Consider the following 113,425-nt stretch of genomic DNA (forward strand, 5'->3'; position numbering starts at 1 on the left):
GTTCAGAACGATTTCGAAAGGGGGAGTTCATCAGAGCCGCGCCAAAGCGCGAAAATAACAAGGACCGTCCAAGCAAATATCGACAAAAACCAATCTACACGTCGACACAGCCAATGTCAATGTTCGGTTTACGGCATCGAATAATACATGCAGAGCAAGGCAAAACACTTACAAAATCAGGGAATATCTTTCGCTTTCGTCCTTTTTGAACTGCTAGGCCTACAGAGCGCAAAATTCGAAGGACCACACACAACCAGTAGGAGACGGGAGGATCGCGGACTCTTGGGGAAGCTATCCGCCCCAAGGCGCTTAACGCAAAAAGGGCCGCCACCCCTTTCGGAGCGACGGGCCTCCTAAGGGCGGAGACATCGTCCGCGTGTCCAAGACACGCGTTTCCAGGGCTCTGCAACGAAAATCCAGATCGGCGGCCGATTTGGGATTCCTGTTACAAAACCTCGGATCGGCGTTTCTTTTTTACCGAGTAACGGGGGCGTTTCACCGGTTCGCTAAAACTCCGCTCCGGAGGCATTGCCAAAAACACAGCGATTCTCACCGCAATGAGTGGCTGGCGAGGGATGGCCAGGGCCACCGCTCATCCGTCTTCGTTCATCTGACGCGCCGCTTCCTCCCAGTTCAGGATCTTGCGCATCTTGGATGCCCACTGAGCGGGGTCTTCCGCCAGTTCCTTGGACAGGAGATGACGCGCGACCCCGGGGTCCACCTGGCTCCGCGCGACGAGGTTGATCACCTCGTTGTCTCGGCCCCTCAGCAGGCTCCCGAGCCCGACCTTGATGTTGCGTGCGGTGTTGCCGCCGCGAAAGCCGCCCTGGACGGTTCGAAGCCCGAGTTCCAGCATACGCATCGCTGCAGCCATGTTGCTGGCGGTCGGCGAACCGGCGGTTCCCTGCACGGTGGCGAGGAACTCCCGAGGCTCGAGGACACGTCGGGCGCGCTGCAGCGCCTGCATCGCCTCGTGATCATCCTTCCAGGCCGCAGCAATTAGGCGGTCCAGATCGGGGTCCTTCTCCAGACCGACGAGCTTGGCATAGGAAGGTGGAAGGCCGCCGTCGGTCGTCGCCTGGCGGTTCGTGTTCGTCACGCGATCGGCGAGATAGTCGGCCAGCGCGCGGCGCACGCTATCCGTTCCACCGGGCACCTTCTCCAGGCGGCTGATCAGATCGGCCATCTGCGCCGGCGGATTGCGGCTACCGACGATCGCCTGAATACCCTTGCGGCCAGTCGCGCCGATGACTGTGGCCAGCGCGCTGTCGGCGATCTCCGCTTCCGTCAGCTTCAGCCGGCCTTGGGCGGCCTCGATCGCTTGCGTGAAGCCGTCCTCGATCGACTCGCCGCGCCGTGCCTTGTTGAGCAGGTTCGCAAACTCCGCCTTGGTCTCGGGCGCCTGATCGATGACCGGCCCCCACTCATCCATGAAGCGGCCAAGGCGTCTCGGATTGACCTTGCCATTCTCGACGATTTTTGACGCCGCCAGCCCGATCATGAAATCGCGCCGCGCGTTGGCGATGGCAATGGGATCGCTCGACGCTTCCATAACGCGGTTGAGCGACTGCATGCCCTGGATGCCGCCTTGCTCGGGTTCCTTGATGAATCGCCCAGCGGTTTGCTCGGGCGGCGTCAGCGTGCGGCCCGTCAGATCGCCGCGCTCCTTGCGCATATCGTCGTAGAGTTTGACGACCGGATCGCCGGGGCCGGGCTCGCGATATCGGGTGTTGAACTCGTCACCGAGTTCTAGCCCCTTCGCAAGCCTCTCCGCCTGCGGTGTGCCGCCGTTCGCAGCGTAGTCGTGAAGCTGCTTGTTGATCGCGGCGCGCAGGCCATCGACGGCCTCGCGCTGCTGGATCGCCGCGGTGTTCCCCGATCCAATCGCCTTCTCGTAAGTGTTCGAAAGCTGCGCCAGAATCGGGCGCATCTCGTTCAGTTCCGTCAGGCTCATCTCGGAAATGCCGCGCGTCTCCTGGCGGACGATCGGCTGACCGCTGGCGTCCAAGATCGGGCTCTCGACTGTCACGTCGTGAGGGCGCTTGCCTGCGAGCTCCGAAGCGACGGGTGTGTGCTTCCGGAATGCGTCGGGCAGATTGACGCCGGCCTCGAGCGCGCGATCGGCCGCATCATAGATCGGCGTTGCGTCGAGCCGGATTTCGTTTTGCGGATCGATGGTGGAGCTGTTCAGAGCGTCGGCGCGCTCGGAGCGGAGTTTTGCCATATCGCCGGTCACGACGGCGTCGAGCTGCTGGCTGGCCTTGACCTGACGCGTGGCGGCGCCGTCGGCCACATCAGTGGCTTCCGCAACTCGCTGCGTGACGATGCCTTCCTGACCAGCTGCCGCTCGCGATAAGTCTGCCTCGATCGGCGCCCGCATCCCGGCCGCAACCTCTCCCGCCGCCTTCGGATAGAGGTTTGGATCCGCATCAGGCGGCGCCATGCCGCGCACCTGCTGGCCGGCATACGTATTGATTTCGCGATCGCGCTCGAACAACGGGTTGGTGGCCGGCGAACTCGTGTTGCGAACACCACGTTCGACGCGGGCGAGACCGACATTCTCCGAAATCTGGCCAGTCGTTGGGACCGGAGCCCCCATCGCCTCGAACTCTGCTGCGTTCCTGCCGATGGTGTCGGCTGCTTCACGGGCCGCGATCTGGCCACCGGCCTCGGCCTGCAGGAACCTGGCAGCATCATTAGCCGCGCCCTTGCTCACATAAGAGCCGTCGGGGTTGAAGCTGATGTTGCGATCGGGGCGGCCAGCAGTCGCCCAAGCGTAGGCGGCCTTAGGGCCAACCGTAACAGCATCGGCCAGAGTTGCAGCGCCGACACCGCCAGCGAGGCCGGCCAGCAGGGACGTGATCGGGCCGCGGTAATCCTCAGGCAGCACGGTGTCGACAGCCGCAAGGCCCGTACCGGTTCCGGCGCCCGCGATCGTGTCTCGAGCCAAGGTTTTGGACGCGCTCTTCCCAGCGTATGGGGCTAGGAGCTCGTCGGCCAGGCGCGGCGTTTCTGAAGGCACGCGAGCCGTGGCAACATTACGAAGGCCAAGCCCCTGCAGAAGCCCCCCAAGGCCAAAGCGCGTCGCCTGGTAGGCAGTCTTGGCCCGAGCGTTCATGCTCTCGTAGTCGAGCGGCTCGATGCCCGCTGCGGTCGCGACCTCGGACGCGCGATCCGCGAACCAGTCGCTTCCGCCCATCGGATTGGTGATAGGAGGCAACGGCGGATTGAAGGGCTGGCCGGTTATCTTGCTCTTCACAAAGGAAGGCAGATTGATCGTAGCTCGCGCTGCGTTGTTGAACGCCGTAGCCGTATCGACAGGGAGCCCCGCCAAATCCGCTGCGGTGCGTGCGCCGCCCTGGGCCGCGGCTTCTACTGGCGCGTAACCACGCTGATCGAGCGGAACGCTGGACGCTTGGCGAGGCCCATGGCCAAGGGCCACGTACTTGGCGTCTTCGGTCGCCGCTTCGTTCGCGCGGGCCCTGGAGTTCTGCCAAAACGGATCGCTCGCCGCTTGTGCCGGCGTCGGGCGGGGTGCGAAGTTTGGGGGCTGGAAAGCTGCGAGGGGTGCAGAGGGGGCAACCGTTGGATCCTGATTTGGTCCCCCGCCGGGCTTGGGGGCCGCGCGAAGCGCTTCGGCCGTCGTCCCCTCTTCCGCAACGTACTGGTCGATCTCCCACTCCGGGGCGCCCTGGTCCATCATGCGCTGAATGTTGCGCTTGATCTTTGCAAAGTCGGGAGTGGACGATAGTGCCACGGCCGGCTTCGCAGGGACTGATTCAGGTGCGTTGCTTTGCTCGGGCTCGCTGAAGAACTCGTCTATCGCCTCATTCAAGGCGGCCTCATTGGGCGCCGTGAAGTGGTACTTCGTGCCGTCCGGCCCTGTGACCAGATAGCGAGCACTAGGTGTCGTTTCCAAGAAGGTTGTTCAGTCTTGTCCATGGCGACTTTCCGCCGAGGGCTGAGTGAGGGCGAGAGAGGTTGTAGTTGTCGGCCCATGGTCCGATGGCGGCGTGGCGCTCTGCCGAGCTCTGATAGGGTCTTGCATAGGCCCATTCACGCAAACTGGTCTGGATGAAGCGCTCGGCCTTGCCGTTGGTTCGCGGGGTGTAGGGCCGGGTGCGGACATGACGGGCGCCGGCCTTTGCGAGCGCGGCTGCGAAGAGCTTCGAGCGATAGGCCGAGCCGTTATCGGTCATCACCCGTTCGACGGTGACGCCGAGACGACCGAACCAGGCGAGCGCGCGTTCGAGGAAGGCCGTCGCGTCGTCCCGGCCGAGGCTTGGCAGAACTTCGACGAAGGCCAGCCGCGAGGCATCGTCGATCGCGACATGGAGATGGTCCCAGCCGATGCCGCGATTGCGGCCTGGGCCGGTGCGGTTGCCGGTGATGCGGTGGCCGACGCCGTCGATCCGGCCCAGGCTCTTGATGTCGAGGTGGAGCAACTCGCCCGGCGCGGCGCGCTCGTAGCGCAGGATCTCGGGTTTCGGCTCCAGCGCCGACAATCGGTTCAATCCCAGACGGCGCAGGATCGCTCCCACGGTTGAGCGCGGCATGCCGAGTGCAACGGCGATCTGCGGGCCGCTCAGCCGGCGACGCCTCAGCGCCTCGATCTCGGCAACACGCTGCACAGGCGTTGCATGCGGACAGTGATGCGGGGCTGAGCTGCGGTCGTGAAACCTGCGCTCGCCGCCCTGCCGATGCCGGCGAAGCCAGGTATGCGCCGTGCGGCCCGAGACGCCCGCAGCCAGTGCCGCCGCCTTGACGGACCAGCCCCCTTCGACCCGCTCTGCCAGCAGGGCTCGACCGCAAGGCGTCAAACGGGCATTCTGATGGACGTTCATCCGGGCACCTCCGGCGCAGGCGTTGGAGCTTCGCAACCCCAGCCTCTCAGCACCGGCCCGGATGAACAACCTTCATAGCTTCGACAACTAGGTGAGACGGCTCCGCTAGGCGCAAGCGGAGACTGTTGGGGGTGCGTCAAAGGATCCTCCTGTCGTGCAACTGGCCGCTCGCGGGTGCCATGTCACTCGCGTGCGAACGCCGCATCGACCTGCTCGGGTGTGGTGATCGTGCCGGCGGAGATGGCGGCGAGCACCGCGGACTGCTTCACGAAGAGTGCGTTGATGTGGGCCTGAACCGCGTCACCGATCGCCAACATGGTCGGCGTGTCGATGGGGTGGTCGGAGCCGTCGGCCGCGCTCCACACCGTCGTCCAATTCGGATCGCGCGATGCCGCGACATAGGCGCCAAGCACCTTGCGCTGGCTCTCGCCGTCCGTAGCCACCGCGACGCCGCCAAGCGTGATGCCGCCTACCTCAAGTGCCTTGCGCGTGGTTCGGGCGTACGCCGTCAGATCGTCCATCGCGTTTGGATACGGTGCGACGGGAACAGGGCCTTCTATAAGCGCCGCCCACTCGACAGGCTGATCGGCCGCAGAGCAGATGACCGCCCCGGCTTCTTCAGTCATGAGGAGGGCTGCTGTGTTGTCGACGTTCGCATAGGTCGCGGAGAGGATCGTGTAGCTCATCCCTTGATCTCCTCGGCCACAAGCGTCGCGCGCTGAGCCCCGCCGAAAAAGCGCTGGGCCGTCTGCCCGTTGAGAGCGATAGTTCCGGCGCTCGCTCCCACTCGGAGCGTGATGGTCTGCGAGGCGGTGGACCCGGGCGTGAACTCGTATTCAAGGGCCCCCGCATAGCCACTGTTCGCGGCAGCGCCGAACACGGTGTCAGCCGTTACCGCGTTCGCGGCGCCGTTCACGAACATCGCGCTGGTCAGCCATTGCGCCGCCGTCCCTGGAGAAAGCGTCCCGCGGAACCTGACCCGGAGCTTGCTGGTCGTTGAGCTCGGGGTGATCACAACGGATAGGATCTGCGTTCCCTCACCGACTTGGGGTATCGTGTCGTCGATTGGGATGTTGGCGGTTAGGGCGGCATTGATCGTGTATTCGGCATAGACGCTGCCGATTACAGAACCTGTCCGGTGCCGGCCTTCCAGTAGCGTGCCTGTCGTCAAGTCGGCTGCGGAACCCGACGCGGCCACCGCAACCAAGCCGATATTGCTGCGGGCCTGAAGCTTCTGCGGAGCCGTGAGCGACTGAACGACATCCCATCGGACCGCGTCTGTCGCGTCACCGACGGTGTTCGCGGCATCCAGCGCCGAAGCGGCCGCGGCATCCGCCGACGCATCCGCCGCAGCAGCGCTACCGGCCGCTGCCGTCGCGAAGCCGCCCGCTGTGGTGGCACTGTCGGCCGCTGCCGTCGCGGAGCCTGCTGCCGCGGCTGCACTGCCCGCCGCAGCATTCTGCGAAGCCAAGGCAGCCGCAGCGCTCGCCGCCGCATCCGCGGAGATGACCGCGAAATCCGCGACCTCTTCCCACGTAACCGCATCCACATCCGGCCGGTTCAGGTTCGTCGAGAGGTTCGCGACGAGCGCGCGATAGAAGCTGTCGCCAAAGGTGACGCCGTCGCCGACGACGTAGTTGGCGCCGAGTTCCCACGGTCCTTGCAGCGTGAAGCCGATCGACAAGGAGGGGGACAGCGAGTCGTTGGTGACAATGCCATTCTTCAACGCGCCGTCGTCGCGTTGGAGTTTCTTGAGGTTCACCAGTGTCTGGTCGATCGTGACCTTGACCGAATTGAATTCGGCATCGACCTGATCTCCAGGCAATGGCGACGTCGGATTCTGGGACTGGAAGTCCTGGAAATTGAACTGACGATCGTAGGGTTGCGGCTGCGCCATAGGTTCTCACCCGGAAAGCTGGGATCTGGCGCGGCGAGACCAGGATGAGAACGCCTACTGCAATTAAGATATCATGCCTGTTGTGAGGATCAAAGTCTTATCATGGCTTCGCCTTGGGTTTTGGCGCCATTTTTGAATGGGAGTGGCGCCAGCCCGATGTATTCATTCGGCCTAGTTGAAAATAATACGACGAGCAACAAAAGCTAAATTGGATACAAAGCCTATCATATCGGTTAAATCGCGATTGTGATACGTTGATATTGGCGCTTTCGCTTCAATGAGAGGGCTAAGAAATGCAAAGTGAACTTTTGAAAACTGGATATCAATGGTCGATTAGCTTTTCCGACCCCATGCCGCCCTACGATGTCTACATCCGACTCGGAACCAACCGCCGCAAAGAAGCCGAGCAGCTCTACGGATGGTGGCTTTCCGAACTCGGCGAAGGCGTCACTCTTTCGGCGCCGTGCCCCGTTATGGGGATATCAGTTGCTCGCGTGATCGCGGATTTTGTGCTCGCGCCGCTCACGCCGAAGGGCCATTTTCAGAAACACGAACTGGAAATAGCAAAGCGCATTGGCCAGTATTTTGGACAGATGGCGCTGCAGGAGATCGAGCCTCGCCATTGCATTGCCTACGCTGAGAGGCGCCGCGCGGATCTCGTTGGCGGCGACCCGCCCGACGAGTGGCTCGTGGGCGCACACCTCACGATCCGGCGGGAGATCAACTACCTCTTGGCCGCTGCACTGCACGCCAGAAAGTGGAGGAGGATCCGCTGGATCGAGTTTCCTGACATCCAGACGTGCATCAGCCCGTCCAAGTTGACGCGCGAGGAACTCCTCGGGCCTATCAGGCTCGATCGCAGGCGTCGATTGCCTGAGCAAAGTCCAATGGCATTCGTCCGCGCACAACTGGCGCGGCGCAGGCTCCTGCAGGTCAAGGGCCGGCCAAGGCCGTCCCCCGAGGATTTGCAAAAACCAAAAATTTAGCGAGCGGGATCCGGGGCTCGCCGAGAAATACTCCCACCCCCTCCCCAGGGGGGGGATCGCTTTTAGGGGGTGACGGGCTCGCCTGGCTTCATGAACCGAACGCCGACGCCTTTGTCGCTCGCGGGGATGAACTCAAGGCCTGCCGCTTCAAGCGCCGTACGTAGCTTCGCAATCGTCTCTTGCGGAAGCGTGCGGCGGTTCTTCTCGAAATCCACGACGGTGGACAGCCCGACGCCCGCGGCGGTGGCGAGCTGCGGCTGTGTCATATCAATGAGCGCTCGGGCGGCTCGGGATTGGCTTGGGGTCATTTCAACATTTTCTGTTGACTGCGATGCAGGCGCAGATTATCAACAGAAACTGTTGATCGCAACCCCTAAGGACATACGGCCATGAACGCTTTCGCCCCAATCTCTACCGCCTCTGCCGCTGACACAACCGTATCCGTCCTCTCCCTGGCGGAATGGCAGCTCACGGAACTGGACTATGCCATCGGCGATGTAGATGGCGAGGAAGGCGAGGCGATCCTCGATGATCATTCCGCCCTCGTGGAAAAGGCGCTCTCGATGCCAGCTAATTCCCCGGCGGAGCGGGCCGCACAGGTCCGGATCCTGCTAGACCATGTCATGCCGGCAAGCTGGCTCGGCGAAGACGAGGATCTTGATTGGGAGGTGTCCATGGCCCGCCGCCTGCTTCTGAAGTTTGCGGGGCTGGACCCGATGAAGGATCCGGTATCGGGCGAGTGAGCTCAATCGCATTCCACCAAAGAGGCCGGTCCTTTGGGGCCGGCTTCTTTCGTCTCAGCGCTGCAAACGAGCTCGGGTGTTACCAGTATGTTGCCAAGCCAAAATCCGGTCGCTCTCTGGCTGAGAGCGCGATCAGAATTATGCTTATCTTTTCAATAGGATGGGCTGGTGCTGCGAGAGAGGATTGAACTCTCGACCTCTCCATTACCAATGGAGTGCTCTACCACTGAGCTACCGCAGCAGGACCGTAAGCCTTGAAGCGCCGTTCAATCGCGAAATCGGCGATGGCAGGCGCGGCGTCGTTCCGAAGCGGCGTCCTGATGCCACAAGCCCCCGCCGGACGCAACCCGTAGCGGGCAAACAGCATGTGAAAAAGTCGGAACCGGTCCTTCTCGGCGATCCTGCTGCTGTCGAGCACTCCATTGGTAATGGAGAGATTGCTTCAGCTCAGAGCCGGGTGCGCTGGCGCTCTCCGGGAACGATGGCCCCGCATCAGTCCGCCAGCAGCAACTGCCGATCGATCCGGAAGAGCCTGCCGTCGCCGAGCATATGCGCCGTCAGACCGTCGCGAAAAAGCGGACGGAAGGCGGCATCGCGAAGGTTCAGCCCGCCGGCATAGGCGCCCATGGCCGGGAGGATGCAGCGCCGCCCGGAGAGCGCGAAACTGCGGCGACGCAGGGCCCGCCCGCGCATCCTGATCTTGGCCGCCGGGTGGAGATGCCCGGCGATCTCGAAGCCGGCCTCAGCCGCATCGGGTTCGTGGCGCAGCACGACGTCTGCAATCGCGAGGCAGGCCGCAGTTTCGCCGCCCATCGTCCGGCTGATCGCGGGGTCGTGGTTGCCGGTCACCCAGAGCCAGTCACGGCCCTTTTGCAGCAGGTGCAGGGAGCGCAGATCGTCACTGCTGATCCGCTCCTCCGCGCCGCGGTCGTGAAAGCTGTCGCCAAGCGCGATGACGCGCGCTGGAGCGTGACGCAGGATCGCGGCCGTCAGCGTCGCCAGCGTCGTCGCGGAATCATAGGGCGGCAGGAAGATGCCGCGCGCCGCATAGGCCGAGCCTTTTTCCAGATGCAGATCGGCTACGACGAGCGTGCGCTCTTCGGGCAGCCACAGCGCGCCCGAGAGATCGGGGACGATTGCGAGCCGCCCGAGCATGAGTGCTCCCGCCTCACGGGCTGAAAATTCGTTGGTTGCGGGCAGCGTCACGCCATCGCCTCTTCGAGCATCATCGCTTCAGCCTCCGCCAGGATCTCGTCGGCTGCCTCGCCATGAACCGCCTCGCGTCCGATTTCGAGCATTACCGAAACACTGAGCGGCGAAACATGGTCCAGCGGCTGATGCACGATCCGGCCGCTGATTCGTGTCAGCATTTGAGCGAGCCGCTGGATATCGAGCAAGCCTGTTGCAGCGTCGGCCCATGCGGCTTTCAGCAGCACGTGGTCAGGCTCGTGCTGGCGCAGCACGTCGTAGACGAGATCGCTCGACATCGTGACCTGCCGGCCGCTCTTCTCCTGCCCGGGGAAGCGGCGTTCGATCAGCCCGCCAATGATGGCGCAGGCGCGAAAGGTGCGCTTCATCAGAGCCGATTCGGCGAGCCATGCCTCGAGATCGTCGCCGAGCATGTCCTGGGCGAACAGTTCGTCGAGCGAGAGCGCTCCACGGGCGACCGCCGCCGACATGTCGCCCAACGTCCAGACCGCGATACCGTAATCGTTGCAGACGAAGCCGAGCGGTCTCATGCGGGCCCGCTCCAGCCGCCGCGTCAGCAGCATGCCGAGCGTCTGATGGGCGAGGCGGCCCTCGAACGGGTACGCGACAAGATAGAACCGCCCACCGCGCGGAAAGGTCTCGACCAGCAACTCGCCGGGTTTGGGCAGGCGCGACTTCAGCCTTTGCGCATGCAGCCAGGAGGACACCTCGTCCGGCAGCCTGGCCCATTCCTGCGGCGAGGCGAGCATGGCGCGCACGCGGGCCGCGAGGAAGGTCGAGAGGGGGAATTTGCCCCCGGCATAGGACGGGATCTTTGGGTCGGTGCCCGGATTGGTGCGCGAGCAGACGACCTCGTTCTCGGTGATACCCTCGAAGCGGAGCACCTCGCCTGCGAAGACAAAGGTGTCGCCGCTCGTCATCGTCTCCGCGAAATACTCCTCGATCTCACCCAGGATACGGCCGCCGCGGCTCAGCATGCCGGGCTGGCCGGGCCTTGCGCTGCGCAGCCGGCCAAGCCGGACCTTGAGCATGGTCGATTCGACGATGGTGCCGACATTCATGCGATATTGCTGGATCACGCGCGGGTTGCTTGCGCGGAAGAGCCCGTCCTTGCCCCGCCGGAGCTTGGCGAAGCGTTCATAGCTGCGCAGGGCATAGCCGCCGGTCGCGACGAAATTGACCACGGCGTCGAAATCGACCCGCGCAAGGCCGGCATAGGGCGACGCGGTGCGCACCTCCTCGTAGAGCGCGTCCGGAGCAAAACCGTCGGAACAGGCGATGCCGAGCACGTGCTGGGCCAGCACATCGAGCGCGCCGATACGGGGCTCAGGCGTGTCCTGAGCGGCTTCAGCGACAGCGTCGAGGGCGGCGCGGCATTCCAGAAGTTCGAAGCGATTGGAGGGAACGAGCAGGGCCTGCGACGGCTCGTCCATGCGGTGATTCGAGCGGCCGATGCGCTGCATCAGCCGGCTCGCGCCCTTCGGCGCGCCGATATTGATGACCAGGTCGACATCGCCCCAGTCGATGCCGAGATCCAGCGTCGAGGTGCAGACGACGGCCTTCAGCTTGCCCGCGGCCATCGCCGCCTCGACCTTGCGGCGCTGCTGGGCGTCGAGCGAGCCGTGATGCAGCGCGATCGGCAGATTGTCGTCATTGATGTTCCACAGGCCCTGGAACATGAACTCGGCCTGCATGCGCGTATTGACGAAGACCAAGGTCAGGCGGTGATCGCCGATCGCCTTGTAGACGTCGCGAATGGCATGGCCGGTGGTGTGCCCGGCCATCGGCAGGCGGTTGGCGGATTGCAGGATGCCGATCCGCGCGCTTGCCCCGCCCTTGACGGCGACCAGCCCGGCCGAAGTCCCGACCCCGCCGAGATAGCGCTGCAGGTCGGCCGGCTCGCGCACCGTCGCCGAGAGGCCCACAGCCGAGAGTTTTGGCGCGAGTTTGCGCAGCCGCGCCAGGTCGAGCGAAAGCAGGTCGCCGCGCTTCGAGGTGACGAGCGCGTGCAACTCGTCGAGCACGACGCGCCTGAGGCTGGCGAAGAACGGCTTCGCATCCCGGTGCGAGACCAGGAGGGCGAGCTGTTCCGGCGTGGTCAGCAGGATGTCCGGCGGTCGCGCGATCTGCCGGGTGCGCTTGGCGGCGGAGGTGTCTCCCGTGCGGGTCTCGACCGTGACCGGCAGCGCCATCTCCCGGATCGGCGTCTCGAGATTGCGGGCGATGTCGACAGCGAGAGCCTTGAGCGGCGAGATGTAGAGGGTGTGCAGGCCGTCACGGCGGCCATTGCCCTCGCTGAGCTCGACCAGCGAGGGCAGGAAGCCCGCAAGCGTCTTGCCGGCGCCGGTCGGCGCGACGAGCAGGGTCGAGCGCCCGGCGCGCGCCTCTTCCAGCAATGCAAGCTGATGCGGGCGTGCAGTCCAGCCGCGATAAGCGAACCAGTCGGCGAATCCTGGCGGGAGGGAGGCGGCGGGGGCATCCATGCGGGATAGAGATAGGCGGTGCGGGGCGAGAGTGAAATCCCGCCCCTTTGGGCCATGGGACCCTGAGACCTTGCGTTGGCCTAAGCGCGCGCCGCCACCACAACCAGCCCCGGCACCGGCTTCCCGCGGTCCTTCCGCGTGCTTGCGGCCTCCAGCAGGAGCGGCGTCAACCGAGCTTCGGACAACTGCCGCCGGAGCCAGCGTTCGCCATGGGCGAAACGACGATCCTCACCGACGATCACGTCCTCGCCGTCATGATCCTGCACGGTGAAGGCAACCAGGCCCGTGGCTGTCAGAACCCGCGCCGTTTGAGCGAAGGCCGGCGCAAGTTCGCCGAGATAGACGAAGACATCGGCCGCGATGACCAGATCGGCCGACGCATCGCGGCGGCTTGCGAGGAATTCGACGAGGCCCGCCACGGCGAGCTTGTCATAGAGCGGGCCTCCGTCATCGCGTGACTTGGCGCGCGCCTTCTCGATCATCCGGGCCGAGAGATCGCAGCCGGCGAGAAACTCGGTTTCGGCTCTGATCGCTTCGCCCATCAGCCCGGTGCCGCAACCGAGATCGAGTGTCATGGCGAAGGACAGGGCGCGGTTTTGCGCTGCACAGGCCCGCGCAAGTGCGTCCTTCAGCAGGGCTGGACCATGATAGGACAGGGATTCTACGAGGTGACTATCGAAACGTTCGGCGTATTCGTCGAAGAGACGGCCGGAGAATGCATCGGAGGCGGCCAGTTCCGCCGGAATCGCGCCGATGCGCGCGAGATCGAGCCTGGCGCCGAGATGATCCGCATCATCGAGAACCAGGCATTGCCGCCATGCTTCCGCGGCCTCCTCCTTGCTGCCAAGTTTCGCCTTGGCCTTGCCGTAGAGATGCCAGGCCGCGACGAAACCCGGCGCCTCCCCGAGCGTTTGATCGAGGAGATCGACGGCTGTTGCGGCGTCTCCCTCGGAGAGCGCGGCGGCCGCCCATTCATAGCGGCGGTCGAGTCGGGGATCGCCGGACGACGTCGAGAAACGAGGCTGGATTTTTTCCATGAGCGATCGACTTTATCTCACGCCCATGCACCAGACCAGACAATGCGCCCTTCGGAGCTGTTGATCCCGACGCCGGCCGGCCTCTATTGCCCGCTGGCTGACATTCATATCGATCCGGTTCGCCCGGTGGCGCGGGCGCTGATCACCCATGGCCATTCCGACCATGCGCGGGCGGGACACGGCGCCGTCCTGGCGACGCGCGAGACGCTGGCGATCATGGCCTTGCGCTATGGCGAGGGCTTTACGCAGAGCCGGCAGGAGGCGGTGCCGGGCGCGATGACGTCGATCGGTCCGGTCGATATCCGCTTCGTCCCGGCAGGGCATGTCCTTGGCTCCGCCCAGATCGTGGTCGAGAGCAAGGGGCTGCGGATCGTCGTCTCCGGCGATTACAAGCGCGAACGCGACCCGACCTGCGCCGGTTTCGAACCGGTTTCCTGTGATGTCTTCATCACCGAGGCGACATTCGGCCTGCCGGTGTTTCGCCATCCGCCGGCCGGTGCCGAAATCGCCAAGCTGCTGGAATCGGTCAGGCTCTTTCCCGAGCGGACGCATATCGTCGGCGCCTATTCGCTCGGCAAGGCGCAGCGTGTCATGGCTCTGATCCGCGAGGCCGGCTACGAGCGGCCCATCTATATCCATGGTGCGCTCGAGACCCTGACGGAGTTCTACGCTTCGGAAGGAGTTCCCGTCGGGGAGACGCGCCTGGTTTCGGCGAGCGATCGGAAGGCGCTGGCCGGAGAGATCGTCATCTGCCCGCCAAGCTCGATTCAGGATCTCTGGGCGCGGAAATTTCCGGACCCCGTGACCGCCTTCGCGTCTGGCTGGATGCGGATCCGGGCGAGAGCGCGGCAGAGGGGCGTGGAATTGCCGCTGATCGTTTCAGATCATGCCGACTGGGGCGATCTTCAGGCAACGATCAGAGAAACCGGCGCCGGCGAGATCTGGGTCACCCATGGTGAGGCCGACGCATTGGTCCATTGGTGCGGGACGGTCGGACTGAACGCGAAGCCGCTGCATCTTGTCGGCTATGGCGACGAGGGCGAGGCCGAAACCGTGAGCGAGACGGCCGATGCCGCGCAGCTCTAGCAGCCGGCAGCCGCCTCTACTGTGCGGCCTGCGCGGTGTGGGAGCGGCCGGGCAGCGTCATGCCGAGCAGCGAGACGGCCATGTCCCGCGCCAGGCAATCGTAACCGGTGTCGCTCATATGGAAGCCGTCACTGGCGAGCACCGCGGCGAACGCATTGGCGTCGCGCCGATGCCAGTCGCGCATCGTGTTGTAGCGCGAGAGAACGGGGATCGAGCGGCTGCGTGCCGTGTCTGCGATGGCCTCGACAAAGCTGCGATACCGTTCGGGATCCTTCACCGTCGGAAAATACTGCGGGTCGAGGATCACGAGACCGGAGCCGGCCTGGCGGACTGCCGTGATGCCGTCGGAGACCATGGCCTCGAAGGCGGCGAGATCACCACCCTGCACCGCATCATTGGTGCCGACCTGCCAGATGACGAGATCATAGCGCCGCTCGCTCAGGGCCCTTTTCAGGCGCGCGATCGTCTGCGGGGCGGTTTCGCCCCCGATCCCGGCATTGGTGACGCTGATGGCGGCATTGGGCCAGCTCTGACCAAGCAGCTTCTGCAGACGGGCGGGGTAGCTCTTGTCCTTGGAGGACGCGCCGATCCCTTCCGTGGAAGACGAGCCGATGGCCAGGATGTCGAGCTTATGCTCGCGGCTGATCTTGGCTGCGACGGCAGGGAGCGGTATCGCCGCCTGCATCATCGGCGTTTCCCGGCATTCAAAGGACGCGGCTGCAGCGCTGCCGATCTGCAACGTTGCGAATGCCAAGGCCACAATGAGATTCACGGCAAAGAACCGCATCGCGGCGCGCATCCCGACATCCTCATGACTGCTCCCTTGGCTGGTAAGGTTTCGTTCATGAATGGAGACTGAACGCCGGTGAATGGCCTGATGAGGGAATTTCGGGACAGGCAGGGCCCCGGCGCCAGCCTTGACGTTTGCCTGAAACTGCTGCGGGGGAGGGCAGGATGAACCGTTTCGCCTGGTTGCTCGACAGGCTTGCCTATGAACCGCGCCGCAATGCGAAGCTCGCGCTGATCGCGGATTACCTGCGCACTACGCCTGATCCGGACCGGGGGCTGGCACTGGCCGCGATGACCGGCGGCCTGGTGTTCCAGAACGCCAAGCCGGGCCTGATCCGGGCGCTGATCGCCGAGCGTACGGACCCGGTGCTGTTTGCGCTATCCTACGACTATGTCGGCGATCTCTCGGAGACCATAGCCCTGATGTGGCCGGCCCGGCACGGTGCGAATGCGGCGCCACACCTGCCCGATGTCGTCTCGGGCCTGCGAAACTCCGGCAAGACGGACTTGCCCCGCCTGATCGCGTCTTGGCTCGATGCGCTCGATGAGACCGGACGCTGGGCATTGCTCAAGCTCATCACCGGCGCATTGCGTATCGGGGTCTCCTCCCGGCTCGCCAAGACGGCAGCGGCGAGCCTCGGCGGTGTCGAGCCCGACGAGATCGAGCAGGTCTGGCACGGGCTGGAGCCGCCCTATGAGCCGCTCTTCGCCTGGCTGGAAGGCAGGGGACCGCGGCCGGCCGCGACGGATCCGGCGCCCTTCCGCCCCGCCATGCTCTCGCACCCGATCGAGGAGGGCGATTTCGACAAGCTCGTTCCGGCGGAGTTCCAGGCCGAGTGGAAATGGGACGGAATCCGCGTTCAGGCGGTCAGCGGCACGCGCGCCGATGGGGCCCGCATCACCCGGCTCTATTCACGGACCGGCGAGGATATCGGCGCCTCCTTCCCGGATGTCACGGAGGCGCTCGTTCTCGACGGCGCACTCGACGGCGAATTGCTGGTGCGCCGCGAGAATGCCGTCCAGAGCTTCAACACGCTTCAGCAACGGCTGAACCGCAAGAGCGTCACCGCGAAGATGCTGGCGGAGTATCCGGCTCATATCCGGGCCTATGACCTGCTCGTCGATGGCGAGGAGGACATTCGCGACTTGCCGCTCGCCGAACGCGGCAAGCGGCTCGTGGCCTTTGTCGCGCGGCTGTCCTCCGCAGTGGTGGATCTGTCACCGCCGATCGCCTTCAGCGATTGGGAGGAACTGGCGGCCGCGCGCGCAGACCCCGAGGCCTCTGGAGCCGGCGTCGATGCCGAAGCCGTCGAGGGCTGCATGATCAAGCGCCTTGATTCGCCCTATTTGCCCGGCCGGCCGAAAGGGTATTGGTACAAGTGGAAGCGGGATGCGCGGCTGGTCGATTGCGTGCTGATGTACGCCCAGCGTGGTCACGGCAAACGTTCGTCCTTCTATTCGGATTTCACCTTCGGCGTCTGGCGAACGACGGAGGAAGGCGAGGAACTCGTGCCGGTCGGCAAGGCCTATTTCGGCTTCACCGACGAGGAGTTGCTGGAGCTCGACCGCTTCGTGCGCCGCAACACGCTGAACCGCTTCGGCCCGGTGCGAGAGGTCACGCATGAAGCCGACAAGGGACTGGTGCTGGAAGTCGCCTTCGAGGGGCTGCAGCGTTCGACCCGGCATAAATCCGGACTCGCCATGCGCTTTCCCCGGATCAGCCGCATTCGCTGGGATAAGCCGCCGCGTGAGGCGGACCGTATCGAGGCGCTGGAGACGCTCCTGCCGGTGCAGGGCTGAAGTGTCGGTCCGGAGTCTAAAGGCGAATATTCTGTTGCGTTGCCGCAAGCGCCATTCTGGTTCACAGGCTTCCGTGCCGGTTTGCAGCGCTCATACCGTCTTATCGGCTTGAAATGCTTGAGCCTGCGCCCGCCTATGGGGCAGAATAGGCAGGGCTGTGGAGGGGATGACAGCATGAACCGGCAAACACCGACGCATATCGTCATCGCAGATGACCACCCGCTCTTTCGCGGCGCCTTGCGTCAGGCCGTATCGCATGCGTTGGAAGGGGCGGAAGTGAGCGAGGTTGGTTCGCTCGAGGCTTTGACGAAAGCGCTGGCCGAGGACGGGGACGCCGATCTCGTCATGCTCGATCTGACGATGCCCGGCGTCCAGGGTTTTTCCGGCCTGCTGTTCCTGCGGGCCGATCACCCGGAAATCCCGGTCATCGTCGTCTCGGCCAATGACGACCCGGCTGTGATCCGCCGTTGCATCGAGTTCGGGGCGCTTGGCTTCCTGCCGAAGACGGCCGAGGTCGAGCAGATGGGCGAGGCCATTCGAGCGGTGCTCGAGGGCAACGTCTGGACTCCGCCGGGGGTCGATCTTTCAGCGCCGGTCGATGCCGAGATCGCCGACATGGTGCGGCGGCTGTCGACGCTGACGCCGCAACAGGTCCGTGTCCTGATGATGCTCTCGGAAGGGCTGTTGAACAAGCAGATCGCCTATGAGCTCGGGGTCTCCGAGGCGACGGTGAAGGCCCATGTTTCGGCCATCTTGACCAAGCTCAATGTCGACAGCCGTACGCAGGCCGTGATAGCCGCCTCGAAGATCGCGGGAACGGCATGGGCGACGGCGGGCGCGTCGGCGACGATCTGAGCGTTCCGATGAGGCGGCTGTTCGCCATTCAGGCGCGGTTCAACCGTTCTATGGCCCGTCTCGTCTATCGATAGGAATTCCGGCAATGGCCAATGGCAATCTCGATCACTTCCTGGGCGGTTCGTTTCTCAGCGTTCTTGTCCGGCTGATCTTCATTTCACTGCTCGTCGGCGCCGCCATGGCCTTTCTCGGGCTGACGCCGCGCGGACTTTTCGACGCCGTGGCGCGCTTCCTGCGGTCGCTTGGTGATCTCGGTTTTGGCGCCGTGCGCGAGGTCGGCCAATGGGTGCTCGCAGGAGCGCTGGTCGTGGTCCCGATCTGGCTGCTCTCTCGCCTGTTCGCCTCGCGGCGCTAAAGCATCGGCCCGAAAAGTGGATTGCGGCTTTCGGGAAAGCCGATGCAAACACAGAAGGCTAGAACATCGGATGCGGCGCAAGCCGGCCATGGCGTGAGCGCCACGGCCCGAGACGCTGGCTGCGCCTTACAGCCCCTCTCCCCGCGCGATCGCCTCGGCATCGCGGCCGACTAGGTCCGCAATCCGGCTCGCCCCGGCACGGCGGGCCTCACGCACCAGCCCCGTCTTGACCTCGCTCACGAGGGCGGGCCCCTTGAAGACCATCGCCGAATAGAACTGCACCAGGCTGGCGCCGGCCCTGATCTTGGCGAAGGCGGCGGAAGCGGAGTCGACGCCGCCGACACCGACCAGCGGGAACTGCGTCTCGACGCGCCGATAGGTCTCGGCGAGGATGCGGGTCGAGGACGCAAAGAGCGGTCGGCCCGAGAGGCCGCCGGTTTCGCCGCGAGAGGCTCCCCGCAGGCTGTCCGGCCGTGCGACAGTGGTGTTGGAGACGATCATGCCGTCGATCGCACGCCTGCGAGCCACGGCCACGATGCCGTCGAGTTCAGGCAGCGTCAGGTCAGGGGCGATCTTGAGCAGAACGGGCGTGCGGCGGCTTGTGGCCTGTCCGGCCTCGTCGCGGGCGGCGAGCGCTCGCGCGATCAGGTCGTCCAGCGCCGATTCCGCCTGCAGATCCCGCAGGCCGGGCGTGTTGGGCGAGGAGACGTTGACCGTGAGGAAATCGGCAAGCGGCGCGAGCCGCCTGGCCAGGATGGCGTAGTCGGCGGCGCGGTCGGCGGAGTCCTTGTTGGCGCCGAGATTGACGCCAACGATGCCGCCGCGCTTGCGGCGGGCTGCGAGCCTGGCCGCGACCGCTTCCATGCCCTCGCTGTTCAATCCGTACCGGTTGATGACGGCTTCGTCTTCGGGCAACCGGAAGACACGCGGGCGCGGATTACCGGGCTGCGGCAGCGGCGTCACGCCACCGACCTCGACAAAGCCGAAGCCGAGCCCCAGGGCGCCATCGACCGCCTCAGCATGTTTGTCGAAGCCGGCCGCCAGGCCGATCGGGTTCGCGAAGGCGAGCCCGAAAGCCTCGGTCGCCAGGATCGGATCGTCGGCAGCCGGCTTCAACGCCGGTGCGGCCGCCAGTGCGGCAACCGTCAGGCGATGCGCCATCTCGGCATCCAGCTTGTGGATCAGGGGCCGGGCGAGGTTGAAGAGGCTGCCGATCACGAAATGTCCTCCGGAATGACGGGGCTGCCATTCGTCCCCGTGGCGAGCGGCGCAATCCAGCGCACGATCTTGGGGGCGAGGGCCGAATAGAGATGCGGGAAGAGCGCGCCGCCGCGCGAGGGTTCGTAGCGCAGCGCCGAGCCGAGTGCCGTATCGTCCACGGCGATCAGCAGGAGGCCACTCTGACCGGCGAAGTGCTTTTCTGCCGTTTCGCGAAGCTGTCCGCCTGTGGAGAAATGGATGTAGCCGTCGGCGAGATCGATGGCAGCGCCGTTGAATGACCCGGCGAGCTCAGCGTCACGCCAGAGCTGTTCGGGGCAGATCTTGTAGATGAGGGGCACGGGACGTCTCGTTGGTTCGGCGTTGTACACGCCATAGCGGGTGCAACCGGCTCCGGGCAAATCATCCCGGACCCGTTCATCGGAAATCAGATTGAGGTCTCATCGAGTAGGGGATATTTCCTATCCTTGTCCTGCTCTCCCGGCACATCAGGATCAGAGGCCTGTCCGATGCTGTCCCATAACCAGATCTGGAGCGCGATCGATGCACTGGCCCAGCGCTACGGCTTCACGCCGTCGGGGCTGGCGCGCAGGGCCGGCCTCGACGCCACGACCTTCAACCGCTCCAAGCGCATCGGCCCGGATGGCCGCGAGCGCTGGCCCTCGACCGAGTCGATCGCCAAGATCCTGGGGGCTACTGGCGCTTCGCTCGACGAGTTCATGAGCGTGGTGATGCACCGCGCCGCGGCGCCCGCGCCCACCATTCCCCTGCTCGGTTTCGCACAGGCGGGGTTGGGTGGATTCTTCGATGGCAGCGGCCTGCCCGCCGGCTCCGGCTGGGAGGAGGTCGCGTCTCCCGGCCTGTCCGACGAGAAAGCCTATGCGCTTGAGATCGCCGGCGATTCGATGCTGCCGATCTACCGCGATGGCGACATCATCATCGTTTCTCCGGCGGCTGCCGTGAGGCGAGGCGACCGGGTCGTGGTCATGACCATTGAAGGCGAGGTGCTGGCGAGGCAGCTCAAGCGCGAAACTGCCAGGACCGTCGAACTCGCCTCGCTCAATCCCGAGCAGCCCGACCGGGTGCTCGCATCATCCGAGATCGCCTTCATGGCGCGGGTGATCTGGGCGAGCCAGTAGGGCCCTCAGTTCCCGCCTCTGATCGGCAGCGCCACCTTGAAGACGGCTCCGATCTTCGAGGGTTCGAGCGCGATCGAGCCGCCATGCAGGCGGACGAGTTCCGCCGCGATAGCGAGGCCCAGCCCGGTGCCGCCGGGATTGACCGAGCCGCGAAAGGCCTGGAACAGATTGGCCTTTGCCCGTTCCGGAACGCCGGGACCATTGTCGCAGACGCGCAGAACGACCTCATGAAGCTCGCGCGCCGCACTGATGGTCAGGGTCGGCTGGCGGCCGGCTTCGGCGCCCGCACGGGTCAGCGCCTCGACGGCATTGCGCATGAGATTGAGCAGGACGCGCGCCATCTGGTCGGGGTCGCAGGGCAGGATGAGTTCCGCCGGAACCTCGTTGGCGAAGCTCACGGTCGGGCTTTCCGCGAGGCCGAGCAGTTCGCCCGCATCGGCCACAAGCTGCCGAAGCGCGACCTCGCGCAGGGTCGGCGTCGCCTCGGCGGCGCGGCCATAGGCCAGCGTCGCCTGGCAGAAGGCGATGGCGCGGTCGAGCGTGGCGATCAGGCGCGGCGCAAAGCGCCTGATCTTCGGGTCCCGCGTTTCGGTCAGCCGGTCCGACATCAACTGGGCCGCAGCCAGCATATTGCGCAGGTCGTGGTTGACCTTGCTGACCGCCAGGCCGAGTTCGGCGAGGTGCTTCTTGGTGCGCAGCTCGTCCGCCAGCGTCATCTGCATGCGTGCGAGCGCCCGTTCGGCCTCGCCGATCTCGTCCGCGCGCTGGCTCGGCGTGATGATCCGGTGCGGGTTCTCCGGGTCGGCCTCGAACTCCATGACATTGGCGGCGACCTGGCGGATCGGGCCGACGATGAGCCAGTTCAGGGCAAGATAGACCAGTCCCGCCGTCAGCCCCGAGATCAGCAGCGACAACAGCAGAATATTGGCTGAGAACACCAGCATCGCGCGGCGCAGCGGCGCCTCGTCGATGATCAGTTCGACGAAGTCGGCGCCGCCGACCGCCTCGCCGATGACCCGGATCGGCGTGTCATGGGCAGGCGTAATCAGAGTGTCGAGAGTCTCGATGATGGAGGTGAGCCAGCCCATCTGGCGCAGATCCACGGTTCGCGCCACTTCGGGTGGCATGGAATCGAGGCTGAGAAGGCGCCGCGCACCCCCGACACGGGCGGCGATGGCGCGTGCGCCGACGCCCATCAACAGGCGGCTCTCGCTGCCTTCAGGCAGGCCCTCCGGCGGAGCGCCTTCAAGAACCAGCACGGCGATCTGTGCGGCTGCGAGGCGGTCATTCAGCCAGTTGCGCCGGAAATTCGCGACGGACGGCAAGTAGATCAGCACTTCCGCCAGCATCACGAAAAGCACGGTCAGCAGCAGCAGCTTTGCGGAAAGGCCGAGCCGCGTCAGGCTGCGTGGTACGCTGACGGAAAGCGACTGCTTGTCGAGGCGTGGCGACTCCATGCGGCGAGCTTATCCGAAGCGGCGCAGGAAGCCGATAAGCCGTCGAATGCCCGGCCGGGACGCAAGCGGAGAGTAGACCGAGAGGGCAGCCCGCTTCGAGAGTTCCGAGAAGGTCGAAGAAGGGAGGACCAGCCCGGCCATATCCTTGACGTTCAGCCCCTTCTCGATCGCCAGGCACCAGGGCGCGATCAGCTCGCCGGCCTTGGCACCAATGATGGTGGCGCCGAGAACGCGGCCCTTGCCGTCGGTGATGAGCTTGACGAAGCCCTCCGTCTGCCGTTCGGCCTGCGCCTTGTCGCTTTCGGCGTAGGGCCAGCGCAGGATCCGGATGTCCCGCGCCGCCCTGTGGGCCTGCTCCTCCGACAGGCCGATGCTGGCAAGCTCAGGCTCGCAGGAGGTCACTCTTGGTAGCGCCGCTGCGTCCGTCTTCACCGGCAGGCGGAACAGGATATTGCGGAGAACCAGGCTCGCCTGGTGGCTCGCTGCATGAGCAAGGTGAGCGCCGTGTCGGTTTCCACTGGCGCAGCCGCCAATGGCGAAGACACGCCGGTTGGCCGTCCGCAGGCCCTTGTTGACGACAATGCCGCCGGCATCGCTGGCAATGCCTGCAAGTTCGAGATCGAGCGCGGCGATCGCCGGCTGCCGGTTACTCGTGACCAGCAGGTGCGTGCCCTCCAGGGGCAGTTCCGCTTCACTCTTCGTCCCGGCCAGGACGAGGCGCACGCGATTGCGCGGGGTTTCGACACGCAGGATCGTGGCCCGTTCGTACAGCGCGATCCCGTCACGCAGCAGAGCGCGGCGGATCAGCATCACGGCCTCCGGGTCCTCGTCGGCAAGCAGGTCTTCGGATCCAACGATCGTGACGCTGCTGCAGAGGCGGTGCATCGCCTGCGCGAGTTCAACCCCTTCCGAGCCGCATCCGAGCACGATCAGACGTTCCGGGCGGCGGTTCAGGGTGAGAACGGATGCCACTGTCAGGACAGGGGTCTTGTCCAGGCCGGGAATTGACGGAGCCGCCGGGCGCGAGCCCGTTGCGATGACGAAGCGCCTTGCCCTGATTTCCCGATCGCCGACCTGTACGGTGTTGCGGTCGCGAAACCGGGCCTCGCCGTTGATCACGGTGACGCCCAATGCCGCCAGGCGCTCGGCCGTTTCGTTGGGGGCCAGTGCCGCGACGACGCCGGCGATATGCGCCTGCACCTTGACGAAATCCATATCCAGCGCACCGGCAGCGATGCCGAAATGGCCGGCGTCCTGGAGCAGTCTCGCCCGTGTGCTGGCGGCGATCAGCGCGTTCGAGATGACAGCGTCCTTGCCCCCCCCCAGGCGGTCGCGCTCCACCAGCACGACCGATACGCCAAAGAGTGCCGCTGCTGTCGCAAGGGAAAGTCCGGCGGCGCCGCCTCCGATAACGCAGATGTCGGGGGTCAGCGGCGTCGTATTGGATGCCGTCGCCGGACTGCCGGTCACATCGCCTCTCCCTGATCTGCCTTCCGCTACCTGCTGATGCGTTGTCAGAGTGCAGGAATCAAGGCCGGCGCGCCGGAAGTACTGGAGCAGCGCGCCGTTGGACAGGCATTGTCGCGGTGGGATCGGTATCGCGCGTGCGGCGTCTCAGCGACATTCCTCAGGCGACGTGACGTCCCCTGTCGGGCGAGAAGGCGGATACCGGCTCCGGCCGGCCGAAGAGATAGCCCTGTGCCCGGTGCGCGCCGAGCAACTGCACTGCGATACGCTGCTGTTCGGTTTCGATGCCTTCGACGACGACATTCATCGAAAGGCGTCGAGCGAGCTGGCAGACGGCCTCGATGATGGCTTTCGACGCCTCATTGGCGTGCACGTCGCGGCTGAAGCTCTGGTCGATCTTCACCTGGGCGAAGGGGTAGGTCGAGAGATAGGCAAGCGAGGAATAGCCGGTGCCGAAATCGTCGAGTGCGAATTTCACACCGAGCGCGCGCAGTTCGTGAATGGCGGCGAGCGTGCCCTTGTTATCCTCGATCAGCAGGGATTCGGTCACCTCGAGCGTCAGCCGATGGGAGCCGAGCCCGGACGCGATGAGCGCTTCCTTGACGGTCTCGACGATCCGGCGGGGTTCACGGAACTGCAGCGGCGAGATGTTGACGGAGACGCCGACGTCGTTAGGCCAGGAGGCCGCGTCATGGCAGGCCTGCCTGATGGCCCAGTCGCCCATGGCGGCGATCAGGCCGGAACTCTCCGCGATCGGGATGAAGATGCCAGGCGGGATCATTCCGCGGGTGGGGTGCCGCCAGCGCATCAGCGCCTCGCGGTTCACGACATCCTGCGTCTTCAGATCGATGATGGCCTGATAGTACAGTTCGAGCGACTTGTTCTCGCAAGCCCGGCGCAGATCCACCTCTATCTCGTGCCGATCGAGCATCTCCTCGGCCATCGCCGGATTGAAGAAGGTCAGGGTGTTGCGGCCGGCGGCCTTGGCCTTATAGAGCGCGGTGTCAGCGTGGCGCAGCAGATCGGCCGGCGTCGCGGCATCGAGCGGCGCCATCGCGATACCGACGCTGGCGGTCACGTAGACGGTCTTGGTCTCAAGCAGGAAGGCCTTGGCCATCGCATCGATCATGCGTTGGGCGATCGTGGTGACGATGGCGAGATTGGCCGAGGGCAAGATCAGAACGAACTCGTCACCGCCGAAGCGGGCCAGCAGGTCGCCACCGCGAATGACACCGCGCAGGCGCATAGCCGTTTCGGAGAGGACGCGATCGCCGATATCGTGGCCAAGGCTGTCATTGACCTGCTTGAAACCGTCGAGATCGACATAGAGCAGCGCGAAGGCTTCTCCGGTCCGCTCCAGCTTGCGGAAGGACTCGGACAGCTGGTTGTTGAATTCGAAGCGGTTTGCGAGACCGGTCAACTCGTCGAAGCGAGCCATCCGCTCGATCCGTGCTTCCGTCGCCTTCCTCTCGGTCGCATCCTCGGTCAGCATCAGCACACCGCCTTCGGCCGCAGGCGCGATGGTGACCACCAGCAGCCGGCCGCCACGGGTCTGCAATTCGCGGGTGACCGCCTGTTGCGACTGCTGAACCTCGCTGAGCGCGCTTCTGATGTCGCGAACCTGGTCGGTGCTGATGACCTGGCGCTCGATCAGGAAACGGGCGATCGCCGTCAAGGGCGTGCCGGGGAGGGCGAGCGTCTCGGGGATGCCGAAGAGCGTGCGATGCGGTGCGTTGCAGATCGCGAGCTTGAGGCTGCGATCGTACATGGCGAGGCCATGGATCATCGTGTTGAGCGCGGCGTCGAGCGTCAGGTTCTGGGAATGCAGCGCAGATGCCAACCCTCTTGACTGCTTGGTCGCTTCGCTGAGCGCGAGGAGATTCCGGTGCAGGGAATTGGTGATGGCGATGTTGGCGGCCACGTACAGGAACGCGAAATAGCCGATATAGTGATAGTAATCGTTGGAGGCCTGGACGAGGCCGATGGCCATCGGCACGCAGAAGGTCAGGAGCTGTACGGCGACGAATTTCGGCCGGCCGGCGTTGCGCGAGACATAGCCCGAGGCCAGCGCGATGGTCGAGGCGACCGAAGTGATATGGGCGGCGGGGTCCTCGGTCTGCGTCAGTGCGATGTAGCAGCTGTAGCCAAGGACTGCGCTGAAAACCGTTGCGCCGAGGAAGTATTCGCGATCCCAGCGCCGTGTCTCGGCAAAGCTGTCATCCGAATGATCGCGCCTGCGATAGCTGATGACGGTCATGATCCGGAGCGCGACGACCAGAGTCACCAGCGCCGTCAGGGTCATGAAAATGCTGGCGCCCGTCGCGAGCCAGCACAGATAGGGGGTCAGGATACCAGCGATGCCGCCCGGAATGATCGAGCCGGGCGAGGAGAACAGCGAGCTGACCAGCAAACGATAGTCCGGCAGGTCGAAATCCTCGCGGACGTCGCCCGGTCTGTCGCTGAGAAGCCCTTTGAAAACACCCGCCATCCAGTCCCGCCTTGCAAGGCTTCAGGCGCGCGACACGAGCTTTTCACGAGCCCGAGTTCGCGCCGGATAAACCCTTTAAGCGGAACAGGTAAATGTTTCGTGAGGGGGGCTGCAACCGCCTTGCGTCTCCGCGAAGGCGCCTTTGCAGGATCAGAGGGCCGCTGCGCTGGACAGGACCGGGCTCGCCGGCCGCTGGTAGACGCGGGTCAGCATACGGTCCTGCGTCTGCGCGATGCGCTGCAGCTTCGAGATGGCGCTCGGGTTGAGGCGCAGCATGCAATCCGTCCAGATATCGCCAAGATGCTCCAGTTCCTCGCGCAGGTCGCCGGCCCGACGATTGAACGCGGAGAACAGCGCGGTCTTGGCCGCGTGCACCGGCAGGGAGTCGCTGGCATATTTGCGGATCCAGTCTTCGCCGGTGCCGGTCGGCACGACCGCTTCCAGTGCACCGGCCGCCATGAATTCGGCGGCGCTCATCTCCTCGCCGGAGAGCAGCAGGCGCTCCGCTGCACGCGAGCCCATGCGGCGTGACAACACCGCCACTGCCGTGATCGGGAAGTGGTTGAACTTGATCTCGGGGTAGACGAACGAGGCCTGCTCCTCGGCGATCATGACATTGCAGGAGCGCGGCGCATCGATGCCGCCACCGATCGCCTTGGCGTGAATGGTCGAGAGCGTGATCACCAGGCCGTTGAGACCGCTGGCGTTCCAGACCGCGCCCTCGATCGAGAGGCGCGCATATTCCGCCAGGGCGGCGCGGTCATTCTTGGCGAGGCAGTCGAGATAGAAATCGAGATCGCCGCCGAGGGTGAAGAAGGGGCCGGTCCCGCGGAAGGCGAGGAAGCGCACCGGTGCGCCGTGATACTGATCCGGCGCTCCCCAGAGAGCATAGATCGCCTTCTGGATCTTGCCGAGGCTGTCAAGCAGCTGGAGCGTGAAGACCGGCTTCAGCTCCGGCTTGATCGTCACCCACAGCGTCTTGATCTCGGCCTCGTAGGCCAACTGCACCTCGGGCAGGAAACCCGCCTTGTGCCGCAACGCGTCGATGACCTCGCAACATTCCAGAGCGACGGCGGGCACCGAATGGGTCTGTGAAGCGAAGGCCTGGAACATGCCGCAAATCCCGTCAGGTCAGACAATTTGGAACGCCTCCGCAGGGTAGAAGAAGTTAATGAACTGTAAACGATAACCGGCAGAAATGGTTAATTTCATTAAACTTTGTCGTCTAAGTTGTACTGCTGGAGAGCCTGTCTCAATGCGATGTCGCTGGCCTTTGAGGCGGCGCGCCGAGCCGGCAAGGCAAGCCGTGTGCCGCTGGGGAAGAGCGCACGAAACGCGCGGCGCAGGCGAATGCCGGCCGAGCGCAAGAGACGGAAAATGCAGGCGGTTTCAGCGTGCAGCCGAGCGGCGGCCGCGGCGGCTGGAGGTCCTGAGGGCTAGCTGCAAACGCGAACCCCAAAGGGTCGGCGCCTCGCTGCGGCACAGTTTCGTCTCAGCTTGGCGAGCGAGGGACCGCTGATTGACGTGCCGCCGCTTTGGAAACTTGTCCAACGGGCGTTGCAGAGCTAACCATGCGCCGCGATTTCGCCGCGATCCCAGCGTTGAACCGCGTAAGCCGAGTTTGATCCCTTGAGTCGCCAACCAACCGCAGACGACGAAAAGAGGGCGCGCCTTGCCGCAGCCCTGCGCGAGAACCTGAAGCGCCGCAAGGCGCAGGCGCGCGCTCGTCGGGCGGATGAAGCGGAGCGGGAAGACGAAGCCTTGCCTGCCCAGGCCGAGACTCCCCGGTCCTGATCCCGCCCTCAATCGCGCCGCGCGGCCGATAGCCGCGACCTCCAGCAGGACATCCAGATGGACCGTATCCGCATTACCGGTGGCCAGCGCCTCAATGGCACGATCCCGATCTCGGGCGCGAAGAATGCCGCGTTGCCGCTGATGATCGCGAGCCTCCTCACGGATGAGACGCTGACTCTGGTCAATGTCCCGCGACTGTCGGACGTGACTGCGCTGTCGCGCATCCTCTCGAACCACGGCGTCGACCGTTCCATCGCTGGCAAGCGCATCGGTCAGTCGGCGGAGACGGGCCAGACCATCGCGCTGACCGCACGCCAGATCGTCGACACCTGCGCGCCGTATGAACTGGTCTCGACCATGCGCGCGAGCTTCTGGGTCATTGCTCCGATCCTGGCCCGGATGGGCGAAGCGAAGGTCTCCCTGCCCGGCGGCTGTGCGATCGGTACGCGGCCGGTCGACCTCCTGCTGATGGCGCTGGAACGGCTCGGCGCGGAAATCAGCATCGAGAATGGCTATGCGCTGGCGCGCGCGCCGAAGGGCTTGAAGGGCGCCGAGATCGTCTTCCCGAAGGTGACGGTCGGGGGCACCCATACGGCCCTGATGGCTGCGGTTCTCGCAGACGGCACGACAGTGATCGAGAACGCGGCGCGTGAGCCCGAGGTCACGGACCTCGCCGCGTGCCTTATCAAGATGGGCGCCAAGATCGAGGGCGCCGGCACCTCGCAGATCGTGGTCAAGGGGGTCTCGCGGCTCGGGGGCGCGCACCATGCTGTCCTGCCGGACCGGATCGAGACCGGCACCTATGCGATGGCTGTCGCGATGACCGGAGGCGACGTGCTGCTCGAAGGCGCGCGGGCCGATCTGCTGCAATCGGCGCTCGATATCCTGGTCAAGGCTGGCGTCGATATCAGCGAGACCAATGAAGGCATCCGCGTGCGCCGCAACGGCGGGGCACTGGAGGCCGTCGATGTGGACACCGACCCGTTCCCGGGCTTCCCGACCGATCTGCAGGCGCAGTTCATGGCGCTGATGACGCGGGCCAAGGGCACCTCGCGCATTCGCGAGACGATCTTCGAGAACCGCTTCATGCACGTCCAGGAACTCGTCCGCCTCGGCGCGAAGATCCGGCTGGATGGTGACGTCGCCTATGTCGAGGGTGTCGGCAAGCTCACCGGTGCGCCGGTCATGGCAACCGATCTGCGTGCATCGGTCTCGCTCGTCATTGGTGGCCTCGCGGCCGAGGGCGACACGATGATCAACCGGGTCTACCATCTCGATCGCGGTTTCGAGGCGCTGGAAGCCAAGCTGACGCGCTGTGGCGCAGAGGTCGAGCGGATCAGCGGTTGACGCCGAACCGTCCGCTCGCCAGAACAGGTCGATGTCGGACGATACCGCAGACCCACTGAAGCTGATCGCGCTCGACGCGGAGGATCTCGCGATCATCTCCGCACATTTGCAGGATGCTGTCCTGCGCGTCGGCGATGTCGCCTATCTGCCAGCGCAGAAGCGCTTCGCGCTGGCCGCGCGACGCTTCGACTGGGAAGGCGTGCCGCATGGCCAGAAGCGCAGGCGCCTTGCCGCCCTGCATTTCGAACGAGTCGTTCACGCCAAGAGCACGAAGGTTGACCCGACGGCGACAGGAGCCGTTCTCAATCTCCTCGCCATCACCTTCACCGAGTCCGAGGCGCCGGCGGGAGAGGTCACGCTGCATTTCTCGGATGGTGCCGCTATCCGCCTGGGCGTCGAGTGCATCGAGGCCCAGATGAAGGACCTGGGCCCGGTCTGGGAGGCAGTCGCCAAGCCCGATCACCCGAATGGCGCCTGACCTCTTCTTTCAGCTTCAGGATTTGCGATGCCGATCAGGCTCGATCAACGAGACGCAGGCTTCGAGCAGGCCTTTGCCGCGCTGCTGACGACCAAGCGCGAGGTGTCCGAGGACGTCGACCGCGTTGCCGCCGACATCATTGCCGATGTTCGCGCCAAGGGGGATGAGGCCGTCATCGCCTGCACCTCCCGTTTCGATAAGCTCGATCTGACCCCTTCGACCCTTCGGGTCAGTGAAGCCGAGATCGATGCGGCCGTCGCGGCCTGCTCCGCCGATCTGCTGGCCGCGCTGGAAACCGCGCGTGCCCGCATCGAGGCCTATCACCTGCGCCTGAAGCCACAGGATTCCTGGACACGCGATGCGCTCGGCGTCGAGAGCGGGTGGCGCTGGAGCGCGATCGAGACGGTCGGGCTCTACGTTCCCGGCGGTACCGCGAGCTATCCCTCGTCCGTGCTGATGAACGCGGTGCCGGCCAGGGTTGCCGGCGTCGAGCGCATCGTCATGGTGGCGCCGACCCCGCGCGGGGAGACGAACCCGCTGGTCCTGGCTGCGGCGCGGCTTGCCGGCGTCCACGAGGTCTACCGGATTGGCGGTGCCCAGGCGGTAGCGGCATTGGCCTATGGAACGCAGTCGATCGCGCCGGTGGCCAAGATCGTCGGACCGGGCAACGCCTATGTGGCAGCCGCCAAGCGCCGCGTCTTCGGACAGGTCGGTATCGACATGATCGCCGGCCCCTCCGAGGTTCTGGTGATTGCGGATTCAAGTGCAAATCCGGATTGGGTCGCGGCCGATCTGCTGGCGCAGGCGGAGCATGACGAATCCGCCCAGTCGATCCTGCTCACCAATGATGCAGCGCTCGCAGCCGAGGTCGAGAAGGCGGTGATCAGCCAGTTGGCAGTGCTCCCGCGCGCTGCGATCGCCGGCAAGAGCTGGCAGGATTTCGGCGCCATCCTGCTGGTCGAAGACCTGGAGCGCGCACTCCCGCTGGTCGACCGGCTGGCGCCCGAGCATCTCGAGATCGTCACCGCAGATCCCGACGGCCTGGCAAGGAAGGTTCGCAATGCCGGCGCGATCTTCCTGGGCGGACATACACCGGAGGCGATCGGCGACTATGTCGGCGGTCCCAACCATGTTCTGCCGACCGCCCGCTCCGCCCGTTTCTCCTCGGGGCTCGGTGTCGCCGATTTCATGAAGCGAACCTCGTTGCTGAAATGCGGCGTCGATGGGCTTCGCGCCTTGGCGCCGGCCGCGACGCAACTGGCCGAGGCCGAGGGCTTGCAGGCGCATGGCCGATCCGTGACGATCAGGCTCAATCTCTGAGTCCCGCGCGCCCTGTGTCCGGAGGCTGCATGTCGGAAAGCCAATGCCTGGTCGGTGTGACTTTTGACGAAGCCTCGCTGGGGCGTGGCAGTCCGGATCAGGAACACGAGCGCGCGGTTGCGGTCTATGACCTCGTTGAGCGCAACCATTTCGCGTTGCCTGGGCATGATGGCGGCCCCTATCTCGCCCATCTCGCGCTGGTCGAGCGACGCCTCGTATTCGAGATCAAGGGGGCCGACGGAGCGCCGGTCGTCACGCATCATCTCTCGCTGACGCCGCTGCGGCGTATCATCAAGGACTATGGGCTGGTCTGCGAGAGCTATTACGCCGCCATCCGGGCGTCGACGCCTGCGCAGATCGAGGCGATCGACATGGGCCGGCGCGGGCTGCATGACGAGGCGGCCCACATGCTGGTCGAGCGCCTGGCGAGCAAGGTCGAGATCGACCACGACACGGCGCGTCGCCTGTTCACCTTGATCTATGCCTTGCATTGGAAGGGCTAGGCTCGGTGGAGGGAGCGCCGCCGCGCAAGATCCACAGCGTGCTCTTCATGTGCGCGTATAACGCGGTGCGTTCCCCGATGGCGGAAGCCATGGCGAAGCACTTCTTCGGCAAATCGATCTATGTCCAGTCGGCCGGAGCGAGGAAGGGCGACGTCGATAAGTTCGCGCTGGCCGTGCTCGACGAGATCGGCATCGACGCTCATCGCCACAGGCCAAAATCGATTGAGGATCTCGAGGAGTGGGAGGGGTTGAACTTCGACCTCATCATCTCCCTCTCACCGGAGGCGCATCACAAGGCCCTTGAGTTGACCAGAACGCTCGCCGCTGATGTCGAGTACTGGCCGACGCCGGATCCGACCATCGTCCAGGGCTCGCGTGAGCAGGTGCTCGACGCCTATCGCGACGTACGGGATGGCTTGATGCGGCGGATCAAGCAGCGCCTGCGGGCCTGACGTTACGCCTGGACACGCACGGCCCCACCTGCGCCACGCGTACTTTTAAGTGAAACTTTACGAGTGGTGAGCGACTTCGTCCGGCCCGATATGGCCTGCCGGATAGCGCGGAGAAACCGAGTTCCCATGACGTCCGGATTCCTGAACGAGATTCCGGCCGATCAGGGCCGGGGCGTGTTGTTGCGGGATGCGCTCATCATTGTCATTGCGCTCGTGGCGGTCAGCCTGGCGGCAGCGCTCAGCCTGCCCCGGGGCTCGGATGAAGCAGCGCCATCGCGCGCAATTGTCTTTTCGCCATGGACCTCTGAGCGGGACGCGCTAGCGATGACGATGGCGGCGGGGCATCGCGTCCTGCGCAGCGGGATCGCTCACTTCATCGTCATTACGGCGCCTTCCGTGGACCCGGGCGTCAAACAGGCGAAACCGAAGGGGGCCTTGCTGATGCTGGCGCTTTCGGGGCTGGCCGGGTGCCTTGACGCCCGTTCGTCGGCGGATGCTTCGTCATGATCTGGACCCTGACCGGAGTTCGCGTCGTCGTGGCCCGCTTCCTGCTCGGGCTCGCCTTCCTTCATGTTCCGCTATTGGCGCTGAGCGTCTGGTTCCACGGTGGCGAGGTGCTGCTTGCTGCCTCCTTCGCCTTCGTTCTCGCCGCTGGTGCCCTGCTGCTCTATGCCCGCTTCGGCGTGGCGATCGTCACGCGGCTGGTGATAGCGATAGTGCTGATCGGCCAGGTTTCGATGCTGGTCTACAGCTTCGCCGGCCATCCCTGGCAGCCTGACACGCACATGTATTATTTCGCGGTCCTCGCGCTGTTGGCGGGGTTTTGCGACTGGCGCCCGATCGTGATGGGGGCTGGCCTGACCGCACTTCACCATCTGGCGCTGCAGTACCTGCTTCCGTCAGCCGTGTTCTACCAGGGCGGCAATATCTGGCGCGTGCTCCTGCATGCCGTGATTGTGGTGATCGAGACCGCGTTCCTGGCGGCGCTTGCCATGATCCTTGGGCGGATGTTCGCCATGAACCGCGACAGCCTGCGTCATGCCAATGCGATCGCCGAGCGCGAACGCGCGGCCGGAGAGCGGGAGAGGCACCTCGCCGACGAGCTCGGCCGCCGCAGCGAGACTCTGCGCGAAACCGTTCTGAATTTCCGCCGGCAGATGGAGCAGGCCATGGCGGTTCTAGACCGTGCGGCCGAGGCCATGCAGGGCGAGTCGCGGGCCTTGACCGGCACCTCCGATCAGGCGCGTCACCAGATGGGGCATGTCTCGGAGGCTGCCGAGGCGACGACGCGCAGCATCGACCAGCTTGCGGTTGCCAGCGGGCAACTCGCAGCTTCGATCGGCGAGATCGGCCAGAATGTGTCGCACTCGGCCGACGGCTCCAAGAGCGCAGCCGAGCTTGCCCGGCGCGCCAGCGCGGAAATCGAGGATCTCGCCCGCAGCAGCGAGAATGTCGGTGCGGTCGTCGAGATCATCCGCGGCATCGCAGCGCAAACCAGCATGCTGGCTCTCAACGCCACCATCGAGGCGGCCCGGGCCGGTGAGATGGGACGAGGCTTCGCCGTCGTCGCGAGCGAGGTGAAGACGCTCTCGGCCCAGACCGCCCGTGCAACGGACGAGGTCTCCGGTCAGATCAGCGCGATGCAGGTCGCGTCGCAGCGCTCGTTGAAGGCGATCCGCGATATCGTGACGGCGATGTCCGAGGTCGAGCGTGTGGCGGAGGCGATCGCCGTCTCCGTCCACGAGCAGGACCGGGCGACCATGGAAATCGCCCGGCAGGTCCAGCTCTCCTTCGAGGGAGCAAGGCGCAGTGCCGGCGCGGTCGGCAATTTCGAGACGATGACCGTTCGCACCCATGATGCCGCTGCGCAGTTGCAGGACGCTGCCGATGCGCTGGCGAAGCAGGCGCACAGCATCCGTCAGGAGGTCGCGGCGTTCTGCGGCCGCGTCGCGGCGGCCTGATCGGGCGAGGCTCGGTTACCAGGCCTGGCCGGGTCCGATCTTGCCGATATCGAGCCACTGACCGAGTGTCGCGGCCACATCCGAAAAGCTCCGGCGCCCCCCGATCGCCCGTGCCGGCACCCCTGGCCCGAAGGCGAGGATCGGCACATGCTCGCGCGTGTGGTCCGTGCCCTTCCAGGTCGGGTCGTTGCCATGGTCGGCCGTGATGATGGCAAGATCGCCCGGGCCGAGCTTCGCCTCCAGCCGCGGCAGCATCGCATCGAAGGCTTCCAACGCGGCCGCATAGCCCGGCACGTCGCGGCGATGGCCGTACTCGGTATCGAAATCGACGAGGTTCACGAAGCAGAAGCCGCCATCCGGCAACCGGTCGAGCGCGGCGAGGGCGGCCTCGAACATGGCCGCATTGCCGAACGGCTTGATCTCTTCTCCGGTGGCGCGATGGGCAAAGATGTCGCCGATCTTGCCAATGGTGATGACGCTGCGGCCCAGCGTCGCGAGCCGGTCGAGGATCGTGTCGTTGGGCGGTGGAATGGCGAAGTCCTTCCGGTTCGCCGTCCGGGTGAAGCCGGTTGTCGCGGTGCCGACGAAGGGGCGCGCGATGACGCGCCCGATCCTGAGCGGATCGATCAGGACGCGTACCGTGCGGCAGAGCTCGTAGAGCCGCTCCAGCCCGAAATGCTCCTCATGTGCCGCAATCTGCAGCACGGAATCGACCGAGGTGTAGCAGATCGGCTTGCCCGTCCGGATATGCTCCTCGGCGAGTTCGTCGATGATGACGGTTCCCGAAGCGTGCTTGTTGCCGAGAATGCCCGGCAGCCTGCCGTCGCGAATGATCGCCGCGACCAGATCCTGCGGGAAGGAGTTTTCCAGCTCTGTGAAATAGCCCCATTTGAACGGAACGGGGCAGCCAGCGATCTCCCAATGACCGGAGGGAGTGTCCTTGCCCTGGCTGGTCTCGATGCCATAGCCGTACTGCCCCTGTGGCGCGATCGGCTTGCTGACGCCCGCGAGCGGGCTTCCGGTGGAAGCCTCGCAGGCATGGGCCAGGCCCAGCCGGGCGAGGTTCGGCACCTGCAATGCGCCGTGCCGCAGACCTTCGCGGTCGCCCTTGCCTGCCGCGCAGCTCTCCGCGATATGGCCCAGCGTGTCGGCGCCGGCATCGCCATAGAGATGCGCGTCCTCCGCGCCGCCGCAGCCGACGGAGTCGAGCACGATAAGGATGGCGCGGGTCATCTCAATCCTTCACCGCAGCGCTGCCGACGGGCTCGAGGTTGAGCGCGGCGGCGAGCAGGGCCTGGGTATAGGCCTCGCGCGGATGCGCAAAAATCTCCTCGGCTGGTCCTTCCTCGACGACCTTGCCGTTCTGCATCACCACAACCCGGTGCGACAACGCCCGCACCACTTTGAGGTCATGGCTGATGAAGAGATAGCCGAGCTTGCGGCGGCTCTGCAGTTCGCGCAGGAGCTCGACGATCTGCGCCTGCACCGACATGTCGAGCGCAGAGGTCGGCTCATCCAGCACCACGAATTTCGGGTCGAGGGCCATGGCGCGCGCAATCGCGATACGCTGGCGTTGTCCGCCTGAGAATTCATGCGGGTAGCGATCCATCGCTGCCGGGTCGAGGCCGACATCGCTGAGCGCCCTGGCGACGATCTCGCGGCGGGCTTCGTAGCTCAGCCCCTTGTCCTGGACGGTCAGCCCTTCTTCGACGATGCCGGCGACCGAGAGGCGCGGCGACAGCGAGCCATAGGGATCCTGGAAAACGACCTGGAGATCCTTGCGCTTCGGGCGGACGGCGGCGCTGGTCAACCCGTCGATGCGATCGCCGAGGAAGACGACAGGCCCCTCCGAGGAGATCAGCCGCAGGATGGCGAGGCCCAGCGTCGTCTTGCCTGAGCCGGACTCGCCGACGACGCCGAGCGTCTCGCCTTCCCGCACCTTGATCGAGATGCCATCGACGGCCTTCACATGGCCGGTGGTCCGGCGCAGGAAGCCGGATTTGATCGGAAACCAGATCTTCATCGGCCCGGCCTCGAGCAGCGTCGCGGCGCCTTCGGCGACCGGGGCGGGGCGACCCTTGGGCTCGGCTGCGAGCAGGCGCTGGGTATAGCTGTGCTGCGGCTTGTCGAAAATCTCGGCGACGGGCCCCTGCTCGACGATCCGGCCCTTGAGCATCACGCAGACCCGGTCGGCGATGCGCCGCACGATGCCCAGATCATGGGTGATGAACAGGATCGCCATGCCGAGGCGGTTCTGCAGATCCTTCAGCAAGGACAGGATCTGCGCCTGCACGGTGACGTCGAGCGCAGTGGTCGGCTCATCGGCAATCAGCAGGTCCGGCTCGTTGGCGAGCGCCATGGCGATCATCACGCGCTGGCGCTGACCGCCGGAAAGCTGATGAGGATAGGCGTCGAGCCGGCTCTCGGCATCGCGGATGCCGACCAGGGCCAGCAGCTCCAACGTGCGGGCGCGAGCCGCCGCGCCGCGCAAGCCCTTGTGCAGCTCGAGGATCTCGCCGATCTGCCGCGCAATGGTGTGCAGCGGGTTCAGCGAGGTCATCGGCTCCTGGAACACCATGGTGATGTCGTTGCCGCGCACCTTGCGCATCGCGTTCTCATCGGCCGCGATCAGGTCCTGTCCGTTGAACAGCACCTTGCCGGACGGGTGATGCGCGGCCGGATAGTTCAGCAGCTTCAGAATCGAGAGCGCGGAGACGGATTTGCCCGAGCCGGATTCACCGACGATCGCCAGAGTCTCGCCCTTGGAGACATGAAAGGAAATGCGGTCGACGGCGAGCGTCTCCCTGCCGCCCTGGCGGAAGGCGACGGAAAGATCCTCGACGGAAAGAAGGGGAGCGCTCACGCGAAGGTCTTCCTTGGATCGAAGGCGTCGCGCACCGCTTCGCCGATGAAGATCAGCAGCGACAGCATCAGGGCGATCACGAAAAAGCCGGACAGCCCGAGCCAGGGCGCCTGCAGATTGGCCTTGCCTTGCGCCAGCAGCTCACCGAGCGAGGGCGAGCCGGGCGGCAGGCCGAAACCGAGGAAGTCGAGCGAGGTGAGCGTCGTGATCGAGCCGTTCATGATGAAGGGCAGGAAGGTCAGCGTCGCGACCATGGCGTTCGGCAGCAGATGCTTGACCATGATCTTGGCGTTGGACAGGCCGAGCGCACGCGCCGCCCGGACATATTCGAAATTGCGGGCCCGCAGGAATTCGGCCCGGACCACGCCGACCAGCGCGACCCAGGAGAACAGCAGCAAGATGCCGAGCAGCACGAAGAAGCCGGGCGTGATCACGGCCGCTACGATGATCAGGAGATAGAGCGCGGGGATCGAGGTCCAGATCTCGATGAAGCGCTGGAAGATCAGGTCGGTCCAACCGCCGAAATAGCCCTGCACGGCGCCAGCCGCGATGCCGATCACCGAAGAGATCGTGGAAAGGATCAGGCCGAACAGGATCGAGATGCGGAACCCGTAGATCAGGCGCGCCACGACGTCGCGGCCCTGGTCGTCCGTGCCGAGCCAGTTCCATTCGAGCTCGCGGCAGGTCATGCCGCCGGTTCGCTCGGCGATCGGCCGGCACTGCTCGTCCTTCAGCATCCAGGTCGGTGGCGCAGGAGCGGGAACCGGCAGGTCGAGATTATGCGTGCGGTAGGAGTAGCGGATCGGCGGCCAGATGGCATAGCCATTGGCATCGATCTCCTTGGCGATGACCGGATCGCGATAGTCGGTGGTGGCGAGGAAGCCGCCGAATTTCTCCTCGGGATAGTTCACCACGATCGGGAACAGGAACTCGCCCTTGTAGCGCACGACGAGCGGTCGATCATTGGCGATGAACTCCGCGAAGAGCGAGAGCACGAACAGTGCCAGGAAGATCCAGAGCGACCACCAGCCCCGCCGGTTCGCCTTGAAATTGTTGAGCCGGCGCCGGTTGATCGGCGAGAGTTTGAGCCAGCCCTGGCCCGCCTCGGGCGGTGCAAGCGCCGCACTGCGAGTGCTCGGCGGCAGGTCGATCAGCGTCTCGCTCACCTCAGGCCTCCCGCGTTTCGAAATCGATCCGGGGGTCGACCCATGTGTAGGTCAGGTCGGTGATGAGATGCACGACAAGGCCGATCAGCGAGAAGATGTAGAGATTGGCGAAGACGACCGGATAGTCGCGGTTGACGATGGCCTCGAAGGAGAGGAGCCCGAGGCCGTCGAGCGAGAAAATCGTCTCGATCAGCAGCGATCCGGCGAAGAGCGCATGCACGAATGCGCCGGGAAAGCCGGCGATCACGATCAGCATGGCGTTGCGGAAGACGTGGCCGTAGAGCACGCCGCGTTCGCTGAGCCCCTTCATCCGCGCCGTCAGGACATATTGCTTGCGGATCTCGTCGAGGAAGGAATTCTTGGTCAGCAGCGTCGAGGTCGCGAAGGCGCCCAGCGCCATCGCCGTGACCGGCAGGGCAATGTGCCAGAGATAGTCGGTGGCCTTGCCTATCAAGCTGAGTTCTTGCCAATTCTCGGAATGGAGCCCGCGCAGCGGAAAGATCTGCCAGAACGAGCCGCCGGCGAAGAGCACGATCAGGAGGATCGCGAACAGGAAGCCCGGAATGGCGTAGCCGACAATGACCACGGCGCTGGTCCAGGTGTCGAAGCGCGAACCGTCCTTCACCGCCTTGCGGATGCCAAGCGGGATCGAGATCGCATAGGAGAGCAGCGTCATCCACAGCCCGAGCGAGATCGAGACCGGCAGTTTCTCCTTGATCAGCTGCATTACCGGTGCGTCGCGGAAATAGGACCGGCCGAAATCGAAGCGGATATAGTCCCAGAGCATCTTGCCGAAGCGCTCATGTGCCGGCTTGTCGAAGCCGAATTGCTTCTCCAGCTCCTTGATGAAGGCCGGATCGAGCCCCTGCGCGCCACGATAGGATGAGCTTGCATCGCCGTGCTGTGCTCCGGCATCGCCGCCGGCACTGCCGCCGACACGGTCGGAGGCGTTGCCTCCCTGGCCCTGCAATTGTGCGATCACGCGCTCCACCGGCCCGCCCGGCGCGAACTGCACGAGGACGAAGGAGATCAGCAGGATGCCGAACAATGTCGGCACCATCAGCGCGAGGCGGCGGGCGATATAGGAGAGCATCCGTTCACCCKGCCTTTCGGGAAGGACCAAGCACACCGAGATGGGTGTCGGCAAAGAGCGAGGGGTATTTCAGGCCATAGCCCAGCGCCCGGTCGAACTCGATATGCCCGGCCCAGATCAGCGCGATCACAAGGGCCGTCGGCAGGGCCAGCGAAAGGCCCGCGATTGCCAGCAAGGCCGGACCGATCAGCGAGTGAGCGGCGTTATAGATCGTGGCGCCCAGCCTCGGATTGGCGAGATAGCCGAGCATGCCGAGATCCGGGGCCAGGATCAGTGCAGCAAAGAGCCACCACGATGCGCCGGTGCCGGCAAAGAGCCAGATGCACAGCACGCCGAGCACAAGTCCTTCGAGGCGCAGGAGAACCCTGGGAGTTCCGCTGACCTGGCCTCGGGCTTCCGCTGCCATCCTCACGCCTTCCCGATCCGCTTGGCTTTCTCGGCGTCGAACCACCAGATGGCGGGGGCGCCGGACGTGTATTTCGGCTTGGATGCCGGCCGGTCGAACATGTCCCAGTAAGCCAGCCATTCATTCGGGTTCCACCACATCGGCACCCAATAGCGGCCGGCGCGCAGCAGCCGGTCCAGCGCCTTGGCCGCCACTACGACGTCCTTGTAGCTATCGGCCTGGCCGATCCGATCGATCATCGCGTCGATGGCTGAATCGCTGATGCCGGCGACGTTGCGCGAGCCGCGCGTCTTCGCGGCTTCGGAACCATAGACGATGCGCAGGGAATCGCTGGGAATCGCGCTGCCCGTCAACGCACGACTGACCACGTCGAAATCGAATTCATCGAGTCTTCGCTGGTACTGCGCGGCATCGACGATGCGCGAGGTCGCGTTGATGCCCAGGCGCTTGAGATTGGCCTGGAACGGCTGGGTATGTGGCTGGAGCGAGGCCTGGAAATCGAGGAACTCGATCTCGAAGGGCTTGCCATCGGGCAGCTTCAGCACATTGCCGTCCCGCTTGCAGCCGGCTGCGCGGAACATATCGTCCGCCTTGCGCAGCAGGGCGCGGTCGCTTCCAGAGCCGTCGCTGACCGGCGGGAGATAGACCTCGCCGAAGACTTCGTCCGGCACCTTGCCACGGAAGGGTTCGAGCAGAGCGAGCTCTTCGGGCGAGGGTGTGCCCACAGCCTTGGAATCCGAGTTCTCGAAGAACGAGGTCATGCGGGCAAAGGAGCCGAACATGATGTTCTTGTTGGTCCACTCGAAATCGAAGCAGAGCCCGATCGCCTCGCGGATGCGCGGGTCCTTGAAGGCATCGCGGCGCAGGTTGAAATACCAGCCCTGCGAGCCGGTCGGCTCGGTATTGGGCAGGGATTCCTTCTTGACCTTGCCGTCCTTGATCGCCGGGAAGTCATAGCCGGTCGCCCAGATCCGGGAGGTGAATTCCTCCTGGAAGGTAACGATGCCGCTCTTGAAGGCCTCGAAGGCGACCTGCCGGTCGCGGAAATACTCCCAGCGCGTGCGGTCGAAATTATTGACGCCGACATTCACCGGCAGGTCCTTGCCCCAGTAGTCGGGAACCCGCTCGAATTCGATGAAGCGGCCTTGTTCGAACCGCCCCACCTTGTAGGGGCCGGACCCAAGCGGTGGTTCCAGCGTCGAGGCGTCGAAGTTCCGCGTCGACCAGAATTTCGCGGAGAAGACCGGCAGGCCTGCGACGACGAGGTGCAGGTCGCGACCGCGCTTCGGCGAAAGCGTGACGATGACGATGTCGTCGCCTTCCGCCACCGACGAGACCAGCTCGTTCAGGATCAGGCGGTAGGATGGGTGTCCCTTGCTCTTCAGGATATTCATGGAGAAGGCGACATCGGAAGCGGTCACCCGGCTTCCGTCATGGAAACGCGCCTCGGGCCTGAGCCGAAAACGGTAGGTCAGCCTGTCCCCGGAGATTGCGACGCTCTTCGCCAGCAAGCCGTAGAGCGCGCCTGGCTCGTCGCCGGAGCCGGACATCAGGCTGTCGAAGCACGCATCCATGCCAGCGGCGCCATCGCCCTGCAGCACGAAGGTGTTCAGCGTGTTGAAGGTGTCGAAGTTCTGGTTGCCGCCGGCCCGCTTGATCTGCAGCGTGATCGTGCCGCCCTTCGGGGCCTTCGGGTTCACATAGGCGAAATGCGGAAAATCCGCGGGGAGCGCCAGTTCGCCGAAAGTCGAGAGGCCATGAACCTCCCCGGTCTCGGCCAGGGCCCGGCCGGGCAGGCCCGCACTTGCCAGCGCTGCTCCACCGGCTTCGAGCAGCCTGCGGCGTGTGATGCGCATCGCCATGGTGCCTCGTCCTCCTGCAACTGATTCGCTGGCCGATTATGTCGACCCGTGAGGTCGATACCAGCGCGGAGAGGAGATTCCTCGCCATGGTGAGGGCAAGAGCATGGCGGGAGCAAGCAAAAGCCGGGCTCAAGGGCCCGGCTTGCAATCATTCAGGCGCGCCGAATCGACGCAAGACTCATTTCGGAAGCGGCTTCGGCGCATCCGCGAGCGTGTTGAGATAGGCGATCACGTCGGCACGGGTATCGGGCTTGGTCAGGCCGGCGAAAGCCATCGTCGTTCCTGGCATATAGGCCTTCGGACCCTTCAGGAAGCCGTCGAGCTGCTCGGCTTCCCACTTCTCGGAGGAATGGCCTTTCATCGCGGCCGAATAGCCGAAGCCGTCGATCGACCCCTTGCTGCGACCATAGACGTCAAAGAGATGCGGGCCGACCTTGTTGGCGCCGCCCTTCTCGAAGGTGTGGCAGGCCTTGCAGGCGCCGACAGCCTTTTCGCCACGGGCCGGATCGGCCTTGGCGAGACGTTCCACGATCGGCGCGTCCGCAACTGGAGCCGCAGCGGTTGCACCGCCGGCGGCAGCTGGCTCCGGACTCGGCAGATCGAAGCCGGGCACGGCCGGCTTGTGCGGCGCGAAGACAATGCCGGCGGCCATGTTCAGGGCCATCACCACGAGCAGCGTGGACAGTCCCGCGCCGGCAATCTTGTTCAGCTCGATATTCATCGCATCGAAACCCTTGGGCCTCGCCACAGGACAGGCAAGGCATAGCAGCGCTCCGGCCGGAGCCTGGGAGCGCCGACACACGGCCGTTGCTTAACCGCTTTGCGCGCTTCATTGCAACTCGTATAAGCACGCACCTCTTTGAGACCTTTTGACGCCTCCCGTCGCAGCCTCGCGACCTTCCCCCCAGAGCTGTTGCCGATGTCGGACCCGCTGATCCTGATTCCCGCCCGCATGCAGGCGACCCGCCTGCCCGACAAGCCTCTGGCAGACATCCTGGGCGAACCGATGATCGTGCATGTCTGGCGCCGAGCGATGGAATCGGGCGTCGGTGCCGTGGTCGTCGCCACTGACGAGCCGCGCATCGTCGCGGCCATCGAGAAGGCCGGGGGGAGAGCGGTGATGACCAGCATCCACCACCAGACCGGCTCGGATCGAATCAAGGAAGCGGCGGATATCGTCGACCCGCAGGGGCGCCACGACATCATCGTCAACGTCCAGGGAGATTTTCCCACGCTTGAGCCGAGCGCGATCGCTGCCGCGGTGAAGCCGCTTGCGGACGCGGCCGTCGACATCGCGACCCTGGCCGGGGTCATTACCGACGAGGACGAGAAGACCGCACCGAGCGTCGTCAAGCTGATCGGCAGCGAGATCAGTCCTGGCCGGATGCGCGCACTCTACTTTACCCGTGCCACCGCGCCGAGCGGCGAGGGGCCGCTCTATCACCATGTCGGCCTCTATGCGTATCGCCGCCGTGCGCTCGATCGCTTCGTCAGCCTGCCGCAATCGCCGCTCGAACTCCGCGAGAAGCTCGAGCAACTGCGTGCACTGGAAGACGGCATGCGCATCGACGTGATGGTCATCGATCACGTCCCGCGCGGCGTCGACACGCCTCCTGACCTGGATCGCGCCCGCGCGCTCCTGAAATCCCGCCTCGGAGCCTGAATCATGTCTGTCGTCGTGTCCTACCAGGGCGAGCCCGGAGCCTTCTCCTCTCAGGCCGCCCTGCAGGTCTTTCCGGATTGCGAATTGCTGCCTTGCGCAACCTTCGAGGATGCCCTGTCCGCGGTCAGCGACGGAACGGCCCGCTATGGCATGATCCCGATCGACAATTCGATCGCCGGTCGCGTTGCCGATATCCACCATCTTCTGCCGCGTTCCGGCCTGCACATCATCGGCGAGCATTTCCTGCCGATCCGCTTTCACCTGATGGCGGTGCAGGGAGCGACGCTCGCCACCCTGAAGACCGTGCAGAGCCATATCCATGCGCTCGGCCAGTGCCGCAAGATCATCAAGAAGCTTGGCCTCAAGGCCGAGGTCGCTGCCGACACCGCCGGCTCGGCCCGGCAGGTCGCGGAAGCCGGCGACGTCACCCGCGCAGCGATCGCGCCGCATATCGCCGCCGAAGTCTACGGGCTGAACATCCTGATGGAGGACATCGAGGACGAGAAGCACAACACCACGCGCTTCGTCGTGCTTTCGAAATACCCGGAATTCGCCCGCCAGGGCACGAAGAAGACCGTGACGACGCTGATGTTCCGCGTGCGCAACATCCCGGCGGCGCTGTACAAGGCGCTGGGCGGTTTTGCCACCAACGGCATCAATATGACCAAGCTCGAGAGCTACATGGTCGACGGCCATTTCTCAGCGACGATGTTCTACTGCGATGTCGAAGGGCATCCTGATGACGCGGACCTGAAGCGGGCCCTGACGGAGCTCGAGTATTTCTCCAAGGAGATGAAGATTCTCGGCGTCTACCCGGCGCACGCGTTCCGCGCGAGCCTCGCCGAGCCGGGAGAATAGGCCGATCGCAGCCGACCGGAAACCGCGTCGGCTGCAGACGCCCTCACGTGCTAGGGCGTGACGCCGTCCTCGGCCCACGCCTTCAGGATCGTGTTCGCGATCGCCATATGGGGCGGGCAGGACAGCCCGTCCGGATGCCTCCCCTCCAGCATCTGCAGCGCCTCCTCCCGCGAGAACCAGCGCCCTGCTTCGAGTTCGTTCCCGTCCAGCGTGATGTCGTCGTTCAGCGCTTCGCTGATGCAGCCGATCATCAGGGAAGACGGGAAGGGCCAGGGCTGCGAGGCGACATAGCGCACGGCGCCGGTGCGCAGCCCTGCTTCCTCGAGGGTTTCGCGGCGTACCGCATCCTCAAAGGTCTCGCCGGGCTCGAGAAAGCCGGCAATGCAGGAATACATGCCCGGCGCGAACCGGGCCTGACGGGCCAGGAAGCACTGATCGCCGCGCACCGCGAGCATGATCACGACCGGATCGGTGCGCGGGAAGTGCAGCGTGCCGCATTGCGAGCATTCGCGCCGCCAGCCGCCGCTCACCGTCGGCGAGAGCCCGCCGCAGCGGGCGCAGAAGCGATGCCGCGCATGCCAGTCGAGCAGGGCCTTGGCCTCGCCCAGCGGCCCGACCTCTTCGGCTGGGACGAGCCGCTTCAGGGCGATCGAGCGCAGGTCGCTGACCAGGAGGTCGTCACGCTCGCGCAGCGTCTCGGCGAGCTCCCGGTCGACCAGTCGGCCAAAGCAGGCGGTCCCTTGCGGGTCGAGTCCGAGGAAGACTTCCTCATGCGCCTTGCCGATAGCGTCGGCCTCGCTCTCGGCGAACCAGATCGTCAACGTCTCGGCGTCGATCCGCTTCAGGATCGGCGTCTCGCCGGAGACGATCGCGTGGCGCGTACCGGGCGAAGCCCGAAAGCCCTCGACCGCGTCGGGACGGTCACGCAGGTCGCCGCGGCGGTCGAGCGGGTTCGTGGCAAAGCCGGTCAGGGCCGAGCGTTCGCGTCGAAAGGAGACATCGTTCATGCGCACACCCGTCTGGCAGGCGGCTTAAGAACAGCCGCCGTATAGGCGGATGTGCTAGCGGCAAAGTGCCGCCTGCGCCAGAGGTGGAAGGCGCGAGGCGGGTCTGCTCCCGGCGGGTTGGTCGTGCCTTAAAGCATCGGCCCGAAAAGTGGATTGCGGTTTTCGGGAAAGCCGATGCAAGATCGGCGATCTAGCGCTCGCCGCGTCCGCGCAGCAGATGGATGATCGCAGAGAAATCGGAGCCGCCTTCACCCCAGGCATTGTGCAGGCCGAAAAGCTGGGCTGCGGCTGCGCCGAGAGGCGTCGCAGCACCGGCTGCCTGGGCGGCCTCCTGCGCGAGCTTCAGGTCCTTCAGCATCAGCGCGGAAGCGAAGCCCGGCTTGTAGTCGTTATTGGCCGGCGATGTCGGCACCGGGCCGGGAACGGGGCAGTAGGTGGTCAGCGACCAGCACTGGCCGGATGAGGTCGATGCGACGTCGAACAGGGCCTGATGCGACAAGCCGAGCTTCTCGGCCAGAACGAAGGCCTCGGAGACGCCGATCATCGAGATGCCCAGGATCATGTTGTTGCAGATCTTCGCCGCCTGGCCGTTGCCGGAGGGTCCGCAATGGACGACGCGCCGGCCCATGGCGGAGAGGATCGGGTCTCCCTTCTCGAAAGCCTCCTTCGAACCGCCGACCATGAAGGTCAGCGTCGCGCCCCTTGCGCCGCCGACACCGCCGGAAACCGGCGCATCGAGCGAGAGGCAGCCGCGTTCGGTGGCCAGCGCATGCGCCTTGCGGGCACTTTCGACATCGATCGTCGAGGAATCGATGATCAGCGTGCCAGCCTTCACCACGGGCAGGATGTCGGCCCAGACCGCGAGCACATGCTTGCCCGCCGGCAGCATGGTGACGACGACCTCGGCATTGGCGACCGCCTCCCTGGCCGAGCCCGCGATATGCACGCCGAGTTCGGCCGCAGCGTCCTGCGAGGCCTGCACCAGGTCGAAGGCGCTGACCTGATGTCCGGCCTTGACGAGATTGGCGGCCATCGGGCCGCCCATATTGCCGAGCCCGATGAAGGCGATGCTGGTCATGGTCTAACCTCGTCGTTTGAGAAACTTTTCCATGGGGCAGGGATATCCCGGCTCTGAGGCTAGTTCCCCTTTGCCCGCCCTACCAGCGAGCGCGCCACGATCATGCGCATGACCTCGTTCGTGCCTTCCAGGATCTGATGCACGCGCAGGTCCCGCACGATCTTCTCGATGCCGTAATCGGCGAGATAGCCGTAGCCGCCATGAATCTGCAGCGCCTCGTTCGCGACCGCGAAGCCGGTATCGGTGGCAACCCGCTTGGCCATGGCGCAGAGCTTGGTCGCGTCGGGTGCCTTCTGGTCGAGTGCCGAGGCTGCCCGCCACAGGAACGTCCGCGCCGCCTCGAGTTCGGTCGCCATGTCGGCAAGCTTGAACCGCAGTGCCTGGAAATCGGCGATGCGTGCGCCAAAGGCCTTGCGCTCCTGGGCGTAGGCCAGCGCCTTGTCGAGCGCGTCTTGTGCTCCACCGAGCGAGCAGGCTCCGATATTGAGCCGGCCGCCATCGAGCCCTGCCATCGCGATCTTGAAGCCGATACCCTCGGACCCGAGGCGGTTCGCCACGGGGACGCGGCAATTCTCGAAGATCACGGCGCGCGTCGGCTGCGCATTCCAGCCCATCTTCTTCTCGTTGGCCCCGAAGGACAGGCCGGGCGTGCCGTTCTCGACGACGAGCGTCGAGATGCCTGAGGGGCCGGCCTCGCCGGTGCGCACCATCACGACATAGATGTCGGAGACGCCGGCGCCGGAGATGAACTGCTTCTGGCCGTCGAGCACGTAATCATCGCCGTCGCGGACCGCCCTGGTCTTCAGCGCGGCGGCGTCCGATCCTGCACCGGGCTCCGTCAGGCAGTAACTCGCCAGATGCTCCATCGAACAGAGCTTTGGCAGCCAGGCATGGCGTTGATCCTCCGAGCCGTAGCGGTCGATCATCCAGGCGCACATGTTGTGGATCGAGATATAGGCTGCGATCGTCGGGCAGCCGGTCGCCAGCGCTTCGAAGATCAGCGTCGCGTCGAGCCGTGACAGTCCGGAGCCGCCGACATCCTCGCCAATATAGATGCCGCCCATGCCGAGCGCGGCGGCCTGGCGCATCTCCTCGACCGGGAAGTGCTTCTCCTCATCCCAGCGCAGGGCATGAGGGGCGAGGGTCTCTGAAGCGAAACCCTGCGCCATGTCGCGGATCGCGATCTGGTCTTCGGTGAGGGAGAACATGTCGCGATCCTTGTCGTCCGGGGTCTCAGCCCATCGTCGGGATGACGAAGCTTGCTCCATCCTTGACGCCGGACGGCCAACGCGAGGTCACCGTCTTGGTCTTGGTGTAGAAGCGGATCGAGTCCGGGCCGTGCTGGTTGAGATCGCCGAAGGACGAACGCTTCCAGCCACCGAAGGTGTAATAGGCCAGCGGCACCGGGATCGGCACGTTGACGCCGACCATGCCGACCTGGACGCGGGAAGCGAAGTCGCGCGCCGCATCGCCGTCGCGGGTGTAGATAGCGACGCCGTTGCCGTATTCGTGGTCGTTGGCGAGCTTGAGGCCTTCCTCATAGTCCTTGGCGCGCACGACCGAGAGCACGGGGCCGAAGATCTCTTCCTTGTAGATGCGCATGTCGGGCGTCACATGGTCGAACAGGCAGCCACCCATGTAGAAGCCGTTCTCGTAGCCCTGCATCTTGAAGCCGCGTCCATCGACGACGAGCTTGGCGCCCTCGTTGATGCCGGTCTCGACATAGCCCTTGATCTTGTCGAGCGCCTGCCTGGTGACGACCGGGCCGTAATCGGCGGAAGAGTCGGTGGAGGGGCCGATCTTCAGGCTCTCGACGCGAGGGATGAGGCGCTTCACCAGTTCATCGGCGGTGGCCTTGCCGACCGGAACCGCCACCGAGATCGCCATGCAGCGCTCGCCGGCCGAGCCGTAGCCGGCGCCGATCAGCGCGTCGACGGCCTGGTCCATGTCGGCATCCGGCATGATGATCATGTGGTTCTTGGCGCCGCCGAAGCACTGCACGCGCTTCCCGTTGGCGCAGCCACGGGCATAGATGTACTCAGCGATCGGGGTCGAGCCGACGAAGCCGACGGCCTTGATGTCGTGATCGTCGAGGATGGCGTCGACCGCTTCCTTGTCGCCATTGACGACATTGAGGATGCCGGGAGGACCGCCGGCTTCGATGAACAGCTCGGCCAGACGCATCGGCACGCCGGGATCGCGCTCGGACGGCTTCAGGATGAAGGCATTGCCGCAGGCGATGGCGGGGCCGAGCTTCCAGAGCGGGATCATTGCGGGGAAATTGAAGGGCGTGATGCCGGCGCAGACGCCGAGCGGCTGGCGCATCGAATAGATGTCGATGCCCGGGCCGGCGCCGTCGGTGAATTCACCCTTCATCAGGTTCGGGATGCCGAGCGAGAACTCGACGACCTCGACGCCGCGCTGAATGTCGCCTTTGGCGTCGGCGATGGTCTTGCCGTGCTCGCGGGCGAGCAGCTCGGCCAGCTCGTCATTGTTCTGCGCGATGAGGTCGAGGAACTTCATCAGCACTCGGGCGCGGCGCTGCGGGTTGACCGCCGCCCATTTCGGCTGCGCCGCCAGTGCGTTTTCGACAGCGGCGCGCATCTCGGCGGGAGAGGCGAGCGCGACCTTGCCGATCACGGTTCCGTCCATCGGCTGGTAGATGTCGGCCGTGCGGCCCGAGGTTCCGGCGACGTGCTTGCCACCAATGAAATGACCGACCTGACGCATCGCGCCCTCCCTACGAATGGTGTGGTGTCTTGATTGGCCTCACCCCTACCATTCTCGTTTGTGCACGGCTATAGCAACTATCAAGCGGTCGCCGTGCGCAAAAGCAAATATCAGGGAGAGCGTCTTGGAGAGGTTCGACTGGGATGATCTGCGCTTCTTTCTCGCTGTTGCCCGCTCCGGCCGGCTGACGGCTGCGGCCCGGCGTTTGGGCGCCGATCATGCCACGGTCTCACGTCGTGTCACCTCTCTGGAGGAATCGCTCAAGGCCAAGCTCTTCGAGCGCCGGCCGCAGGGCTACACCCTCACAGCCCATGGCGAGCGATTGCTGGCCAAGGCCGAGAGCATGGAAACCGAGGCGCTCGCGATCCAGAGCGATATCGGCGGCGCCGACATGGCGCTGGCCGGCACTGTGCGGATCGGCGCGCCGGACGGTTTCGGGACCTGTTTCCTGGCGCCGCGCCTGGCCGGCCTCGCCAAGGCCTATCCCGGGCTCGAGCTGCAGCTCATCGCCATGCCGAGGCTGCTGTCGCTGTCCAAGCGGGAGGCCGATGTCGCGATCACGCTGGCGCCGCCCAAGGAGGGCAAGGTCGTCGCGCGCAAGCTCTGCGATTACCGGCTCGGCCTCTATGCGACGCGCGAGTATCTCGACAGCATGCCGGTGGTCGCGAAGCCCGACGACCTCTTCGAACATCGGATCGTCGGCTATATCGACGACCTGATCTTCACGCCGGAGCTCGACTATCTCGACGAGGTCGCCAAAGGCCTACGGGCGCAGGTGCAGAGCTCGAATGTGCTGGCCCAGATGAATGCGGTGGTTGCCGGCGCCGGTATCGGCGTCATCCATCATTTCATGGCGGCGACAGAGCCGCGCCTGGTGCCCGTCCTGCCGCATAAGGTGTCGATCACGCGCTCGTTCTGGTTGCTGGTCCATGCCGATCTCAAGGATGTCGCCCGCGTGCGCGCCATCGTCGATTTCATTGTTCGCGAGGCGAAGGCGGCGCGCTCGCTGATGATGGGCGAGCCCAGGATCGAGACGCAGGCGGCGGAGTGATGCTCAGATCCGCCAGGGCAGGACATTCTCCGGCAGGCGCTTGGCGCAAAGGTCGAGCAGCAGCATCACGCAAAGGATCACCGCCGAGGCGCTGATCGCGACCGCTGCCGCCTCGCCGGCGAGCCCGGCTTCCTTCAGGCTGAACAGAACGACGCCCAGCGTCTCGGTTCCCGAGGACCAGAGCAGGGCCGAGACGGTGAGCTCGTTGAAGGCCACGAGGAACACCATCAGCGCACTGACCGTCGCAGCCGGGGCGAGGATCGGCGCCACGATGAAACGCAGCATCTGCCAGAGCGTGACACCATCGAGTTTCGCCGCCTCTTCGTGATGCGCCTCGATCTGCGCCATTGCCGCGATCGGGGCCTTCAGCGCCAGCGGCAGGAAGCGCGCCAGATAGGCGAAGAGGATGATGAATGGTGTCGCATAGATGCTGACGCCGATCAGCGGCAGCGGCTTCAGGAACATCAGGATGCAGGCGATGGCGAGCACCACGCCGGGCAAGGCGTAGGGCAGCTCGATGACGAGTTCGACGACACGCCTCGCCTTGCCCATTCGCCGCTCCAGCGCATAGGCGAAGGCGATCGAGGCCAGCGCAAGGATCACCGCTGCGGTGCCGGCGAACAGGAAGGAATTGCGGAAGGCGCGCGCTGTCACGTCCTGGCGCAGCAGCACCTCGGTGAACTTGTCGAAGGTCAGGCTCTGCCAGGAGAGCGCGACGCCGAGCGCTGGCGTCAGTGCCTCGCTGAGCAAGGCAAGGAAGGGCAGGCCGAGCTTGAGGGCGATCAGGAGCCAGAGGCCGGCCGTGACGAAGGGGCGGGCGCTGCCGAGGGGCCAGAAGGGCTGCAAGGGGCGCTCGATTTCGACCTTGCCGCCGCGGCGCGTCGCAAGGATGCTTGCGAGAATGCCGAGGCCGGCGACCAGCGCGACGAGCAACGACAGCGCCGCGGCATCCGGCAGCCCCGCCGGTCCAAAGCTCGAAAGCCGCCGGTAGATCAGGGTTGGCAGGGTGAGATAGTTCATCGGCAGTCCGAGCAGTGCAGGAATGCCGAAATTGCCGATGCCGGCGACGAAGGCGATCAACCCGGCTGCGACGATCTGCGGGCGCAGCACCGGCAGCAGGATGCGGGTGATGATCGTCGGTGGCGCCGCACCTTCGAGCTGCGCCGCCTCGACCAGGGAATGCGGGATGCTGCGCAGCCCGCTCCAGAGCGTGATCGCGACCAGCGGCGCATGATGCAGCGCCATGACCAGGATGATCCCGCCGCGGCCCAGCAGGGGATTGGGGGTTCCCGGCGCCGGTGTCAGGCCGAGCGCGCCAAGAATGGGAGAGTGGGGGGCGGTCAGGCTGAGGAAGGCGAGCGCCGCCACCTGCGGCGCGATCATCATCGAGAAGACGAAGGCGAAGGCCAGCGGACGCTTGCCGCGTAGATCGGTCACTGCGAGCAGGATCGCGACGGCGCCGCCAATCGCGAAGGCGCCGAGCGCAGAGAGACCGGCGGTCTCGATGCTGTGCAAGGTCGCGGTGAGGGCGGCCCGGCTGCCGATTTCGGCGAGGGCTGCATCCGGCATGAACCGGCCGCCGGGCGCGAAAGCGGCGAGCAGGAGGCGCAGGAAGGGAAGGCCACCGAAGACCAGGACGCAAAGCGCCACCAGCACGGGCAGCCCGAGCCCTGAAGGCAGGTGCAACCCCGGCAGGAGCCGAGGTTGCCCGATATGCGGCCGGTCGGAGCGGGCGACGAGGGTCATGCTGCGTCCGGCCTGGCTTGGGCTTACTCGAAGATCGCGCTGAAGCGCTTGCGCGCTGCGGTCTCGTCGGCCAGCGCCTTGGCCGCATCGAACGGCATCAGCTTGATGGCGGCGCGCTCGGGATAGCCCGCGGGCAGCGCAACGTCGGGGTGTGCCGCGACATAGCCCTGCTTCAGGGCAAGTTCCTGGCCATCCCTGGAGATCAGGAAATCGACGAACGCCTTGGCGGCCTCCGGATTCCTGGTGCTCTTGAGGATCGCGACCGGTTCGCTGACGGCGGAGACGCCCTCGCTCGGGAACACGAACTCGACCGGCGCGCCCTTGGCCTTCTCGCGGATCGGCATGAAGTCGACGATCATGCCGTAGAGCTTCTCGCCGGTCGCGACTTGCCTCAGGATGTCGCCATTGCCACCTGCTGCCAGCGCACCGTTGTTCCTGAGGGTCTCATAGTAGCCCCAGCCACCGGGCAGGTTGCCCGCGAGCGTCATGGTGTGGATCAAAGCTGCGCCGGAGTTCAGGGGGCTCGGCATGGCCAGCAGGTTCTTGACCTCCGGCTTGCCGAGGTCGAGCCAGCTGGTCGGCTTCAGTCCCGCCTTGGTGTTGTAGACGATGCCGGTGGTGATCAGCTTGGTCGCGAACCACATCTTCTGCGGGTCGTGAATGCCGGCGGGATAGGCCGATGTCGCGGCGGCTTCATGCGCGAGCAGCCGGTTCTCCTGCTTCAGCCCTTCCATCGTCACCGAATCGGCGATCAGAAGAACATCGGCCTGAGGCGCGCCGGCCTCGATCTCGGCCCTGAGCTTGGCCATGATGCGCGGTGTGCCGTCGCGCACGAAGCTGATCTCGACCTTGGGGTATTTCGCCTTGAAGGCATCGATGGTCTGCTGGGCGTCGGTATTGGGCTGGCTGGTGTAAAGAACCAGCTTGCCCTCGGCCGCCTGGACAGCGAGAGGGGCCAGGCAAAGGGCAAGGCCCGTCGCAGCCAGAGCGATCATCGCCTTCGAATGCATTGTCTTTCTCTCCTGTCCGTCGGCCGGCCGGCCTCCGGCACTCGCGGTAGACCGCGTATATGACACATCCGTGACCTGTCATCACCGGGGCCGCTTGCGGCAGTGCAACTGCTCCACAAGGTGCTGATGCGCCACCGGGCCAACGGCCCGGCCTGCCCGAATTTCCCGCATCTGCCCGGCTTGTTTGTCGAACGGGTTTTCGACTAGTCTCCTCGGTGAAGGCGTACCAAAACGTCAGATTTAAACGTTTGAAATGGGAGGTTCTCAATGAAATCCATGCGTTATCTCGTGACCGGTGCAGCCTTCGCGGCGATCGCCGCCGGCTGGTCCGGCGCCGCCGTTGCGCAGGAGACGGTGACGGTCTGGTTCACCAAGGGTTTCTACAAGGGCGAGGACGATGCCCTGCTCGCGGTGGTCGACAAGTTCCAGAAGGCGACGGGCGTCAAGGTCGATCTCTCGCTCTATGCGACTGAGGATTGCGTGACCAAATCGGTCGGCGCCGTCGAGGCCGGAACGCCTCCCGATGTCGGCTTCTGCACCACCTATGATTTCCGCACGACCGGGAAATGGGCCTTCGACGGCAAGCTCGAGGACGTCACCGACGTGATCGAGCCGATGAAGGCAGAGTTCCAGCCGCAGGCGCTGGCGACGACCTTCCTGATGAACAACAAGGCCGGCAAGAAATCCTACTACGCCTTCCCCGTCGAACAGCAGATGATGCACATCACCTACTGGAAGGACATGCTGGAGGAGGCGGGCTTCAAGGAAGCGGACATCCCCAAGGGCTGGGACGGTTATTGGGATTTCTGGTGTGACAAGGTTCAGGGCGCATTGCGGGCCAAGGGCAAGCGCATCTACGGCATCGGCCATCCCATGGGCGTCGCCGCCTCCGACACTTTCTACAGCTTCCTGACCTTCGCCAACGCCTTCAACGCGCAGGTCGTCGACGAGAACGGCAAGATCGTCCTCGACCAGCCCAAGAACCGGGCCGGGATGATCGAGGCGGTCAAGGCCTATGCGAACATCTTCCAACGCGGCTGCACCCCGCCCTCGTCGGTGAACTGGCTCGACCCAGACAACAACGTCGCATTCCACAACCGCACGACCGTTGCCACGCATAACGCCACGATCTCGATCGCCGGCAAGCACATGGACGACATGAACAATCCGGCGCTGACCGCCGAGCAGCGGGCGACCGCGAAGAAGAACTACGAGGAGAACATCCGCACGGCCGAGTTCCCGAGGAAGCCGGATGGCAGCCCCATGACGAACCTGGCGGCGGTCAAGACGGCCGTGATCTTCGCCGATGCGAAGAACAAGAAGCGCGGCAAGGAGTTCATGGCCTTCCTGATGAAGGACGAGAACCTGCGTCCCTTCGTCGAGGGCTCGGCCGGGCGCTGGGTGCCGACGACGCTCAAGGGCATCGAGGCTCCGTTCTGGTCCGATGGCAAGGACCCGCACCGCGCGGTCGTCTACAAGCAGTACAAGGACGGCACTGTTCCGTTCCAGTTCGTCTACAACTACAATTTCACGACCGTGAATGCCGAGAACGTCTGGGCCAAGGCGGTGAACCGCGTTGTCCAGGACAAGATCTCGCCCGAACAGGCCGTGGACGAGATGATCGCTCGCATCAAGCAGATCGCCGGCTGATCCCGACGACCTGAACGACCGCGAAAACGGCATCCTGCGGCCGAACACGCCGTGGGATGCCGACCCGTCGAAAGAATGCGGGGCCTCGGAGGACAACTGATGACCGCCACCACCATGTCAGCGCCGGCAACGGTATCGGCCGAAATGACCTCGGGCCACACGCGAGACAGGGCGCTCTGGGGCGCGCTGATGCTGATGCCCTATATTCTCGTCTTCGCCGTGATGGTGGTCTACCCGGTCGGTTACGGCCTCTGGCTGGGGCTCAACTGGCAGTCCTATCGCGCACTCTTCGCGGACCCGATCTTCGTTCGCACGGTAGTCAATACCATCATCTTCCTGTTCGTGGCGGTGAACCTCAAGTTCCTGCTCGCGCTCTGGCTCTCGGGCTTCTTCGTGCAGCAGCGCGCCTGGGTGCGCATCGTGCTGGTGCTGTTCATCCTGCCCTGGGCCGTGCCCTCGATTCCGACCATCCTGTCCTTCCGGGTGATGCTGAACCCGGAGAACGGCATGCTCAACCAGCAGCTCTTCCACTGGTTCGGCATCGTCGAGGGGCCGGGCTGGCTCACCGACCCGACACTCGCCTTCGCGAGCTCGATCATGGTCCATATCTGGAAGTCGCTGCCGTTCTGGACGCTGATCCTGGTCACCGGCCGCCTGGCGATCTCGCAGGATCTCTATGAGGCCGCGAGCGTCGACGGAGCCAACGGGTGGCAGCAGTTCCGCTTCATCACCTGGCCGTCGCTGGCGACGCTCTATGTCACCTCGACCATGCTCTCGATGATCTGGACGCTGGGTGATTTCAACAGCGTCTACCTGCTCACCGGGGGTGGGCCGGGCGACTTGAACCATGTGCTGGCGACACTCGGCATCCGCTACATGCGCAACAACAACCTGGATCTCGGTATCGCCTCCATCATCGTCGCGATGCCGCTGATCCTGCCGATGGTCTTCGTGATGGTGAAGCGCCTGTCCAAGGGAGCCGAGTGATGAAAAAGGTTCTCGACGAAGGCAAGCTGATCCTGATCGCGATCCCGGTCCTGCTCTGGACCCTTCTGCCGATCTACCATCTCTTCGTGCTCTCGATCTCCAACCAGGAGTCGATGCTGGCCGGCAAGCTCTGGCCCGATCAGCCGACGCTCCAGAACTTCCAGATCGTCTTCAAGCAGCAGCATTATTACCTGACCAATTTCTGGCTGCAGATGTTCAACAGCTTCTTCATCGCCGTGGCCACGGGGCTGCTGACGCTCTTCGTTGCCACCTGCGCCGCCTTCGCCATCGCCCGGCTGCGGGTCAGGGGCGGGCGCACGATCATGAACCTGGCATTGGCGACCTACCTCATCCCGGCCGCCTTCCTCGCCATCCCGATGTACAAGGCGATGGGCTCCTACGGGCTGCTCAACACGCAGACTGCGCTGATCCTCGCCATGGTCGCGCTGGCTTCGCCCTATGCGATCTGGGTTCTGAAGCAGGCCTCCGACAAGCTGCCGAAGGAACTCGACGAGGCGGCGATCATGGATGGCGCGACCTCGCTGCAGCTCTTCCGCATGGTCTATCTGCCGCTGATGAAGCCGTCGATGGTGGTCATCGGCATCTACGCGCTGCTGCTCGCCTGGAATGAGTATCTCTACGCCTTCCTGCTGCTCTCGAGCGAAAAGGCGGTGCCTCTGGCAGTGGGGCTTGGACTCTTCCTCTCGGCGGATGACGCACCCTGGAATCTGCTGATGGCCGCGGGCCTGCTCTACGCCATCCCGCCGGCTGTGATCTATTATGGCTTCCGCAAGAACATGGTCGGGGGCCTGACATCGGGGGCAGTCAAGAGCTGACCCATCTGCGCCGTGCGCGCAGCCGTCCTTCCGGCCTACTCGCTTGACCGGACCGGAAGAGCGCCGCAGGTTTGACCATTGTTCAAGACACCGATTTCGGCAGGATCGCCATGACCGCTTCCAAGCTCGACCAGCTCCGCAAGATGACCACCGTCGTCGCCGATACCGGCGATATCGAAGCGGTGCGCCGTCTGAAGCCTGTCGATTGCACCACGAACCCGACCTTGCTGCTCAAGGCCGTCGAAACCCCGGCCTATGCCCATCTCGTGGATGAGGCGATTGTCTGGGGCCGGAAGGCTGCCGGTTCCAGCGAGGCCCGCGTGCATGCGGTTTGCGACCGGCTGGCCGTGACCTTCGGCGCCGAACTTGCCGGAATCGTCCCCGGACGGGTCTCGACCGAGGTCGATGCCGATCTCTCGTTCGACACGCAGGCGAGCATCGACAAGGCCCGTGCCATCATCGCTGCCTACAAGGAGCGCAGCATCGGGCGGGAGCGCATCCTGATCAAGATCGCCTCGACCTGGGAGGGCATCCAGGCGGCCAGGGTGCTGCAGGCCGAGGGCATCGACTGCAACCTGACCCTGCTCTTCTCGCTGCCGCAGGCGATCGCCTGTGCGGATGCGAAGGCCTTCCTGATTTCCCCCTTTGTCGGTCGAATCCTCGACTGGCACGTCAAGGCCGGCGGCGGCCCCTACACGGCGGAAACCGATCCCGGCGTGGTCTCGGTCCGCACCATCTATGCCTATTACAAGGCTTACGGCATCGACACGGTGGTGATGGGCGCCTCTTTCCGCAATACGGGCGAGATCGAGGCGCTGGCGGGCTGCGACCGGCTGACCATCGGCCCCGGCCTGCTCGACGAGCTCGCCGCGGCGCAGGGCGATCTGCCGCGCAGGCTCGCGCCGGACAATTCCGGGAAGGCACCCGCGAAGCTGCTGCTCGATGAGAAGGCGTTCCGCTTCGCGCTGAACGAGGATGCAATGGCGACAGAGAAGCTCGCCGAAGGCATTCGCGGCTTCGTCAAGGATCTGCGCAACCTGCGCAAGCTGGTCGATGCCCGTCTCGAGGGCGCCAAGGCTGCCTGATGTCGGCACTTGTCATCATCGACGTCCAGCGCGACATCCTGGCCGTGCCGGTAGCTGCGCGCGCAGTCGTCGGGGAGCGCTTTGCGAAAGTGCGCGAGCGCCTGGCCGAGTTGATCGGCCGCGCGCATGCCGCCCAGCGCCCGGTGATCTTCATCCAGCATGACGGCCCGGCCGGACACCGTCTGGAAACCGGGACCCTAGGTTGGGACCTTCATCCCGACCTGCCGCGACAACCCGGCGACATCGTCGTTCACAAGACGGCCTGCGATTCCTTTCACGACACGGCCCTGCAGGTTGTGCTCGCGGAACGGAGGATCGGCCATCTCGTGATCGCCGGATTGATGACGCAGTACTGTGTCGACACCACCTGCCGGCGTGCCGTCGGCCTGGGCTTCGATGTCACGCTCGTCGCCGATGCGCATACGACCGCCGACAGCGATACGTTGCAGGTCGAGCAGATCGTGGCGCATCACAATGCCCTGCTGGATGGTTTCGATGCCGGTTCCGCGACGATCCGTGTCACGCCGCTGGCTCAGGTCGCGTTCGCCTGAATGGCGGCCCGGCGCGGTCGCCAAGAGCGCGCTCGGACGGCTGGGAACGGCCGATGAGCTGGCCGAGCTCGTCGCCTGGCTGGCGAGTGAGCGCTGCAGTTTCTCCGCCGGCGCCGTTTTCGATCTTTTGGGCGGTCTGGCAACCTATTGAGAACATTAGCGGTTCGCCCCTAGGGTGCGCCCGGAGTTGACGGCGAGCCCCGGTGGTGGGAGCCTTCGTGAAGTTCCACTGGGGGCCTGGTCATGTCGGACGCACCCGCGCATCAACCACCTTCTCTCGGTACGCATCTCCTGCCTTTGCGACGTAACTGGGGCTGGCTGCTTGCAGCCGGTATTGCCCTGGTCATCCTTGGCGTGCTCGGGCTTGGCGCTTCCGCCTTGCTCAGCGTTGCCAGCGCCATCTGGTTCGGCGCGATGATGTTCGCCGGCGGCGTGGTCATGCTGATCGACGCCTTCCGGCACAGCGGCTGGAAAAGCCTGCTGATGCATGTGCTGATCGGCCTGCTCTATCTCGGCGTCGGCATCATKACCTTCATCAACCCGGTCGTGGCGACGGCGTCGCTGACGCTTCTGGCGGGCTTTGCCCTGGTCGCAGCCGGCATCTTCCGCATCATCGTCGCCTTCCAGACGCGGCCGACGCCGGTCTGGATCTGGGTTCTGGTCTCCGGGCTGCTTTCACTCGCGCTCGGCGGGATGATCCTGGCGCAATGGCCGGCCTCGAGCTTCTGGGTCCTCGGCACCTTCCTCGCGATCGAGCTGATCTTCCAGGGCTGGGCTTGTATCGCATTGGCCATGGCGATCCGTTCGACCTTCAATGGCGCCGCCGCCAGGCGAGCGACGCCGCAGGCAGGCTAGATCACCGGACCGGACATCGTATCCGGTCCGGTGATCGAACCCTTTGTGTTTGCATCGGCTTTCCCGAAAGCCGCAATCCACCTTTCAGGCCGATGCATTAGGGCGGCATCACCTTTGCGTGTGCGGGGCCGGGTGCCACGGCCCGGCCATCATGGGCGCGACAATGGCGGGATGCTCCGTTATGTCGCACTCGTGATTGCCGGCCTGGTCGTCGCCGAGCCTGCAGCGGCGCAAACGACCTGGCGTATCGAGCGCGGGGCCACCGATATCAGCTTCGTGACCCGCCGCTTCGGGGCAGTCGTCGCGACCGGCCATTTCACGCATTATGACGGGACATTGGCGCTCGATTTCGATCGGCCTGAACGCAGCCGCATCAGGGTCACGATCGAGACGGGTTCGCTCCAGGCCGGCTCTGCCCTCATGGATGGCTTCATCAAGGGCGAGAGCATGCTCGATACGGGGCGCTATCCGACCGCGAGCTTCACCTCTGCTGCGGTGATCCGCACCGGCGACCGCAGCCTCGAGATACGCGGGCAGCTCACCATCCGTTCGATCACCCGCCCCATTACGGTGATGGCTGTCGTCGATGGCGACATCGACAGGGCCAGGCGCGGCGAAAAGCTGCCCTTCCAGGCCAATGGCACCTTTTTGCGCCCTGCATTCGAACTCGGCCGGGAGGTCAATGTCGTCGATGACGCGGTCGAGCTTGTGATCAAGGGGCAGCTTGCGCGATGAGCGAGGTGGTGGGGCGGCCGATGCGCTGGCACCCGGCCCTCGTCGCGCTGCATTGGCTGACATTGCTGCTGGTCATTGCCCAGTTCCTGATCGCGTCGCCGATGCGCGATGAAAGCCGCAACCTCGTCGAGCGTTTCGAACTCTACCAACTGCACAAGTCGGTGGGATTGACGGTCGCAGGCATGATCGTGCTGCGGCTTGTCCTGCGCATGGTCGCCCCTGTGCCGCCGCCGGCGAATGCTGGGCGATGGCTGCAGCGGGCCAGCGACGTGGTCCATGCAGGCCTGTATGTCTGCCTGATCGCGCTGCCTGTCACGGGATTGCTCATGGTGTCGGCCGCGCCGCTGCAGATCCCGACGCTCTATTTCGGCTGGCTTGCCGTCCCGCATCTCATCGGGCCCGACAAGGCGACCTATGAGCTGATGCAGGCTCTGCATGCCTGGGCGGGCAACCTTCTCCTCGCGCTCGCCGCGATTCATGTCGCGGCGGCGCTGGTTCACGTACTGATCTGGCGTGACGGTCTGCTGCGCCGCATGTGGTTCGGCCGCAGATGGGTCGCGCTCCGCGGCGATCAGCGCTGAGCGGCGAAGGCTTCCTCGCGGATCGTGGAGAGCGACTTTGCCGGCGTGATCGCTTCGGGATCGAGCAGGCAGTGGATGATCGCCGGCTTGCCGCTGGCGACCGCGCGCTCGAAGGCCGGAGCGAACTCGGCCGTGGTCTCGACGCGCTCGCCATGGCCGCCGAAAGCCTTGGCATAGGCCGCGAAATCCGGGTTCTTCAGCGTCGTTGCCGAGACGCGGCCAGGATAGTGCTTCTCCTGATGCATGCGGATCGTGCCGTACATGCCGTTGTCGACGACGACGACGATCACCGGCAGTTCGTACTGCACGGCCGTCGCGAAATCCTGGCCATTCATCAGGAAACAGCCGTCGCCGGCGAAGGCGACCACCGTTCTCTCGGGAAACAGCCGCTTGGCGCCGATTGCCGCCGGCACGCCATAACCCATAGACCCGGAGGTCGGCGCGAGCTGCGTCGCAAACTTGGTGAAGCGATGGAAGCGATGCACCCAGGTGGCGTAGTTGCCGGCACCGTTGCAGAGGATCGCGTCATCGGGGAGGTAGCGACGCAACCAGGTGACGGCCTCGCCGGGATGGAAGGCGCCAGGTACCGGGGCGGGCTGCTCGCTCCAGGCGAGATAGGCATCATGCGCTTCGGCCGCCGCACTCGCCCAGTTGATCGTCTGGGGCGGATGAACGGTCTCCAAGGCGGCGCAGAAGGCGGTCGGCGAGGCATTGATCGCGAGGCTTGGCCGGTAGACGCGGCCGAGTTCTTCCGGATCGGGATGGACATGCACCAGCGGGCGGCCCGGATTGGGGATGCCGAACAGCGTGTAGGACTGGCTCGGCATCTCGGAGAGGCGGCCGCCGACCAGCAGCACGAGATCGCTGTCCTGGATGCGCTTCAGGAGCTTCGGATTGGGGCCGATGCCGAGATCGCCGGCAAAATTCGGATGGTTGGCCGGGAACAGCATCTGCCGGCGGAAGGAGACCGCGACCGGCAGGTCGAAGCGCTCGGCAAAACGCTGGAAACGCTCGATCGCCTGCGGGTTCCAGCGCGAGCCGCCGAGGATGGCAATCGGCGATTTCGCGGCCCAGAGCCGCTTCTGCAGGTCGATCGTCTGCAGCAGCGAGGGATGCGTCTCGGTGACCTGATAGGGTTCTGCGTCCGCGACGTCGGCGAGGTCGGTCAGCACGTCCTCGGGCAGCGCGATCACCACCGGGCCGGGGCGGCCGGAGGTCGCGACATGGAACGCACGGCTGATGATCTCGGGAATGCGGGCAGCGTCGTCGATCTCCGTCGCCCATTTCGTCATGGTGCCGAAGACGGCGCGGTAATCGAGTTCCTGGAAGGCTTCGCGCTCGCGCATGCCGCGCTCGATCTGGCCGACGAACAGGATCATCGGGGTCGAGTCCTGGTCGGCGATATGAATGCCCGGCGAGGCATTGGTCGCGCCGGGGCCGCGGGTGACGAAGCAGATGCCGGGCTTGCCTGTGAGCTTGCCGGCAGCCTCGGCCATCATCGCGGCGCCGCCTTCGGCGCGGCAGATGGTGACCTTCAGCTTCGCGTCATGCAGCGCGTCGAGCACGGCGAGATAGCTCTCGCCGGGCACGCAGAAGGCGTCGGTCGCGCCATGAATCAGCAATTGGTCGACGAGGATCTGCCCGCCAGTCCGTTCAGCCATGTGTATGCCCTCCCCAGGCGGGGTCGTTCAGGATGTCGTCTTGATGTTCGCCGAGCCGAGGGCTAGGCCGCGATGCGACCTGCCGTTCGCCGTCGATGACGATGGGCGAGGCGACGGTCGGGATCGCGCCCTTGGCCGCAGCCTCGGCAGGCAGGTCGACCTTGATGCCGCGGGCCACCACCTGCGGATCGGCAAAGACCTCGTCGATCGTGTTGATCGGGCCGGCCGGAACGCCGGCTTCTTCCAGCGCAGCCAGAAGTTCGGCCTTGTGGCGGCGGGCGGTCAGCGAAGCCAGCATCGGGATCAGGATTGCGCGGTTGGCGACCCGGCCCTTGTTGTCGGCATAATCGGCATGACTGCCGAGATCGGAGCGGCCAAGCACGTCGCAAAGCCTGCGGTATTGCCCGTCATTGCCGGTCGCGATGATGATGTGCCCGTCTGCGACGGGGAAGACTTCGTAGGGCACGATATTGGGATGGGCGTTGCCGAGCCGGGCCGGGGCTTTTCCTGAGACCAGGTAGTTCAGCGCCTGGTTGCCGAGCACGGCGACCTGCGTGTCCATCAAGGCAAGGTCGAGCGTTGCGCCCTCGCCGGTGGCATCGCGTCGCCGCAGCGCCGCCAGGATGCCGACGGTCGCGTAGAGCCCGGTGAAGATGTCCGTCTTGGCATAGCCGGCCTTGGTCGGCTGGCCGTCGGGCTGGCCGGTGATCGACATCGAGCCGGCCATGCCCTGGATCAGGAAGTCGTACCCGGCGCGCTCGGCATAGGGACCGTCCTGTCCGAAGCCGGTGATCGAGCAATAGATCAGGTTCGGATGAAGCTTGCGCAGCGAGGCGGCGTCGAGCCCGTATTTGGCGAGCCCGCCGACCTTGAAGTTCTCGATCACCACATCGGCATGGCCGGCGAGCTTGCGCACCAGGGCGCGGCCCTCCTCCGTGCGGAAATCGGCCGTGATCGAGCGTTTGCCGCGGTTGGCGCTGTGGAAATAGGCCGCCGAGAGCGTGCCGCCGTCGGTCCCTTCGACGAAGGGAGGACCCCAGTTGCGGGTGTCGTCGCCTTCTGGGCTTTCGACCTTGACGACATCGGCGCCGAGATCGGCCAGCAACTGGCCGATCCAGGGGCCGGCAAGGATGCGCGCGAGTTCGAGGACGCGCAGGCCGGCAAGGGGAGGAGTCGTCATCAGGTCATTCCGGCTTCGAGGCTGCCGTCATGGCCGGGTTTGGCCCAGCCATCCCTTGAAGGGTGCGCGGCAAAAAGACATGCCTGGGGCAAGCCCCAGGCATGAGGTCGCGGCTCAGAAGAACGCCTGCAGCCCGGTGACGGCGCGCCCGAGGATCAGCGCATGAACGTCATGCGTGCCCTCATAGGTGTTGACCGTCTCCAGGTTCGCGGCATGGCGCATGACGTGGAACTCGATCGAGATGCCGTTGCCGCCATGCATGTCGCGGGCCTGGCGGGCGATGTCGAGCGCCTTGCCGCAATTGTTGCGCTTTACCAGCGAGATCATCTCGGGCGCCATCCTGCCGTCGTCGAGCAGGCGGCCGACGCGAAGCGAGCCCTGCAGGCCGAGCGTGATCTCGGTCAGCATGTCGGCGAGCTTCTTCTGGTAGAGCTGGGTCTGGGCCAGAGGCTTGTTGAACTGCTTGCGGTCGAGCCCGTACTGGCGGGCGCGGTGGAAGCAGTCCTCGGCGGCGCCCATCACGCCCCAGGAGATGCCGTAGCGGGCGCGGTTGAGGCAGCCAAACGGCCCCTTCAATCCAGAGACGTTCGGCAGCAGGTTCTCTTCCGGCACGATGACGCCGTCCATGACGACCTCGCCCGTGATCGAGGCGCGCAGGCTGAGCTTGCCGCCGATCTTCGGCGCGCTCAGGCCCTTCATGCCCTTCTCGAGGATGAAGCCGCGGATCTGGTTGTCATGCGCGGCCGACTTCGCCCAGATCACGAACACATCCGCGATCGGCGAATTCGAGATCCACATCTTCGAGCCGGTCAGCTTGTAGCCGTCGGCCACCTTCTCGGCGCGGGTCTTCATGCCGGCCGGGTCGGAGCCGGCGTCGGGCTCGGTCAGGCCGAAGCAGCCGATCCACTCGCCGGAGCCGAGCTTGGGCAGGTACTTCTTGCGCTGGTTCTCGTCGCCATAGGCGTAGATCGGATACATCACGAGCGAGGACTGCACGCTCATCATCGAGCGATAGCCGGAATCGACGCGCTCGACCTCGCGGGCCACCAGCCCATAGGAGACGTAGTTGGCGCCGGCGCAGCCATATTCCTCCGGCACCGTCACGCCGAGCAGGCCGAGTTCGCCCATCTCATTGAAGATGGAGCGGTCGGTCTTCTCCTCGAGATAGGCCTCCGAGACGCGCGGGAGCAGCTTCTCCTGCGCGTATTGGCGGGCCGTGTCGCGGATCAGGCGCTCGTCCTCGTTGAGCTGGTCGTCGAGCAGGAAGGCATCGTCCCACTGGAATTCCGCGAGCTTGTGGCTTGCGGAGTGGCTGCGTGCGGCTTCGGCCATGGTTTCTCTCCCGTTCGCTCAGGCGTCGACGTCGAAGCTGACGCCCTGCGCCAGCGGCAATGTCGTGCCGTAGTTCAGCGTATTGGTAGCGCGGCGCATATAGGCCTTCCACGCGTCCGAACCGGCCTCGCGGCCGCCGCCGGTCTCCTTCTCGCCGCCGAAGGCTCCGCCGATCTCGGCACCCGAAGGGCCGATATTGACGTTGGCGATGCCGCAATCCGAGCCTTCGCCGGAAACGAAGGTCTCGGCCTCGCGCATGTCGAGGGTGAAGATGGACGAGGAGAGACCGGCACCGACCGCGTTCTGCAGCGCGATCGCCTGGTCCAGCGTCTTGTACTTCATGACATAGAGGATCGGCGCAAAGGTCTCGCGCTCGACCGGGCCGGTCTGCTCGGGCATCTCGACCAGCGCCGGACGGACATAGAAGCCACCGCTGCCGACATCGACCTTCTCGCCGCCCTGGACCTTGCCGCCGGCAGCCTTGGCTTCGCCGAGCGCCTTCTGCATGCCCTCATAGGCAGCCTCGTCGATCAGCGGCCCGACCAGCACGCCGGCCTCGCGGGGATCGCCGATCTTGACCGAGCCATAGACCTTGATCAGGCGCGGGATCAGCGCGTCATAGACGCTCTCATGGACGATCAGGCGGCGCAGCGTGGTGCAGCGCTGGCCGGCCGTGCCCATCGCAGCAAAGGCGATGCCGCGGAGCGCGATATCGAGATCGGCGGAAGGCGCCACGATCGCGGCATTGTTGCCGCCGAGTTCGAGAATGGCGCGGGCGAAGCGGGCGGCGAGCTTCTGGCCGACTTCCTTGCCCATCCGGGTCGAGCCGGTGGCGGAGAGAACCGGCACGCGGTGATCCTGCACCAGTGCGTCGCCGATCTCGCGACCGCCGATCAGGACTTCCGACAGGCCGACCGGAGCCTCGGGGCCGAAGCGCTTCATGGTGCGCTCGACGATGGCCTGGACGGCGAGCGCCGTCAGCGGGGTCTTCTCGGAGGGCTTCCAGACGACGCTGTCGCCGCAGACGAATGCAAGCGCCGCATTCCAGGACCAGACGGCGACCGGGAAGTTGAAGGCCGAGATCACGCCGCAGACGCCGAGCGGATGCCAGGTCTCCATCATGCGGTGGCTCGGGCGCTCGGTGGCGATGGTCAGGCCGTAGAGCTGGCGCGAAAGACCGACCGCGAAATCGCAGATGTCGATCATCTCCTGGACTTCGCCGAGCCCCTCGGAGGTGACCTTGCCGGCTTCCAGCGTCACCAGCAGGCCGAGATCGGTCTTGGCGTTGCGCAGCTCCTCGCCGAGCAGGCGGACGAATTCACCACGGCGCGGGGCCGGGACCTTGCGCCAGGCCAGGAAGGCAGACTGCGCGCGGCCGATCGCCGCCTCGGTCTCCGCAACGCTCGTCTCGCGCAGCGTCGCCACCGTCTCGCCGGTGATGGGGGAGCGTGCTGCAAGGCCCGCGGACGCGAAGACGGTGTCCGGCACGCCGAGACGCTTGAGCAGCGCGAGCGCATCCTTCGGCAAAGATGAAGCCATGTCCTGGTTCCGACCTGTCGATTGCTAGTATGTCAAATGGCGCGGGAAAGAGCCGCCGCGCCGGAAGGGCGCAGAATGCCCTCTTCCGGTTGCGCTCGGCAACCGATATGTTCTCACGAGTTGATGAGAATAGCTCATGACCTTTGATCTCGTTCCCGGACGCCTTTCGGTGCCCTCCCTGTCGGCGCTCGCGGCCTTCGAGGCGGCTGCGCGCCATGGCAGTTTCACGCGCGCCGCCGAGGAACTGAACCTGACGCAAGGGGCGATCAGCCGCCAGGTCGCGCATCTCGAGCAGGTGCTCGGCGTCAGTCTGTTCCAGCGCGTCAAGAAACGCGTCAGCCTGACGCCGGCCGGGAGCGCCTATGCGACCGAGATCCGCGATGGGCTCTCGCGCCTTGCGGCTGCGACCGTCTCGGCCATGGCCTTTCGCGGCGCGGCCGGCGTGCTGCATCTCGGTATCCTGCCGACCTTCGGCACACGCTGGCTAATTCCGCGTCTGCCGCGCTTCATCGAGGCCCATCCCGGCGTCACCATCAACTTCACGACCAAGCTGGTGCCCTTTGATTTCGCGCGCGAGCCGATCGATGCCGCCGTGCATTTCGGCGATCCGGTCTGGCCTGGCGCTGTGCTTCATCGCTTGATGGGGGAGGAGGTCGTTCCCGTGGCGGCGCCCTCGCTGGTCGAGCGCCTGGGCTTGAAGGAGCCGGCGGATATGCTGCGCGCGCCGTTGCTGCAGCAGGCGACGCGACCCCGGGCCTGGGCGAACTGGCTGGAAAAACAGGGGCTGCCGCCGGAGCGGGCGCTGATGGGGCCGCGCTTCGAGCAATTTGCCATGGTCTCGCAGGCGGCCGTGGCTGGGTTGGGTCTTGCGATCGTGCCGCGCTTCCTGATCGAGGAGGAATTGCGCTCGGGCGCGCTCGTCGTTCCGGTCGACCGGCCGGTCAGCGGCACGGAGGGCTATTACCTGGTCTATCCCGAGACCCGGGCGGCGCTGCCGGCGGTGATCGCCTTTCGCGACTGGCTGCTCGGCGAATGCGGGCTCACGGCCTGAGCACTCGACAAGCCGGCGCAGTCGCGTCATTCATGCGTGAAATTCACCAACCCCGGCCACAGAGCGTCGTGGCCCGAACTGCGCAGGACTGACATGCCGTCCTTTTCCGAGACCGCCGATGTCGTGATCTGTGGAGGGGCCGCCATCGGTTCCTCCGTCGCCTATCATCTCGCCGCCGACCCAGGCTTCAAGGGCAAGGTGGTGGTCCTGGAGAAGGATCCGACCTACCGCTACTCCGCCTCGGCGCTCTCGGCGGCTTCGATCCGCCAGCAATTCTCGAGTTCGGTGAACATCCGTATCTCGCTCCACGGCATCGAATTTTTGCGCAATATCGGGACGCATCTCGCCGTCGATGGCGAGGTTCCGGCCATCGATCTGCATGAAGGCGGCTACCTCTATGTCGCGAGCGGCGAGGGAGCCCCGGTCCTCGCCTCGAACCAGAAACTGCAGCAGGACGAGGGCGCCGATATTGCGCTCTATGCTGCGGATATGTTGCGCAGCAAATTTAGCTGGCTCAATGTCGAGGATCTCGCCTGCGGCACCTATGGGGTCAGCGGGGAGGGCTGGTTCGACGGTTGGGCGCTGCTCCAGGCCTTTCGCAAGAAGGCGCGCGCGCTCGGTGTCGAGTACCGCCAGGGCGAAGCGGCGCGCTTTATCGTGGAAGGCGGTCGCGTCGTCGGCGTCGAGCTTGGCGATGGCAGCCGCATCGGCTGTGGCGCGGTCGTCAACGCCTCGGGCACGCATGGTGCGCGGCTGGCGGCAACGGCCGGCATCGCGATTCCCGTCAGGTCGATGAAGCGCTACGTCTTCAGCTTCACCTGCAAGGGCGAGGTCGATAACTGCCCGCTTCTGATCGATACCTCCGGTGCCTATTGCCGGCCCGAGGGCAAGCGCGGCAGCGAGGGGCAGATGTTCATTTGCGGCGCCTCCCCGCCGGCCGAACTCGATCGCGAATGGATCGAGACCGATGCCGATGTGGAGGATGTCGACTGGTCCTTTTTTGAGGAGCATGTCTGGGCGCCGCTCGCCCATCGTGTGCCCGCCTTCGAGGCGATCAAGCCCGGTCGCGCCTGGGCCGGCCCCTATGACATGAATGAACTCGACGGCAATGCCATCCTCGGCCCGGCCGTCGGCCTGCCGAATCTCTATCTTGCCAATGGTTTCTCGGGGCACGGCCTGCAGCAGTCCCCGGCTGTGGGAAGGGGGATTGCCGAGCAGATTGTGCATGGCGGCTATCGCACGCTCGATCTTGCCGATCTCGGTCACGAGCGCATCGTTGCGGGGCGGCCGCTGACGGAGGCCAATATCATCTGAGGAGGCACGCATGGTCGATCCGGCTTATGTTCAGACCATGGCGCGCTACAACGCCTGGCAGAACCGGAGCCTGTGCGATGCGGCCGATACGCTTGACGAGGAAGGTCGCCGTCGGGATCGCGGCGCCTTCTTCAAGTCGATCCACGGTACGCTGAACCATATCCTGTGGGCCGACGAAATCTGGCTCCACCGGCTGATCGGGACGCCCAAGCCGCCGATCAGCGGCCGCGATGCACCGATCTATGTCGATGACTGGGCCGAGTTCCGCCGTCGGCGTGCCGAGCGCGACGAGGCGATCCTGGCCTGGGCTGCTACCGTCGACGCCAACTGGCTGCGCGGGACCCTGATCTGGTATTCGGGGGCCGCCGGCCGCGAACTCGGCAAGCCGCGCGCCTTTGCGCTCATGCACATGTTCAACCACCAGACGCATCATCGCGGGCAGGTTCACGCCATGCTGACGGCGGCCGGCACCAGACCCGAGGATACCGATCTCCTCCTCGTCGACGAACTGCGCTGAACGGCCCTCCGGTTCAGGCCTGCTTGGTCCGTTTCGCCCGGGCCAGAGTCTTCACGGGGGCAGGCTTGTCGCTGTCTTCTTTCGCTTCAGGCACGGTTGCCGTCGTGTTCTGGCTCAGCTTCTGGAACAGGCCGAGCCCGACCATCGCCAGCACAGCGAGCAGGACCAGCAGGCCGGGATAGACGACGTCGCTCATCGTGGTCCGCGACGCCTTGGTGATCAGCACCAGCGATTCCAGGCTGAGCGCAATGATGATGATCGTCATGAATTTGGTCAGCGAGCCGCGCGCTTCTGCCGGGCGCCGCAATTCGCGATCGCTGATCACCTCTTCCTCGAACAGGAATTTGCCGACATCCGCGACCGCGACCGCAATGATCACGAGGCCGATGCCGTCGAGCATGGTCTCAAGTGCGCCGTCGCCGGTTCGGAACCCGGTGAACGTCCGCCAGACCGCAACCACCATCAGCATCACCGAGGCGGCGAGCAGGGAACCCGCAATGGCGGTGTAGAGGATGCGACTGAAGAGCAACATGAGAGGCGCTGTCTGTCCGCAGAAATTCGGGCGGTTGGCGTGAGAAACGGGCATGGCGGCCCACTGTTCCATGCGGCTTGTCGATTGTTCCGGTTCGATGCAGGTTGCCGGCGCTGTTTCGGAGACCCGCCATGCCCGAGCTCTCGAGCCTGCTTGCCTTCGCCCTGATCGCGTTCGGCATGGTGCTGACGCCCGGTCCGAACATGATCTACCTGATCTCGCGCTCGATCTCGCAGGGACATGCTGCCGGGCTGATCTCGCTCATCGGCGTCGTGCTTGGCTTCGTCATCTACATGCTTTGCGCCACTTTCGGCATCACGGCGCTGCTCTTCGCCGTGCCTTATGCCTATGACGCGCTGCGCTTCGGTGGCGCGGCCTATCTCCTGTACCTCGCCTGGCAGGCGCTGCGGCCGGGCGGGCGCTCGCCCTTCCAGGTTCGCGAGCTGGTGCCTGACGGGCCGCGCAAGCTCTTTGCCATGGGCTTCCTGACCAGCCTGCTCAATCCCAAGATCGCGATGTTCTATCTCGCGCTGCTGCCGCAGTTCATCGATCCCGCGGCGGGTAATGTCCTGACGCAGTCGCTGGTGCTCGGCGCGATCCAGATCGTGATCAGCGGCAGCGTCAATGCGCTGATCATCTTTACCGCCGGCAGCATTGCCCTCTTCCTTCGCACACGGCCGTTCTGGGCGGTGGTGCAGCGCTGGCTGATGGGCACGGTGCTTGCCGGCCTCGCGGTGAAGATGGCGACGGAAGCGCAGCGCTAGCTCACATCCCCTTTCCGGATATCGTGCCGGACATCATGCGTCGTAGCCCCGGCCGCAACGGGCATGGACATGCGGCGCAGCAAGGCCAGCAGGAGTTTTTCATGAGTGTCGCCAACGGCCGGGCTTTGCTCGCAATCCCCGGCCCGACCAATATCCCCGATCGCGTGCTGCAGGCGATGATGCGGCCGGCCGAGGAACTCAGCTCCAAGCCGATCCTCGATCTGACCGAGACGCTCCTGACCGATTTCCGGAAGATCTTCCGCACCAAGGGCGAGACCTTCATCTATGCCGCCAACGGGCATGGCGGCTGGGAAGCGGCCCTGACCAATGTGCTCTCCCGCGGCGACAAGGTTCTCGTGCTGGCGAGCGGGCGCTTTGCCGTAGGCTGGGGCGAGATGGCCCGTTTCCTGGGGGCAGATGTCGAGGTCCTCGCCGGGTCATGGCGCGCAGCGGTCGATCCGGTGGCCGTCGAGGAACGCCTGCGGCGCGACACGAACCATGAGATCAAGGCCGTGCTCATGGTGCAGATCGATACGGCATCCGGCGTCGTCAACGACGTGCAGGCCGTGCGCAAGGCGATCGATGCCGCCGGCCACCCGGCCTTGTACATGATCGATGGCGTCGCCTCGCTCGGCTGCATGCGGTTCGAGATGGACGATTGGGGCGTCGACATTGCCATGTCTGCGTCGCAGAAGGGGCTGATGACGCCGCCCGGGCTGGCCTTCGTCGCGGCGAGCGGGAAGGCGCTGCACGCGCATCCGCACGCGACGATGCGGACGGCCTACTGGGACTGGACCTCACGGCTGAGCCCGCTCCTCTACATGAAGCATTTCGGCACTCCGCCCGAGCATCTGATGTTCGGCCTGCGCGCCGCGCTCGACATGATCCTCGAGGAGGGACTGGAGCCTGTCTGGCGCCGTCATGCCCTGCTTGCCGGGGCAACCCATGCTGCCATGTCGCGATGGGCCGAGGGCCAGGTCCTGACCTGCAATATCGAGGAACCATCGCAGCGGGCGCGCTCGGTCACGACAATCCTCGTTCAGGGCGATCCGAGTTCGATCACCGATTATGCGCGGACGGTCTGCGGCGTGACGCTCGGGCTCGCGATCGGCGATCTCGCCGGCAAGGCCTTTCGCATTGCCCATATGGGCCATGTCAATGCGCCGATGGTGCTTGGCAGCCTGAGCGCCGTCGAAATGGCCTTGCAGGCGCAGAATATCCCGCATGGTGCCGGTGGCGTTGCTGCAGCCATCACGCATCTCGCCCAAGGCGCGTAACCGGGCGGTTTGGGAATCGGCCCCAAGGGTGGATTGCAGCTTTCGGGGAAGCCGATGCAAGCACAGAAGGTCAGATCATCGGACCCGATACGATCCGCTGATCTGACGGCTGAGGCTCGCCGCAATGCGGCGGGCGCATTCTCGTGAAGAGGTCTGCTCGGCAAAAGCAGGGCTGTCCGGCGCAAATGCCCGTTCCCAGACTTCGCAGTCATGCTCTAGCTTCGCGGTCCCATTCGGAACCAAGAGAGCGCAGGCCATGAGTGAGTTGACCCCGGACGAAGCCAAGGTGACGGCGTGGCTTGCCAGCCGCAAGGACGCGATGGTCGCGCTCCTGCGGGAGATGGTCGACACCGACTCCGGCTCCTATGACAAGCCGGGCGTCGACAGGGCAGGGCAGGTGCTCGCCCGGTTCCACGAAGCGAACGGGCTCAGCGTCGAGATCATCCCGGATGCTCGTTATGGCGATGCCGTCAAGGCGCGACTGCCGAATCCGGCCGCCAACGACCAGCGCCCGGTGCTGTTGCTGGGACATCGCGATACCGTCTTCCCGGAAGGCGAGCCGACGCGCCGGCCCTTCACCATCAAGGCCGGCCGGGCTTATGGTCCCGGTGTCGCCGACATGAAGGCTGGTCTCGTCATCGAGGCCTTCGTCGCCGCCGCCTTTGCCGAATGCGGTGGGCTTTCCGCTCCGCTCACCATGCTGACGACGAGCGACGAGGAGATCGCTTCCCCCTCTTCGCGCCCGATCATCGAGGCGGCGGCGCGTGAATCGCGCTGTGTCTTCAATGCCGAGCCGAGCCGGCTGCCGCCTGGCACCGAGTTCCTGCGCGATCACAAGCAGTCGATCACCAGCGGCCGCAAGGGTGGCGTCTTCATGCGTGCCGAATTCGTCGGCAAGGCCGCCCATTCCGGCGCAAATTACGAGAAGGGCGTCTCGGCCATTGTCGACCTCGGCCACAAGATCCCGAAGCTTCAGGGGCTGACCGATCTCGAGCGAGGCGTCACCGTCAATGTCGGGCTGATCGGCGGCGGCCAGACCGTCAATACGGTCGCTCCCCATGCCTGGTGCGAAATCGATCTGCGCTATGTCACGGCCGCGCAGCGCGATGAACTGGTCAGCGCGATCCGCGGCATCATCGAGACCCCCATCGTCGAAGGCTCGAGTGCGAAACTGACCATCAAGGGCGAGTTCGTGCCGCTGGAGAAAACCCCCGAGGCCGCTGCCCTCTACGATACCTATCGTGATGCCGCCGCGAGCTTCGGGATCAGCGTCAGCGCCGAGTTCACCGGTGGTTGTGCGGATTCCGGCTTCACTGCGGCGCAGGGTTGCCCGACGCTGTGCTCTGTCGGCCCGATCGGCGGAATGGCGCACACTCCCGACGAATTCCTCGAAGTCGAGAGCATCGTGCCGGCGGCGCAGGTGCTGGCGCTTGCCGTGATGCGCACGGCTGCGCGCATGGAGTGAGGTCCGGGCGCATTGCCCCGACGCGGATGCGCCGTCGCGCGCCGACCATCCGTCGGCCGAATCGCTGCTGACAGGGCGGCGACGCAAACTGCATCGATGCTCGTTTCCGGGGCGAGCGTCGATGGCGGGAATGGCCCCCTGTTTCAGTGGGCCCTCAGAACGCCTCTTCCCAATTTCGGCTGAGCCGCATCGCCGAATTGATGAGCCCGACCATGGAATAGGTCTGCGGAAAATTGCCCCAGAGCTCGCCGGTTTCGAGATCGGCATCCTCCGAAAGCAGGCCAAAGCTGTTGCGCCGTTTCAGGATGCGGCAGAACAGGTCCTTGGCTTCGTCGCGCCGGCCGATCGCATGCAGCGCGTCGACATACCAGAAGGCGCAGATCAAGAAGCCGGTATGCATGAAGCCGAAATCATCCTGCGTGCCGTAACGCAGCAGGAGGTCGCCGCGGCCGAGCTCGCGGCCGATGGTTTCGACGGTCGCAATATAGCGCGGATCCTCCGCCGTGACGAAGCCGAGCTCCGCAATCAGCAACAGGGTCGCGTCGAGATCGCTGCCGCCAAAGGTCGAGACGAAGGTGCCCTTCTCCTGGTTCCAGATCTGGTCGGTAATGACGCCCTTCAGACGTTTGGCCTCTCCACGCCAATAGTCCTTGCGGTCGGTGCGACCGAGCGTCCCGGCGATGCGTGCGAGCCGGTCGCAGGCCGCCCAGCACATCACGCTGGAGAAGGAATGCACGACCTGCTTCTCGCGCAGCTCCCACGGGCCGGCGTCGGGCTTGTCGAAGACTGCGATCGCGAGCTCGCCCATTCGCTCGAGCTGCCCGAAGAGCGCGTCCTTGCCGGGCTGGATCAGGCGGCGGTCGAAGAAGGAATGCGTCGCCGCGAGCACCACGGCGCCGTAGCCGTCATTCTGGATTTGCGTCGCTGCGCCGTTGCCGACACGCACGGGCTGGTGCCCGCGATAGCCTGACAGGTTTGGCACCTCGAATTCGGTCAGCACGCCGCCGCGCGTGATCGGGTAGAGTGGCGGCAGATGCTCCGCTCCGCTCTCGGAGAAGGTGTCGACGATATTGGTGATGAAGCCGAGATAATCCTCCATCGTCCGCGTCGTGCCCAACCGATTGAGCGCATGCACCACGAAATAGGCGTCGCGCAGCCAGCAGAAGCGGTAGTCCCAGTTGCGCTGGGTGCCGGGAGCTTCCGGAATCGAGGTGGTCAGCGCGGCGACGATGGCGCCGCTCTCCTCGAAACTGCAAAGCTTCAGCGTGATCGAGGCGCGAATGACCTCCTGCTGCCACTCGAAGGGGATGGAGAGGGAGCGCACCCAGTCGCGCCAGTAATCCGTCGTCTTGTCCAGGAACTCGCGCGCGGTCGTCTCGATCTCGGCGCGCAATGCCTCGTCCGAGCCGATGAAGAAGGAGAAGGTCCGGTCGACCGCGAAAGGGACGCTGTCCATCACATAGGAGATCGGCGCATCCGTCGTCAGCCGGATAGTCTGGTCGGCGCCGACATAGCGGACATGGTTGGAGCCGCGCGTAATCTCGTCCGGCAATTCGCCGAGGCCGAGGCATGGCTTCAGCACGACCCGGATACGCGGCCGGCCAGAAAGCCGGCGCACGCGCCGCACCAGCAGCGGCGGCCGGAAAGAACGCTCGTAGCGCACGAAACGAGGCGCGAAATCGAGAATCTCGATGGCGTTGCCCTGGTCGTCGGACAGGACTGAGGAAAGGATCGCGGTGTTGTCGAGATAGCTTTGTTCGCATCGCGTCATGCCGACGAGTTCGATCGCGAACACGCCCTTCTCGGGCATGGCGTCGCCGTCATCGGGCTTGTTGTCGATCAGCGAACAGAAAACCGGGTCGCGGTCGAAGCGGGGAAAGCAGCCCCAGACGATATGGGCGCGCCGGTCGATCAGTGCGGCGATCGAGCAATTGCCGATCACGCCGAGATCGAGCGAGGCGGAATGCCGCGCCGTGGTGGAGGTTTCTACGGTCATGATCAGCCTTGGCAGAAAGCGTCAGTCGTCAGGCTGCCGCTTTCTGCGGCGGCGAGCAGGATGGTGCGGAGCGCTGTAGGGGAAGCAAGGCGCCGGCCGGCACAGGTTTCGCCCGCACCGATGCGGATCGACAGGCCGCCCAGCGCGTTCACCGTGGCAAAGCCCGCCTCGTCGGTAATGTCGTCGCCGATGAAGACCGGTGTCCGGCCGCTATAGGGTGCTTCCCGCATCAGCCAGGAAATGGCGTTGCCTTTGCTGGCCCCGGCTGGGACCAGCTCGGCGACCGATTTGCCTTCCTGCAAACGCACGGAGGGGCCCATCCCGGCTGCAAGCTTCCTGACCAGCGCGAGGGATTCATCCTGGAGTTGCGGCGCCAGGCGCCAGTGCAGAGCGGCCGAGATCCGTTTGTCCTCGACGAGGATGCCGACATGGCTGTTGGCGAAACGGATGAGCTCCCGCAGCGCCTCGCGCAGGGCTTCGGGAGCGTCCGCCTGGCTGCGGATGGTTCCGCCGAGGCGGATCTGTGCGCCATGAAGGCCGGCGATGTCGAAGTGATAGGGGGCGAGAAACCCGTCGAGGTCGGGGATAGGGCGCCCGGAGACAAGCGCCAGCGCTCCGCCCAGCGTAGAGCGCAGCGTATCGAGCGCCGGCGCGAGCTGCCTGTCGAGTTTGACCTCGTCGGGCATCGGCGCAATTTCGACCAGCGTTCCGTCAAAGTCGAGAAACAGAGCGACCTGCTTCGCCACCTTGGTGAAGTCGCGGGATTCGTTGGTAGATTCCGATTCGATCAGTTCCATCATCTCGTTCTGTTTGCGTGACGAAACGGGCGAAAGAACGACAGGTGAGCTGTCCAATGCCTGAGCGAGGGTTCTTGCATCATCCGCGCTATGGGCGGATGTTAGTGAACTTGCCACATTCTGCTTTCAGTTTGCCACAGTCATCATGATTTCAGCGCGAGCCTGACGCGGCTTCGCCATCTGACATCCGAAGCCCCTCGGAAACATTACGTGCGCCGGCGCGTTCTGTTCCCGCTTCCGGTGTCGAAATTCGGGCAGCCGGCTGATCGGAGTTTTCCCGGACATGCGTCTCGTCATCGTTTCCAATCGCGTCACCATTCCCGACCGCAGCGAGAAGGTCGCCGCCGGCGGTCTTGCCGTCGCGTTACGGGAGGCGTTGGAGAAACATGGCGGGCTCTGGTTCGGCTGGAGCGGGCATGTCAGCGAAGAGAAGACCCGTGCGGTGCGGACGCTCCAGCGCGGCAAGGTGACCTATGCGGTGACCGATCTGAGCGAGGAGGAGCGGCAGACCTATTATCTCGGCTTCTCGAACCGGGCCCTTTGGCCGAACATGCATTACCGGCTCGGTCTGACCGAGTTCTCGCGGGCCGACTATGCGGGCTATCTCGCCGTCAATCGCCGCTTTGCCAGGGCGCTCGTCGCGATGTTGCGGCCGGACGACCTGATCTGGGTTCACGATTACCACCTGATCCCCTTGGCTGCGGAACTTCGGCGGCTCGGGGTGAAGAACCGGATCGGCTATTTCCACCACATCCCCTGGCCGCCCTCCGAGGTCTTTGGCGCTCTGCCCTCGAGCATCACCCTGATGAAGACGGTCGGCGCCTATGACCTCGTTGGACTGCAGACCGAGATCGATGCGCGCAATGTGGTGAGCGGACTGGTCAATCTCTGCGGCGCAAAGGTCGATGGCGACGGGGTCCGCCTCGGTCGGCGTTCGATCCAGGTCAAATCTTTCCCGATCGGCATCGATGTCGAAGGCTTTCGCAAGCTTGCGACGAGTTCTGCGCGCACGACCGCGGTGTCGATCCGGCGCGCGACCGAGGCCTTTGGAGACCGCAAGCTGGTCATCGGCGTCGATCGCCTCGATTACTCCAAGGGAATCGTCCAACGCCTGGAGGCCTTCGAGCGCTTCCTGCTGGAAAATCCCGAGCAGCGCGGCCGTGTCGGCATGCTGCAAATCGCGCCACCCTCCCGCTCAGATGTTCCTGAATATGCGGAACTCGATCGCCAGTCGGACGAGACGGCCGGGCGGATCAACGCAGCGCTGGGCGAATTCGACTGGACGCCGATCCGCGTGGTCAAGAAGGCCTATTCCCGCAATGTCCTGGCCGGCTTCTATCGCCGTGCCCAAGTCGGGCTGGTGACGCCGATGCGCGACGGCATGAACCTGGTCGCCAAGGAATACATTGCGGCGCAGGATCCCGCCGATCCCGGCGTGCTGGTCCTTTCGCGCTTTGCCGGGGCGGCGCGCCAGATGAAGGACGCGCTGATCGTCAATCCCTACGATCTCTCGGAAATGTCGGAGGCGATCCAGCAGGCGCTGGTCATGCCGAAGCCGGAACGAATCCGGCGTTTCGAGAAGCTCTACGCCACCATTGCAGCAACCGATATCGGCTGGTGGACCGAGACCTATCTTGCCGCGCTCTCAGAGGGCGAAGCCGGGTTTCCGGTGACGCTCCCAGCGACCAAGAGAGCGGTTCGCGCCAAGCCGGCGACCGGAGCCAAGCAGCGACCGGCGACTTCGCGCGCTCCGGCCAAATCCGCAAGCGGCGCCGCAACGACCGTTCCGACATTGTCGGATCTGTCACAAATCGCGGCTGGAAACGGGCGCTTGCCACATTAATGAGAAGCGCTGCCGCCGATTTCACCTCGGGGTTGTAACGGCGGCCCTTGCCGAACACTCCTTTCGCTCGCTAGAAGGCGACAAGAACCGGGGCATGCTGCCGACTCATCCGGAGCCAGGTATCAGGTCTGCGAGCGGCATCGGCAACGATGTCTGAGGAGGCGGGCGGAGGGCCGATTTGATGCGAGGCGCTCTCGGAGGTCCGGGCGTTCTGCTGCGCCGTCTCCGCGAGGTCATGGCAGCGCCCGTCAGCCCGCAGGAGCGGCTGGATCGGCTTGTCGTCCTGATCGCCGGCAATCTGGTCGCGGAGGTGTGTTCGGTCTATGTCCTGCTCGAGGACGGTTCGCTTGAACTCTATGCGACCGAGGGCCTGAATCGCGAGGCGGTGCACCTGACCCGGATGCGCGCCGACGAAGGTCTCGTTGGCCTGATCGCGAGCGAAGCCGAGCCTGTAGCCCTGTCCGACGCGCAGTCGCACCCGGCCTTCTCCTATCGTCCGGAGACGGGCGAAGAGATTTATCATTCCTTCCTTGGCGTCCCGATCCTGCGCGGCGGCGCCGTGATGGGCGTCCTCGTCATCCAGAATCGCGCGTCGCGGCTCTACAACGAGGAAGAGATCGAGACGCTGCAGACCACCGCCATGATCATGGCGGAGATGATCGCGGCCGGCGGGCTGAAATCGCTGGCGCCGCCCGGCAGCATGATTGGCCTCGACCGGCCGATTCACGGTGTCGGCGTCAAGCTGGCGGACGGTGTCGGGCTCGGCTACGCCGTTCTCCACGAACCCCGGGTCGCGATCACCAATCTGATTGCCGAGAATCCTGCCCGCGAGGTCAAGCGGCTCGAGGCCGCTATCGCCGAGATGCGCACCGCGATCGACGAACTGATCGAGCGTGGCGACGTGGCTCATACCGGCGAGCATCGTGACGTTCTCGAAACATTCCGCATGTTCGCCCATGACCAGGGCTGGCTCAGGCGGATGCGCGAGGTGGTGATGACCGGCCTCACCGCCGAGGCGGCGGTTGAGCGTGTGCAATCCGACACCCGCGCCAAAATGCTGCGCCAGACCGACCCTTATCTCAGGGAGCGCCTGCACGATCTCGACGATCTCGCCAATCGGCTGCTGCGGACCCTGATGGGCAAGGCGAATGGCGTTGCTCACGAGAAGCTGCCCGAGAACGCCATCCTGATCGCCCGCTCGATGGGGCCGGCGGCGCTGCTCGATTATGACCGCGTCCGTTTGCGTGGGCTTATCCTCGAGGAAGGCGGACCGACCAGCCACATCGCCATCGTGGCGCGGGCGCTTGGCATTCCGGCCGTCGGCGAGATCGTCAACGCAACCGCGCTGATCCAGTCCGGCGACGCCGTCATCGTCGATGGCCAGGCTGGCGAGGTGCAGATCCGTCCGCAGCCGGACGTCGAGAACGCCTACAAGGACAAGGCCCGCCTGCGCGCCCGCAAGCAGGAACAGTACCGCAAGCTCAAGGATCTGCCGGCCGTCACCAAGGACGGGGTCGAGATCAACCTCCAGATCAATGCCGGCCTTCTGGTCGACATGCACAGTCTCGATGAGACCGCCGCCGCAGGGATCGGGCTGTTCCGCACCGAACTGCAATTCATGGTCGCTCAGCACATGCCGACGACGACCGAACAGCAATCTCTCTACGGGGCCGTGCTCAAGGCGGCGCAGGGCCGGCCGGTTGTCTTCCGGACGCTCGATATCGGCGGCGACAAGGTGCTGCCCTATATGGAACGCGTCGAGGAGGAGAATCCGGCGCTCGGTTGGCGCGCGATCCGGATCGGCCTCGACAAGCCGCGCCTGCTGCGCGGCCAGATCAGGGCGATGCTGCGGGCCGGAGCCGGCCAGGACATGCGCATCATGCTGCCCATGGTCGCGACCGTGGACGAGTTCCTGCGCGCGCGCTTCATCGTGCGCCGCGAGCTCGCCATGATGGAGAAGCAGGAGCGTCCGGCGCCCACCAATCTCGAGCTCGGCGTCATGGTCGAAGTGCCATCGCTGCTGTTCGAACTGGCAGAAATCTCGCGCGAGGCCGACTTCCTGTCGATCGGCACGAATGATCTGATGCAGTTCCTGTTCGCAGCCGATCGTGAGAACCGCCGGGTGTCCGAGCGTTTCGATCCGCTTTGCGTTGCAGCGCTCCGCGCGCTGCGCACGATCGTTGAGGCTGCGGGCGAGGCAGGTTGCCCGGTCTCGGTCTGCGGTGAAATGGGTGGCAAGCCGCTGGAGACGATGGCGCTGATCGGCCTAGGCTATCGCTCCTTCTCGATGTCGGCGGCGTCGTTCGGGCCGGTCAAGGCGATGCTGCGTGCGCTTGACGTCAGGAAGCTGCGCGAGCGTATGGATTGGATGCTCGCCTCTTCCGATGGTGCATCGAGCCTGCGTTCGCAGCTTTCGGCATTGGCGACCGAATTGAAAGTGCCGGTCTAGCGACGCTGAAGCGCGCTTCGCCGGTCCCCAAACAGTGTTTCCGAGTTCCTGATGTCCCTTCAGCTTCCTCAAGACCGTCTCGACAGCATCGTCGCTCGCCACGCCGTTGCCACCGACGAGATCAATCGCTCGACCGATGCCGTGCGTACGGTAGAGCTTGCCAAGGAGCTGGCGGAGCTCGAACCCGTCGTTGCAGCGATTGCCTCCTGGCGCAATGCGCAGGCCTCTCTCGACGAGGCGCAGGGGCTGATCGACGATCCGGCGACCGACAGCGAATTCCGCGATCTCGCCTATGAGGAGCGGGACACCGCTCGAGCCGAGATCGACACGCGTGCCCACCAGATCCTGATCGCTCTCCTGCCCAAGGACGCTGCCGACGAACGCGGCGTCATTCTGGAAATCCGGGCCGGCACCGGCGGCGACGAGGCCTCGCTCTTCGCCGGAGACCTGCTGCGGATGTATCAGCGCTACGCCTCGCAGAAGGGCTGGAGCGTCGACATCATCTCGGAGAGCGAAGGCACGGTTGGGGGCTACAAGGAAGTCATCGCGGAGATCTCGGGCCGGGGCGTCTATGCCAAGCTCAAGTTTGAATCCGGGGTTCACCGCGTCCAGCGCGTGCCGGATACCGAGGCGAGCGGCCGCATTCACACCTCGGCCGCGACGGTGGCGATGCTGCCGTTGGCGACCGAGGTCGACGTCGCGCTCAATGACAACGATCTGCGCATCGACACGATGCGTGCCGGGGGCGCCGGCGGCCAGCACGTCAACAAGACCGAATCGGCCGTCCGCCTGACCCATATCCCGAGCGGGATCGTGGTCGTGGTCCAGGATGAGCGCTCGCAGCACAAGAACAAGGCGCGTGCCTTCGAGTTGATGCGCGCCCGGCTCTACGACATGGAGCGCATGAAGGCCGACGCCGAACGCGCGGCGGACCGACGCTCGCAGATCGGCTCCGGTGACCGGTCCGAGCGGATCCGCACCTACAATTTCCCGCAGGGCCGCGTGACCGACCATCGCATCAACCTGACGCTCTACAAGCTCGACGAGATGATGCAGGGGCTGGCGCTCGACGAGATCATCGATGCCCTTACGGCGGAGCACCAGGCGACGTTGCTTGCAGCGCAAAGCGGCGCGTGAAACCTTTTTACCGGACTGGCGTTGTTTCCATATCGACCTGAAAGCAGGCTGGAGGAAACCATGAAACTTGCATCAGTGATTGCGATGACCGGTCTGATGGCGCTGGCTACGGCAGGGACCGCTGAGGCGCAGACTCAGACTTTTGGCCGCGTCGTCCAGGGGCAGGCCGTGCCGCTGCAGAATGCGATGACGCAGTCGCAGGCGCGCAAGGCGTGTTCGCAGGAAATGCACGGAGCGCGCGAGAGTAAATCTTCAATCAATCAGAAGATGAAGATTTGCATGGACCACAAGATGCAGGGCAATTGATGTCGATGCGAGCACCAACCCAGTGACGTCGCCACTGCAGAGCGGTGGCGACGCTCTAACGCCTTCGCCACAAGCTGTCGGTGTGCTGACCATTCGGGAGGCACGCCGGCAGCTTGTGGCGCGTCTGCGCGCTGCGGGGGGCGATACGCCGATACTTGATGCGCGCCTTCTTGTTGAAGCCGTGGCTGGGGCCGGCGCGGAGGACGACGCTCTGCTCGGTGAGCAGGCCGCCGCGGATCTGGATGGCTACGTCGCGCGGCGGCTGGCAGGCGAACCTGTCTGGCGCATCCTCGGCGAGCGTGAGTTCTGGGGACTGACCTTCAAGCTCTCGCCAGCGACGCTCGAGCCGCGCCCCGATACCGAGACGCTCGTCGAGGCCGCGGTCCATTCCCTTCGTGAGCGGCGCGGGGACGCGTTGTCGGTGCTGGACCTCGGGACTGGCACGGGCTGCCTGCTCATCGCGATCCTGAGTGAGTTCAGGCAGGCCAGGGGCCTGGGTATCGACCTGTCGGGAGAGGCCTGCAAGGTCGCAGCCGCAAATGCCCTTGCAAATGGCGTCGGTGACCGCGTGGCGTTTCGGGAAGGCGACTGGGTGAAGGACCTTGAGGGCCGCTTCGACCTGATCGTCTCCAATCCGCCCTATATTCCAGGCGATGAGATTCCCGGGTTGGATGTGGCTGTGCGCGCCTATGATCCGCTCCTGGCGCTGGATGGCGGGATCGACGGGCTCGTTCCGTATCGGCTCTTCGCGCGCGAGCTGACGCCGTTTCTGGCACCGGGTGGCATCGTTATTTTCGAGATCGGTGCCGGGCAGGAGCCGGATGTCTCTGCCTTGATGCGGGCCGAAGGCTTCCGGTATCACGGAGCGCGCAAGGACCTTGGTGGACACGAGCGCGCGCTGATCTTCTCCCGCTGAACCGGATACGCACAGAGATTGTGCGAATTTGCTTGGAACCGGACGCAAAAGCCGCTATGCAGATACCAGCCGAAGCTGGTGTCGTCAGCGCCGAGCCTAGGGCAGCCTCCTCCTGATTGACGAGGATTTGCCTCCGGACACGTCCGAAGTTTGACGGAACTGACAAAGCAAGATCGGAATTCCGAAGGCATGGATGTGCCGTTCGGCTCATGGGGCGAGTTACCGCCTCTTTTGGAAACGAGCGCGTGAAGACCAAGAACGGCGCATTGCCCCTTCAGGTCGACTCCCTCCGGCACGGCGCCGCAACCCGCCGCGTGCCGGTACGCGTATGACAGTGACCCGGTTGCTTTGAACAGACAGAGCGCGAGATAGACGCGAATGAGACCAGGTCAGAACCGGCGTATGCGCGGCCGTAACAACAACAACAATAACAATAACAACAACGGCAATCGAAAGTCGCCCAACCCGTTGCAGCGCAGCTACGAGTCGAACGGCCCGGACGTCAAAGTTCGTGGTACCGCTCAGCATGTCGCGGAGAAGTACTTGCAGCTGGCGCGCGATGCCCAGTCGTCGGGCGATCCGGTCGCAGCTGAGAACTATTTCCAGCACGCTGAGCACTATTACCGCATCCTTCTCGCGGCGCAGGAGCAGATGGCCCAGCAATACGGCCATAGCTTCCCGCCGAATCGCGCCTTTGGTGAGGAGGGCGACGAGGGGGACGATGAGGGTGAGGGCGATGAGAATGCTGCCTTCCCGCAGGGCTCGCCTCAGCCTGAGCTGCGGCATCAGGCTCAGGGAGGCGTGAACGGCAACGGGTATGGCCAGAATGCTGCCCCCCGTGGGGATGGCGAGGGCCAGGATGGCCAGCAGAACAACGGCCAACGCTTCGACCGCCCGCCCCGCACCGATCGCTTCAACGACCGCAACAACGATCGCAACAACCGCCGATTCGATCGCAATGATCGCCAGGACCGTGGCCCCGATCGTGGTGAACGCCGGTTCGACCGTCCCGAAGGCGGGCAGAACGGCCAGCCCGGGGGCTTCGCGCCGCGTTCCGAGCAGCCGGCTTCTGCCGAGCAGGGCGAGAACGCCCCGGCGCAGAGCCAGGGCGAGCGTCGCTTCGAGCGCGGCGACCGGCCGGAGCGGGGGCCGCGTCCCGAGCGCGCCGAGCGTCGTCCGCGCCGGGAGGTCGAGCCTGAAGGCGAGGCGAACGATGTCGCTGCTTCGCTTCCGTCCTTCCTGACCAATCCGGTCCGGGTTCCGATCGCCGTCGCCGAGGAGCCCGTTGCGGCACCGGTCGAGGCTGCTGCTGCTCCTGCCGAAGCGCCGGCCGCCGAAGAGGCTGCCGCACCGAAGCGCACGCGCCGCCGCCGCTCGCCACGCGAAGTCATGGACGCGCTGGGTTCGGAAACCGATAGCGCTGCCGAGTAAGGCGCTCCGGTTTGACCAGATATGACAGGGGCCCGACGGGCCCCTGTTTTTTTTTGGCTCAGGCGACGCCGAGGTCGAGCGTCGCTTGCGGGGCCTGGCTTTCGAGATGCATGCCAGCGGTCAGCGTGCCGCTACTCAGAATCTCGCAGTAGATTCCGCAGTCGACATGGCCATAGGTCTTCATCAACGCCTTCGGGATCTGGAGATCGCGGGCTCCGGTCTGCGGGTCGACATTGGTTGCCGCGCAGCGTTCGATTCGCTTGATCACACGCAGGCGCAGGCCCGACGGCGTGGACAGCTCCTGCCCGACCAGGTCGTTCTCCGCCCAGGCGGCCAGCCCCTCGACCATGACATTGCCGCGGAAGCGCAGCGGATCGAGCCGGGTGCCAAGGTGGTTGCCGAGATCCGCGACGCTGGCGAGGTTGATGATCGACATGAACCCCGAGCGTGAATCCATGAAGCGATAGCTTTGCGGGGCGGTGAGCAATTGCGGCTTGCCGCGCAGCTCGTCCGGCATGAAACCTTCAAAGAAGGCCGTCAGGGCCGCGTGGCCGTCCTGCGTCGTCATGTCGGCCCGCAAGGTCTCGCGTCCATCCTGCCTGATGACAAGCGCGCGGCTTTCGTCGTCATAGCGCGTCTGCAGCCGTGCCAGCGATTCATTGCGCATCAGCATCAGATACTTGATCTTCGGCTGATGGACGGGCGCGGCCGGGTCGAAGCCGGAAGGGCCGTTCTCGATGGCGAAAAGCCGGTCTCCAGGGAAAAAGCCCCCCGTGCTCAGCGAAGCCGATTGCACGGGTTCGGGCGAGAGACCCTTGACGGGGTAGCGATAGAGCGAGGCGACACGCATGGAGTCTTTCAGTCCGCAGGCTGATCGGGCAGGGGTGATATAGCGGGTTCTACGAGGCGGGACCGATCAAATCCTTGCATCGGTTCGATCAGGTTGACTTCAAGCCTCCTCGGCCTCGGCCTCTTCGTTCTCCACGGAGCGCTGGCAGCCCCAGGCGGAGAGCACTGCATCGGTGTCCTCGACGACGAAAAAGCGCGCCGCGTCGCGGTCGTACCCTTCCGCCAGAAGCCGCTCGTAATCGGTATGGACGTGGCGGACATGGCTGCCGAGAGCGAGCCAGAGCGCCGTCGAGGGCGGCAGATCCTTCATGTGGCGGCGCTCGGCGAGCGCCAGGACCGCTTCGGCATCGGCAAGCGGAATGCCGGGGGCGAGCGCCCTCAACGCTTTGCGAATCGCCTGCTGTCGCCTTGTTCCCGCCATGGCCAAGGCTGAGCCTGTCGGAAGGGCGCCGTCAATCATTCGCAAGGGGCCCCCTTCCGTTGCGCGGATGTCACACTATCTTTGGTTGCGAAGGGTGTCCCTCGGGAGCCCTATCCTGATGAAAGGCAGCCGGATGCGTCGCCACGGGGCGTGCCGGCGGGCGGAGCGACAATATGAACATTGAGAAATACACCGACAGGGCAAAGGGTTTCCTGCAGGCGGCGCAGACGATTGCGCTGCGCGACGGACACCAGCAGTTTACGCCCGAACATCTTTTGAAAGCGCTGCTTGATGACAGCGAGGGCATGGCAGCCGGCCTGATCGATCGGTCGGGTGGCCAGTCGAAACTTGCCTTGCAACTGACCGATGCGGCGCTCGCAAAGCTGCCCAAGGTCAGCGGCGGTGGCGCCAGCGGCCTGCATCTGACGCCAGGCCTCGCCCGTGTCTTCGATACGGCGGAAAAGGCTGCGGACAAGGCCGGCGATTCCTTCGTCACGGTCGAGCGCCTTCTTCTGGCCCTCGCGGTCGAGAAGGAAACCGAGGCCGGCAAGGCGCTGGCCAAGGCCGGCGTGACGCCGCAGGCGCTGAATGCCGCGATCGAGGCGATCCGCAAGGGTCGCACCGCGGACTCAGCCTCTGCCGAGCAGGCCTATGACGCGCTGAAGAAATATGCGCGGGATCTCACCGCTGCTGCCCGCGAGGGCAAGCTCGACCCGGTCATTGGCCGCGACGAGGAGATCCGTCGCACCATCCAGGTGCTGAGCCGCCGCACCAAGAACAATCCCGTCCTGATCGGCGAGCCCGGCGTCGGCAAGACCGCCATCGCCGAGGGCCTTGCGTTGCGCATCGTCAATGGTGACGTGCCGGAGAGCCTGAAGGACAAGGAACTGCTTGCGCTCGACATGGGCTCGCTCATCGCGGGTGCGAAATATCGTGGCGAGTTCGAGGAGCGCCTGAAGGCGGTGCTCAACGAGGTCTCCAGCTCCGATGGTGGCGTCATCCTGTTCATCGACGAGATGCACACCCTGGTTGGTGCGGGCAAGACGGACGGCGCCATGGATGCCTCGAACCTGCTGAAGCCGGCGCTCGCGCGCGGCGAACTGCACTGCGTCGGCGCGACCACGCTCGACGAGTACCGCAAATATGTCGAGAAGGACGCCGCGCTTGCACGCCGCTTCCAGCCCGTCTTTGTCGACGAGCCGACGGTCGAGGATACGGTCTCGATCCTGCGCGGCCTCAAGGAGAAATACGAGCAGCATCACCGCGTTCGCATCACGGACTCGGCGCTTGTCTCGGCCGCGACCCTGTCGAACCGCTACATCACCGACCGCTTCCTGCCCGACAAGGCGATCGACCTTGTCGACGAGGCTTCGGCGCGCCTACGCATGCAGGTCGATTCGAAGCCCGAGGAGCTGGATTCGATCGACCGCGAGATCGTGCGCCTGCGCATCGAGCAGGAGGCTCTCAAGAAGGAGAGCGACAGCGGCTCGAAGGAGCGGTTGAAGCGGCTGGAATCCGAACTCGCCGATCTTGAAACGCGTTCGGCCACAATCACGGCCCGCTGGAAGGCGGAGAAGGACAAGCTCGGCCAGGCGGCCGAGATCAAGACCAAGCTCGACAATGCCCGCAACGAACTGGCCCAGGCGCAGCGCAAGGGCGAGTATCAGCGTGCAGGCGAGCTCGCCTATGGCGAGATCCCGCAATTGGAGAAGCAGCTCGCCGAGGTCGAGGCGATTGGCGATACCTCCGGCATGGTGGAAGAGGCGGTGACGCCTGACCATGTTGCGCAGGTCGTCAGCCGCTGGACCGGTGTGCCGGTCGACCGCATGCTTGAAGGCGAGAAGGACAAGCTGCTCCGGATGGAGGAGGTGCTGGCAGCGCGAGTCGTCGGCCAGCGTGAGGCGGTGGAGGCGGTCTCGACAGCCGTGCGGCGTGCCCGTGCCGGCCTGCAGGACCCGAACCGGCCGATCGGCTCCTTCATGTTCCTCGGACCCACGGGTGTCGGCAAGACCGAGCTTACCAAGGCGCTGGCGTCGTTCCTGTTCGACGACGATACGGCGATGGTGCGCCTCGACATGTCGGAATACATGGAGAAGCACTCGGTCTCGCGTCTCATCGGCGCGCCTCCCGGCTATGTCGGTTACGAAGAAGGTGGAGCACTGACCGAAGCCGTACGGCGCCGACCCTATCAGGTCGTCCTTTTCGACGAGGTCGAGAAGGCGCATCCGGACGTCTTCAACGTGCTCCTGCAGGTGCTCGACGATGGTCGTCTGACGGACGGTCAGGGCCGCACGGTCGATTTCCGCAACGTGCTGATCATCATGACCTCGAATCTCGGTTCGGAGTTCCTGGTGAACCAGCCCGAAGGGCAGGACAGCGACGCCGTGCGTGACGATGTCATGGGCGTGGTCAGGCAGGTTTTCCGGCCCGAGTTCCTGAACCGTATCGACGACATCATCCTGTTCCATCGCCTTAAGCGGGCGGATATGGGGGCGATCGTCGATATCCAGCTGGCACGCCTCGCCAGGCTGCTGACCGACCGCAAGATCGTGCTCGATCTCTCCGAAGACGCCCGCGCCTGGCTGGCCGACAAGGGCTACGATCCCGCCTATGGCGCACGTCCGCTGAAGCGGGTAATCCAGAAAACGGTGCAGGACCCGCTGGCGGAACTGCTGCTCGCCGGCAAGGTCACGGATGGCGAGACGGTGAAGGTCACCGTTGGGCCGACCGGGTTGATGCTGGGCGATGTCAGCGTCACCCGCGAAAGGCGGCCTGAGGGCGTGCCGCTGAACTAATAGGGACGGTACGACCTCGTTCTTCCCAACTGGGAAGGAGGCAGCGACCGCCGCGAGATGGATGAGGGAAGGGCCGCGCAAGCGGCCCTTTTCTCGTTTTAGGGCTGCGCTGCGCCGATCCGCCGACGCTTCGTCCGGCACTCGGTCTCGGGAGCGGGAGGGCTCAGCCTCGCTTCAGCAGGAACACCGCCTGCGCGCCGAACAGGTTCCAGAACCACCAGGGTGCGCTGACGCCAACCTTGCCGCCCGCCGCATCGAGCGCGACGGCGCGCTCCTTCTGTGCGCCGACGACATCGCACAGGGTGACGAAGTCGCGGATCGTGCAGAAATGGATGTTCGGGGTGTCCCACCAGGAATAGGGCAGGGCATCGGTCACCGGCATCTGGCCGCGGAAGAAGATCTGGCTGCGCATGCGCCAATGCCCGAAATTCGGGAAGGAGATGATGGCGCGACGGCCGATGCGCAGCATGTGCTCCAGAACCAGGCGCGGATTGCGCGTCGCCTGGATCGTCTGGGAGAGGATGACGTAGTCGAAGGAATCATCGGGATAGTCGGCGAGGTCGGTATCGGCGTCGCCCTGGATCACCGACAGCCCCCGCGCGACGCAGCCCGCGACACCCTCGCGAGACAGTTCGATGCCGCGTGCGTCGACCTGGCGCGTCTCGGCCAGCAGGGCCAGCAATGCGCCGTCGCCGCAGCCGACATCGAGCACGCGCGTGCCCGGCGTCACCATCTCGGCGACGAGCTTGAGGTCGATGCGATTGGTATAGGTCTCGCTCAGCGCCATGGCCTCACAACCCTCTTGCCCGAGCTGCCGCATTGATGAAGCCGCGCGTGGTCGCAAACAGGTTCGGTTCCTCCAGCAGGAAGGCGTCGTGGCCCTTGTCGCTTTCAAGCTCGACGAAGGAGACCGAAGCGCCGGCAGCATTGAGCGCATGAACGACGGCACGCGAATCCGCGGTCGGGAACAACCAGTCCGAGGTGAAGGAGGCGACGCAGAAGCGCGTCTTCGTGCCCGCGAAGGCCTTGGCGAGCACGCCGTCATGATCGGCGGCGATGTCGAAATAATCCATCGCGCGCGTCACATAGAGATAGGAATTGGCGTCGAAGCGTTCGACGAAGCTCAGGCCCTGGTGCCGCAGGTAGCTTTCGACCTGGAAATCGGCATCGAACGAGAAGGTCGGCGCCTCGCGATCCTGCAGCTTGCGGCCGAATTTCCGGTGCAGAGCGGGTTCCGACAGATAGGTGATATGCGCACCCATGCGCGCCACGGAGAGGCCTTTGGACGGACGCGTGCCTTCTTCGAGATAGCGCCCGCCGCGCCAGTCAGGATCGGCCATCACCGCCTGGCGGCCGACTTCGTGGAAAGCGATGTTCTGGGCCGAGTGCTTGGCGGAGGTCGCAAGCGGCAGCGCCGAGAAGACGCGTGCGGGATAGCTCGCTGCCCATTCCAGCACCTGCATGCCGCCCATCGAGCCGCCGGCGACGCAGAACAGCGACTCGATGCCGAGCGCATCGACCAGATGCGCCTGTGCCCGCACCATGTCGCGGATCGTCACCATCGGGAAGCCGAGGCCCCAGGGCTTGCCGGTGTCCGGGTTGGTCGAGGCCGGCCCCGTCGTGCCGGTGCAGCCGCCGACGACATTGGCGCAGATCACGAAGAAGCGGTCGGTGTCGATCGGTTTGCCGGGGCCGATCATCGCCGTCCACCAGCCGCCCTTGCCGGTGATCGGGTTGCGGCTGGCGACATGCTGGTCGCCGGTCAGGGCATGACAGACGAGGACGGCATTCGACCGGGCCGCATTGAGTTCGCCATAGGTCTGGTAGGCGATCTGCCAGCTGTCGAGCGCCACGCCGCAATCCATCACCAGCGGCGTGGCTGCGTCGAACCGGACGACCGGGCTCGAGGGATCGTTCGCTTCCTTCAGCGGGTCTGCAAGGCTCAGGATTTCGTCGCGCATCGTCGTCCGCTTTGACAGGCTGATTTGTCTTGCCGGTCGGCTCGTTCGAAAGATCGAACTTACCGATGGCGTGCCGCAGGCGCGCTGTCAACGCGGCCCCGCGCGAAGCTGGCTTTGCTAAGCGCGGGCTTGAGGTCTAAGAGACGCGCGTCCGTCGCCTCACGCGCCAAGATCACGCCATGACCGAAATCGCTCCGACCACCCTTGCCGATCTGCGCGGTGAGATCGACCGCATCGACAGCGAGATGCACGCGCTCTTGATGGAGCGCTCGCAGATCATCGAAACGCTGATCGCCGTGAAGAAGACGCAGGTGTCGGGTTCGGCATTCCGGCCCGGCCGCGAGGCCGACATGATGAAGCGGCTGGCGCTGCGTCATAAGGGCCTGCTGCCACTCGACACCGTCGAGGGCATCTGGCGCATCATCATCGCGACCTTCACCTATGTTCAGGCGAATTACGCCGTCCATGCCGATGTCTCGGGCGGCGACGCGGCGATGCGCGATTCCGCGCGGTTCCATTTCGGCTTCACCGTGCCCTTCGTTACCCACGAGCATGCGCGTGCGGTGATCGCTGCCGTTGCCGAATCCGCTGGGGATCTCGGCATCTTCCGCATGGACCTCGGCGCCAGCGCCGGTGTCTGGTGGCGCGATCTCATCGGCCCGGAGCGGCCGAAGATCATCGCGCGCCTGCCCTTCATCGAGCGGCCTGACCATCCCGCGGGCACACCGGTCTACTGCATCGCCAAGCCGCTTGCGGATGCGGCCGTGCGCGAGATCGTGCTTTATGCCGCCAGGGTTGAACGCTGGTCGGAGACGCTGCGTGCAGGTCTCGCCCAGCATCTCGCCGAGGTCTCCGCCAGCGCCGCCGACGGTTCGCATCTTTCGCTGCTGGTCGCTGCTTCGGGAGAAGTCGAGCAGAGCGCGATCCGTGCCGCGCTCGAACCTGCGGGCCTCAGCGAGTTCGCCGAAATCGGCAGCCACGCCGCCCGTTTTGCCGTCAAGCCAGTCCGCTGATCTCCATCTCATTCCCCTGACAAGGTCCACAAGCCATGGCCACGCCTGCTTCCCGCCCTGTTCCGCGTCCCGGTGTCCTCGATATCGAGGCCTATGTGCCCGGCAAGTCCACGGCTCCGGCGGGGGTGAAGCTGCATAAGCTTTCCTCGAACGAGACCCCGCTCGGCCCGAGCCCGAAGGCAATCGCCGCCTTTGACAGCCTCAAGGGCAAGCTCGAGCTCTATCCGGACGGCTCGGCCACCAAGCTGCGTGAGGCGATCGCGTCGCGCTACGGCCTCGACCCCGCACGCCTCGTGTGCGGCTCGGGATCCGACGAATTGCTGCAACTCGTCACCAAGACCTATCTCGGCGACGATGACGAGGGCATCTTCACCGAGCACGGATTCCTCGTTTACCGCATCGCCATCCTGGCGGCCGGCGGCAAGCCCGTGGTCGTGCCCGAGGCCAATCTCACCGCCGATGTCGACGCGATCCTGAAGGCGGTGACGCCACGGACGAAGATCGTCTTCCTCGCCAATCCCAACAACCCGACCGGCACCTATCTGCCCTTCGAGGAGGTCAAGCGCCTGCATGCCGGCCTGCCCTCCGATGTGCTGCTGGTGCTCGACGCCGCCTATGCCGAATATGTCCGTCGCAACGACTATGCGTCGGGGCTCGAACTGGTGGCGACCAACGAGAACGTCGTGATGGCGCGCACCTTCTCAAAGATCTACGGCCTCGCCAATCTGCGCCTCGGCTGGCTCTACGGGCCTGCCCATGTCATCGATGCGCTCAACCGCGTCCGCGGCCCGTTCAACGTCAACGGCGCGGCGATCGAGGCCGGCACCGCTGCGATCGCCGACGAAGCCCATGTCGCGGCCGCGCTCCAGCACAACGAGACCTGGCTCGCCTGGACGACGGCCGAGGTGGAAAGGCTCGGCCTGACCGTCACGCCGTCGGTCGGCAACTTCATCCTGATCCATTTCCCAAAAACCTCCGGCAAGACGGCGAAGGAGGCTGACGCCTTCCTGAGCCAGCGTGGGCTGATCCTGCGCAGCGTCGGGGCCTATGGCCTGCCGGACGCGCTGCGCATGACAATCGGCTCCGAGGAGGCGAACCGCCTCGTCGTTGCGGCGCTTGGCGACTTCCTGGCCGGCAAGCAATGACGGCGACGACCGAGAGCTTTGCTCCGCGGCGTGAGGAGCCGATCTTCGGCTGCCTCGCGATCATCGGCATCGGGCTGATCGGCTCGTCGATCGCCCATGCGGCCAAGGATCTCAATCTGGCCGGGCGCATCGTCCTGAGCGACGGGGACGAGGGCGTGCGGGCCCGCGCCCGCGAGCTCGATCTCGGCCATGAGGTGGCGGAGACCGTGCAGGCCGCCGTGGCCGATGCCGATCTGGTCATTCTCTGCGTGCCCGTCGGCGCMTGCGGTGCGGTCGCAGGTGAGATCGCGTCTGCCCTGAAGCAGGGCGCGATCGTCTCGGATGTCGGCTCGGTCAAGAACGCGGTGGTCGAGGCTGTCGCGCCGCATCTGCCAGCGGGCGTGCATTTCGTCCCGGCCCATCCGGTTGCGGGCACAGAGAATTCCGGCCCGGATGCGGGCTTTGCCAGCCTCTTCCTGAATCGCTGGTGCATCCTCACTCCGCCGGACGGCAGCGATGACGGCGCGGTTTCGCGCACCCGGCATTTCTGGGAGGGCATGGGCGCCCTGGTCGAGGTGATGAGTGCGCAGCATCATGATCTCGTGCTTGCCGTCACCAGCCATCTGCCGCACCTGATCGCCTACAATATCGTCGGCACGGCCGAGGATCTCGAGGCGGTGACCCAGTCCGAGGTGATCAAGTTCTCGGCCGGCGGCTTTCGCGATTTCACCCGCATCGCGGCATCCGACCCGACGATGTGGCGCGACGTCTTCCTGCACAACAAGGAAGCGGTTCTGGAGATGCTGGGGCGCTTCAGCGAAGACCTTTCGGTGCTGACCCGCGCCATTCGCTTCGGCGATGGCGAGACCCTGCACAAGCATTTCACCCGCACCCGCGCCATCCGCCGTGGCATCGTCGCGCTCGGCCAGGAAAAGCCCGAAACGGAAAAGCTGCGCAAATCGTGAGAAGACGGGGCATGTTCTGCTCCGTTCGTCTTGCCAAGATTGGGCAGGGCTGGTAGAGCCCCACCCGTCGCCGCAATAGCTCAGCTGGTAGAGCACCTCATTCGTAATGAGGGGGTCGGGGGTTCGAATCCCTCTTGCGGCACCATTACTTAGCTCGAACTTCCAGAATGACCGCCAAGCGTGGGGACACGCGGGGGGCACGGAAGCGGCAAATCAGCCAGCGCTCCCTCTTACGCTTTCGGTCCCCCATGCGTGGCACGACAGCACTACGCTCAGCCTCAACGGCGAGGGGCGGGGCATCCCGACGCGCCGGCCATAACCCGAAATCCGCCAGCGCAGCTCAGACACCATATCAGACAGCACGCCACCGCAAGTCAGGCTGGCAAAGCGCCATGCCGTCCCTACCGCGCGTCTACCGCGCCTGCGCTACGTGCCGCGGCACCCGCCCCCCGGCCCCCGGCCCCTGCCCGCGACGGTCTTCTTTCCAGACGGTCCGCCTAAAAGTGCCAACTTTAACCTTGGCGGATCGCCGCCTGCGGGAGCGCTCCGCGTGGCCCCGAGCGTCAAGGCCTTGCCAACGACGACGGGTGGCGGCCGTAAGCACATCCTCCTCTGAGGCCGACGCTCGGAGGGGGGAGTACATCCCCGCGACCTGCGGGGCAGTTCGGCCGGTCGGCGATGTCTTCCGCTGACTGGACAGAAACTGCTTCTCTTGCGCAATGATGACGTCCGGGGGGTGGGCATGGCTGGTTCGGCAAATTTTAGCTTCCTGAGCGAACATGATGCGCGCCTGGCCGTGTTGGGCGGGTTCGCCGAGCAGTATTTCCGCGATGATCCGTCCACCGCCATCATCAAACTCCGCCAATTCGCCGAGCTGCTGGCGAAGGTGATCGCGGCCCGCCATGCCGCCTATCGGGATGAGCGTGAGACATTCGAGGACACGCTGCGACGGCTGTCCTATGAGCGGATCATCCCAAGAGAGGTGGCGGATATTTTCCATGCCCTGCGCAAGGCAGGCAATGCGGCCGTGCATGAGGCGAAGGGCAATCACGCCAATGCGCTCACCGCCCTGAAGTTCGCCCGCTCATTGGCGGTCTGGTTCCACCGGACCTATAGCAAGCGGCCAGATTTCAATCCGGGAGCCTTCGTCCCTCCGCCAGAACCGGTCGATGCCACAGTTGCGTTGCGGCAGGAGATCGAAACGCTGCGCCGAAGGGTCGCCGAGACCGAGGACGTCGCAGCGCTAGCCCGTCGCGAGGCGGAGGAACAGCTTCGTGCCCGCGAGACGGTCGAGGACCGGCTAAGGCGCGAGGCGGAGGAACGGGCGACCTGGGAGCAATTGGCGCAGGAGTCGGAAGCCGAGAAGGCTGCGATTGCCGCCAAGCTCACCAGCCTTCAGGCCGAGGCCGAGGCCGCACCGCGCACGATACTCATCCAACTCGCGGAGCGCGGCGAAGCGGCCGCAACCAAGATCGATCTCGACGAGGCCGAGACCCGCGCCCTGATCGATCAGCAACTGCGGGATCGCGGCTGGGAGGCCGACACGCAGACTCTCCGCTACAGCGCGGGCGTCCGCCCCGCGAAGGGCCGCAACATGGCGATTGCCGAATGGCCGACCGCGAACGGCCCGGCCGACTATGCCCTGTTCGTCGGCACCATGTTTGTCGGCGTGGTCGAGGCCAAGCGGCGGCGCAAAAACGTCTCGGCGGCCATCGATCAAGCCGAGCGCTATTCCGTTGGGATCAAGGGCAGCGGCGAGTTCGTGACGGTCGGCAGGCCATGGGGCGAGCATCGCGTGCCCTTCGTCTTTGCCGCCAATGGCCGGGCCTATCTCAAGCAGATCGAGACGGAGAGCGGCATCTGGTTCCGTGACACCCGCCGTCCTGCCAATCACCGCCGGGCGCTGGTGGACTGGCCGACCCCGCAGGGGCTGGCGGGGCAGGTTGAGGTCGATCAGGATGCGGCCACTGCCGCGTTGAAGGCCCAACCTTTCGCGTTCGGCTTCCCGCTTCGGCACTATCAGGAAAACGCCATTCGCGCCGTCGAGGCCGCTTTGTCTGCCGAACAGCGATCCATGCTGGTGGCGATGGCGACCGGCACGGGCAAGACCAAGCTGGCGATTGCGCTTCTCTATCGCCTGCTCGCAGCTAAACGGTTTCGCCGCATCTGTTTCGTCGTCGACCGCAGCGCACTCGGCCACCAGACCGTAGGCGAATTCTCGACCACCAAGGTCGTCTCGGGCAAGACCTTCGCCGAGATTTTTGGGCTGAAGGGGCTGGAGGATGTAACGCCCGATCTCGAAACCAAGGTCCACATCTGCACGATCCAGGGGCTGGTCAAGCGCGTTCTCTACGCCGCCGACAGCTCCGAGGTTCCGCCCATCGACCAGTACGATTTGATCGTGATCGACGAGTGCCATCGCGGCTATCTGCTCGACCGGGAGATGTCGGACGCCGAACTCAGCTTCCGGGGGCAAGAGGACTACATCTCCAAATACCGGCGGGTGCTGGAGTATTTTGATGCGGTGAAGATCGGGCTGACGGCGACGCCCGCCCTGCACACGACCGAGATTTTTGGCGATCCGATCTTCAAATACTCCTATCGAGAAGCTGTCATTGACGGCTACCTGATCGATCATGAGCCACCCATCCGGATCGAGACGGCCCTGGCGCGGGCGGGCATTAGGTTCGAGAAGGACGAGCAGCTTGAACTGTTGAACACGCAAACCGGCGCAGTCGATCTTGCGCATGCGCCCGACGAAATCCGCTTCGAGGTCGAGCAGTTCAACAGGCAGGTGATCACCCCGGAGTTCAACCGGGTCGTTGCCGAGGAGCTGGCGAACCACATCGACGCGGCGCTGCCCGGCAAGACGCTGATCTTTGCCGCTACCGACGCCCATGCCGATATCGTAGTCGATTCGGTCAAGAAGGCATTCGCCGCCACTTATGGCGAGATCGACGACGCGGCGGTGAAGAAGATCACCGGCAGCGTCGACAAGGTGCAGAACCTGATCCGCGCTTTCCGCAACGACGCCAATCCGCAGATCGTCGTGACCGTCGATCTGCTCACCACCGGCATCGACGTGCCAAAAATCACCAACCTCGTCTTCCTGCGCCGGGTGAACAGCCGCATTCTATACGAGCAGATGATCGGGCGCGCGACACGCCGCTGCGACGAGATCGGCAAGGAGGTGTTCCGCATCTTCGACGCAGTGGACCTCTATCCGCACCTCCAGAACCTGACCGATATGAAGCCCGTCGTCGTAAACCCTTCGATCAGCTTCGAGCAGCTTGTCTCCGAGATGATCGACGCGAGTGACGACCACCAGCGCGACACGATCCGCGAACAGCTTACGGTGAAACTGCGCCGCCATCTGAAGAAGCTGCCCGAGGATGCGCGACAGCGGTTCGAGGCCGTTGCCGGCGAGACGCCGGAGGCAATGCTGGATCGTCTGTTGACAGGAGACGCACCCGCGCTTGCGGCATGGCTCAAGGACCGCGCAGCCATCGGCCCGATCCTCGACTGGCAGGTCGGCGGCGACAATCCGCGTCATGTGCCGATCTCGCATCATGCCGACGAGGTCGTGGCGGTCACGCGCGGTTACGGTGACGCCGAGAGGCCGGAAGACTTCCTCGACGGCTTCACCGCCTTCGTGCGCGACAACCTCAACACCATCGCGGCGCTGAAGCTGGTCGTACAGCGCCCCCGCGATCTGACCCGTGTCGATCTGAAGGAGCTTCGCCTTGCGCTCGACCGCAAGGGCTATTCGGAGGCGAACCTACGCCGTGCCTGGGCGGATGCGAAAAACGAGGAAATTGCCGCCTCGATCATCGGCTTTGTTCGCCAGGCGGCCATTGGCGACGCGCTGATCCCCTACGAAGACCGGGTGAAATCCGCAATGCGCAGCATTATGGCGAGCCGCCCGTGGACCGAACCGCAGAGGCGCTGGCTGAAGCGGATCGGCGAGCAGATCGAGAAAGAGGTCGTTGTCGACCGTGAGGCCATCGACAAGGAACCGTTCATCGCCGATGGAGGGTTCAACCGGCTCAACAGGGTGTTTGGCGGGGAGCTTGAGAGCATCCTGGCCGGGATCAACGAAGAACTGTGGAAGAAGACCGCCTGATGACCAGCACGACCGACATCGTCGCCAAACTCTGGAGCCTCTGCCACGTCCTGCGCGACGACGGCGTCTCCTACAACGAATATGTCACCGAGCTGACCTACCTGCTCTTCCTGAAGATGCTGGAGGAAACGAAGCGCGAGGGCCGGCTGCCGGAGGGCTATCGGTGGGGCATACTGGCCAAGCGCGAGGGCATGGAGCAGCTCGACTACTACAAGCGCATGCTCCTCGATCTCGGCAAGCCGGAGGTCAAGGATAGCCTTATCCGTGCGATCTTCACCGATGCGCAGACCCGCCTGCGCAAGCCGACGAACCTCAAGGCGCTGACTTCCAACATCGACCAGTTGGATTGGTTCTCGGCACGCGAAGAGGGGCTCGGCAATCTTTATGAGGGACTGCTCGAAAAGAACGCCGCCGACAAAAAATCCGGCGCAGGGCAGTATTTTACGCCGCGCCCGCTGATCGACTGCATCGTGCGCCTCGTGCAGCCGCAACCGGGTGAAACGGTGCAGGACCCGGCTGCCGGCACTGCTGGCTTTCTTGTCGCTGCCGACCGCTACATCAAGGATCACACCGACGACCTCTACCAGCTGCCGGAGGCGCAAGCCTTCTTTCAGCGGCATAACGCCTTCATCGGGGGCGAGCTTGTTCCCGATACGCACCGGCTCTGCATGATGAACCTGCTTTTGCATGGCATCGAGGGCGGGGTGGACAACATCGACACGCTGTCGCCTGACGGCGAGGCTCTGCCAAAGGCCGATCTGATCCTGACCAACCCACCCTTTGGCACCAAGAAAGGTGGCGGTCGCCCGACACGCTCCGACTTCTCGGTGACGGCTGACACGTCGAACAAGCAGCTTGCCTTCGTCGAGCACATTGTGAGGGCGCTCAAGCCCGGTGGCCGCGCCGCCGTGGTTGTGCCGGACAACGTGCTGTTCGAGGACAACACCGGCCGACGCCTGCGCACCTGGCTGATGGACCTGTGCAACCTGCACACGATCCTGCGCCTGCCGACCGGCATCTTCTATGCGCAGGGCGTCAAGACCAATGTGCTGTTCTTCCAGCGCGGTAAGGCGGACAAGGGCAACACCAAGGCCGTCTGGGTCTATGACATGCGGGCGAACATGCCTGCCTTCGGCAAGACCCGCCCGCTCACCGTCGCCGACTTCTCTGAATTCGAGACCGCCTATGGGACTGATCCATACGGCGGGGCAGAGCGGACGGAACAGGGTGAGGAAGGCCGGTGGCGATGCTTCCGCCGCGACGCCATCGCCGCCCGCAACGATAACCTCGACATCGCATGGCTGCGCGACACGGATGCCGAGGCAGAGGAGGCGCTAACCGAGCCGGAGGACATCGCCGCTGCCATCGTTGGCCATCTCAAGGCTGCACTCGACGAAATCGAGACTTTGTCGGAGGAGCTCGAGCTGGACGCAGCCGATGATGCGGCGACCGTCGCAGAGGCCGCAGAATGAGCGCGCTTGTATCGATTGACCTCTCCTGTGCCGTCGAACTTATCAACGGTGACCGAGGCAAGAATTATCCCGACCGAGAAGCGCAGACCTCGTCCGGTTATTGCCTTTTCCTGAACACGAAGAACGTCCGGCAGGGGTACTTTGATTTCGCCGATGTAGTGTTCATTGATGAGGAGCGTCATCAGAAGTTGGGCGGAGGGACCCTTCGCCGGAACGATATCGTGCTCACTATTCGAGGAACACTGGGGAATACTGCAATCTATCGCGACGACATTCCGTTCGAGGTCGTTCGTATAAACTCCGCTATGCTTGCGTTGAGGCCAAAGTCGCGTTTCGATCCCGACTTCATCGAGCGATACCTACGATCCTCAACTTTCCTTGATTGGGTCGGTCTCAATCAACGAGGCTCTGCCCAACCCCACCTCCGCACAGTCGACATAGAAACCGCTAAGCTGCCCTTAGTGTCGATCCAGCATCAACGGCGGATCGTGGCGAAGATCGACAGCCTCACCAGCAAATCCAGACGCGCCCGCGATCACCTCGACCACATCCCCCGCCTTGTGGAGAAGTACAAGCAGGCCGTGCTGGCAGCCGCGTTCCGGGGGGATTTAACACGGGAATTGCGGCAACAAGGATCTGCGGTTGATGAACTTAAAGTCGTAAACGGCCCTTGGTCGATACCTGGCCAATGGACTTGGAGGTCTGTGGCCGACATCGGGCTGGTTTCGTTAGGAAGACAAAGATCGCCTCAAAATCACTCTGGTCCCCACATGCGCTGCTATGTGCGCGCAGCGAACATTACTTGGAACGGCTGGGACTTGTCCGATGTAAAGGAGATGAATTTTGATGAGCGCGATTTCGCCCGCTTCCAACTGCAGAAGGGCGATGTACTCGTCAATGAAGGTTCCGGAAGTGCTACAGAGGTCGGGAAGCCAGCGATTTGGACGGGGCAGATCGCTGACTGCTGCTTCCAGAATACTCTGATCCGCGTACAGCCAAGGAGTTGCTCTTCTGAGTATCTCTACTGGTATTTTATGTTCTGTGCGCTCACCGAGCGGTTTGTCTCCAGCACTCAAGGCGTCAACATTTACCACATTGGTAAGGATGGCTTGGCACGTTTTCCGATCCCTCATCCGACCCTCGGCGAGCAAGAGGCCGTCGTTCAGAGGATCGAGGTGACGCTTGCCTGGATCGAGCGCCTTGCCGCCGAGGCGACGAGCGCCCGTAAGTTGACCGACCATCTCGATCAGGTCGTGCTCGCCAAGGCTTTTCGTGGCGAACTTGTGCCGCAGGACCCAAGTGACGAGCCTGCCTCGGTACTACTGGGACGCATACGGGCCGAACGCAAAGAGACGCCGAAGGCCAAACGCGGGCGCAAGGCGGCGGGGCGCCCTTCATGAAAGTCTACATCGCCAATTTCGGCCGTGAGAATTATGCATGGCCGGCCTGTTTCAGCCGCAGCACCATTGCGACGATGAATGATGTCGAGGTTCAGGGCTTCTGGGAGAGCGGAGACCGCGAGAGCTACATCCAGAACCGAATGAGGCTGCGTAAGACAGCCGCGGGCAAGTCACCGACCCGCCCGGTCGCTTCGCGGTGGTACAACCTGATGACAACCATCGTCGAGAGCGATCACGACATCTGGATACATCGGGAGAAGGATCAGCTCTGGTGGACCACATCGCGCTCCGAGCCGGCAACCTTTGAGCCCTTCAAGGAGACAGTCGGCACTCCTCACGACGTGATCATCTGCCACAAGCCCTGCAATCCCTGGTCAAATAAGAACCGAAAGGGGAACCGGCTCGAATGGGGTGGGCTCCACCCCAAGGCTCAGGAGTTTCTGTTTACGGAAGGCACGCTCCAACAGCTCAGACCCGAAAATGCCGCGTACGCTCTCGCGCTGATAGACGGCGATAATCTTGACCCATGGCATTCTCTCCCGGACTGGGGCGCGAAAGCCGCGCGTCGTCGGAAGAACCCTGGCACCAACTTCAACGCTCGCCAAAAGACCATCTGGCGGATGGCCGCGACAGTGATGGGTACTGTCAACTTCGCGAATGGCCAAAAAGTGCAGAAAACCGTCAAAAACAAGGACTTATTGATCGCGGAGCGCGAGTTGATGCCCTTTTTAGATGCTCTCCTTTCTGAGCAGGACGGCTTGTGCGCGATCACGGACCTCCGTCTCCAGTACGACGGCGACGATGATGACCCAGAGATGCTGTGTTCGCTCGACCGGATCGACAGCAACGGTCATTACGAGAGAGACAACCTCCAGATCGTCTGCCGCTTCATCAATCGATGGAAAAGCAGCGGAGACGACGGCGAGTTCAGGCGACTGGTCTCGCTCGTGCGCGCATAGTCCCGTCCGCGAGCGAAGCTTTGTGAAAAGGGCCACGACGAAGACAACAGGGGACCAATCGCTCGCCGCACCCAAGTCACTGAACTATTTCTGGCGCTGCATCATCCCGGTCAGCGGCTATTACGAGTAGACCGGTCCGGGCTATTTCACCGCCGCCTATGGCGGCCTGCTCGGCTTCGCCGGGCTCTCGGATAGCTGGACGAACCTGGAGACCGGGAGGAGATCGTCTCCTGTACGATCATCACGCGCGACGCGAACAAGTGGATGTCATCCATAATCGCATGCCGGCGACGCTGCATCCGGGGGACTTCGAGGCGTGGCTTGATGGCTCGGGGGGCAGGGGGTTGCTCATGCAGCCTCCTCAGGAACTGCGCGAATAGATCGTGTCGAAGCGGATGAACAAGACCGGGGTTGGCGATGACGACCCGGCGACGGCCGAGCCGTTCAAGGAAACGCTGTTCTAAGAGAGTGGACGTGCAGTGCGTTCGACCACCCCGGGCGCTCAGTGAAGAAGCGCTACACTTACGTGGCGGCAGCTGATTCCTCTACCTCCAACACTTTCGCCTCTACCTCAGCGTCTACTTCATCGAGCACGTCCTCGATGGAATCCTCAGGACGGGCGGCTCCGGCGTCGACGTTCGTGATGCCCAGTTTCTGGAAGAAAATGCTGTTCCGCATTTTCGCGTCCGCGAGGAGCTTTGGATACGAGATGATTTCAACGACCGCATCAGGATTAATTAGATAGCCGACCAGGCCCTGACCATCGGGCGTCTCATGGAAGCGGTATCCTTCGATTGATTCCATGAGAGTGTCTGTGATGTCGGCGATGATGTAGCAGTGGAAGGTCGCGTTTTTGAGGCGAGGCGAAAGCTGGCGACCTTTTGAATCCTTGAGAGAAGTCGAGGTTTTGAACTTCTTGATGTAGTTCATTACCTGCCTAACAGGATTGTCGTCCCCATCATAATTGTCTCGCGACGGCCTTTTAAACTCTACCAATACTACGGTGTTCGCAGCCTCCTGCTCGCGCCATGCGAAGCAGGTATCATAGAAGAAAGCTATATCGGGGCGGTCCAACGAGTGGTTATCGGTGTAGGTTTTGAACGCTCGGTCCGACGAGAAATGGGCGAAGAACGCCAAACGGTCATCAATAAGCCAGAGATTATGGTCCCCAATGTCCAGGCTCGCAGAATCGGCTCTCATTGGGACGATGAGCTTGTGCACTGCCTCTTCCAAGTAGTGCTTCGTCGTTCCCTCCTGATACTCAGAATAGCGATCCAAGATATCAATTACGGACTTCCTTAGAAGGACATACTCCGCCAGCACGCCACGCTGCTGCTCCTGCACAAACTCCTGATATTCCTCGACCTTTTTTTCTAGCTCTTTAGTCATGTTGGGGCCGGCCTTCACAACCTCTTCGAGCTTTGTGTGCTCTTGGTTGGTTCTCCGATACCGATGGCGGCACATCTCGACAAATACGGCTTCCCGGGACGTGACACCAGGAGCCAGTTTGTTGATGAAGGCCTCCATCTCACCTTGGAGGTAAAGGAACTGAGGGTACTCCTCGATAACCTTCTGGACCATGCGGCGCTTCCTCTCTTTCAGGCGCGCTACATACGTGTCCAGGTACGTCATGACGGAAGCCTGAAGCGCCCGGCGAATTTCGCGGCTCTCTGCCGAGTCGAAGCTAAAACCCGTGCGCTCCTGATTCACATGAGCATCCAGATGCTCACCTGACACGCACCCGATGTAGACCTCATCGCCGTCCAAGGCTTTAAGGCCAATCTGGTCGTCAATAACCGTTTCGTCGACGGCTCGGTCGTTCGCGGAAAGGAACAGCCAATTATAAGCTTTTTTGTTGGTGTCTGGCCGGATGGATTTGGCCGCCCGAATGTGGCGGATAGTTAGCCCGATAACCTCACCCTCACTGAGGGTGACGGTGACCTTCTGCTCGGAAGTATTTCGAACTAACTCCTCAAACGCCTTTTTCAGATCAATAGTCTCGGCTCCGTCAGTCATAGTGATGGAGGGCGCCGAACTAGCGGCAAAAAGTTGCATAAAATGACCGATAACCCGTTGCCGAAGGGTGGCCGCGTCAAGTGGGCATTTAGCCCCGTACAATGGGTCATAAGTCTTCAGCGACACCCGGGTACCCGGGCCGGTCGGTGAGACCACGGCGCCAGGCCTCAGTAGTACCTGTTCATCCTCGCGTAGGACGAAGTCGAAAGACCGAACGGAAAGCTGATGAGCAACGTCCAAGTATGTGCTGTCGACCCGTATATCTTTAAAAACCTTGAGCCAACCGAGACGCCCGACACCCTTTCCGCCTCGCTGGAACTTGTGCTGTGAATCCGGCTTAAGGAAAGACGTATAGTTACTATCGTTCAGGCCCACGCCATTGTCAGTCACCACGAAACCGATAACAGACGAAGTCGCCTTGGCTTGGTCAGTCCGCAAAACCTCAATGAGAATTCTTCCCTGCTCGCGAGCTTTATCGCCGTGCCGGTCGTCGATGGCATGGAGTCCGTTCGAGACCGCTTCGAACAACGGCATTAGCGCGGAGGTTGCGGACGGCTTAAGGGGAAGGCGCTTCACGCGGCCGATGAGGTCAGTCGTCAGAGTGGGCATTTATCTGTCCAGCGGCGATTCATTCCGGTGCAGTCCCGGAGACCATTCCCCTTGGTGGTAGACGTAGAAGAACGCGCCGTCCAGTTGTCGAGACGCCGTGCCCCCTGCTTCCGCAGACCCCTCGCCTACTAGCGGCGGGCTTCCGTCGAGCTGGGAACGCAGGCATGGCGGATCAACGACTTGGTGCCGCTTCCCAAGCTGACGTTCTGCTCTGCCTACAGCAATAGTTGACTCTCCCGGAACTTCGCACCGCGCATGCGGCATCTGGGGAAAGCAAGACGGTTCACCGACCTTAACGCAGACACAAATCATGCGAGCGCTGGCTGCTGCGTTCCGTGCTGAAGCGCCGGGAAGGCCCTCGCGCGGAAGGCAACCTACCGAGAGCATGAGATAGCCGCCCGCTACGAGAACGGGGCGATCCGCAATCCGCGCAATGGGGAGCAGCAATCGATCAATGTGAAAGGCTTCCCCGCACGGGATAGCGACTGAACTTTGGAATCTCGACCGAGAGCGAAGCGGGCAGCCGACCGAACACGCAAGCTAGGTGCGACCGTGATACGCGTGCTGAATGAGCGTTGCGGCAGGCCGGCCGGACGGGAAAGCTAGCCACGCCTCGTTCGTGAAGGGCTGTCAGATTTGGTCGGGGGAGCGTTAGCCTACCGGCGCCTTGTAGCTGCCAGTCGCTTCCTCCCTCTCCCAGCGCGCCAGCGTCGCGGCATTGTCGGTCGCGTCCTGCTTCTGGCGCGCAATCTCGCGCTGTTCGCTCTCCCAGCGCCAGCGATCAGCCGAGGGGCTTGGCTTCCCCTTCTCATTAAGCACGACGTAGATCACAAAGCCGATGAAGATGGCGAGAGCGATCCCGACGCCAATCAGCGCTTCGGCCGAGCCTTCGACGATCTTGTCATAACCAAAGGCGCTGCCGACCTTGCGCTCGATACTGGCGACAACGTCGCTGACAAAACTCATCTGTCATTCCTTCGGATGAAGTCGCGAAACGTGCCGCGATGGCGCTTGTTGAGCCGGCGTTGCCGCCGGTCCTCGTCGATTGCGTGGCTGATGACGACGGCGCCAACCAGCAGGACAAGTCCCCCCATGGAGCAGAGGACGGCGGTGGCGCTCATGGCTGTTGCTTCCTCAACCAGCATTTGCCGGCTCTGATCGAGCGCAGCCCAAGGCACGGATCTGGTGACAAAGAAGGCGCCTCTGTCAGTGAGCCCTGGCTCGACCCGGCTTCATCCGTCGAAACTGAACCCGCAGGAGCACAACGAGCGCGGCGAAGCGGCCAATGCAGCGCCACTTGATCGCCCGTGCGCGCAGCAGCATGGCATAGGCCTCGCAGCCGGGTGAGGGTTCGACGTTCATGGAAGATCGACCTCGACGTTCCCGATCAGCTACTCAAAATACGGTACGGCTGCGCCCGCTGCTTGTTGCTTTCCGCCTAAGATTTGCTGGAGTCAGCCTGGGATCGTGCCGCGCGCCCCGCATCGGTACGTGATCGCGAGGGCGAGGAGATCCCTCACCAATCGCGCTCACAGAATGGCAGCTCAAGCTGGGCGGGGTCGATCTGGCGAAGGCTTACCAACTGCCGCCGGGCGTCGACGAAGAGATCGAGATCGCCGTACTTGAGAGAGATTTTCAGCTTTACGCGTGCCAGCGCTAGCGCAACGTCAGGCGGAATGTTTTGACGGGGCTGCTGTTTGGGGCCGCCGTCGGAGCGGTCGGTCATTCGCCGATCTTTCAGTGGGGGTGCGCAGGCCTGGACAGCCAGTCTCATGACCGCTTCAGCGCGGGTCAATCGCCGCGTAGCGTCCGTCCACTGCTCACACCCATTCGTCGAAGCCGCGTGGCCATTCATCCCTATCTGGGTCGGCGTCACGCCTCCGCCGGTCCCAGTACCCTTCAGGCGGTGGTGGCTGACGCGCGCGTTCGGCGGCGAAGAGCCGGATCAGAAGTTCGTACCAAGCATGTACGGCAAGGTCGTCGCCCGTCAGCATCGCGTTGTAGCGCGCCATGGCGGCGACAAGCTCCGCGTCTGAGAGGCCAAGCTCTTGAAGCTGCCTGATAATCGCGATGCGATTGTTCAAGGCTTGGCCATTGTCGTAGCAACCCGGCGGATAAAGGACATCCCGCGGGTCGCTGGGCGGTTCTATCGACCTTGATCGTGGGAAGGCCATCGCGATCCGACGCTCTGCACTGGCATTCCGCGCGTCGACGCGAGACGCGTCCTTCCGCGCTTTGGATTGCCGAGAGATCGGCCTCAGGGATAGCCGCCTTTCGCCCGCCATTGCTCGTCTCCAAGTCGCGCCAGCCTGACGCGGTTCGCAGCGCCTGCCTCGTCGATCCGCCCGCTCAAGGCGAGCGCGGCGGCCCAGCGAACGCGATCAATGGCGCGCCAGGTCAGGCCGTGATTGTCGATGTCCAGATCGATGCCATGAGTTTCGCACAGATAGCGCCCAACGCGGGCCTCGTCGGCGTCGGGGAGGATTAGCGTGGTGCCGGGCGTATCGGGATGGTGTCGCCAGAGCCGATGTAGCTGACGACGGGCGATGGCGGCGAGGGCGCGCTCGGCTTTATCGCGGGTTACGGCGTTTGTGGCGTGACGCTGCCTTTCAAGGCGCGGGGTGCGGGCAAGGTCGTAGATGTCGCGCGCGCGCCCTTTGAGGTGATGCAGGCAGCGGCGCGGTGACGTGTTGGGGAGGGCGTGCATGCGGCACGGCTCGCCGTTGCGACGGATTGCTTCGCAGCGCGGGAGGCGGCGCAGGCCATCGACCATGGCGGCATGCCAGCGGCGCTGATGCTCCGGGGTGTGGAAGGCGGTGAGATCGCGCGGGGGCATGGTGGGGGGAGTGTATCATGTAGGTACACGTTGTCAGGCCAACTGTTAAAGCGGGTCCAGGCAGCCTTTCTAGACTATCAGAAACCACTCTCCGGCGGCCCCACTAGAGGGGTTCTGCATAATCTCACTGAGCATAATGGGCGGCCCATGCGGACGCCCATTGGCTCCGGTGCAATGCACGTCAGGGTCACACTCGGGCGGCCAATCTGCTTTCAATGGTGTAAGGAATTCGATCTCCGACGCCTGCTCTACCGCCCGACCAGACAGGTTCGGGGACAGGTTGTCGATGCTTTCATCCCGATATTCAGGCCAAGGCCGCTCGTCGATGGAAAGCTCGGGCGAATGTTCTGCGCTGCCGTGCGGCGGCGCATCCCCACCGGGCAGGGAGGCCGGAGCGTCTGGTATGTCGTCGCGCTCGACGATCTCGAACGCCGCCAGAGGGCCGAGCCGGCTTTCGAGCCACGTGCGCGGGTCGGGGACAGTGACGGGGTCGAACACGCCGGATTTGAACGACTGACCGTTCCCGTGAAGCTGATAGTGAAAGCTTTCCCCCTTTTCCCCATAATAGATATCTATGGGGGAATGGGGGAAAGCTTTTTGTTTAAAGGCATGTTCCGCCGCCTTCGTTGTCTCCCACAATTTCGGGTACAGCCGCGCCGCATCGGTCGGGCTCGACATTGCCACGCCGCCTTCGGCCAGCATCATGTCGACCGGCCTCATCTTCAGCACAGCCTCCGCATCGATCTCCTCGACCGCGACGGGCAACACCACGTCGCTCAGGACGATGACCTCGACCGGACCGCGCTCCGTCCTGTTTACGCCCCTCGCCCGGCCTATGGCCTGCCAGACCTCGGCATCCGCGATCTGCCGGCGCATACGCTCGACGATTCCGACCAGGTGGGCCGGCCCTTCGGCCATGGAGATGCGCGCCAGCCCGTCCGCCCCTGTCACCAGCCTCGGCGTGTCGCCTGTGAGGAACCAGCCATCGGGCGTCCCGACACGCTCGACGGCCTCGCCGGTCAGCGCTGCCGCCAGATTCTCGACCTCGCGCGGCGGCGGAGCAGGCCGTCCGATCACGATCACCGTCGCCACGTCGCCCCATCCGTCGCGTCCACGCAGCGCGCCGAACCACGTCGACTCGACGCCGGCAGGCAGGCCCAGGGCGTCGAGCGCGGCGACCACGGTCTTGTTGCCGACGACCAGCGTCCGCCCACCCCGCACCTGATGCGTGCGGACGACGGAGCGCCAGACGCTCCGCAGGTTCTTCGCCCGTAGCTTCGCTTCCTCGGGTTTGCGCCGGGCCTTCTCGCCTGACAGCGGCTCAAGCATCCGTTTGCCGAAAGATCGCCCCCAGGCCTGCCGCACGCGCATATGCGGCGCTGCCGCCTCGACCGGCGGGAATAGCCGCAGTCCCGGCCAATAGGCGCTGGCCAATTCCTCGTCCAGGTCCGCGTCGATGAGCAGCGTGGGCACGCTGAAATGCTCGTGCACACTCCGGCGGCCACGGATCGCGATCTGACGCCCACCGTCAGGGCCGGCAACGAGTTCGACCCAGCCCGATTTGGCTCCGGGGTCGTCAAAGAGCAGTGCGCCGACGGCTTGCCAGAGCCAGTCCGCTGCCCGGATCGTCCTGTTTAGCTCGACCTCGCCTGCGTCGCCTCCCTCAGGGCCAAGCTCGCCGTCGATCTTCCGGCTCATTTCCAGCCCGCACGCCTCCGGCCCCAGTCCCTCGTTGCCGAAGTCGCGAACATCGAACAGTGAATACCGGACGAGCGCATCGCGGCGCAGCGCAGCGATGCCGTTGTCCAGCAGCGCCGCATGGAGGCCATGCCGCAGCGCCGTCAGCCGCTCGCCCTTGTCCTGCCGATGCCGTGACGCCGCCAGTGCCTCATCGATCCGGGCGACCTCATCATGGTTGCCGTTCTTCGCGGCCGTGTAGCGCTGGGTCAGCAGCCTATTGACCTCATTGGCAGGGAGCCCGCTCGGGACCGGCATCGCGCCGCTGACGAGCGCGTCGAGCGGGAGCGTCAAGCGCTCGTCTCCGACGCCGATGAGCCCTGCGTGCCAAGATGTCTCGTCGATCACGACGAAAGCCACCTCGCGCCCCCGGAGTTGTTCCGGCAGGGCGCCGAACAGCCCCCGATGCGCAATGATCAGCAAATCCGCGTCTTCGACGCGCTGCCCAAGGTAGGCGCATCCGCTAAAATGCGGGCAACCGGCCCGGCAGACGACCTTGGCCGGATCGAGCACGAGCGCCTGCGCCTCGCGGACACGTCCGACGTTGCGGCACATCGTCTCGCCGTCGCCGTTAGGGTCCAGCGCCTCGCGGCCTCGCCAGGGCCGCGCCACAAACGCGCCGCCAGACTCCTCCGCGAACCGCTGCACCTGTTCGTCACTCAGGCGATGCTGCGGCACGGCGACGACGACGAGGCTCTTGTCACCGATTGCCCGCAGCGCGGTCAGTAGATCGACCGTTGCGCTCAGCACCGCGCGCGTCTTGCCGAGCCCGACGCCGGCCTTCACGCCCCATGCAGTCGGCGTCAGCGCGAGCCTCGTCCGGCGCTGCGCGGAGGCCGCGCGAACCCGATCCGTCACCAGCAACCGCGCTTCGTCCACACCGGGCAGAGCGACGGCGAACCGCGCTTGCGCCACCTCAATCGCGTCCTCGATGCGCTTGCGGACGGCGGTCATGCCCGCGCGCTGGGCGAGATCGTTGAAGTCGGCCCTGTCTCCACGGCGGATAGGCGTTGGAAAAACGCTCGCTACGTCCAGCCCGGCGGCGCGCCATTTCGCGAGCCTATGTCGCATCGCCTTGGCGGCGGGCGACTGCGCCGGATCGTCGTCGCGGCAGGTCACGACCAAGCGGCCTTGCGGCGGCGTCAGGCGCGCCATCGGGCCGAGTGTGACCCATGTTTCGCAGCCTGTCGCGGCCCAGACCGTCAGCCCGGTCTCGACGCCCTCGGCCAGCAACAACACGCCAGGACGTCGGCAATCAGGACGGGTCGGCAAGCGCACAACACCTCGACCGACCGGCCCATAAGACAGCTTTGCCCGTCGACCAGCCCGCTTTCGCCCGGCCTTGTCGAGCAGGATCAGTTGCACGCCGACGAGCCTGCCGGCATCGTCCGTCGCAGCCGCCACGACGGCCCGCAGGCGCGCGTGGAAGCGGATCGCGCACGCGGGAAACTCGGCCACGCCGCGAATGCGCCGGACTTTGGTCAAATACCGTTCACCGAGCGACCAGCCGGCATCTTCGCTCTCGTTCCAGACCGCCTCAGCGCGTCGCCTGCGGCCTTCCTGAATCGCCGCGTCCAGTGCCTCAGCCTCGGCGCGCTTGGCCGCCCTCGTGGCCCGTTCGGCCTCCTGCACGGCCTTCGCAGTGGCGTCGGCTTCGGGGTCGGCGGGCGGAGCATGCCTGCCCGTCCCGAAAATGATCGAGTTCGGATGTCGCTCCTCGATGGACGGAGCGCCCTTCGGCTCGGGCCAGCCCATAAAGCGTCGGGCCCATGCGACGGCGTCTGCGAACGAGCCGCCGGTCTCGCGCCGGATCAGATCGAACAGGTCGCCCTTCTCGCCGCTCTCGAAGCTTCGCCAGCGCCCGGCCCAACGGCCTTTCAGCGTGACCTTCAGCGAGCCCCGGCGCCCGAACCGCGCTTCTCGCCGCGACGACATTGCCCGATTCGGCTCGCCCAAAAGCTCGCGCGCGACTTCTTCGGCGCGGTCGGCCAGCGCCTCGCGCATGGCGTCGAGGTCGCCGGGATCGTCGCCCCCGGCCATGGCTCAACACTTCGTCGAAGCGAAGAAATCTCGCCCACGGGCCAGGTATTGATTGAGATCATCTGCCTTCCCTGAATAAAGTCCAAGAGCGGTTTCAGCCTCTATCTCCCAATAGGGCGCTGGGGCGGGCTTCCCTTGTCGCATGAGCTTTGCCGTGAACCTTGATGGCGCCTCGCGACGCCTGAGGCCGATGCGAACATCCGCGATCATCGCCAACAAGACGCTTCCGATGAGGATGAGCCCGCCGATGGCGTCGACATCGGCTTGCGATGCCCCCGCCGGCAGGGCGAGCGCGGGGCCGTCTTCCCCGGAGGCGTCGATTGTCGCAACCGCCCGCAGGGCCAGCCTCACGCGTCCGTCGACGATGCGCGGTACCACGCTGACGGCTCGCGCGAGCCGGTTCTGGGCGTCGGCGCGCAAGGAAACAAGCATCGGCCTCCCGCGCGGACCCATGACGACCGGCGTCATGGGGTGGGGCAGAAGGGCGCCGCCAAAGCACACGGCCCGCGCCGCCGCCTCCGCCGGGCCGGGGCTGAGGGGGCAGGTCGCGTTGAGCACGAGGGCATTCCCGGTGCGTGTCGCCCGGCCCGCGTCCCGCACATCCGCGGCAAGGAGCAGGCCGAGCATGTCCGGGTCCGCCGGCGCGCTGTCGAAGCCGGCATGATGCCCGGTGCGGGCAATGTCGCGATCCCCCCAGGACGCGAAGGTCCGCAACCGTCGGAGAAGTTCGCCGTGCGGCATGTCCGTGACGGGTGCGCCCGGCAGGTCGAGCAGGCACGATGACGAGCCGGCGAGTCGCTCCCCGTCGAGGCGGCGCGGGTCGAAGCCGGGCGGGACGGCCCAATTCTCGAAACGTTCCATGATCGAGGCTCCTCCTGCTGAGGGAGCCGCGGCCTGGTCCGGGCTGGAAAATCGGCTAAAACGGGGCCGTCACGCGCCGATTCAGCATCTCCCGCCGCCGGTCCGCAGCCGGCGGCAATTCATTCATCGACGCTCGGAAGCGTCGCTTCGACGGCCCGGCGGCCCAAGGCGGGCCGGGCGCGGATGTAGTGGCGCAAATCGCCGAGCCTGTAGCCGATGCCGCGCATGCCGATCTTGATGTGGATAGGGCCGGAGCCGGTCGAGCGCCAAAACTCCAACGTCTTCTCCGACCGCCGCAGCAGCCGCGCCGCCTCAACTGGCGGCAGGACCACGTCGTCGCCGGCCAGGGCATCGAGACGCATTCGATCCGCGATCTCGTCGGCGAGCCGTGCGGCAATAGCCGAAGCCAGCGCATCGGGATCGAGGGGCGGGGCAGCAGGCGAGGGGGAGGAAGCGCGGGGCATGAGGGCGGGTCTCCGGGTTTCGATGCCCGGAAGGATCGCCCCGATGCAGCCCGTAGTCTGGGGGAAAAGTCGCCCCGATTTTCCCCGCAGATCGCGCTTCGGTCTAGGCCAGTCCCGCCTCCCGCAGCACGGCCCTCCACCGCTTTTCGTCACGCGCCAGCCCCAGCCGGCCTTCGCGATAGTCGGCAAAGTCGGGATCGATTGGCCTGCCCTCGCGCACCGCCACGCCTTGCTCCCCAGCATCGGCGACGCTGTCCCGACCGAGCAGTTTGATGCCAGCCCTGTAGAGATCGCGCACTTGATCGTATGTCAGCATCTGCAGATCGGCTGAAAGCGTGTCAGGAGATGGGGCGGCTCTCCGGGTTCCGGGGCGGCGGACGCCTGTGACGCGCGCTCGCGCCTCCTCGATGGACACATCTTCTAGACTGCGCCGAAAGTGCGTCTCGGCAGCGATGAATGTCGCCAGTTCATCACGACGGGAAGCACCTTGCCAGCGTTGCGACGTGGCGGGGATCGCGAAGCCGCGCGCCTCGCCCCTGTCCAACGCCTTGAGCGTGCCGACAAATTCTCCAGCAAGCTTAGGGGGCAGCAGGTCGGCTTCAAGCTTCATCGCCGCTGCAACCAGTCCGGCGCGGATTGCGCGATGGGTCGTTTCGGCGTCGCCCGGTTTGACCCAATCGGCCAGCGCGGCACGGGCCTCGGGCCCCGTCACCGCATCTTGCGGCTTGTCGAGCAGGACTGCCGCTATGGCTTTGCCAATTGCTGCTTCGACATGCTCGCGAAGCGTCGCCATGACGTGCCGGACAAGCTCATCGCCCGGCTCGTCCGTCACGCCGCAACCCGCTTGGTCCGGGGCTCCGCTCGCGTTCCAGGGCGTAGCGGCACGATCTCGGCGCGGGTCGCCTTTTCGTGCGCGTCGACCGCTGTCTCGATCTCGCCACACCAGAGCGCCATCGCCTCGATGCGCTCGGCAAGAAAGTCGTGCATGTCGTAGGTCTGGATTAGGCGATCTGTCGGCGCGTGATTGAGCATGGCTTCGGCGACGCGATCCCTGATGCCAAGCCGGGTCAGATGCGACCGGAAGGTCTTGCGCAGGTCATGCAATTTCACATGGCGCGTCAGTCCGTATTCGTTCGCGATCTTGAGCAGCGCCGGCCAGGATTTCGACCAGCCGCTGATTGCGGCCGTCTTGCCAGTCTTGCGCGAGATAGCGCCGGGCGTGATCAGGTCCACGTCCCTATAACGGCGCACGCCAGCAATGACGCCTGCTGGCAATGCTGGCAGTGGCACGACATGCGCCCTGCCAGATTTCGTCGCCTCCGCAGGTAGCATCAGCAGGGCAGGACGATCCTTCGCCGCCGCCTTGATCCACGGCAACCGGGCGTGTGCCAGTTCCTTGCGACGGCATCCCGTCACCAGCAGCAGGCGGATGTAGGCCCCGAAGCTCTGGCTGACACGCGCGTCGCCGCAGGCACGCCAGAGCGCTGCGACCTCGGGCATGCCGAGCATGACGCCTTGCGCGCTTTCGGCTCGTCTGGCGTCAGCCACGCGCTGAGCCTTCGACTTCCGCTTGGAACGATAGCCGGCCATGACATTCGTCGGCACCAGTCCGGCGTTCTCACCAAAGGCCAGCAAGCCGTGAACACGGGCGCGCAACGTCATGACGGAGCCGGGGCGGGGCTTGGCGTGGCCAGGAACGCCGTCGCGCATCTTGTCGTAGATGGCGACGATCTCCTGACGCTTGAGGCTGGCCGGATCGCGCGTCAGCAACCCGGCGAGTTCCCTTTGCATCGACTTGGACGCTTCTGCCGCGCTGACAATGCCATGGGCCTTCTGTTCGCGTTCGTGCCGTTCGATCAGGTCGTTGAGCGTGATCGCGTTCTCGGCCTCGCTGGCGGCCTTCTCCTCGACCTTGCGCCCGGCTTGCGGGTCCTGACCCTGCCGTGCTGCCAGCAAGGCGGCCTGAGCCTGTAGACGTGCATCGGGCAGGGGGATCGCGCCGACGGGGCCAATCGTCATGCGCTGTGGGCCACGGTTGTCTCCCTTGATGCGATAGCGCACCATGAAGCTCGCCGCGCCGCTGGCGCGGATGCGGATGCAAAGGCCATCGACGCCGGTATCCCGCAACGTCGTTTCACCGCTTTCCGGCGGTGTCAGTGCGGCGAGCCGGGTGACGGTGAAATTGAAACTGTTCGCTTCGGACATGCGACCCTCTTAGGCTGTGGGGACGCGCTGGGGACACGCTGGGGACACGCTTTGGTGAGGGTTGGTCCTTAGTGCTGATAGGGTCTATTAGGGCAATAGCACTGAATTATCAATGAAAAATAGGAGTTCAGCGGGAAGTTTAGGGCACGTCAGGGGACACAGCTTGCTTTTCGTAATGAGGGGGTCGGGGGTTCGAATCCCTCTTGCGGCACCATCCAACCCCTTGAGGTTGTCKATTTTCCTAGATAATTCCGGCCTGAAGTCGCGCAGACTTGGAAGTTTCGCTTGGCGAGATCGATCGCCACGGCTCCTCCTTCCAACGCGCCTTCATGGCGCTCGCGGGCACCTTACGGTGCCGGCCGGAGGGGGGCATCCACCCCATCAGTTCACAGTGCAGGCCGCCGCTCGAGACCAAGCGCCCACGGCTCCTAGGCTCGAACCAATTCTCTGCGGCCAATAAGTCAAGTAGTCAGTTCTGGGGCACAACGGTTAGCGGTCGGCCATACGGATTTCCTGCCCCGTAGGGGTTGTTGATGCTGTCAGACGA

The 113,425-nt window shown here is 64.7% G+C and carries 97 protein-coding genes and 2 tRNA genes (1 of these 99 cut by a window edge); 46 read left to right on the forward strand and 53 right to left on the reverse strand.

Annotated elements, in window-relative coordinates; all coding sequences use genetic code 11:
* Window positions 1-592: 592 nt before the first annotated feature.
* From AC1DGP_RS00005 to AC1DGP_RS00020, 4 genes are all read right to left on the reverse strand, one after another.
* The gene (locus AC1DGP_RS00005) at window positions 593-3,919 is read right to left on the reverse strand and encodes a hypothetical protein (RefSeq protein ID WP_476831571.1); all 3,327 of its coding nucleotides are present in this window, start codon (window positions 3,917-3,919) and stop codon (window positions 593-595) included.
* Window positions 3,903-4,844 (reverse strand): IS481 family transposase, encoded by a 942-nt coding sequence (locus AC1DGP_RS00010; protein ID WP_476831572.1) that lies wholly within the window; start codon window positions 4,842-4,844, stop codon window positions 3,903-3,905. The genes AC1DGP_RS00005 and AC1DGP_RS00010 overlap by 17 nt, the downstream gene beginning before the upstream one ends.
* A gap of 182 nt (window positions 4,845-5,026) precedes the next feature.
* The gene (locus AC1DGP_RS00015) at window positions 5,027-5,530 is read right to left on the reverse strand and encodes a DUF4376 domain-containing protein (RefSeq protein WP_441506017.1); all 504 of its coding nucleotides are present in this window, start codon (window positions 5,528-5,530) and stop codon (window positions 5,027-5,029) included.
* Window positions 5,527-6,741, reverse strand: coding sequence for a hypothetical protein (locus tag AC1DGP_RS00020; protein ID WP_441506018.1), 1,215 nt, complete (start codon window positions 6,739-6,741; stop codon window positions 5,527-5,529). Before AC1DGP_RS00020 ends, AC1DGP_RS00015 begins: the two co-directional genes overlap by 4 nt.
* A 293-nt stretch (window positions 6,742-7,034) precedes the next feature.
* Between AC1DGP_RS00020 and AC1DGP_RS00025 the strand changes: the two genes are divergently transcribed.
* Complete coding sequence (locus AC1DGP_RS00025; RefSeq protein WP_441506019.1) at window positions 7,035-7,727, forward strand: hypothetical protein; 693 nt, start codon at window positions 7,035-7,037, stop codon at window positions 7,725-7,727.
* A 62-nt stretch (window positions 7,728-7,789) separates the two neighbouring features.
* On the opposite strand, the gene AC1DGP_RS00030 is transcribed toward AC1DGP_RS00025, so the two are convergent.
* Complete coding sequence (locus AC1DGP_RS00030; protein WP_441506020.1) at window positions 7,790-8,035, reverse strand: helix-turn-helix domain-containing protein; 246 nt, start codon at window positions 8,033-8,035, stop codon at window positions 7,790-7,792.
* A gap of 81 nt (window positions 8,036-8,116) precedes the next feature.
* On the opposite strand from AC1DGP_RS00030, the gene AC1DGP_RS00035 reads away from it, so the two are divergent.
* A complete protein-coding gene (locus AC1DGP_RS00035; protein WP_441506021.1) occupies window positions 8,117-8,470 on the forward strand; it encodes a hypothetical protein in 354 nt (117 codons plus the stop codon).
* 166 nt (window positions 8,471-8,636) lie between these two features.
* Here AC1DGP_RS00035 and AC1DGP_RS00040 read toward each other — a convergent pair.
* The 4 genes from AC1DGP_RS00040 to AC1DGP_RS00055 all read right to left on the reverse strand — a co-directional run bounded on the left by AC1DGP_RS00040 (window position 8,637) and on the right by AC1DGP_RS00055 (window position 13,199).
* A tRNA-Thr gene (locus tag AC1DGP_RS00040) sits at window positions 8,637-8,711 on the reverse strand.
* A gap of 251 nt (window positions 8,712-8,962) precedes the next feature.
* The gene (pdeM, locus tag AC1DGP_RS00045; protein WP_441506134.1) at window positions 8,963-9,625 is read right to left on the reverse strand and encodes a ligase-associated DNA damage response endonuclease PdeM; all 663 of its coding nucleotides are present in this window, start codon (window positions 9,623-9,625) and stop codon (window positions 8,963-8,965) included.
* A 47-nt stretch (window positions 9,626-9,672) separates the two neighbouring features.
* Complete coding sequence (locus AC1DGP_RS00050; protein ID WP_441506022.1) at window positions 9,673-12,162, reverse strand: ligase-associated DNA damage response DEXH box helicase; 2,490 nt, start codon at window positions 12,160-12,162, stop codon at window positions 9,673-9,675.
* An 80-nt stretch (window positions 12,163-12,242) separates the two neighbouring features.
* Window positions 12,243-13,199: a class I SAM-dependent DNA methyltransferase gene (locus AC1DGP_RS00055; RefSeq protein WP_441490147.1), complete on the reverse strand. Its 957-nt coding sequence runs from the start codon at window positions 13,197-13,199 to the stop codon at window positions 12,243-12,245.
* A gap of 42 nt (window positions 13,200-13,241) precedes the next feature.
* Here AC1DGP_RS00055 and AC1DGP_RS00060 point away from each other — a divergent pair, with 42 nt between their 5' ends.
* Window positions 13,242-14,285 (forward strand): ligase-associated DNA damage response exonuclease, encoded by a 1,044-nt coding sequence (locus AC1DGP_RS00060; protein ID WP_441490146.1) that lies wholly within the window; start codon window positions 13,242-13,244, stop codon window positions 14,283-14,285.
* A 16-nt stretch (window positions 14,286-14,301) separates the two neighbouring features.
* On the opposite strand, the gene AC1DGP_RS00065 is transcribed toward AC1DGP_RS00060, so the two are convergent.
* Window positions 14,302-15,084: an SGNH/GDSL hydrolase family protein gene (locus AC1DGP_RS00065; protein ID WP_441490145.1), complete on the reverse strand. Its 783-nt coding sequence runs from the start codon at window positions 15,082-15,084 to the stop codon at window positions 14,302-14,304.
* A 155-nt stretch (window positions 15,085-15,239) separates the two neighbouring features.
* Between AC1DGP_RS00065 and AC1DGP_RS00070 the strand changes: the two genes are divergently transcribed.
* From AC1DGP_RS00070 to AC1DGP_RS00080, 3 genes are all read left to right on the forward strand, one after another.
* Window positions 15,240-16,874 (forward strand): cisplatin damage response ATP-dependent DNA ligase, encoded by a 1,635-nt coding sequence (locus tag AC1DGP_RS00070; RefSeq protein ID WP_441506024.1) that lies wholly within the window; start codon window positions 15,240-15,242, stop codon window positions 16,872-16,874.
* A gap of 174 nt (window positions 16,875-17,048) precedes the next feature.
* Complete coding sequence (locus AC1DGP_RS00075) at window positions 17,049-17,729, forward strand: response regulator (protein ID WP_441490143.1); 681 nt, start codon at window positions 17,049-17,051, stop codon at window positions 17,727-17,729.
* An 85-nt stretch (window positions 17,730-17,814) separates the two neighbouring features.
* Entirely contained in the window at window positions 17,815-18,084 is a 270-nt protein-coding gene (locus AC1DGP_RS00080; RefSeq protein ID WP_069877667.1) for a DUF6460 domain-containing protein, read from the forward strand.
* A 126-nt stretch (window positions 18,085-18,210) separates the two neighbouring features.
* Here the strand turns inward: AC1DGP_RS00080 and AC1DGP_RS00085 are convergent, their stop codons facing one another.
* Complete coding sequence (locus AC1DGP_RS00085; RefSeq protein ID WP_441490142.1) at window positions 18,211-19,302, reverse strand: quinone-dependent dihydroorotate dehydrogenase; 1,092 nt, start codon at window positions 19,300-19,302, stop codon at window positions 18,211-18,213.
* Window positions 19,299-19,643 carry a DUF952 domain-containing protein gene (locus AC1DGP_RS00090; RefSeq protein WP_441490141.1) on the reverse strand — a complete coding sequence of 115 codons (345 nt, stop codon included), beginning with the start codon at window positions 19,641-19,643 and terminating at the stop codon, window positions 19,299-19,301. Before AC1DGP_RS00090 ends, AC1DGP_RS00085 begins: the two co-directional genes overlap by 4 nt.
* A 168-nt stretch (window positions 19,644-19,811) precedes the next feature.
* Here AC1DGP_RS00090 and AC1DGP_RS00095 point away from each other — a divergent pair, with 168 nt between their 5' ends.
* A complete protein-coding gene (locus AC1DGP_RS00095) occupies window positions 19,812-20,441 on the forward strand; it encodes a S24 family peptidase (RefSeq protein WP_441506025.1) in 630 nt (209 codons plus the stop codon).
* Between the two features lie 5 nt (window positions 20,442-20,446).
* Here the strand turns inward: AC1DGP_RS00095 and AC1DGP_RS00100 are convergent, their stop codons facing one another.
* From AC1DGP_RS00100 to AC1DGP_RS00115, 4 genes are all read right to left on the reverse strand, one after another.
* The gene (locus AC1DGP_RS00100) at window positions 20,447-21,898 is read right to left on the reverse strand and encodes a sensor histidine kinase (protein ID WP_441490139.1); all 1,452 of its coding nucleotides are present in this window, start codon (window positions 21,896-21,898) and stop codon (window positions 20,447-20,449) included.
* Window positions 21,899-21,907: 9 nt separating this feature from the next.
* Window positions 21,908-23,368 (reverse strand): dihydrolipoyl dehydrogenase family protein, encoded by a 1,461-nt coding sequence (locus AC1DGP_RS00105; RefSeq protein ID WP_476831573.1) that lies wholly within the window; start codon window positions 23,366-23,368, stop codon window positions 21,908-21,910.
* A gap of 157 nt (window positions 23,369-23,525) precedes the next feature.
* Complete coding sequence (locus AC1DGP_RS00110) at window positions 23,526-25,853, reverse strand: putative bifunctional diguanylate cyclase/phosphodiesterase (protein WP_476831574.1); 2,328 nt, start codon at window positions 25,851-25,853, stop codon at window positions 23,526-23,528.
* 150 nt (window positions 25,854-26,003) lie between these two features.
* Entirely contained in the window at window positions 26,004-26,966 is a 963-nt protein-coding gene (locus tag AC1DGP_RS00115) for an enoyl-CoA hydratase-related protein (protein WP_069877662.1), read from the reverse strand.
* Window positions 26,967-27,704: 738 nt separating this feature from the next.
* Here AC1DGP_RS00115 and murA point away from each other — a divergent pair.
* The 7 genes from murA to AC1DGP_RS00150 all read left to right on the forward strand — a co-directional run bounded on the left by murA (window position 27,705) and on the right by AC1DGP_RS00150 (window position 33,708).
* Entirely contained in the window at window positions 27,705-28,994 is a 1,290-nt protein-coding gene (murA, locus tag AC1DGP_RS00120; protein ID WP_441490136.1) for a UDP-N-acetylglucosamine 1-carboxyvinyltransferase, read from the forward strand.
* Between the two features lie 31 nt (window positions 28,995-29,025).
* Complete coding sequence (locus AC1DGP_RS00125; protein WP_069877660.1) at window positions 29,026-29,472, forward strand: DUF2948 family protein; 447 nt, start codon at window positions 29,026-29,028, stop codon at window positions 29,470-29,472.
* Between the two features lie 27 nt (window positions 29,473-29,499).
* Complete coding sequence (hisD, locus tag AC1DGP_RS00130) at window positions 29,500-30,792, forward strand: histidinol dehydrogenase (RefSeq protein ID WP_441506028.1); 1,293 nt, start codon at window positions 29,500-29,502, stop codon at window positions 30,790-30,792.
* Between the two features lie 29 nt (window positions 30,793-30,821).
* Window positions 30,822-31,295, forward strand: coding sequence for a UPF0262 family protein (locus AC1DGP_RS00135; RefSeq protein WP_441506029.1), 474 nt, complete (start codon window positions 30,822-30,824; stop codon window positions 31,293-31,295).
* A 47-nt stretch (window positions 31,296-31,342) separates the two neighbouring features.
* Complete coding sequence (locus AC1DGP_RS00140; protein ID WP_441490133.1) at window positions 31,343-31,747, forward strand: arsenate reductase/protein-tyrosine-phosphatase family protein; 405 nt, start codon at window positions 31,343-31,345, stop codon at window positions 31,745-31,747.
* 66 nt (window positions 31,748-31,813) lie between these two features.
* Window positions 31,814-32,254 (forward strand): hypothetical protein, encoded by a 441-nt coding sequence (locus AC1DGP_RS00145; RefSeq protein ID WP_441506030.1) that lies wholly within the window; start codon window positions 31,814-31,816, stop codon window positions 32,252-32,254.
* Window positions 32,251-33,708, forward strand: a complete 1,458-nt coding sequence (locus AC1DGP_RS00150; protein WP_476831575.1) for a methyl-accepting chemotaxis protein — start codon at window positions 32,251-32,253, stop codon at window positions 33,706-33,708. The genes AC1DGP_RS00145 and AC1DGP_RS00150 overlap by 4 nt, the downstream gene beginning before the upstream one ends.
* Before the next feature lie 15 nt (window positions 33,709-33,723).
* Here AC1DGP_RS00150 and AC1DGP_RS00155 read toward each other — a convergent pair whose 3' ends face one another.
* From AC1DGP_RS00155 to AC1DGP_RS00185, 7 genes are all read right to left on the reverse strand, one after another.
* Window positions 33,724-34,941 (reverse strand): phosphopentomutase, encoded by a 1,218-nt coding sequence (locus AC1DGP_RS00155; RefSeq protein WP_441506032.1) that lies wholly within the window; start codon window positions 34,939-34,941, stop codon window positions 33,724-33,726.
* 1 nt (window position 34,942) lies between these two features.
* On the reverse strand, window positions 34,943-36,571 hold the full coding sequence (locus tag AC1DGP_RS00160) for an ABC transporter ATP-binding protein (protein WP_441506033.1): 1,629 nt from the start codon (window positions 36,569-36,571) through the stop codon (window positions 34,943-34,945).
* Complete coding sequence (locus AC1DGP_RS00165; RefSeq protein ID WP_113515093.1) at window positions 36,568-37,737, reverse strand: ABC transporter permease; 1,170 nt, start codon at window positions 37,735-37,737, stop codon at window positions 36,568-36,570. Before AC1DGP_RS00165 ends, AC1DGP_RS00160 begins: the two co-directional genes overlap by 4 nt.
* Before the next feature lies 1 nt (window position 37,738).
* Window positions 37,739-38,830: a microcin C ABC transporter permease YejB gene (locus AC1DGP_RS00170; protein WP_441506034.1), complete on the reverse strand. Its 1,092-nt coding sequence runs from the start codon at window positions 38,828-38,830 to the stop codon at window positions 37,739-37,741.
* 4 nt (window positions 38,831-38,834) lie between these two features.
* Window positions 38,835-39,236, reverse strand: coding sequence for a DUF4260 domain-containing protein (locus AC1DGP_RS00175; protein WP_441506035.1), 402 nt, complete (start codon window positions 39,234-39,236; stop codon window positions 38,835-38,837).
* A 2-nt stretch (window positions 39,237-39,238) separates the two neighbouring features.
* Window positions 39,239-41,098, reverse strand: a complete 1,860-nt coding sequence (locus tag AC1DGP_RS00180; protein ID WP_441506036.1) for an extracellular solute-binding protein — start codon at window positions 41,096-41,098, stop codon at window positions 39,239-39,241.
* Between the two features lie 178 nt (window positions 41,099-41,276).
* Window positions 41,277-41,819 carry a c-type cytochrome gene (locus AC1DGP_RS00185; RefSeq protein WP_441490124.1) on the reverse strand — a complete coding sequence of 181 codons (543 nt, stop codon included), beginning with the start codon at window positions 41,817-41,819 and terminating at the stop codon, window positions 41,277-41,279.
* Between the two features lie 198 nt (window positions 41,820-42,017).
* Here AC1DGP_RS00185 and AC1DGP_RS00190 point away from each other — a divergent pair, with 198 nt between their 5' ends.
* Entirely contained in the window at window positions 42,018-42,761 is a 744-nt protein-coding gene (locus AC1DGP_RS00190; protein WP_069877650.1) for a 3-deoxy-manno-octulosonate cytidylyltransferase, read from the forward strand.
* Between the two features lie 3 nt (window positions 42,762-42,764).
* The gene (locus AC1DGP_RS00195) at window positions 42,765-43,619 is read left to right on the forward strand and encodes a prephenate dehydratase (protein WP_441506037.1); all 855 of its coding nucleotides are present in this window, start codon (window positions 42,765-42,767) and stop codon (window positions 43,617-43,619) included.
* Window positions 43,620-43,669: 50 nt separating this feature from the next.
* On the opposite strand, the gene nudC is transcribed toward AC1DGP_RS00195, so the two are convergent.
* The 4 genes from nudC to AC1DGP_RS00215 all read right to left on the reverse strand — a co-directional run bounded on the left by nudC (window position 43,670) and on the right by AC1DGP_RS00215 (window position 48,434).
* Complete coding sequence (nudC, locus tag AC1DGP_RS00200) at window positions 43,670-44,626, reverse strand: NAD(+) diphosphatase (RefSeq protein WP_441506038.1); 957 nt, start codon at window positions 44,624-44,626, stop codon at window positions 43,670-43,672.
* Between the two features lie 190 nt (window positions 44,627-44,816).
* A complete protein-coding gene (gene mmsB, locus AC1DGP_RS00205; protein WP_441506039.1) occupies window positions 44,817-45,704 on the reverse strand; it encodes a 3-hydroxyisobutyrate dehydrogenase in 888 nt (295 codons plus the stop codon).
* 59 nt (window positions 45,705-45,763) lie between these two features.
* A complete protein-coding gene (locus tag AC1DGP_RS00210) occupies window positions 45,764-46,912 on the reverse strand; it encodes an isobutyryl-CoA dehydrogenase (protein ID WP_441506040.1) in 1,149 nt (382 codons plus the stop codon).
* Window positions 46,913-46,937: 25 nt separating this feature from the next.
* Window positions 46,938-48,434 carry a CoA-acylating methylmalonate-semialdehyde dehydrogenase gene (locus AC1DGP_RS00215; protein ID WP_441479655.1) on the reverse strand — a complete coding sequence of 499 codons (1,497 nt, stop codon included), beginning with the start codon at window positions 48,432-48,434 and terminating at the stop codon, window positions 46,938-46,940.
* Window positions 48,435-48,558: 124 nt separating this feature from the next.
* Between AC1DGP_RS00215 and AC1DGP_RS00220 the strand changes: the two genes are divergently transcribed.
* Window positions 48,559-49,485: a LysR family transcriptional regulator gene (locus AC1DGP_RS00220; protein ID WP_441490118.1), complete on the forward strand. Its 927-nt coding sequence runs from the start codon at window positions 48,559-48,561 to the stop codon at window positions 49,483-49,485.
* 3 nt (window positions 49,486-49,488) lie between these two features.
* Here the strand turns inward: AC1DGP_RS00220 and AC1DGP_RS00225 are convergent, their stop codons facing one another.
* On the reverse strand, window positions 49,489-51,231 hold the full coding sequence (locus AC1DGP_RS00225; RefSeq protein ID WP_441506041.1) for an ABC transporter permease: 1,743 nt from the start codon (window positions 51,229-51,231) through the stop codon (window positions 49,489-49,491).
* A 23-nt stretch (window positions 51,232-51,254) separates the two neighbouring features.
* A complete protein-coding gene (locus tag AC1DGP_RS00230) occupies window positions 51,255-52,241 on the reverse strand; it encodes an ABC transporter substrate-binding protein (RefSeq protein ID WP_441506042.1) in 987 nt (328 codons plus the stop codon).
* Between the two features lie 276 nt (window positions 52,242-52,517).
* Between AC1DGP_RS00230 and AC1DGP_RS00235 the strand changes: the two genes are divergently transcribed.
* From AC1DGP_RS00235 to AC1DGP_RS00270, 8 genes are all read left to right on the forward strand, one after another.
* Window positions 52,518-53,891 (forward strand): ABC transporter substrate-binding protein, encoded by a 1,374-nt coding sequence (locus AC1DGP_RS00235; RefSeq protein ID WP_441506135.1) that lies wholly within the window; start codon window positions 52,518-52,520, stop codon window positions 53,889-53,891.
* 99 nt (window positions 53,892-53,990) lie between these two features.
* Window positions 53,991-54,878: a carbohydrate ABC transporter permease gene (locus AC1DGP_RS00240; protein ID WP_441490115.1), complete on the forward strand. Its 888-nt coding sequence runs from the start codon at window positions 53,991-53,993 to the stop codon at window positions 54,876-54,878.
* Window positions 54,878-55,714 carry a carbohydrate ABC transporter permease gene (locus tag AC1DGP_RS00245; protein ID WP_113515117.1) on the forward strand — a complete coding sequence of 279 codons (837 nt, stop codon included), beginning with the start codon at window positions 54,878-54,880 and terminating at the stop codon, window positions 55,712-55,714. The genes AC1DGP_RS00240 and AC1DGP_RS00245 overlap by 1 nt, the downstream gene beginning before the upstream one ends.
* Before the next feature lie 110 nt (window positions 55,715-55,824).
* Window positions 55,825-56,799: a transaldolase gene (gene tal, locus AC1DGP_RS00250; protein WP_441506043.1), complete on the forward strand. Its 975-nt coding sequence runs from the start codon at window positions 55,825-55,827 to the stop codon at window positions 56,797-56,799.
* Window positions 56,799-57,350: a cysteine hydrolase family protein gene (locus tag AC1DGP_RS00255; RefSeq protein ID WP_441506044.1), complete on the forward strand. Its 552-nt coding sequence runs from the start codon at window positions 56,799-56,801 to the stop codon at window positions 57,348-57,350. The genes tal and AC1DGP_RS00255 overlap by 1 nt, the downstream gene beginning before the upstream one ends.
* Window positions 57,351-57,593: 243 nt before the next feature.
* Window positions 57,594-58,205: an HdeD family acid-resistance protein gene (locus AC1DGP_RS00260; RefSeq protein WP_476831576.1), complete on the forward strand. Its 612-nt coding sequence runs from the start codon at window positions 57,594-57,596 to the stop codon at window positions 58,203-58,205.
* A 171-nt stretch (window positions 58,206-58,376) separates the two neighbouring features.
* A complete protein-coding gene (locus AC1DGP_RS00265; RefSeq protein ID WP_441506046.1) occupies window positions 58,377-58,940 on the forward strand; it encodes a YceI family protein in 564 nt (187 codons plus the stop codon).
* Window positions 58,937-59,521, forward strand: coding sequence for a cytochrome b (locus AC1DGP_RS00270; protein WP_441506047.1), 585 nt, complete (start codon window positions 58,937-58,939; stop codon window positions 59,519-59,521). The genes AC1DGP_RS00265 and AC1DGP_RS00270 overlap by 4 nt, the downstream gene beginning before the upstream one ends.
* On the opposite strand, the gene AC1DGP_RS00275 is transcribed toward AC1DGP_RS00270, so the two are convergent.
* The 4 genes from AC1DGP_RS00275 to amaB form a co-directional block, all read right to left on the reverse strand.
* Complete coding sequence (locus AC1DGP_RS00275; RefSeq protein WP_441506048.1) at window positions 59,512-61,182, reverse strand: thiamine pyrophosphate-binding protein; 1,671 nt, start codon at window positions 61,180-61,182, stop codon at window positions 59,512-59,514. The two genes, AC1DGP_RS00270 and AC1DGP_RS00275, sit on opposite strands and share 10 nt — an antisense overlap.
* Window positions 61,175-62,362, reverse strand: a complete 1,188-nt coding sequence (locus AC1DGP_RS00280) for a CaiB/BaiF CoA transferase family protein (RefSeq protein WP_441506049.1) — start codon at window positions 62,360-62,362, stop codon at window positions 61,175-61,177. Before AC1DGP_RS00280 ends, AC1DGP_RS00275 begins: the two co-directional genes overlap by 8 nt.
* Before the next feature lie 114 nt (window positions 62,363-62,476).
* Complete coding sequence (locus AC1DGP_RS00285) at window positions 62,477-63,694, reverse strand: acyl-CoA dehydrogenase (protein ID WP_113515131.1); 1,218 nt, start codon at window positions 63,692-63,694, stop codon at window positions 62,477-62,479.
* A gap of 18 nt (window positions 63,695-63,712) precedes the next feature.
* A complete protein-coding gene (gene amaB / locus AC1DGP_RS00290) occupies window positions 63,713-65,233 on the reverse strand; it encodes an L-piperidine-6-carboxylate dehydrogenase (RefSeq protein ID WP_441490108.1) in 1,521 nt (506 codons plus the stop codon).
* A gap of 136 nt (window positions 65,234-65,369) precedes the next feature.
* Here amaB and AC1DGP_RS00295 point away from each other — a divergent pair, with 136 nt between their 5' ends.
* The 3 genes from AC1DGP_RS00295 to AC1DGP_RS00305 all read left to right on the forward strand — a co-directional run bounded on the left by AC1DGP_RS00295 (window position 65,370) and on the right by AC1DGP_RS00305 (window position 68,115).
* Window positions 65,370-66,284, forward strand: coding sequence for a LysR family transcriptional regulator (locus tag AC1DGP_RS00295; protein ID WP_441506050.1), 915 nt, complete (start codon window positions 65,370-65,372; stop codon window positions 66,282-66,284).
* Window positions 66,285-66,377: 93 nt separating this feature from the next.
* The gene (locus AC1DGP_RS00300; protein WP_441506051.1) at window positions 66,378-67,598 is read left to right on the forward strand and encodes an NAD(P)/FAD-dependent oxidoreductase; all 1,221 of its coding nucleotides are present in this window, start codon (window positions 66,378-66,380) and stop codon (window positions 67,596-67,598) included.
* A gap of 10 nt (window positions 67,599-67,608) precedes the next feature.
* Complete coding sequence (locus AC1DGP_RS00305) at window positions 67,609-68,115, forward strand: DinB family protein (RefSeq protein ID WP_476831577.1); 507 nt, start codon at window positions 67,609-67,611, stop codon at window positions 68,113-68,115.
* A 13-nt stretch (window positions 68,116-68,128) separates the two neighbouring features.
* Here AC1DGP_RS00305 and AC1DGP_RS00310 read toward each other — a convergent pair whose 3' ends face one another.
* On the reverse strand, window positions 68,129-68,647 hold the full coding sequence (locus AC1DGP_RS00310; protein WP_441506053.1) for a GNAT family acetyltransferase: 519 nt from the start codon (window positions 68,645-68,647) through the stop codon (window positions 68,129-68,131).
* A 131-nt stretch (window positions 68,648-68,778) separates the two neighbouring features.
* Here AC1DGP_RS00310 and AC1DGP_RS00315 point away from each other — a divergent pair, with 131 nt between their 5' ends.
* The 3 genes from AC1DGP_RS00315 (at window position 68,779) to AC1DGP_RS00325 (ending at window position 72,153) form a co-directional block, all read left to right on the forward strand.
* Window positions 68,779-69,411 (forward strand): LysE family translocator, encoded by a 633-nt coding sequence (locus tag AC1DGP_RS00315; protein WP_441490103.1) that lies wholly within the window; start codon window positions 68,779-68,781, stop codon window positions 69,409-69,411.
* Between the two features lie 101 nt (window positions 69,412-69,512).
* The gene (locus tag AC1DGP_RS00320) at window positions 69,513-70,688 is read left to right on the forward strand and encodes a pyridoxal-phosphate-dependent aminotransferase family protein (RefSeq protein WP_476831578.1); all 1,176 of its coding nucleotides are present in this window, start codon (window positions 69,513-69,515) and stop codon (window positions 70,686-70,688) included.
* 256 nt (window positions 70,689-70,944) lie between these two features.
* Entirely contained in the window at window positions 70,945-72,153 is a 1,209-nt protein-coding gene (locus tag AC1DGP_RS00325) for a M20 family metallopeptidase (RefSeq protein WP_476831579.1), read from the forward strand.
* Between the two features lie 154 nt (window positions 72,154-72,307).
* Here the strand turns inward: AC1DGP_RS00325 and AC1DGP_RS00330 are convergent, their stop codons facing one another.
* A complete protein-coding gene (locus AC1DGP_RS00330) occupies window positions 72,308-74,149 on the reverse strand; it encodes a glycoside hydrolase family 15 protein (protein WP_441490100.1) in 1,842 nt (613 codons plus the stop codon).
* Window positions 74,150-74,151: 2 nt separating this feature from the next.
* Window positions 74,152-74,946, reverse strand: a complete 795-nt coding sequence (otsB, locus tag AC1DGP_RS00335) for a trehalose-phosphatase (protein ID WP_476831580.1) — start codon at window positions 74,944-74,946, stop codon at window positions 74,152-74,154.
* A gap of 283 nt (window positions 74,947-75,229) precedes the next feature.
* Between otsB and otsA the strand changes: the two genes are divergently transcribed.
* The 6 genes from otsA to AC1DGP_RS00365 all read left to right on the forward strand — a co-directional run bounded on the left by otsA (window position 75,230) and on the right by AC1DGP_RS00365 (window position 83,028).
* Window positions 75,230-76,789: an alpha,alpha-trehalose-phosphate synthase (UDP-forming) gene (gene otsA / locus AC1DGP_RS00340; RefSeq protein WP_441506056.1), complete on the forward strand. Its 1,560-nt coding sequence runs from the start codon at window positions 75,230-75,232 to the stop codon at window positions 76,787-76,789.
* Window positions 76,790-76,970: 181 nt separating this feature from the next.
* Window positions 76,971-79,238 carry a phosphoenolpyruvate--protein phosphotransferase gene (gene ptsP / locus AC1DGP_RS00345; protein WP_441506057.1) on the forward strand — a complete coding sequence of 756 codons (2,268 nt, stop codon included), beginning with the start codon at window positions 76,971-76,973 and terminating at the stop codon, window positions 79,236-79,238.
* A 51-nt stretch (window positions 79,239-79,289) separates the two neighbouring features.
* Entirely contained in the window at window positions 79,290-80,375 is a 1,086-nt protein-coding gene (gene prfA, locus AC1DGP_RS00350; RefSeq protein ID WP_441479668.1) for a peptide chain release factor 1, read from the forward strand.
* 60 nt (window positions 80,376-80,435) lie between these two features.
* On the forward strand, window positions 80,436-80,681 hold the full coding sequence (locus tag AC1DGP_RS00355; protein WP_441490096.1) for a hypothetical protein: 246 nt from the start codon (window positions 80,436-80,438) through the stop codon (window positions 80,679-80,681).
* A gap of 85 nt (window positions 80,682-80,766) precedes the next feature.
* The gene (prmC, locus tag AC1DGP_RS00360; RefSeq protein ID WP_476831703.1) at window positions 80,767-81,597 is read left to right on the forward strand and encodes a peptide chain release factor N(5)-glutamine methyltransferase; all 831 of its coding nucleotides are present in this window, start codon (window positions 80,767-80,769) and stop codon (window positions 81,595-81,597) included.
* Window positions 81,598-81,999: 402 nt separating this feature from the next.
* A complete protein-coding gene (locus tag AC1DGP_RS00365) occupies window positions 82,000-83,028 on the forward strand; it encodes a DUF4167 domain-containing protein (protein WP_476831581.1) in 1,029 nt (342 codons plus the stop codon).
* A 58-nt stretch (window positions 83,029-83,086) separates the two neighbouring features.
* Here AC1DGP_RS00365 and AC1DGP_RS00370 read toward each other — a convergent pair whose 3' ends face one another.
* On the reverse strand, window positions 83,087-83,878 hold the full coding sequence (locus AC1DGP_RS00370; protein ID WP_476831582.1) for an MOSC domain-containing protein: 792 nt from the start codon (window positions 83,876-83,878) through the stop codon (window positions 83,087-83,089).
* A 99-nt stretch (window positions 83,879-83,977) separates the two neighbouring features.
* On the reverse strand, window positions 83,978-84,298 hold the full coding sequence (locus tag AC1DGP_RS00375) for a DUF2293 domain-containing protein (RefSeq protein ID WP_441490487.1): 321 nt from the start codon (window positions 84,296-84,298) through the stop codon (window positions 83,978-83,980).
* Between the two features lie 173 nt (window positions 84,299-84,471).
* On the opposite strand from AC1DGP_RS00375, the gene clpB reads away from it, so the two are divergent.
* A complete protein-coding gene (gene clpB, locus AC1DGP_RS00380) occupies window positions 84,472-87,093 on the forward strand; it encodes an ATP-dependent chaperone ClpB (RefSeq protein ID WP_441506060.1) in 2,622 nt (873 codons plus the stop codon).
* A gap of 163 nt (window positions 87,094-87,256) precedes the next feature.
* On the opposite strand, the gene metW is transcribed toward clpB, so the two are convergent.
* Together metW and metX are read right to left on the reverse strand one after the other, a co-directional pair.
* Window positions 87,257-87,880, reverse strand: a complete 624-nt coding sequence (gene metW, locus AC1DGP_RS00385) for a methionine biosynthesis protein MetW (protein WP_441490093.1) — start codon at window positions 87,878-87,880, stop codon at window positions 87,257-87,259.
* 4 nt (window positions 87,881-87,884) lie between these two features.
* On the reverse strand, window positions 87,885-89,054 hold the full coding sequence (gene metX / locus AC1DGP_RS00390) for a homoserine O-acetyltransferase MetX (RefSeq protein ID WP_476831583.1): 1,170 nt from the start codon (window positions 89,052-89,054) through the stop codon (window positions 87,885-87,887).
* A gap of 179 nt (window positions 89,055-89,233) precedes the next feature.
* Between metX and AC1DGP_RS00395 the strand changes: the two genes are divergently transcribed.
* The 8 genes from AC1DGP_RS00395 (at window position 89,234) to AC1DGP_RS00430 (ending at window position 100,110) form a co-directional block, all read left to right on the forward strand.
* Window positions 89,234-90,067 carry a chorismate mutase gene (locus AC1DGP_RS00395; protein WP_441490091.1) on the forward strand — a complete coding sequence of 278 codons (834 nt, stop codon included), beginning with the start codon at window positions 89,234-89,236 and terminating at the stop codon, window positions 90,065-90,067.
* A gap of 35 nt (window positions 90,068-90,102) precedes the next feature.
* Entirely contained in the window at window positions 90,103-91,212 is a 1,110-nt protein-coding gene (locus AC1DGP_RS00400) for a pyridoxal phosphate-dependent aminotransferase (RefSeq protein WP_441506062.1), read from the forward strand.
* Complete coding sequence (locus tag AC1DGP_RS00405; protein ID WP_476831584.1) at window positions 91,209-92,156, forward strand: prephenate/arogenate dehydrogenase family protein; 948 nt, start codon at window positions 91,209-91,211, stop codon at window positions 92,154-92,156. Before AC1DGP_RS00400 ends, AC1DGP_RS00405 begins: the two co-directional genes overlap by 4 nt.
* 69 nt (window positions 92,157-92,225) lie before the next feature.
* A tRNA-Thr gene (locus tag AC1DGP_RS00410) sits at window positions 92,226-92,301 on the forward strand.
* Between the two features lie 597 nt (window positions 92,302-92,898).
* The gene (gene hsdR / locus AC1DGP_RS00415; protein ID WP_476831585.1) at window positions 92,899-96,279 is read left to right on the forward strand and encodes a type I restriction-modification system endonuclease; all 3,381 of its coding nucleotides are present in this window, start codon (window positions 92,899-92,901) and stop codon (window positions 96,277-96,279) included.
* On the forward strand, window positions 96,279-97,751 hold the full coding sequence (locus tag AC1DGP_RS00420; protein ID WP_476831586.1) for a class I SAM-dependent DNA methyltransferase: 1,473 nt from the start codon (window positions 96,279-96,281) through the stop codon (window positions 97,749-97,751). Before hsdR ends, AC1DGP_RS00420 begins: the two co-directional genes overlap by 1 nt.
* Complete coding sequence (locus tag AC1DGP_RS00425; protein ID WP_476831587.1) at window positions 97,748-99,151, forward strand: restriction endonuclease subunit S; 1,404 nt, start codon at window positions 97,748-97,750, stop codon at window positions 99,149-99,151. Before AC1DGP_RS00420 ends, AC1DGP_RS00425 begins: the two co-directional genes overlap by 4 nt.
* Window positions 99,148-100,110 (forward strand): hypothetical protein, encoded by a 963-nt coding sequence (locus AC1DGP_RS00430; RefSeq protein WP_476831588.1) that lies wholly within the window; start codon window positions 99,148-99,150, stop codon window positions 100,108-100,110. The genes AC1DGP_RS00425 and AC1DGP_RS00430 overlap by 4 nt, the downstream gene beginning before the upstream one ends.
* 522 nt (window positions 100,111-100,632) lie before the next feature.
* Here AC1DGP_RS00430 and AC1DGP_RS00435 read toward each other — a convergent pair.
* From AC1DGP_RS00435 to AC1DGP_RS00495, 13 genes are all read right to left on the reverse strand, one after another.
* Complete coding sequence (locus tag AC1DGP_RS00435; protein WP_476831589.1) at window positions 100,633-102,735, reverse strand: hypothetical protein; 2,103 nt, start codon at window positions 102,733-102,735, stop codon at window positions 100,633-100,635.
* A 651-nt stretch (window positions 102,736-103,386) separates the two neighbouring features.
* Complete coding sequence (locus tag AC1DGP_RS00440; protein ID WP_476831590.1) at window positions 103,387-103,701, reverse strand: hypothetical protein; 315 nt, start codon at window positions 103,699-103,701, stop codon at window positions 103,387-103,389.
* Window positions 103,698-103,856, reverse strand: a complete 159-nt coding sequence (locus AC1DGP_RS00445; protein WP_476831591.1) for a hypothetical protein — start codon at window positions 103,854-103,856, stop codon at window positions 103,698-103,700. The genes AC1DGP_RS00440 and AC1DGP_RS00445 overlap by 4 nt, the downstream gene beginning before the upstream one ends.
* An 85-nt stretch (window positions 103,857-103,941) precedes the next feature.
* Window positions 103,942-104,097, reverse strand: coding sequence for a hypothetical protein (locus tag AC1DGP_RS00450; protein ID WP_476831592.1), 156 nt, complete (start codon window positions 104,095-104,097; stop codon window positions 103,942-103,944).
* Between the two features lie 154 nt (window positions 104,098-104,251).
* Window positions 104,252-104,461, reverse strand: coding sequence for a hypothetical protein (locus tag AC1DGP_RS00455; protein ID WP_476831593.1), 210 nt, complete (start codon window positions 104,459-104,461; stop codon window positions 104,252-104,254).
* Between the two features lie 94 nt (window positions 104,462-104,555).
* The gene (locus AC1DGP_RS00460) at window positions 104,556-104,819 is read right to left on the reverse strand and encodes a hypothetical protein (RefSeq protein WP_476831594.1); all 264 of its coding nucleotides are present in this window, start codon (window positions 104,817-104,819) and stop codon (window positions 104,556-104,558) included.
* Window positions 104,820-104,992: 173 nt separating this feature from the next.
* Window positions 104,993-105,571 (reverse strand): hypothetical protein, encoded by a 579-nt coding sequence (locus AC1DGP_RS00465; RefSeq protein WP_476831595.1) that lies wholly within the window; start codon window positions 105,569-105,571, stop codon window positions 104,993-104,995.
* Window positions 105,572-105,640: 69 nt separating this feature from the next.
* Window positions 105,641-109,348, reverse strand: a complete 3,708-nt coding sequence (locus AC1DGP_RS00470; RefSeq protein WP_476831596.1) for a DUF7146 domain-containing protein — start codon at window positions 109,346-109,348, stop codon at window positions 105,641-105,643.
* A gap of 3 nt (window positions 109,349-109,351) precedes the next feature.
* Window positions 109,352-110,209 (reverse strand): hypothetical protein, encoded by an 858-nt coding sequence (locus AC1DGP_RS00475; protein WP_476831597.1) that lies wholly within the window; start codon window positions 110,207-110,209, stop codon window positions 109,352-109,354.
* Between the two features lie 119 nt (window positions 110,210-110,328).
* Entirely contained in the window at window positions 110,329-110,673 is a 345-nt protein-coding gene (locus AC1DGP_RS00480; protein ID WP_476831598.1) for a helix-turn-helix transcriptional regulator, read from the reverse strand.
* Window positions 110,674-110,776: 103 nt separating this feature from the next.
* Window positions 110,777-111,505 (reverse strand): hypothetical protein, encoded by a 729-nt coding sequence (locus AC1DGP_RS00485; RefSeq protein WP_476831599.1) that lies wholly within the window; start codon window positions 111,503-111,505, stop codon window positions 110,777-110,779.
* Window positions 111,502-112,878, reverse strand: coding sequence for an integrase arm-type DNA-binding domain-containing protein (locus tag AC1DGP_RS00490; RefSeq protein WP_476831600.1), 1,377 nt, complete (start codon window positions 112,876-112,878; stop codon window positions 111,502-111,504). Before AC1DGP_RS00490 ends, AC1DGP_RS00485 begins: the two co-directional genes overlap by 4 nt.
* Window positions 112,879-113,347: 469 nt before the next feature.
* Window positions 113,348-113,425, reverse strand: partial view of a hypothetical protein gene (locus tag AC1DGP_RS00495; RefSeq protein WP_441506064.1) — the 3' portion only. 312 nt of this gene lie beyond the right edge of the window; only the last 78 of its 390 coding nucleotides appear in the window; its start codon lies off the right edge, out of view — the gene reads right to left on this strand; it ends in the stop codon at window positions 113,348-113,350.

The organism is Allobosea sp. 05T433, assembly GCF_056396065.1.

What these genes read in the sequence shown, in the direction of transcription:
- AC1DGP_RS00235 (WP_441506135.1), top strand. Translation starts at nt 52,518, where the DNA reads ATGCGTTATCTCGTGACCGGTGCAGCCTTCGCGGCGATCGCCGCCGGC.
- AC1DGP_RS00245 (WP_113515117.1), top strand. Translation starts at nt 54,878, where the DNA reads ATGAAAAAGGTTCTCGACGAAGGCAAGCTGATCCTGATCGCGATCCCG.
- murA (WP_441490136.1), top strand. Translation starts at nt 27,705, where the DNA reads ATGGACCGTATCCGCATTACCGGTGGCCAGCGCCTCAATGGCACGATC.
- AC1DGP_RS00065 (WP_441490145.1), bottom strand. Translation starts at nt 15,084, where the DNA reads ATGCGCGCCGCGATGCGGTTCTTTGCCGTGAATCTCATTGTGGCCTTG.
- AC1DGP_RS00295 (WP_441506050.1), top strand. Translation starts at nt 65,370, where the DNA reads ATGACCTTTGATCTCGTTCCCGGACGCCTTTCGGTGCCCTCCCTGTCG.
- AC1DGP_RS00095 (WP_441506025.1), top strand. Translation starts at nt 19,812, where the DNA reads ATGCTGTCCCATAACCAGATCTGGAGCGCGATCGATGCACTGGCCCAG.
- ptsP (WP_441506057.1), top strand. Translation starts at nt 76,971, where the DNA reads ATGCGAGGCGCTCTCGGAGGTCCGGGCGTTCTGCTGCGCCGTCTCCGC.
- AC1DGP_RS00305 (WP_476831577.1), top strand. Translation starts at nt 67,609, where the DNA reads ATGGTCGATCCGGCTTATGTTCAGACCATGGCGCGCTACAACGCCTGG.
- AC1DGP_RS00075 (WP_441490143.1), top strand. Translation starts at nt 17,049, where the DNA reads ATGAACCGGCAAACACCGACGCATATCGTCATCGCAGATGACCACCCG.
- AC1DGP_RS00215 (WP_441479655.1), bottom strand. Translation starts at nt 48,434, where the DNA reads ATGCGTCAGGTCGGTCATTTCATTGGTGGCAAGCACGTCGCCGGAACC.
- otsA (WP_441506056.1), top strand. Translation starts at nt 75,230, where the DNA reads ATGCGTCTCGTCATCGTTTCCAATCGCGTCACCATTCCCGACCGCAGC.
- AC1DGP_RS00125 (WP_069877660.1), top strand. Translation starts at nt 29,026, where the DNA reads ATGTCGGACGATACCGCAGACCCACTGAAGCTGATCGCGCTCGACGCG.
- AC1DGP_RS00440 (WP_476831590.1), bottom strand. Translation starts at nt 103,701, where the DNA reads ATGAGTTTTGTCAGCGACGTTGTCGCCAGTATCGAGCGCAAGGTCGGC.
- AC1DGP_RS00110 (WP_476831574.1), bottom strand. Translation starts at nt 25,853, where the DNA reads ATGGCGGGTGTTTTCAAAGGGCTTCTCAGCGACAGACCGGGCGACGTC.
- AC1DGP_RS00475 (WP_476831597.1), bottom strand. Translation starts at nt 110,209, where the DNA reads ATGGAACGTTTCGAGAATTGGGCCGTCCCGCCCGGCTTCGACCCGCGC.
- AC1DGP_RS00430 (WP_476831588.1), top strand. Translation starts at nt 99,148, where the DNA reads ATGAAAGTCTACATCGCCAATTTCGGCCGTGAGAATTATGCATGGCCG.
- AC1DGP_RS00025 (WP_441506019.1), top strand. Translation starts at nt 7,035, where the DNA reads ATGCAAAGTGAACTTTTGAAAACTGGATATCAATGGTCGATTAGCTTT.
- AC1DGP_RS00330 (WP_441490100.1), bottom strand. Translation starts at nt 74,149, where the DNA reads ATGACCGTAGAAACCTCCACCACGGCGCGGCATTCCGCCTCGCTCGAT.
- AC1DGP_RS00445 (WP_476831591.1), bottom strand. Translation starts at nt 103,856, where the DNA reads ATGAGCGCCACCGCCGTCCTCTGCTCCATGGGGGGACTTGTCCTGCTG.
- AC1DGP_RS00240 (WP_441490115.1), top strand. Translation starts at nt 53,991, where the DNA reads ATGACCGCCACCACCATGTCAGCGCCGGCAACGGTATCGGCCGAAATG.
- mmsB (WP_441506039.1), bottom strand. Translation starts at nt 45,704, where the DNA reads ATGACCAGCATCGCCTTCATCGGGCTCGGCAATATGGGCGGCCCGATG.
- AC1DGP_RS00140 (WP_441490133.1), top strand. Translation starts at nt 31,343, where the DNA reads ATGTGCGCGTATAACGCGGTGCGTTCCCCGATGGCGGAAGCCATGGCG.
- AC1DGP_RS00050 (WP_441506022.1), bottom strand. Translation starts at nt 12,162, where the DNA reads ATGGATGCCCCCGCCGCCTCCCTCCCGCCAGGATTCGCCGACTGGTTC.
- clpB (WP_441506060.1), top strand. Translation starts at nt 84,472, where the DNA reads ATGAACATTGAGAAATACACCGACAGGGCAAAGGGTTTCCTGCAGGCG.
- hisD (WP_441506028.1), top strand. Translation starts at nt 29,500, where the DNA reads ATGCCGATCAGGCTCGATCAACGAGACGCAGGCTTCGAGCAGGCCTTT.
- AC1DGP_RS00180 (WP_441506036.1), bottom strand. Translation starts at nt 41,098, where the DNA reads ATGGCGATGCGCATCACACGCCGCAGGCTGCTCGAAGCCGGTGGAGCA.
- prfA (WP_441479668.1), top strand. Translation starts at nt 79,290, where the DNA reads ATGTCCCTTCAGCTTCCTCAAGACCGTCTCGACAGCATCGTCGCTCGC.
- tal (WP_441506043.1), top strand. Translation starts at nt 55,825, where the DNA reads ATGACCGCTTCCAAGCTCGACCAGCTCCGCAAGATGACCACCGTCGTC.
- AC1DGP_RS00035 (WP_441506021.1), top strand. Translation starts at nt 8,117, where the DNA reads ATGAACGCTTTCGCCCCAATCTCTACCGCCTCTGCCGCTGACACAACC.
- metW (WP_441490093.1), bottom strand. Translation starts at nt 87,880, where the DNA reads ATGGCGCTGAGCGAGACCTATACCAATCGCATCGACCTCAAGCTCGTC.
- AC1DGP_RS00225 (WP_441506041.1), bottom strand. Translation starts at nt 51,231, where the DNA reads ATGACCCTCGTCGCCCGCTCCGACCGGCCGCATATCGGGCAACCTCGG.
- AC1DGP_RS00210 (WP_441506040.1), bottom strand. Translation starts at nt 46,912, where the DNA reads ATGTTCTCCCTCACCGAAGACCAGATCGCGATCCGCGACATGGCGCAG.
- AC1DGP_RS00375 (WP_441490487.1), bottom strand. Translation starts at nt 84,298, where the DNA reads ATGGCGGGAACAAGGCGACAGCAGGCGATTCGCAAAGCGTTGAGGGCG.
- AC1DGP_RS00010 (WP_476831572.1), bottom strand. Translation starts at nt 4,844, where the DNA reads ATGAACGTCCATCAGAATGCCCGTTTGACGCCTTGCGGTCGAGCCCTG.
- AC1DGP_RS00420 (WP_476831586.1), top strand. Translation starts at nt 96,279, where the DNA reads ATGACCAGCACGACCGACATCGTCGCCAAACTCTGGAGCCTCTGCCAC.
- AC1DGP_RS00315 (WP_441490103.1), top strand. Translation starts at nt 68,779, where the DNA reads ATGCCCGAGCTCTCGAGCCTGCTTGCCTTCGCCCTGATCGCGTTCGGC.
- AC1DGP_RS00270 (WP_441506047.1), top strand. Translation starts at nt 58,937, where the DNA reads ATGAGCGAGGTGGTGGGGCGGCCGATGCGCTGGCACCCGGCCCTCGTC.
- AC1DGP_RS00135 (WP_441506029.1), top strand. Translation starts at nt 30,822, where the DNA reads ATGTCGGAAAGCCAATGCCTGGTCGGTGTGACTTTTGACGAAGCCTCG.
- AC1DGP_RS00155 (WP_441506032.1), bottom strand. Translation starts at nt 34,941, where the DNA reads ATGACCCGCGCCATCCTTATCGTGCTCGACTCCGTCGGCTGCGGCGGC.
- AC1DGP_RS00400 (WP_441506062.1), top strand. Translation starts at nt 90,103, where the DNA reads ATGGCCACGCCTGCTTCCCGCCCTGTTCCGCGTCCCGGTGTCCTCGAT.
- AC1DGP_RS00055 (WP_441490147.1), bottom strand. Translation starts at nt 13,199, where the DNA reads ATGGAAAAAATCCAGCCTCGTTTCTCGACGTCGTCCGGCGATCCCCGA.
- AC1DGP_RS00490 (WP_476831600.1), bottom strand. Translation starts at nt 112,878, where the DNA reads ATGTCCGAAGCGAACAGTTTCAATTTCACCGTCACCCGGCTCGCCGCA.
- AC1DGP_RS00015 (WP_441506017.1), bottom strand. Translation starts at nt 5,530, where the DNA reads ATGAGCTACACGATCCTCTCCGCGACCTATGCGAACGTCGACAACACA.
- AC1DGP_RS00285 (WP_113515131.1), bottom strand. Translation starts at nt 63,694, where the DNA reads ATGGCCGAAGCCGCACGCAGCCACTCCGCAAGCCACAAGCTCGCGGAA.
- AC1DGP_RS00265 (WP_441506046.1), top strand. Translation starts at nt 58,377, where the DNA reads ATGCTCCGTTATGTCGCACTCGTGATTGCCGGCCTGGTCGTCGCCGAG.
- AC1DGP_RS00300 (WP_441506051.1), top strand. Translation starts at nt 66,378, where the DNA reads ATGCCGTCCTTTTCCGAGACCGCCGATGTCGTGATCTGTGGAGGGGCC.
- AC1DGP_RS00190 (WP_069877650.1), top strand. Translation starts at nt 42,018, where the DNA reads ATGTCGGACCCGCTGATCCTGATTCCCGCCCGCATGCAGGCGACCCGC.
- AC1DGP_RS00255 (WP_441506044.1), top strand. Translation starts at nt 56,799, where the DNA reads ATGTCGGCACTTGTCATCATCGACGTCCAGCGCGACATCCTGGCCGTG.
- AC1DGP_RS00280 (WP_441506049.1), bottom strand. Translation starts at nt 62,362, where the DNA reads ATGACGACTCCTCCCCTTGCCGGCCTGCGCGTCCTCGAACTCGCGCGC.
- AC1DGP_RS00365 (WP_476831581.1), top strand. Translation starts at nt 82,000, where the DNA reads ATGCGCGGCCGTAACAACAACAACAATAACAATAACAACAACGGCAAT.
- AC1DGP_RS00150 (WP_476831575.1), top strand. Translation starts at nt 32,251, where the DNA reads ATGATCTGGACCCTGACCGGAGTTCGCGTCGTCGTGGCCCGCTTCCTG.
- AC1DGP_RS00465 (WP_476831595.1), bottom strand. Translation starts at nt 105,571, where the DNA reads ATGCCCCCGCGCGATCTCACCGCCTTCCACACCCCGGAGCATCAGCGC.
- AC1DGP_RS00020 (WP_441506018.1), bottom strand. Translation starts at nt 6,741, where the DNA reads ATGGCGCAGCCGCAACCCTACGATCGTCAGTTCAATTTCCAGGACTTC.
- AC1DGP_RS00195 (WP_441506037.1), top strand. Translation starts at nt 42,765, where the DNA reads ATGTCTGTCGTCGTGTCCTACCAGGGCGAGCCCGGAGCCTTCTCCTCT.
- AC1DGP_RS00230 (WP_441506042.1), bottom strand. Translation starts at nt 52,241, where the DNA reads ATGCATTCGAAGGCGATGATCGCTCTGGCTGCGACGGGCCTTGCCCTT.
- AC1DGP_RS00115 (WP_069877662.1), bottom strand. Translation starts at nt 26,966, where the DNA reads ATGTTCCAGGCCTTCGCTTCACAGACCCATTCGGTGCCCGCCGTCGCT.
- AC1DGP_RS00275 (WP_441506048.1), bottom strand. Translation starts at nt 61,182, where the DNA reads ATGGCTGAACGGACTGGCGGGCAGATCCTCGTCGACCAATTGCTGATT.
- AC1DGP_RS00060 (WP_441490146.1), top strand. Translation starts at nt 13,242, where the DNA reads ATGCGCCCTTCGGAGCTGTTGATCCCGACGCCGGCCGGCCTCTATTGC.
- AC1DGP_RS00455 (WP_476831593.1), bottom strand. Translation starts at nt 104,461, where the DNA reads ATGACCGACCGCTCCGACGGCGGCCCCAAACAGCAGCCCCGTCAAAAC.
- pdeM (WP_441506134.1), bottom strand. Translation starts at nt 9,625, where the DNA reads ATGCTCGGGCGGCTCGCAATCGTCCCCGATCTCTCGGGCGCGCTGTGG.
- AC1DGP_RS00435 (WP_476831589.1), bottom strand. Translation starts at nt 102,735, where the DNA reads ATGCCCACTCTGACGACTGACCTCATCGGCCGCGTGAAGCGCCTTCCC.
- AC1DGP_RS00030 (WP_441506020.1), bottom strand. Translation starts at nt 8,035, where the DNA reads ATGACCCCAAGCCAATCCCGAGCCGCCCGAGCGCTCATTGATATGACA.
- AC1DGP_RS00070 (WP_441506024.1), top strand. Translation starts at nt 15,240, where the DNA reads ATGAACCGTTTCGCCTGGTTGCTCGACAGGCTTGCCTATGAACCGCGC.
- AC1DGP_RS00395 (WP_441490091.1), top strand. Translation starts at nt 89,234, where the DNA reads ATGACCGAAATCGCTCCGACCACCCTTGCCGATCTGCGCGGTGAGATC.
- AC1DGP_RS00370 (WP_476831582.1), bottom strand. Translation starts at nt 83,878, where the DNA reads ATGCGTGTCGCCTCGCTCTATCGCTACCCCGTCAAGGGTCTCTCGCCC.
- otsB (WP_476831580.1), bottom strand. Translation starts at nt 74,946, where the DNA reads ATGGAACTGATCGAATCGGAATCTACCAACGAATCCCGCGACTTCACC.
- AC1DGP_RS00170 (WP_441506034.1), bottom strand. Translation starts at nt 38,830, where the DNA reads ATGCTCTCCTATATCGCCCGCCGCCTCGCGCTGATGGTGCCGACATTG.
- AC1DGP_RS00450 (WP_476831592.1), bottom strand. Translation starts at nt 104,097, where the DNA reads ATGAACGTCGAACCCTCACCCGGCTGCGAGGCCTATGCCATGCTGCTG.
- hsdR (WP_476831585.1), top strand. Translation starts at nt 92,899, where the DNA reads ATGGCTGGTTCGGCAAATTTTAGCTTCCTGAGCGAACATGATGCGCGC.
- AC1DGP_RS00325 (WP_476831579.1), top strand. Translation starts at nt 70,945, where the DNA reads ATGAGTGAGTTGACCCCGGACGAAGCCAAGGTGACGGCGTGGCTTGCC.
- AC1DGP_RS00470 (WP_476831596.1), bottom strand. Translation starts at nt 109,348, where the DNA reads ATGGCCGGGGGCGACGATCCCGGCGACCTCGACGCCATGCGCGAGGCG.
- AC1DGP_RS00100 (WP_441490139.1), bottom strand. Translation starts at nt 21,898, where the DNA reads ATGGAGTCGCCACGCCTCGACAAGCAGTCGCTTTCCGTCAGCGTACCA.
- AC1DGP_RS00480 (WP_476831598.1), bottom strand. Translation starts at nt 110,673, where the DNA reads ATGCCCCGCGCTTCCTCCCCCTCGCCTGCTGCCCCGCCCCTCGATCCC.
- AC1DGP_RS00355 (WP_441490096.1), top strand. Translation starts at nt 80,436, where the DNA reads ATGAAACTTGCATCAGTGATTGCGATGACCGGTCTGATGGCGCTGGCT.
- amaB (WP_441490108.1), bottom strand. Translation starts at nt 65,233, where the DNA reads ATGGCTTCATCTTTGCCGAAGGATGCGCTCGCGCTGCTCAAGCGTCTC.
- AC1DGP_RS00320 (WP_476831578.1), top strand. Translation starts at nt 69,513, where the DNA reads ATGAGTGTCGCCAACGGCCGGGCTTTGCTCGCAATCCCCGGCCCGACC.
- AC1DGP_RS00310 (WP_441506053.1), bottom strand. Translation starts at nt 68,647, where the DNA reads ATGTTGCTCTTCAGTCGCATCCTCTACACCGCCATTGCGGGTTCCCTG.
- AC1DGP_RS00185 (WP_441490124.1), bottom strand. Translation starts at nt 41,819, where the DNA reads ATGAATATCGAGCTGAACAAGATTGCCGGCGCGGGACTGTCCACGCTG.
- AC1DGP_RS00080 (WP_069877667.1), top strand. Translation starts at nt 17,815, where the DNA reads ATGGCCAATGGCAATCTCGATCACTTCCTGGGCGGTTCGTTTCTCAGC.
- metX (WP_476831583.1), bottom strand. Translation starts at nt 89,054, where the DNA reads ATGCGCGACGAAATCCTGAGCCTTGCAGACCCGCTGAAGGAAGCGAAC.
- nudC (WP_441506038.1), bottom strand. Translation starts at nt 44,626, where the DNA reads ATGAACGATGTCTCCTTTCGACGCGAACGCTCGGCCCTGACCGGCTTT.
- AC1DGP_RS00425 (WP_476831587.1), top strand. Translation starts at nt 97,748, where the DNA reads ATGAGCGCGCTTGTATCGATTGACCTCTCCTGTGCCGTCGAACTTATC.